Annotated in this window: 94 protein-coding genes and 3 tRNA genes (2 of these 97 cut by a window edge); 70 read left to right on the top strand and 27 right to left on the bottom strand. The window is 41.6% G+C overall.

Translation table 11 applies throughout. The features are described from left to right. From QYZ87_07590 to nadA, 5 genes are all read left to right on the top strand, one after another. On the top strand, positions 1–491 hold the 3' portion of the coding sequence (locus tag QYZ87_07590) for a carbon-nitrogen hydrolase (GenBank protein ID MDN4754389.1). Its footprint begins 385 nt before the window's first position; only the last 491 of its 876 coding nucleotides appear in the window; its start codon lies off the left edge, out of view; its stop codon occupies positions 489–491. A 4-nt stretch (positions 492–495) separates the two neighbouring features. Further along, positions 496–2,502, top strand: coding sequence for an alpha amylase C-terminal domain-containing protein (locus tag QYZ87_07585; protein MDN4754388.1), 2,007 nt, complete (start codon positions 496–498; stop codon positions 2,500–2,502). 3 nt (positions 2,503–2,505) lie between these two features. Beyond that, positions 2,506–3,501, top strand: coding sequence for a class I mannose-6-phosphate isomerase (locus tag QYZ87_07580; protein MDN4754387.1), 996 nt, complete (start codon positions 2,506–2,508; stop codon positions 3,499–3,501). Then, positions 3,485–4,696: an SAM-dependent methyltransferase gene (locus tag QYZ87_07575; protein ID MDN4754386.1), complete on the top strand. Its 1,212-nt coding sequence runs from the start codon at positions 3,485–3,487 to the stop codon at positions 4,694–4,696. Before QYZ87_07580 ends, QYZ87_07575 begins: the two co-directional genes overlap by 17 nt. A gap of 106 nt (positions 4,697–4,802) precedes the next feature. Beyond that, complete coding sequence (gene nadA, locus QYZ87_07570; protein ID MDN4754385.1) at positions 4,803–5,717, top strand: quinolinate synthase NadA; 915 nt, start codon at positions 4,803–4,805, stop codon at positions 5,715–5,717. 185 nt (positions 5,718–5,902) lie between these two features. On the opposite strand, the gene rpsU is transcribed toward nadA, so the two are convergent. The 3 genes from rpsU to QYZ87_07555 form a co-directional block, all read right to left on the bottom strand. Further along, positions 5,903–6,094: a 30S ribosomal protein S21 gene (gene rpsU / locus QYZ87_07565; protein MDN4754384.1), complete on the bottom strand. Its 192-nt coding sequence runs from the start codon at positions 6,092–6,094 to the stop codon at positions 5,903–5,905. A 211-nt stretch (positions 6,095–6,305) separates the two neighbouring features. Then, the gene (locus QYZ87_07560; GenBank protein ID MDN4754383.1) at positions 6,306–7,163 is read right to left on the bottom strand and encodes an MBL fold metallo-hydrolase; all 858 of its coding nucleotides are present in this window, start codon (positions 7,161–7,163) and stop codon (positions 6,306–6,308) included. A 7-nt stretch (positions 7,164–7,170) separates the two neighbouring features. Further along, positions 7,171–8,238, bottom strand: coding sequence for a type I asparaginase (locus tag QYZ87_07555; GenBank protein ID MDN4754382.1), 1,068 nt, complete (start codon positions 8,236–8,238; stop codon positions 7,171–7,173). A 719-nt stretch (positions 8,239–8,957) separates the two neighbouring features. Here QYZ87_07555 and QYZ87_07550 point away from each other — a divergent pair. From QYZ87_07550 to QYZ87_07515, 8 genes are all read left to right on the top strand, one after another. After that, complete coding sequence (locus tag QYZ87_07550) at positions 8,958–9,860, top strand: DUF1731 domain-containing protein (protein ID MDN4754381.1); 903 nt, start codon at positions 8,958–8,960, stop codon at positions 9,858–9,860. Further along, positions 9,850–10,578, top strand: a complete 729-nt coding sequence (locus QYZ87_07545) for an SAM-dependent methyltransferase (GenBank protein MDN4754380.1) — start codon at positions 9,850–9,852, stop codon at positions 10,576–10,578. The genes QYZ87_07550 and QYZ87_07545 overlap by 11 nt, the downstream gene beginning before the upstream one ends. A 28-nt stretch (positions 10,579–10,606) precedes the next feature. Then, on the top strand, positions 10,607–11,221 hold the full coding sequence (locus tag QYZ87_07540; protein MDN4754379.1) for an L-threonylcarbamoyladenylate synthase: 615 nt from the start codon (positions 10,607–10,609) through the stop codon (positions 11,219–11,221). Between the two features lie 325 nt (positions 11,222–11,546). Then, entirely contained in the window at positions 11,547–12,479 is a 933-nt protein-coding gene (locus QYZ87_07535) for a TIGR01212 family radical SAM protein (protein MDN4754378.1), read from the top strand. Between the two features lie 15 nt (positions 12,480–12,494). Further along, positions 12,495–13,034 (top strand): GNAT family N-acetyltransferase, encoded by a 540-nt coding sequence (locus QYZ87_07530; protein ID MDN4754377.1) that lies wholly within the window; start codon positions 12,495–12,497, stop codon positions 13,032–13,034. Positions 13,035–13,089: 55 nt separating this feature from the next. Then, positions 13,090–14,208 (top strand): 4-phosphoerythronate dehydrogenase, encoded by a 1,119-nt coding sequence (locus QYZ87_07525; GenBank protein ID MDN4754376.1) that lies wholly within the window; start codon positions 13,090–13,092, stop codon positions 14,206–14,208. Further along, positions 14,205–15,461: a glycosyltransferase gene (locus QYZ87_07520; GenBank protein MDN4754375.1), complete on the top strand. Its 1,257-nt coding sequence runs from the start codon at positions 14,205–14,207 to the stop codon at positions 15,459–15,461. The genes QYZ87_07525 and QYZ87_07520 overlap by 4 nt, the downstream gene beginning before the upstream one ends. Before the next feature lie 138 nt (positions 15,462–15,599). Then, a complete protein-coding gene (locus tag QYZ87_07515; GenBank protein ID MDN4754374.1) occupies positions 15,600–16,655 on the top strand; it encodes an N-acetylmuramoyl-L-alanine amidase in 1,056 nt (351 codons plus the stop codon). Between the two features lie 185 nt (positions 16,656–16,840). On the opposite strand, the gene QYZ87_07510 is transcribed toward QYZ87_07515, so the two are convergent. Together QYZ87_07510 and QYZ87_07505 are read right to left on the bottom strand one after the other, a co-directional pair. Further along, positions 16,841–18,502, bottom strand: coding sequence for an IS1182 family transposase (locus QYZ87_07510; protein MDN4754373.1), 1,662 nt, complete (start codon positions 18,500–18,502; stop codon positions 16,841–16,843). 137 nt (positions 18,503–18,639) lie between these two features. Beyond that, positions 18,640–18,710 (bottom strand) — tRNA-Cys (locus QYZ87_07505). Between the two features lie 488 nt (positions 18,711–19,198). Between QYZ87_07505 and QYZ87_07500 the strand changes: the two genes are divergently transcribed. The 9 genes from QYZ87_07500 (at position 19,199) to QYZ87_07460 (ending at position 28,177) form a co-directional block, all read left to right on the top strand. Next, the gene (locus QYZ87_07500; GenBank protein MDN4754372.1) at positions 19,199–19,447 is read left to right on the top strand and encodes a hypothetical protein; all 249 of its coding nucleotides are present in this window, start codon (positions 19,199–19,201) and stop codon (positions 19,445–19,447) included. Positions 19,448–19,486: 39 nt separating this feature from the next. Then, a complete protein-coding gene (locus tag QYZ87_07495; GenBank protein MDN4754371.1) occupies positions 19,487–21,136 on the top strand; it encodes a diphosphate--fructose-6-phosphate 1-phosphotransferase in 1,650 nt (549 codons plus the stop codon). A gap of 152 nt (positions 21,137–21,288) precedes the next feature. Beyond that, positions 21,289–22,422, top strand: a complete 1,134-nt coding sequence (gene dnaN / locus QYZ87_07490) for a DNA polymerase III subunit beta (protein ID MDN4754370.1) — start codon at positions 21,289–21,291, stop codon at positions 22,420–22,422. A gap of 25 nt (positions 22,423–22,447) precedes the next feature. Next, positions 22,448–23,218 carry a 3'-5' exonuclease gene (locus tag QYZ87_07485; protein ID MDN4754369.1) on the top strand — a complete coding sequence of 257 codons (771 nt, stop codon included), beginning with the start codon at positions 22,448–22,450 and terminating at the stop codon, positions 23,216–23,218. 21 nt (positions 23,219–23,239) lie between these two features. Beyond that, a complete protein-coding gene (gene coaBC / locus QYZ87_07480) occupies positions 23,240–24,463 on the top strand; it encodes a bifunctional phosphopantothenoylcysteine decarboxylase/phosphopantothenate--cysteine ligase CoaBC (protein ID MDN4754368.1) in 1,224 nt (407 codons plus the stop codon). After that, positions 24,460–25,344, top strand: a complete 885-nt coding sequence (locus QYZ87_07475; GenBank protein MDN4754367.1) for a DUF4835 family protein — start codon at positions 24,460–24,462, stop codon at positions 25,342–25,344. The genes coaBC and QYZ87_07475 overlap by 4 nt, the downstream gene beginning before the upstream one ends. Beyond that, positions 25,341–27,023 (top strand): DNA repair protein RecN, encoded by a 1,683-nt coding sequence (gene recN, locus QYZ87_07470; protein ID MDN4754366.1) that lies wholly within the window; start codon positions 25,341–25,343, stop codon positions 27,021–27,023. Before QYZ87_07475 ends, recN begins: the two co-directional genes overlap by 4 nt. Further along, positions 27,023–27,763, top strand: coding sequence for a 23S rRNA (guanosine(2251)-2'-O)-methyltransferase RlmB (rlmB, locus tag QYZ87_07465; protein ID MDN4754365.1), 741 nt, complete (start codon positions 27,023–27,025; stop codon positions 27,761–27,763). Before recN ends, rlmB begins: the two co-directional genes overlap by 1 nt. A 36-nt stretch (positions 27,764–27,799) precedes the next feature. Beyond that, positions 27,800–28,177: a RidA family protein gene (locus tag QYZ87_07460; GenBank protein ID MDN4754364.1), complete on the top strand. Its 378-nt coding sequence runs from the start codon at positions 27,800–27,802 to the stop codon at positions 28,175–28,177. A 76-nt stretch (positions 28,178–28,253) separates the two neighbouring features. Here QYZ87_07460 and glgP read toward each other — a convergent pair whose 3' ends face one another. Next, on the bottom strand, positions 28,254–30,824 hold the full coding sequence (glgP, locus tag QYZ87_07455) for an alpha-glucan family phosphorylase (GenBank protein ID MDN4754363.1): 2,571 nt from the start codon (positions 30,822–30,824) through the stop codon (positions 28,254–28,256). Positions 30,825–31,057: 233 nt separating this feature from the next. On the opposite strand from glgP, the gene sbcD reads away from it, so the two are divergent. The 11 genes from sbcD to QYZ87_07400 all read left to right on the top strand — a co-directional run bounded on the left by sbcD (position 31,058) and on the right by QYZ87_07400 (position 46,225). Continuing rightward, positions 31,058–32,287, top strand: coding sequence for an exonuclease subunit SbcD (sbcD, locus tag QYZ87_07450; GenBank protein ID MDN4754362.1), 1,230 nt, complete (start codon positions 31,058–31,060; stop codon positions 32,285–32,287). A 2-nt stretch (positions 32,288–32,289) separates the two neighbouring features. Continuing rightward, positions 32,290–35,655 (top strand): AAA family ATPase, encoded by a 3,366-nt coding sequence (locus tag QYZ87_07445; protein ID MDN4754361.1) that lies wholly within the window; start codon positions 32,290–32,292, stop codon positions 35,653–35,655. 693 nt (positions 35,656–36,348) lie between these two features. Then, the gene (locus tag QYZ87_07440; protein ID MDN4754360.1) at positions 36,349–37,668 is read left to right on the top strand and encodes a hypothetical protein; all 1,320 of its coding nucleotides are present in this window, start codon (positions 36,349–36,351) and stop codon (positions 37,666–37,668) included. Positions 37,669–37,787: 119 nt separating this feature from the next. After that, the gene (locus QYZ87_07435) at positions 37,788–39,137 is read left to right on the top strand and encodes a tetratricopeptide repeat protein (protein MDN4754359.1); all 1,350 of its coding nucleotides are present in this window, start codon (positions 37,788–37,790) and stop codon (positions 39,135–39,137) included. 29 nt (positions 39,138–39,166) lie between these two features. Next, a complete protein-coding gene (locus QYZ87_07430) occupies positions 39,167–39,979 on the top strand; it encodes a hypothetical protein (protein ID MDN4754358.1) in 813 nt (270 codons plus the stop codon). 5 nt (positions 39,980–39,984) lie between these two features. After that, on the top strand, positions 39,985–40,539 hold the full coding sequence (locus QYZ87_07425) for a hypothetical protein (protein ID MDN4754357.1): 555 nt from the start codon (positions 39,985–39,987) through the stop codon (positions 40,537–40,539). Between the two features lie 126 nt (positions 40,540–40,665). Then, on the top strand, positions 40,666–41,919 hold the full coding sequence (locus tag QYZ87_07420) for a hemolysin family protein (protein MDN4754356.1): 1,254 nt from the start codon (positions 40,666–40,668) through the stop codon (positions 41,917–41,919). A gap of 38 nt (positions 41,920–41,957) precedes the next feature. After that, positions 41,958–43,715, top strand: a complete 1,758-nt coding sequence (gene aspS, locus QYZ87_07415) for an aspartate--tRNA ligase (GenBank protein ID MDN4754355.1) — start codon at positions 41,958–41,960, stop codon at positions 43,713–43,715. A gap of 7 nt (positions 43,716–43,722) precedes the next feature. Then, the gene (locus QYZ87_07410) at positions 43,723–44,457 is read left to right on the top strand and encodes a copper homeostasis protein CutC (protein ID MDN4754354.1); all 735 of its coding nucleotides are present in this window, start codon (positions 43,723–43,725) and stop codon (positions 44,455–44,457) included. Next, positions 44,454–45,170, top strand: a complete 717-nt coding sequence (locus QYZ87_07405) for a 2-phosphosulfolactate phosphatase (protein ID MDN4754353.1) — start codon at positions 44,454–44,456, stop codon at positions 45,168–45,170. The genes QYZ87_07410 and QYZ87_07405 overlap by 4 nt, the downstream gene beginning before the upstream one ends. A gap of 14 nt (positions 45,171–45,184) precedes the next feature. After that, on the top strand, positions 45,185–46,225 hold the full coding sequence (locus QYZ87_07400; protein ID MDN4754352.1) for a glucosaminidase domain-containing protein: 1,041 nt from the start codon (positions 45,185–45,187) through the stop codon (positions 46,223–46,225). 51 nt (positions 46,226–46,276) lie between these two features. Here QYZ87_07400 and QYZ87_07395 read toward each other — a convergent pair whose 3' ends face one another. The 4 genes from QYZ87_07395 to QYZ87_07380 form a co-directional block, all read right to left on the bottom strand. Continuing rightward, positions 46,277–47,530 (bottom strand): retropepsin-like aspartic protease, encoded by a 1,254-nt coding sequence (locus QYZ87_07395; protein ID MDN4754351.1) that lies wholly within the window; start codon positions 47,528–47,530, stop codon positions 46,277–46,279. A 524-nt stretch (positions 47,531–48,054) separates the two neighbouring features. Then, positions 48,055–48,861, bottom strand: a complete 807-nt coding sequence (locus QYZ87_07390; protein ID MDN4754350.1) for a 3'-5' exonuclease — start codon at positions 48,859–48,861, stop codon at positions 48,055–48,057. An 86-nt stretch (positions 48,862–48,947) separates the two neighbouring features. Then, positions 48,948–50,432, bottom strand: coding sequence for a proline--tRNA ligase (proS, locus tag QYZ87_07385; GenBank protein MDN4754349.1), 1,485 nt, complete (start codon positions 50,430–50,432; stop codon positions 48,948–48,950). Between the two features lie 63 nt (positions 50,433–50,495). Beyond that, positions 50,496–53,003, bottom strand: coding sequence for a prolyl oligopeptidase family serine peptidase (locus QYZ87_07380; protein MDN4754348.1), 2,508 nt, complete (start codon positions 53,001–53,003; stop codon positions 50,496–50,498). A gap of 572 nt (positions 53,004–53,575) precedes the next feature. Between QYZ87_07380 and QYZ87_07375 the strand changes: the two genes are divergently transcribed. Next, entirely contained in the window at positions 53,576–54,160 is a 585-nt protein-coding gene (locus QYZ87_07375; protein MDN4754347.1) for a hypothetical protein, read from the top strand. A gap of 220 nt (positions 54,161–54,380) precedes the next feature. Here the strand turns inward: QYZ87_07375 and QYZ87_07370 are convergent. Then, positions 54,381–54,453, bottom strand: a tRNA-Gly gene (locus QYZ87_07370). Between the two features lie 182 nt (positions 54,454–54,635). On the opposite strand from QYZ87_07370, the gene QYZ87_07365 reads away from it, so the two are divergent. From QYZ87_07365 to QYZ87_07310, 12 genes are all read left to right on the top strand, one after another. Next, positions 54,636–54,708, top strand: a tRNA-Gly gene (locus tag QYZ87_07365). Positions 54,709–54,835: 127 nt separating this feature from the next. Continuing rightward, the gene (locus QYZ87_07360; GenBank protein ID MDN4754346.1) at positions 54,836–57,580 is read left to right on the top strand and encodes a DNA gyrase/topoisomerase IV subunit A; all 2,745 of its coding nucleotides are present in this window, start codon (positions 54,836–54,838) and stop codon (positions 57,578–57,580) included. Continuing rightward, positions 57,558–58,481, top strand: a complete 924-nt coding sequence (locus QYZ87_07355) for a hypothetical protein (GenBank protein MDN4754345.1) — start codon at positions 57,558–57,560, stop codon at positions 58,479–58,481. The genes QYZ87_07360 and QYZ87_07355 overlap by 23 nt, the downstream gene beginning before the upstream one ends. Positions 58,482–58,487: 6 nt before the next feature. Then, positions 58,488–59,522, top strand: a complete 1,035-nt coding sequence (locus QYZ87_07350) for a S41 family peptidase (protein ID MDN4754344.1) — start codon at positions 58,488–58,490, stop codon at positions 59,520–59,522. A gap of 39 nt (positions 59,523–59,561) precedes the next feature. Continuing rightward, positions 59,562–59,888: an iron-sulfur cluster assembly protein gene (locus tag QYZ87_07345; protein ID MDN4754343.1), complete on the top strand. Its 327-nt coding sequence runs from the start codon at positions 59,562–59,564 to the stop codon at positions 59,886–59,888. A 6-nt stretch (positions 59,889–59,894) separates the two neighbouring features. Next, a complete protein-coding gene (locus tag QYZ87_07340) occupies positions 59,895–60,668 on the top strand; it encodes a UDP-2,3-diacylglucosamine diphosphatase (protein MDN4754342.1) in 774 nt (257 codons plus the stop codon). 323 nt (positions 60,669–60,991) lie between these two features. After that, positions 60,992–62,281, top strand: coding sequence for an adenylosuccinate synthase (locus QYZ87_07335; GenBank protein MDN4754341.1), 1,290 nt, complete (start codon positions 60,992–60,994; stop codon positions 62,279–62,281). Between the two features lie 23 nt (positions 62,282–62,304). Then, positions 62,305–62,982: a zinc metallopeptidase gene (locus QYZ87_07330; GenBank protein MDN4754340.1), complete on the top strand. Its 678-nt coding sequence runs from the start codon at positions 62,305–62,307 to the stop codon at positions 62,980–62,982. A 169-nt stretch (positions 62,983–63,151) separates the two neighbouring features. Beyond that, positions 63,152–63,847 (top strand): energy transducer TonB, encoded by a 696-nt coding sequence (locus QYZ87_07325; GenBank protein MDN4754339.1) that lies wholly within the window; start codon positions 63,152–63,154, stop codon positions 63,845–63,847. A gap of 411 nt (positions 63,848–64,258) precedes the next feature. After that, positions 64,259–65,485 (top strand): S-adenosylmethionine:tRNA ribosyltransferase-isomerase, encoded by a 1,227-nt coding sequence (locus QYZ87_07320; GenBank protein MDN4754338.1) that lies wholly within the window; start codon positions 64,259–64,261, stop codon positions 65,483–65,485. Between the two features lie 5 nt (positions 65,486–65,490). Beyond that, positions 65,491–67,176, top strand: a complete 1,686-nt coding sequence (locus tag QYZ87_07315; GenBank protein MDN4754337.1) for an MATE family efflux transporter — start codon at positions 65,491–65,493, stop codon at positions 67,174–67,176. 253 nt (positions 67,177–67,429) lie between these two features. Continuing rightward, positions 67,430–69,091, top strand: a complete 1,662-nt coding sequence (locus QYZ87_07310; GenBank protein ID MDN4754336.1) for an IS1182 family transposase — start codon at positions 67,430–67,432, stop codon at positions 69,089–69,091. 331 nt (positions 69,092–69,422) lie between these two features. On the opposite strand, the gene QYZ87_07305 is transcribed toward QYZ87_07310, so the two are convergent. Beyond that, positions 69,423–69,662: a hypothetical protein gene (locus QYZ87_07305; protein MDN4754335.1), complete on the bottom strand. Its 240-nt coding sequence runs from the start codon at positions 69,660–69,662 to the stop codon at positions 69,423–69,425. A 646-nt stretch (positions 69,663–70,308) separates the two neighbouring features. Between QYZ87_07305 and QYZ87_07300 the strand changes: the two genes are divergently transcribed. After that, complete coding sequence (locus tag QYZ87_07300; protein MDN4754334.1) at positions 70,309–71,952, top strand: leucine-rich repeat domain-containing protein; 1,644 nt, start codon at positions 70,309–70,311, stop codon at positions 71,950–71,952. 56 nt (positions 71,953–72,008) lie between these two features. Here QYZ87_07300 and QYZ87_07295 read toward each other — a convergent pair whose 3' ends face one another. Beyond that, positions 72,009–72,689, bottom strand: a complete 681-nt coding sequence (locus tag QYZ87_07295) for a hypothetical protein (GenBank protein MDN4754333.1) — start codon at positions 72,687–72,689, stop codon at positions 72,009–72,011. A 285-nt stretch (positions 72,690–72,974) separates the two neighbouring features. On the opposite strand from QYZ87_07295, the gene QYZ87_07290 reads away from it, so the two are divergent. From QYZ87_07290 to QYZ87_07250, 9 genes are all read left to right on the top strand, one after another. Beyond that, positions 72,975–73,853, top strand: a complete 879-nt coding sequence (locus QYZ87_07290; GenBank protein ID MDN4754332.1) for a Fic family protein — start codon at positions 72,975–72,977, stop codon at positions 73,851–73,853. A 132-nt stretch (positions 73,854–73,985) separates the two neighbouring features. Continuing rightward, positions 73,986–75,008, top strand: a complete 1,023-nt coding sequence (locus QYZ87_07285) for a virulence RhuM family protein (GenBank protein ID MDN4754331.1) — start codon at positions 73,986–73,988, stop codon at positions 75,006–75,008. Further along, positions 75,001–75,246 (top strand): death-on-curing protein, encoded by a 246-nt coding sequence (locus QYZ87_07280; protein ID MDN4754330.1) that lies wholly within the window; start codon positions 75,001–75,003, stop codon positions 75,244–75,246. The genes QYZ87_07285 and QYZ87_07280 overlap by 8 nt, the downstream gene beginning before the upstream one ends. A 139-nt stretch (positions 75,247–75,385) precedes the next feature. Further along, a complete protein-coding gene (locus tag QYZ87_07275; protein ID MDN4754329.1) occupies positions 75,386–75,604 on the top strand; it encodes a helix-turn-helix transcriptional regulator in 219 nt (72 codons plus the stop codon). Between the two features lie 22 nt (positions 75,605–75,626). Then, on the top strand, positions 75,627–78,626 hold the full coding sequence (locus tag QYZ87_07270) for a type I restriction endonuclease subunit R (GenBank protein MDN4754328.1): 3,000 nt from the start codon (positions 75,627–75,629) through the stop codon (positions 78,624–78,626). Positions 78,627–78,637: 11 nt separating this feature from the next. Next, positions 78,638–79,750 carry an AAA family ATPase gene (locus tag QYZ87_07265; protein MDN4754327.1) on the top strand — a complete coding sequence of 371 codons (1,113 nt, stop codon included), beginning with the start codon at positions 78,638–78,640 and terminating at the stop codon, positions 79,748–79,750. A gap of 13 nt (positions 79,751–79,763) precedes the next feature. Beyond that, complete coding sequence (locus QYZ87_07260) at positions 79,764–81,383, top strand: type I restriction-modification system subunit M (protein MDN4754326.1); 1,620 nt, start codon at positions 79,764–79,766, stop codon at positions 81,381–81,383. A 6-nt stretch (positions 81,384–81,389) separates the two neighbouring features. Next, the gene (locus QYZ87_07255; GenBank protein ID MDN4754325.1) at positions 81,390–82,538 is read left to right on the top strand and encodes a restriction endonuclease subunit S; all 1,149 of its coding nucleotides are present in this window, start codon (positions 81,390–81,392) and stop codon (positions 82,536–82,538) included. Between the two features lie 19 nt (positions 82,539–82,557). Further along, positions 82,558–82,995: a DUF6078 family protein gene (locus QYZ87_07250; GenBank protein MDN4754324.1), complete on the top strand. Its 438-nt coding sequence runs from the start codon at positions 82,558–82,560 to the stop codon at positions 82,993–82,995. 197 nt (positions 82,996–83,192) lie between these two features. Here QYZ87_07250 and QYZ87_07245 read toward each other — a convergent pair whose 3' ends face one another. After that, a complete protein-coding gene (locus QYZ87_07245; GenBank protein MDN4754323.1) occupies positions 83,193–84,386 on the bottom strand; it encodes a restriction endonuclease subunit S in 1,194 nt (397 codons plus the stop codon). Positions 84,387–84,473: 87 nt separating this feature from the next. Here QYZ87_07245 and QYZ87_07240 point away from each other — a divergent pair, with 87 nt between their 5' ends. Next, on the top strand, positions 84,474–85,400 hold the full coding sequence (locus QYZ87_07240) for a tyrosine-type recombinase/integrase (protein ID MDN4754322.1): 927 nt from the start codon (positions 84,474–84,476) through the stop codon (positions 85,398–85,400). A gap of 73 nt (positions 85,401–85,473) precedes the next feature. On the opposite strand, the gene QYZ87_07235 is transcribed toward QYZ87_07240, so the two are convergent. From QYZ87_07235 to QYZ87_07205, 7 genes are all read right to left on the bottom strand, one after another. Next, the gene (locus QYZ87_07235; GenBank protein ID MDN4754321.1) at positions 85,474–86,163 is read right to left on the bottom strand and encodes a hypothetical protein; all 690 of its coding nucleotides are present in this window, start codon (positions 86,161–86,163) and stop codon (positions 85,474–85,476) included. Continuing rightward, positions 86,160–87,056: a relaxase/mobilization nuclease domain-containing protein gene (locus QYZ87_07230; GenBank protein ID MDN4754320.1), complete on the bottom strand. Its 897-nt coding sequence runs from the start codon at positions 87,054–87,056 to the stop codon at positions 86,160–86,162. The genes QYZ87_07235 and QYZ87_07230 overlap by 4 nt, the downstream gene beginning before the upstream one ends. Next, positions 87,053–87,397, bottom strand: coding sequence for a plasmid mobilization relaxosome protein MobC (gene mobC, locus QYZ87_07225; protein ID MDN4754319.1), 345 nt, complete (start codon positions 87,395–87,397; stop codon positions 87,053–87,055). The genes QYZ87_07230 and mobC overlap by 4 nt, the downstream gene beginning before the upstream one ends. Before the next feature lie 211 nt (positions 87,398–87,608). Then, positions 87,609–88,658, bottom strand: coding sequence for a DUF6371 domain-containing protein (locus QYZ87_07220; GenBank protein ID MDN4754318.1), 1,050 nt, complete (start codon positions 88,656–88,658; stop codon positions 87,609–87,611). A gap of 81 nt (positions 88,659–88,739) precedes the next feature. Further along, positions 88,740–90,116, bottom strand: a complete 1,377-nt coding sequence (locus tag QYZ87_07215) for a DUF3987 domain-containing protein (protein ID MDN4754317.1) — start codon at positions 90,114–90,116, stop codon at positions 88,740–88,742. Between the two features lie 9 nt (positions 90,117–90,125). Then, positions 90,126–90,485 carry a helix-turn-helix domain-containing protein gene (locus tag QYZ87_07210; protein MDN4754316.1) on the bottom strand — a complete coding sequence of 120 codons (360 nt, stop codon included), beginning with the start codon at positions 90,483–90,485 and terminating at the stop codon, positions 90,126–90,128. A gap of 100 nt (positions 90,486–90,585) precedes the next feature. Next, positions 90,586–91,332, bottom strand: coding sequence for a mobilization protein (locus QYZ87_07205; GenBank protein MDN4754315.1), 747 nt, complete (start codon positions 91,330–91,332; stop codon positions 90,586–90,588). 308 nt (positions 91,333–91,640) lie between these two features. On the opposite strand from QYZ87_07205, the gene QYZ87_07200 reads away from it, so the two are divergent. From QYZ87_07200 to QYZ87_07185, 4 genes are all read left to right on the top strand, one after another. Beyond that, a complete protein-coding gene (locus QYZ87_07200; protein MDN4754314.1) occupies positions 91,641–92,912 on the top strand; it encodes a DUF4143 domain-containing protein in 1,272 nt (423 codons plus the stop codon). Positions 92,913–93,010: 98 nt separating this feature from the next. Beyond that, a complete protein-coding gene (locus QYZ87_07195) occupies positions 93,011–93,331 on the top strand; it encodes a helix-turn-helix transcriptional regulator (GenBank protein ID MDN4754313.1) in 321 nt (106 codons plus the stop codon). Positions 93,332–93,333: 2 nt separating this feature from the next. Beyond that, positions 93,334–94,593 (top strand): type II toxin-antitoxin system HipA family toxin, encoded by a 1,260-nt coding sequence (locus QYZ87_07190; protein MDN4754312.1) that lies wholly within the window; start codon positions 93,334–93,336, stop codon positions 94,591–94,593. 85 nt (positions 94,594–94,678) lie between these two features. Next, a complete protein-coding gene (locus QYZ87_07185; GenBank protein MDN4754311.1) occupies positions 94,679–97,708 on the top strand; it encodes a DUF4236 domain-containing protein in 3,030 nt (1,009 codons plus the stop codon). A 194-nt stretch (positions 97,709–97,902) separates the two neighbouring features. Here QYZ87_07185 and QYZ87_07180 read toward each other — a convergent pair whose 3' ends face one another. The 6 genes from QYZ87_07180 to QYZ87_07155 all read right to left on the bottom strand — a co-directional run bounded on the left by QYZ87_07180 (position 97,903) and on the right by QYZ87_07155 (position 105,139). After that, positions 97,903–99,009 carry a site-specific integrase gene (locus tag QYZ87_07180; protein MDN4754310.1) on the bottom strand — a complete coding sequence of 369 codons (1,107 nt, stop codon included), beginning with the start codon at positions 99,007–99,009 and terminating at the stop codon, positions 97,903–97,905. Positions 99,010–99,096: 87 nt separating this feature from the next. After that, positions 99,097–100,011, bottom strand: a complete 915-nt coding sequence (locus tag QYZ87_07175) for a helix-turn-helix domain-containing protein (GenBank protein MDN4754309.1) — start codon at positions 100,009–100,011, stop codon at positions 99,097–99,099. Between the two features lie 236 nt (positions 100,012–100,247). Further along, positions 100,248–101,648, bottom strand: coding sequence for a tRNA uridine-5-carboxymethylaminomethyl(34) synthesis GTPase MnmE (gene mnmE / locus QYZ87_07170; GenBank protein MDN4754308.1), 1,401 nt, complete (start codon positions 101,646–101,648; stop codon positions 100,248–100,250). 137 nt (positions 101,649–101,785) lie between these two features. Continuing rightward, positions 101,786–102,049, bottom strand: a complete 264-nt coding sequence (locus QYZ87_07165) for a type B 50S ribosomal protein L31 (GenBank protein ID MDN4754307.1) — start codon at positions 102,047–102,049, stop codon at positions 101,786–101,788. A 126-nt stretch (positions 102,050–102,175) separates the two neighbouring features. Continuing rightward, positions 102,176–103,387 carry a phosphoglycerate kinase gene (locus QYZ87_07160; protein ID MDN4754306.1) on the bottom strand — a complete coding sequence of 404 codons (1,212 nt, stop codon included), beginning with the start codon at positions 103,385–103,387 and terminating at the stop codon, positions 102,176–102,178. A gap of 75 nt (positions 103,388–103,462) precedes the next feature. Then, entirely contained in the window at positions 103,463–105,139 is a 1,677-nt protein-coding gene (locus tag QYZ87_07155) for a putative transporter (protein ID MDN4754305.1), read from the bottom strand. 383 nt (positions 105,140–105,522) lie between these two features. Between QYZ87_07155 and ppk1 the strand changes: the two genes are divergently transcribed. The 9 genes from ppk1 to QYZ87_07110 form a co-directional block, all read left to right on the top strand. Next, positions 105,523–107,775 carry a polyphosphate kinase 1 gene (ppk1, locus tag QYZ87_07150; GenBank protein ID MDN4754304.1) on the top strand — a complete coding sequence of 751 codons (2,253 nt, stop codon included), beginning with the start codon at positions 105,523–105,525 and terminating at the stop codon, positions 107,773–107,775. Positions 107,776–107,827: 52 nt separating this feature from the next. Continuing rightward, complete coding sequence (locus tag QYZ87_07145; protein ID MDN4754303.1) at positions 107,828–108,448, top strand: riboflavin synthase; 621 nt, start codon at positions 107,828–107,830, stop codon at positions 108,446–108,448. Next, positions 108,445–109,020 carry a nitroreductase family protein gene (locus QYZ87_07140; protein MDN4754302.1) on the top strand — a complete coding sequence of 192 codons (576 nt, stop codon included), beginning with the start codon at positions 108,445–108,447 and terminating at the stop codon, positions 109,018–109,020. Before QYZ87_07145 ends, QYZ87_07140 begins: the two co-directional genes overlap by 4 nt. An 18-nt stretch (positions 109,021–109,038) precedes the next feature. Beyond that, positions 109,039–110,403, top strand: a complete 1,365-nt coding sequence (hisS, locus tag QYZ87_07135) for a histidine--tRNA ligase (protein ID MDN4754301.1) — start codon at positions 109,039–109,041, stop codon at positions 110,401–110,403. A gap of 19 nt (positions 110,404–110,422) precedes the next feature. Next, positions 110,423–111,181 (top strand): thioesterase, encoded by a 759-nt coding sequence (locus QYZ87_07130; protein MDN4754300.1) that lies wholly within the window; start codon positions 110,423–110,425, stop codon positions 111,179–111,181. A gap of 17 nt (positions 111,182–111,198) precedes the next feature. Next, entirely contained in the window at positions 111,199–111,456 is a 258-nt protein-coding gene (locus QYZ87_07125) for a hypothetical protein (GenBank protein ID MDN4754299.1), read from the top strand. Beyond that, entirely contained in the window at positions 111,449–111,895 is a 447-nt protein-coding gene (locus tag QYZ87_07120) for a nucleoside deaminase (GenBank protein ID MDN4754298.1), read from the top strand. Before QYZ87_07125 ends, QYZ87_07120 begins: the two co-directional genes overlap by 8 nt. 208 nt (positions 111,896–112,103) lie before the next feature. Further along, complete coding sequence (gene coaA, locus QYZ87_07115; protein MDN4754297.1) at positions 112,104–113,069, top strand: type I pantothenate kinase; 966 nt, start codon at positions 112,104–112,106, stop codon at positions 113,067–113,069. Positions 113,070–113,381: 312 nt separating this feature from the next. Continuing rightward, positions 113,382–115,343, top strand: the 5' portion of a protein-coding gene (locus tag QYZ87_07110) for an adenosylcobalamin-dependent ribonucleoside-diphosphate reductase (protein MDN4754296.1). Its footprint extends 588 nt past the window's final position; the window shows 1,962 of its 2,550 coding nt (coding positions 1–1,962); its start codon is at positions 113,382–113,384; its stop codon lies beyond the right edge, outside the window.

Raw genomic sequence — 115,343 nt, 5'->3', positions numbered from 1 at the left:
CACCAGGCGACTTGGGTTTCCATCCCATTGATACTTCTCTTGGTCGTTTGGGAGTGCTGGTATGTTGGGACCAATGGTATCCTGAAGCCGCAAGGCTGATGGCCTTGGCTGGAGCAGATATATTGATTTATCCCACAGCTATTGGCTACGAGTCCAGTGATGAGGAAGATGAACAAAGACGCCAGAGGGAGGCGTGGACTACTATCCAACGAGGACATGCTGTAGCAAATGGGTTACCAGTAGTTTCAGTGAATAGGGTAGGTTACGAACCAGACCCTTCAGGTATGACGAAGGGTATCACCTTTTGGGGACAGAGCTTTATCGCAGGACCACAGGGAGAGATTATAGAAATGCTCCCTACTGACGAAGAAGCGATAAGAGTCGTGGATGTTGACCTTAAGCGTAGCGAGAGGGTACGAAGATGGTGGCCATTCCTTCGTGATCGTAGGATTGACGCCTATGATGAAATAACAAAACGATTTAGAGACTAGAAGGATGCTTGAATTAATTAAGAATGACTCTTTTTTAGAACCCTATGAGGGTGTTATGGAGGAGCGAAAGCAAAAGGTCCTTCGGAAGGAGGCAGAGCTGTTAAAAGGTGGGGCTAGTGACTTAAGTGGCTTTGCGACAGGTTACCTATATTTCGGCTTACATCAGACAGATAAGGGTTGGATTATAAGGGAATGGGCACCAAACGCTCAGGCTATTTATCTACTCTGTGACTCGAGCCATTGGCAGAAAGAGGAGGCGTCCTCCTTCTCAATGATAGGCCATGGGGTATGGGAGCTGGAATTATCGGATGACCTTTTACATCATGGAGATCACTATAAATTACTGATCACCTGGGATGGAGGTGAGGGCGAGCGATTGCCTGCATGGACCAGATATGTGGTACAAGACCCTGAAACGTACATTTTTACAGCACAGGTATGGGCACCTGAGACTCCATACACCTTCCAATCACCACGTGCTGTGCTGAATGATGAGCCTCTTCTAATCTACGAAAGTCATATCGGCATGGCTACTGAGGACGAGCGTGTTGGCACGTATCGTGAGTTTCAGGAGAATATTTTGCCCAAAGTGGTTGAAAAAGGGTACAATGCCATACAATTAATGGCTGTGATGGAACACCCTTATTATGGATCATTCGGCTATCAAGTCTCTAATTTCTTCGCTCCATCTAGCCGCTTTGGCACGCCTGACGAGCTGAAGGAGCTGATAGACACAGCTCATAGCTTGGGGCTTATCGTTATTATGGACTTGGTGCATTCGCATGCGGTCAAGAACGAGGTAGAGGGACTTGCTAAATACGATGGGACCTATAGTCAATTCTTTCATGATGGAGAGCGACTCTTTCATCCTCAGTGGAATTCGATGTGCTTTGATTATGGCAAGAATGAGGTCCTGCATTTCTTATTATCCAATTGTAAATACTGGATAGAGGAGTATCAGTTTGATGGTTTTCGCTTCGATGGTGTTACTTCCATGCTCTACCTGGATCATGGATTGGGTAAGGCATTTACTAGCTATGATGATTATTACAATGGGGGGCAAGATGATGACGCCATTGTATATCTAACACTAGCGAACAAACTAGTACACGAGGTTTATCCACACGCTATCACGATAGCAGAGGAAGTGAGTGGTATGCCTGGGCTAGCTTTACCAATAGAGGGAGGTGGCTATGGCTTTGATTATCGATTGGCCATGAATATTCCAGACTTTTGGATAAAGCTCATTAAGGAGTACGAGGATGAAGAATGGAAGCCAGGTGAGATCTGGTGGCAATGTACCAATAGACGCCATAATGAGAAGAGCATCAGTTACGCCGAGAGTCATGATCAAGCTCTGGTGGGGGATAAAACTATTATTTTCCGTCTGATCGATCAGGAGATGTACTGGCACATGGATCGTGCCGATAAAAGTCTGGTCGTGGCAAGAGGGATTGCACTTCACAAGATGATTAGACTCGTAACCCTAACGACCATGAATGGTGGGTATCTCAATTTTATGGGCAATGAGTTTGGTCATCCTGAATGGATAGACTTCCCACGGGAGGGTAATGACTGGAGCTATAAGTATGCTAGACGACAATGGAGCCTTGAGGATAATGGATTCTTGAAATATGGGGAACTAGGAGACTTTGACAGGGCTATAATGGAATTTGTCAGAAGTATAGATCATTTCCACGAGTTACCAATGGCTCAGTTATGGGAGAAGTCGGACGATCAGATCTTAGCCTATAGCCGTGGGGATTATCTCTTTGTTTATAATTTCCACCCCTCTAAGTCTTTTGTTGATTATCAGATACTAGCTCCAATAGGTAAGTATCGCATGGTGCTCTCTTCTGATGAAGCACGCTTTGGTGGACAGGAGCTTGTAGATAGGGCTATAGATCACCTTACGATGTATGACAGAGAATATGAGATCTATGGTCATGAATGGCTAAGTTTATATATCCCAGCCCGTACCGCGATGATTTTTCAAAAAGTAAAGGAGTAAAGTATGAATAGTTTACCTGAGTTATACCCTCTTAGATTTCATGCCGCTTTCGAGCGAAAGATATGGGGCGGCAATCGAATATTTAAGTATAAGGAACTTCCCTCTCCATACCCAGATATTGGTGAAACGATGGAGATCTCTCCTCTTCCGGGCTATGAGTCCACGGTATCAACTGGAGAACTAGCAGGAATGAAGCTTACAGAAGTTGTGGCTGCTTATGGTAAAAAATTATTGGGTACGCATGTGTTAGAGAATTACGGGGGCGAATTTCCTCTATTGGTGAAATTGATAGATGCACACGAAACACTAAGCGTCCAAGTACATCCTTCAGATGACCACGCAGAGAAGCACCACAAGAAGGGGAAATGTGAGTCGTGGTACATACTGGGCAATACCGAAGATGCTAAGATATATGCAGGATGGGCTGAAGCCATAGACCCTGACGAATTGCCCGAACGATGTAAGGATGATCGTATTATGAACTGTCTAAAGGCCTACAGTCCTAAGGAAGGGGATCTCTTTTACCTCCCAGCGGGAACGATTCATACCATCGGTGCGGGATGCTTATTGATGGAGATACAGCAGGCGTCTGATCTGACTTATCGTATATATGACTTTAATAGAAAAGGTAGTGATGGAAAATGTCGTGACCTGCATCTACAGGAAGCGATAGAGGTCTTGAATTACTCGACAGAGGATATCCCATACGTACCCTCTGATCGTGAAGTGAAGGAGCAGAGAAAGACTCTATTAGAGACCCCGTACTTCAATATTGGAGTACTCTCTTTTTCATCACAATATTTATACGAGTTGGAGGAGAGAGACTCCTTCACTATTCTTTTTGTTGACCAAGGAGAGGTCATGATGGAGTATCCACATGGTGTAGAGCAACTACGAAAAGGGGACTTTCTTTTGATACCAGCGTCTCTGAAGACTTGTAATTTGATGCCTATCTCAGAGTCGGTTAAGTTAGTAGACTGCTATGTCCCAGGATGCTAATCAATATCTTCTAAGCAAAGAACTGCTCAGGTTCGTCTATGATCATCGAGAGGATGATGTGCGACAATTGGCTTTTCACAAGGATAAATACCCTGAGATTAATCTTTCAATAGCATTGGATGCCATACAGGCACGGCAAAAATTAAAGAAGAAATTTCCTGACTGGGCCGAGCAACCAGATTTTTTCGTCCCTCACAGCGTCATGGTGGAGCAGGCTTCTAGTCTCGAGACCGCTAGGTATAAGGAGCGGTTCATACAGGATAAGTCATGGGTGGTCTTAGACTTGAGTGGCGGTTTGGGTGGCGATAGCTATGCTCTTTCGGAGAAAGCTGGCACCGTTCATTATATGGATATATCGGAGGAGCGTACAGCAATTGCTGAGCACAACTTCAAAGTACTCGGAAGAGATAATGTCATCTGTCACTCAGGGGCTGCAGAGCATGAGGGTCTCAATCTTGCGGAATCTATCCAACCGGATCTCATATTTATGGATCCAGACAGACGCCCAGAGCACAAGGGAAGGGTCTTTTTATTAGAGGATGCACTGCCTGACATCACAGAGTTGTTGCCCCGCTTGATGACGTCGGTTCCAAAGGCAGAGCTGCTAGTCAAGCTCTCACCTGTCATTGACTTAGACTACCTAAAGGAGCGATTACCCATTAGGTTTGATATCCATATGTTAGGCGTACGACGAGAGGCCAAGGAGCTGATCCTACATATTCACCCCGGTGCTAGTTATGAACAGTATGCGGTAGAGATGTTAGGAAATCACACTATGATTCTTCACGGTACTAAGCTGAGGAATGAAATTGCCATCCAGAGTGAGATCGGGCAGTATATGTACGACCTGTATCCCACTATTGCTAAGATAGGACTTGAGCATTTCTATCCCAATCTAACGCTTTGGAAACCAGATAGACACACACATCTGTTCTTTAGTGAGAGTTTGATAAGGGACTTCCCTGGTAGGACTTTCAAAGTACTTGAGCATAATATGGGGGACAGACGTTGGCTGAAACAGGTGTGCAAAGAACCCCTACACCTCGTCGCTAAAAACATACCTGTACAGACTGATCGGCTACGACAACAATTTAAAATTCGTGAGGGAGGCAATAAGTTTTTATTCGCTTTTGGTAACGTAGATAAAAAAACGCAGTATGTCCTCGCTGAAATAGTGACTGAGGATATAGAATAAAGATATTGTATAGTAACGACCTTCATAAAAAATGAGTATCTTGCGTGACGAAAAAGGGAGGTGATACATTAGCATATATTGGTTAATCTTTGTGTGAATAATAAGAATGGGAAATATTATTGATGAGATAAATAGACTGAAGAAGGAGAAAAATGCGGTTGTCCTAGTTCATTACTATCAAAAACCTGAAGTACAGCAGATAGCCGACTATCTAGGAGACTCACTCGGACTCTCACAGCAAGCAGCTCAGACTGATGCCGATATAATTCTCTTCTGTGGCGTGCATTTTATGGCCGAGACCGCTTCAATCATCTCACCAAATAAGAAGGTACTAATACCCGTAGAAAATGCGGGGTGTACATTAGCTGAGAGTGTGACAGCGGCGGGGATTAGGACTTGGAAAAAGAAACACCCCGATGGATTAGTTGTCAGTTATGTAAACACTACTGCTGAAGTGAAAGCAGAGACCGATTACTGCGTGACATCAGCTAACGCACTAGAGATCGTCAAACGTTTACCTCAGGGACATCCAATCCTATTTGGCCCAGACCGTCATCTAGGAGGGTATATTCAGAAAGTAACCGGCCGAGAGATGGATATATGGCAGGGGGCTTGCTATGTTCACGAAAAAATTACGGCAGATCTCGTTCGTTCATTCCTTGATAAATACTCTGATGCAGATCTGCTGATCCATCCAGAATCCGAGGCATGCCTTCACGATGATATCCTAAATCACCCTCGTGTTCAAGTTGGCTCCACCGCATTCATCATGAAAGCACCACAAAGGAGTGATAAGAAGCAATTCATTATCGCTACAGAGCTAGATACATTGACCGAACTAAAGAAGAACTACCCTGATAAAGAGTTTATCCCCATACTACCAGAACAAACATGTGAGTATATGAAGTTAATATCTCTAGAGGACGTAAGAGATGCTCTGCTTTACGAAAGGTATGAGGTGAAAGTGCCTACTGAGATAAGAGACAGAGCCATTATAAGCATCCAGAGAATGATGGAGTAATAAGCTTATCGGTAGTTACATCATAACAAAAAGAGCTATTGTCCGCAGACAATAGCTCTTTTGTTATATTAAAAACAACACCTCCTAGGTGAAAAATGATTTATTATTAATGACTTAGGATCACTCATCATCCAAATGAGTGAGTAGCATACGAGGGCAATAATCGTCTAAGAAAGAAGATTTGATTAATCTTCCATCTGACGAAGTTGCTGTACGTAGCGAGCTTTTTCCATCTTGCGACGCTTAACAGCAGAAGGCTTGATATAATTACGACGAGTACGTAGCTGACGCATAGTACCTGTACGATCAAACTTTCTTTTGAATCTCTTAAGCGCTCTTTCAATGTTTTCGCCTTGTTTAACTTCTACAATAATCATAAATTCTCAGTTGTGTTGTACTAATTATCTATATAAAAAATATCCTTATTCGCGATCCCTTAATGCAAGGATCATCGAATTAGGACTGCAAAGTTAATCATAAAATCCGAATTATCAAAGCATTGGCATTCATATTTATAGCTTTAAGTGTACTTGCTAAATCCTGCCTCCTGTGGATGGGTGTATATGGGAAAGAGGGGGTTAGTTGGATTTACCTCAGGGTAAATTCTTCTGGTTCTTGACGATTTAGCACATGGAGGCGTATATCTGTATCGCAATTAACGCCACATGACTGTAGTGCATCTCTCATCGTGGATAGAGCAAGCTCTGGCTTGTTATTTTCCATACTAATATGGCATAAGGCTAGGAAACGCAAGTCCTTATGGTAATGAGCGGCTATAGTCTCGGCAGCGATGCGATTACTCAGGTGTCCTAACCCGCTGCATATCCTCTGTTTGAGGTGGTGTGGATAAGGGCCAACCTTTAACATCTCATCATCATAGTTGCTTTCAAAGATTAGATAGTTGGCTTTAGAGATGGCCTCAATAATATCAGGGGTAATATGGCCTATGTCCGTACTCAATACGAAGTGTCCATGAGGGGTCTCAATCGAGTACCCTACATTATGAGTAGCATCGTGGGGGACTTCAAAGCTAGTGACAGCGAGGTCTCCGATTGTGACTTCGCAACCTACTTCCATGATCCTAAGATAGGCACTTAGGTCTGGAGAACTATATCTATGGTATAAGAGTGAGCGTGCAACAGCGTGTGATGTATAGATGGGTACTCCCAGCTTATAGGCTAGACGTATAGCTCCTCTCGTATGATCGGCATGATCATGAGTGATAAAAATAGCACGGATCTTTTTAGTGTCAATAGACATTTCTCGAAAATGCCTGAGCACACGCCGGATACCAATACCAGCATCCAATATTATGCTATCCTCTCTCGTTGAAAGGATGTAACTATTGCCACTACTGCCACTGCCTAGGCTGATAAACTTCAGCACGTTGTCAGTAGAAACTTGATTAAATAAAGGGCCTATTCCGTTATTGTTTGATAAATCCACTCTTATACTACAGGGAAAGCTCTCCTCTTAAGCTTGTTGCCATGCCCCTCTTGACTTCCTCAACACTCTGGCAGTTGCCCAATAGGAACATTAGCTTAACAATGGTCGCTTCTGTGGTCATATCATACCCACTAACAACCCCTGCTTTGAGTAAACTTTGTCCCGTCTCATAACGGTTCATTTGTACTTTCCCCTTCAGGCATTGTGTGACATTTACAATCACAATCCCGCGATCAATGGCTTCCTTGATGACATCCAAGAAAGCTCTGCTAGATGGAGCATTGCCACTTCCATAAGTTTCAAGAACCACCCCCTTTAGTTTAGGACTCTCAAAAATAGTCCTAAGTCCCGATTCCGAGATCCCAGGGAATAATCTCACGACTAATACGCTTGGATCAAGTTTCGTGTGTACTTTGAATGGTGTTCCTTTTGGTAATCGTGGTAGCATCAGCTGCTCATCATATTCGATCTCGATCCCAACAGAAGCTAGCTTAGGATAATTAGGGCTCTCAAAAGCTAAGAAATGATCTGCCGAGGTCTTAGAGCTTCGATTACCTCTGAGTAATTGATTGTTAAAGAACACGCAAACCTCTTGCACGCATGGGTCACCATGCTCATTTTGAGAGGCTGCAATTTCTAAGGAAGATAATAGGTTCTCACGTCCATCAGTACGTATTCGTCCAACTGGCAATTGTGAACCGGTTAGGAGCACAGGCTTTCTAAGGCCCTCAAGCATAAAACTCAGGGCACTCGCAGTGTAAGCCATGGTATCAGTTCCATGCAGAATCACAAATCCATCATACTTGTGATATTCATTTTCGATAACCTCGGCTATCTTAACCCAAAACTCAGGTCCTACATCACTTGAATCGCATGGAGGTATCTGTGTATTTATACTGATATCAAAGCTAAGTTGCTTAATCTCTGGTACTTGCTGCTCTATATAGGCAAAGTCAAAGGCTTCGAGTCCCCTAGTTGTGGGATTCTCAATCATTCCTATGGTTCCACCTGTATATATAAGCAGCACATGAGGGCTCTTATTCATAATAGTTTTGCCGCCTAGGTGTGTGGTCATATTATGCTGGTTAAGCATTTTTTACTTACGACAAAGATAGCGAAACACTTTCATACATTCAATACTTTCAGATATTCTTTTCCCTTTGCTCATAAGTCATTGTCAGGATATTAGACCTGTTATTTTATTTTTCGTCACTGCTTATGTTTATTAATTGTATTTTGCTTCTAATGAGCTGAAAATACAATCACTTGGTAAATTTGCACATTTTTTGGATGTTTCACGTCTAGTAGTAAATTTGATTTATATGGCCATGAAAAACATCTGTCAATTTGATACCAGCTTTGTTTAAACAATTCTTTAGATAAGGTGTCGAGTGCCATAATAAACTGATGGATAGAAGCATATGGAATATGTCAAAATGTAATCAAAAGAGCCAGTTTTACTCGGTAGAAGTCGATGAAAATCTAGTTATATGAAGGAGGAATGTTTCCTATAGGAAAAATATCTTTTTTATATGAGAAGGCAATCTCGTTCCTATAGGATAATTTTCAGCCTCCTTCTGAGCCAACTTTCAGAGGATGCAGTTTTATTTCGTTTCTGAATAGTATATCCTACAATGACAGCCAATTTCTTTGATGGTGGTCCGATATGAGAGAGGTGGTCACACGAAAATGAACACAAAGATTATTTTGTGGAAATATACTAAAACGTTTTATCGCCAAGAGGAAAATTGTTATCTTTATCAAAACGAAACAAAGAGCGGAGAAAAGAAGATCATGGAAAGAATATTAATGACTGGAGCTGGCGAATTACTCGCTGAGCATTTTATAGCGCTGTACTCGGAGCGATATGATATTAGACTCCTAACAAATAATCCCGTTGCTGGGAATGAATATTATTGGGATCCGATGGCTGATGAACTGGACCCAGAGGCCCTGGATGGAGTGGATCATATTTTACACCTTGCAGGATCATCACTAATGCCAATTAGTCGGGACGTAAGAGAGCGAGACGTGTTGCAGACTTATAGGGTGAGCTCTGTGGCATTGATAGGACGTATGCTGATGGCTCGGAGACAGAAGGTCAAGAGTATCATTACGGCCTCTTCGTACCTTTACTATGGGTCCGAATATTCTCCATATATCTTTACGGAACACAGTAAGGCTGGTCGTGACTTCTATGCTCGTATGGATCAGGCAGCTGAGGAGGAATCTTATATCCTAGAGGTCGAGCAATTGGCTGAGCGTTCAGCTTATCCACGCTTTGGTAATATTTTCTGCCATTATGGTGGTATCCTTCCTCATATAGCGATGGGTAGTCAGTATGGCTTAGCTATTTCTCATGGTTTGGGCAGACAGATCATCCCATGGGTTCATATTAATGATGCCTGTCATACTTTGGCTTACATTATTGAGCATCCAGAAATGACTGGACCGTATAACTGTGTAGCTCCAGAGTGGATAACCTATAGGGAAATCTCAGAAAACTGTGCTAAGCTCAGGAGTAATAGGATATTCCCTATTCATTTGCCGACCAGAATCTTACGTTTTAAGTACGGTCAGTATGCAGATCTATTCTTAAGGAGTAGGCGAATGTCTATGAATAGGCTTTTGAATAGTGGCTTTGACTTCGAGTACCCTGATTTTATTTCAGCAGCATTGAATATCTATGACCTCTAAGAAGAAAAGTGGTAGGCTGTGGCTCATTCCGATCACTATCGGGAGTACCGATCCAGGGGCCTATCAGCCAAGTAACAATCTTAAGCAGCTGGAGGTGATAAAGCATTTTGTCGTGGAGAATGCGAGGACGGCGCGGCAGTATATCAAGAGTGTGCTCCCCAAGGCTGATATTTCACAGTTGGAGATTATTGAGATTGATAAGCATGACGGCTATCGGTACCCTCGGGAGGAGGTGATGGCAATCTTAGAAAGAGGTGAGGATGTCGGACTGATGAGTGAGGCTGGCTGTCCTGCTGTCGCTGATCCAGGTCACTTGGTGGTGAGGGATTGTCATAGAGCTGGTATTCAAGTGGTACCTCTAGTGGGTCCATCATCTATACTACTGTCCTTGATGGCTTCTGGCTTCAATGGACAGAGCTTTGCGTTCCATGGCTATTTGCCTTTTGACAAACAGGAACGACGCAAAAAACTTCAGGAGCTACAGCGAAGAGCAGAGCAGGGTGAGACCCAAATCTTCATTGAGGCTCCATACCGCAACGATAAGTTAATTCGTGAACTGGCGAATTCTTTGCCAAAATCGATTGAGCTGTGTGTGGCTATTGACCTCACGACTCCCAGTGAGGAGATTCATCGGCACCCACTTTCGGAATGGGTAGCTATCTTGGATAAGGGGAAGAGCTGGCATAAGAGGCCTGCTATTTTCCTTATTGGTATTTAATAAATCAAGGTGATAGGAGAATACAATTATGATGCTAAAAATATATCCTGATAGTCGGATCCCAGAGACAGTACTGAAGCCTTTGGCTCATGCTCTGGATTCTGGAGAGGTAATCATTATACCTACAGATACTAGGTACAGTATCTGCTGTGATGCCATGAATGGAAATAGTGTGGAGCGATTGGCGGAACTGAAAGGTGTGGATGCAAAGAAGAGTCGATTTTCAATCCTCTGTGCTACAATCTCTCAAGTCAGCAAGTATGCTAAGTTGTCAGATGAAGCCTTCAAGCTGATAAAGGATAATACGCCAGGCCCCTTTACTTTTGTCTTACCGACGAGCAGTACGTTGCCTAGTATATATAAAGGTCGTAAGGAGGTCGGTGTCCGTATCCCAGATCATAGACTGGTAGAGGAGCTAGTTAATTACTATGGACGGCCCTTGACTGGCTTTTCTCTTCCACTTATGCCTGGCAAAGATGAGGCTTATCTGTATCATCCCGAACTGATCCAGGAGGCGTGGCACCATCATGTCAATTATATAGTGGATGGTGGTCTGGGGGAATTAGGTGGTAGTGCTATCATAGATTGTACTAAAGCATCCTTCGAAGTACTCAGAGAGGGGCCAGAGGCTATCCAGTGGTGATTATTCTATGGACATTATATGGCTCTCCTAAAATGCGTGATGGAGAGCAAAAAAATGGCTAAATGCTATCTCTAGTTGGAGATTAGACAACTTTAAATATACTTAACATTATAGCTAAATCTTTGAAATTCAGCAATATAGATGTTTCTCTGTGAAGACTTAATAAAATTATTGAGTAATTCATTTGGTTTAATACCAAAAACGTCTTATATTTGCACTGTGTTTTTCATAGTATTAGATTTTAGGTTAATATTAAGATTGAAGGTTGTCGTGAGACAACCTTTTTCTTTTTGTTGTAGGTAACAAATTATACCGTGAAATTAATATGAGCGAGAAACCATATCTAGACTTTACCAAATATCTTCAGTTGCGATTTCCGAGCATGAAGGTTCAGAAGATTTCTGTTAATGCCGGCTTCACTTGTCCTAATCGTGATGGAAGCAAAGGACGGGGTGGTTGCACTTACTGTAATAATAGCTCTTTTAGCCCCGAGTACACACAGACAATCAAGAGTGTAACCGTGCAGCTGAATGAGGGGATTAAGTTCTTTTCCTACAAATATCCAGAGATGAAATATCTGGCTTATTTTCAGTCTTACACGAATACGTATGATGATATAGAGCGGTTAAAAGCATTGTACGAAGAGGCTTTATCCGTGCCAGGTGTCGTTGGGTTAATTGTGGGGACAAGGCCAGACTGCGTTACGCCCGAACTGTTGGAGTACTTTAAGGAGTTAAGTCGAAAGACATTTGTATATCTTGAATACGGTGTTGAAAGTACTAGTGAGGAGACGCTCAAAGCTATAAATCGAGGTCATACCTTTGAGGAGAGTGCCGCTATGATATGCCAGACTGCAGCTGCTGGGTTGCCTGTGGGAGCACATCTAATTATAGGATTGCCGAATGAAGATCGAGAGGATTATAGGGCTCATATACAGCGACTCTCTGAGTTGCCTCTAACATCGCTCAAACTTCATCAGCTACAGATCCTTAAGGGGACAGTGATGGGTAGGGATTATCTCAAGGATCCTACGCAGTTTAACCTGCTTACCGCGGATGAATATATCGATATCCTATGCGATTTATTGGCTATTTGTCGGCCCACTCTATATATAGATAGATTTGTTTCGCAGGCACCTAGTGAGCTCCTAATCGCTCCTAGATGGGATATCAAAAACTACATCTTCACACACAGGGTAGAAAAACGAATGAGAGAGTTGAACCTTATCCAAGGATGCAAGTATAAAGTGGAGGGTTGAAATATTTTGATGACAATGGATATTAGTTTTGAAAGAATAGTCAATGAATTATCTCCATATTTTAGAGATTTCGAAAGCAGATACCTCAATGACTTTCCCGAAGTGGAGCGGAGAGAGGTCGAAGACCTTATCAGGCTGCTAAATGCTGAGGAGAGCCCGATCACACTCGAGGCTATTCTCTGTAAAGACGACTTCGTGGGCTTTATTAGTTACTGGCATTTGCCACAGTTTATTTATCTAGAACACTTTGCGATAGATCCTAATAAACGTTCGAATGGTATTGGCCGACAGGTAATAGGTCAGATCCAAAAGAGATTCTCAGATGCTCGTTTTGTACTTGAGGCAGAGCCACCTACGGATCACATTACGACTAGACGAATAAAGTTTTACGAAAGACTCGGCTTTACACTAAGTGACATTCCATACATTCAGCCCTCTTATAGGGCAGATGGCGAATCTATTCCCTTAAGAATAATGACCTTGAGATTTAGTCAACCTATCGACGAGGGGGAGCTAGATGACCTAAGACGATATGTTTACGATATTAAGCTATGATTTTTTTTCATTACTTTTGAGGTAAGGGATCATACAAGGACTTAATTGGTTACAAATGAGAAATATAAAAATTATAGCAGAAGCGTCAATCCCTTATCTTAAGGGTGTTATTGAGGGACTTGGTGAGGTCGTATATCTCCCCTCAGAAGACATTACGTCTGAACGTGTTGAGAGTGCCGATTGGCTCATTGTACGAAGTATTACAAAGTGTGATCGAGCACTCCTGAGGGGCTCGCAGGTCCAATTAATTACTACGGCCACAATAGGCTTTGATCACATTGATGCCGAATATTGTGAAGAGGAGGGGATCGAGTGGCGAAATGCTCCTGGATGCAACGCAGAGGCTGTGGGGCAATACTTCGGTGCGTCAATGGCTTTGTTGTATAAGGAAACGGGGTTTGAACCGAAAGGAAAAACCCTTGGGATTATTGGTGTAGGGCATGTAGGATCAGTGGTTGAGCGTTATGCCAAGGCCTTAGGTATGAATGTCCTACGAAATGACCCTCCCCGTGCTAGGAAAGAGGGAGAAGACGGCTTTGTCTCTCTGCAGAAGATTGCAGATGAGGCGGATATCATTACGCTGCATGTCCCATTGACCCACGAAGGAGTGGACTCAACTTATCATCTTTGCGACAAGGCCTTCATCTCAGGTCTAAAAAAGCGACCCATTCTTATCAACGCTTGCCGGGGTGGTGTCACTGATACCGAGGCTCTATTGTGGGGGCTTGAAGAGGGAAAAGTCGATAAGATAATTATTGATTGTTGGGAGCATGAGCCCAATATTTCTTCCGATTTTTTGGCGAAAGCATGGCTGGGAACACCTCATATTGCGGGTTTCTCAGCACAGGGTAAGGCGAATGGAGCTCGGGTCTGTGTGGAGAATGGAATTAAATTTTTCGGACTTAGAAGTAAGGCTTATGAGGCGATGTATCCGCCTAAGTTAGCAGATCCTTTATTGTCCTTAAGTCATAGTGAACATCCACTTTTTGATGCTATAGGTCAGACGCTAGACCTAAGAGCGGTGGATAATCTATTGAGGGCAAATAAACAAAACTTTGAGGCTCAGAGGCGTTCATATCATTACCCATACGAGCCAAATGCTTACGAGGTAAGCCGTGAAGAGATGGGGCTCTATTCTAATAGTGCTGCTTTGATCGGTTTTAAGTTGAGATGAAGGTCCTGCTGCTGAATACGTATCCTCAAGGAGGTGGAGCAGCCATTGCCGCAGGTAGAATGTTGCAGGGGCTAATAGATGCGGGTGTTGATGCTCGTATGTTAGTTGCGGCTACGATCACCGATGCTCGTCCCGAGCTAATGAGTGTACATGGAGTTCATCAGAGTATGGCTTTTCTAGGGGAGCGTATTCAGGTGTTCTTTGCTAATGGGTTTGATAGAGATCATTTATTCAAATTCAGTTCTGCCAATTATGGCGTTGATATCTCGCATCACCCATGGGTGGAGTGGGCAGATATTATTCATATACACTGGGTCCAGCAAGGATTTCTCTCACTTAAAGGTCTGGAGAGGGTATTTGCACTGCCAAGCAAACGTATCTTTTGGTCTCTTCATGATCTATGGCCAATTACGGGTGGATGCCATATCCCTTTTGTACTTAAGGATGGTCAGACACAGTTTTGCTACCGATTTCGTAATGGGTGCAAGCGTTGTCCCATTCTTAACTCTAATCGTGATAATGATTTAGCAAGTCATGTGTATGCGGCTAAGCAGTCTTGGCCGTACGAAAAGATACAATTTCTGGGCGTTAGTAGAGCTGTAACTAGGGAGCTGAAAACCTATCTAGAGAGATTCCCTAGGGCTTTGCCACCTCACACCATTAGCAATATAATCGACTCTAATCGCTTTTATGTGGAGCCTAGGCATCATGGTACGGGTAAGTTGAAGTTGCTCTTTGTGGCTGCGAGGGCAGATGAGAGTGTTAAGGGCTTAGATCTCTTGATAGAGGTGCTTCAGAAGGCTACTGCTATCTCTAGCGACTTTAGAAACAGAGCCGAATTGTATATCATTGGTTCCTTGAAAAAAAGTGTAGATGAGATACCAATTACGGTGGTTTGTCAAGAAGAAGTAGGGGAGGATGAGCTACGAGCAGAGTATAACTCAGCTGATGTCACACTATCTACGTCTAGGTACGAAACATTTGGTCAAACACTCTTAGAATCCATCGCCTGTGGAACGCCCGCAATGGCATTTGATGTAGGTGGTACAAGCGATATCATTCAGCATCAAAAGAATGGATTACTAATCAACCCCTATGATACAGATTCTTATGCTGAGCAATTGCTCAAGCTATGCCAAGACGCTGGTCGAATGGATTGCACCCGTATTACGACTTCAATAGAGCACTTTACGGCTCCTAAGGTTATTCATAGGTTGCTCCATCTTTATGACACTTCGTTGATAAAATGTTGAGAATAATGGTTGGGATTCTTTTTACTTTACTCAAAAATAGTTATTTTCGCACGTAGTATACACTTTAATAGCGATAACCTTATGAATTTTCATATAAGTACAAGACAAATATTTTTATTCCTTGCTTTAATGGTCTTTATGACATTTACCAACACGACGGATGCTAGAGATACTAAAGGTCGATTTGTAGTGATAATTGATGCTGGACACGGAGGTAAAGACACAGGAGCTATTGGTAAGAGGTCTAAGGAAAAAGATATAGTCCTATCGGTAGCCTTGAAGGTGGGTGAAAAGATCAAATCTCAAAACCCCAATATCACTATTTACTACACTAGAGATAGGGATGAATTTATCGGCTTAAGAGAGAGAGCTAGTTTTGCTAATAGGAAGAAGGCGGATTTATTCGTATCGATACATGCTAATGCCAATAGAAGTCGCTCTCCTAGAGGATCAGAAACGTACGTTCTCGGACTTCATAGGACTAAAGATAACCTAGAGGTGGCGATGAAAGAAAACTCGGCGATCTTATATGAGGATGACTATTCCGTTAAGTATGCTGACTTTGATCCTCAGTCTGATGAGTCTTATATCATGTTCCAGTTTATACAGAATAAACACTTGGATGCTAGTATAGAGCTAGCAGACTTGGTTCAGAAAGGCTTAGTTAATTGCGGATTACAGAATAGAGGTGTGAAGCAAGCTGGCTTCCTTGTGCTTCGTGAAGTTGCTATGCCTAGCATCTTAGTAGAGCTAGGATTTATCTCAAATTATGACGACGAGAGCTTTATGCTATCATCAAATGGCCAAAACCTTTTATCCAGCCAGATAGCTAATTCCGTGATTAGGTATGAGAGAGCCTTGACTCTGAAGAGTGGAAAGGGAAGCACCTCAAGCGTGAAAGAGGAGAAGAAGGTCGCTAAGGTTAATAATGATTATAGCAACGCTGACGGGACTTATTATAGGATACAAGTCATGGCAGATAAGAGTGAAGTGTCCCTTAATAGTCGAAAATTTCGTCGATACAAAGAACACATTACGTACTATATGGAGAATGGCTATTATAAGTACACTATTTATAACACAACCGATCTGAACGAAGCAAGACGATATCAGAAAGAGCTTAGAAAACACTTTAAAGATTGTTTCATTGTCGGCTTTAATTCTGCAGGGGATAAGGTGGGGAGCTATTACTAAAAATATAATAGAGACAACCCTGTGGGTCTGTAGAGTGTCACTATGAGGCTCATCAATAAACATCCTCGATTATTTGCATCCCAACATATAAGTGATATCTAGTATCACAATCGTATTGAAAAAAAGCAGAGGGTGTGTCAAAACCTAGTTTTGATGCATCCTCAATTTTTTTGATAGGGTGTGTCCTAAGCAGCTACGAGATGTTTTAGAATTTGGTTTTCCTCTAAAAGTAGGTTGTTAGTGACTAAAAATGGATGATTTGGGCAAGAATGAGGTGTATTATCCATGTTTTTTGGGTTTTTCGCCATCATAGAGCATAGTTTCTTGACATTGAATGCTATGGCAAAGAAGGCAAAGTCCATAGTGACCTTGTCTTGACCGAAGTGTCGAAAGCGTTTGTAGCTCATATTGTATTTCATTTGACCGAATACTGATTCTGGCTCTACACATCGTCGTCCTCGATGTCTTAGTCCTTCTTCGGAGGTAAGGAGTTGGTTTGCTTTCTTTTTGTACTCATTGAGTCTGTGATTGACCTCTATGATTCGATTGCCTTTTGCCTTAAAACATAGTCCTCTGAGTGGACATCCTTTGCACCTCGCAGCCTTATATCTCGCACTCTCAGTAGTGTATCCGCTTGCTGTCTTGCCTCTCTTTGTCCCGATACGCCTCATCCTTTGTCCCATCGGGCAGACATAGTAATCTCCTTCTTTGCTGTAGTATAGCGATGAGGGCTGAAATGGGTCGGGCTTATAGCGAGGACGATGCTCAATATGGAAGCGATTGTATTTGACAAAGGGTGTTGTACCAGACTCTTCCATAAAACGATAGTTCTCTTCCGAGCCATAGCCAGAGTCGGCTACAACAGTAGAGGGCAAATCACCATAACGGTCTTGGTGGAATTGAAGAAAAGGGATAAATGTGAGGGTGTCAGTAGGATTGTAGAAGAGTCCAAAGTTGGTAATAAATTGCTGATTCGTAGCTATTTGTAAATTGTAACCTGGCTTGGTTTGACCATTTCTCATGGCATCCTCCTTCATACGCATAAAGGTGGCAGAGGGGTCGGTCTTGGAGTAGGAGTTGCGATCCTCGAGTTTTTCCAGCTTCTCGTCATACTCCATAAGTTTAGCCTTATGCTCTTCTAGTTGCTTGATCTGCTTCTTCCTCTCTCTTATTTTCTTTTTCTCCTCCTTGTTGACTGGTTCCGGGGTTCTCTCTAGTTCTGCTTTGAAGGTGGTCACCAGCTCTGAAAGTTGTTCCGCTGTAATCTCTACTTCTTCGCTACCCTCGCTATTCTCTTGAGCAATACAATCATCGATTTGAGAGAGCAATGCCTTTAGCTTTTCCTGAAGTTTGGCTCGATTTCGTTCCACGCTCTTCCGCCACACAAAGGTGTATTTATTGGCTTTGGATTCTATCTTAGTGCCATCGATATACTCCACATCAAGACTGATAAAACCTCTCTCTGCAAGTAACAATACCATCTGTGAGAAGACCTTATTGATCTCTCCTTTTACACGATTACGAAACCTATTGATGGTGATAAAATCTGGTTTTTCATACCCTGCAAGCCAGATGAAGTGGACATCTCTTTTGAGGGCTTGCTCAATCTTCCTGCACGAGTAGATGTTATTCATGTAGGCGTAGATAATCACCTTGAGCATCATCTTGGGGTGGTAGGGGTGGCGACCTATCTTACTGTACAAGCCCTTAATATTCTCAATCTCAATAGCATCGATAATGGCATTGACCACTCTCACTGGATCATTAGCACAAATATCCTCGTCAAGCCTTTGAGGAAAAAGCATTGACCTATTGTGTATGTATGGACGAAATTGTATCTTTGTCATAGTTAATTTATTGATATACATAAAGATACAAAATCTTTATGATATAGAAAAGCCCCAGCTTGTGAAAGTTGGGGCTTTTGTCGCAAAATAATAGGGTGCGTCAAAAAAATTAGTTTTGACACACCCTCTTTCTTGTGAGGTTCCTGGCGGATTCGAACCGCCGTAAACGGATTTGCAGTCCGGTGCCTAACCACTCGGCTAAGGAACCATTATTGCCCTTAAAGCTTTGCAAAGATACATAAAAGTAACTATTTGTCCAAATATAGTGGGCGGAAATTAATGGAACAAGCATTTGAGAAATATAGAAATCATTCTTATTGATATTCAGGAGATATAAAATCCTTCTTATTGGAGTCAAGTATTAAGAGATAAATAGTTCTTATAAAAGCTGATGTTGAGGTGGCTTCTTTTCCTTTGCTTTAAGAGCCATCGCAATATCATTCTTCTGATCGGAGCTGCAGTTCAAGTTGTTGAGGCTTCAGTTACTAAACCAATGCCAAGGAGCGATTAGTCTTTCCGAGGATGGTTTCATTTCTGTCACGATTGAATATAGGATATCCAAAAGGTGTAGCTTTTTAGGTATATTTGCGTATATAGCGGGCAGTATGATTCTTCGAGTATAAATATAGAAATAAAGCGTGTATTCATTTGCCCATGAATAGATAATAGTTGAATTATAAGAGAGGTTAAGATAGTATGGCATTAAATCAAAGTTTTTTTAGTCGCGCGAAAAAAGTATTTATCGTGCTAATGATCATAGGCGTCATCGCCAGTTTGCTTTCATTTTTCCTCCTTCCAGATAATTATGCTAAGCTCTTTGGTGTCGGTATTCTGGTGCTAACTGCTAATGTTGGCTTGATGTATCTTTTTGTAAGAATAAATGACAATAGACGTCCTAGATACCGAGATAAAAAAGAGGATAAGAGATTTGACTTTAGGAAATAATAACATTGATGTTTCACAGAATAAATTGACTTTAGAAAGATGAGAAAGATTAGTCCCTTACAGGTTGCTCGTGCCAAATATGAGCCTAAGGTACCTTATGCCCTTCGAGGTAATGTTAGTGTCGTGGAGGGTGAAGTCACCGTATCGGTTGATGATCAAAAAGAGATTCAGGATCTTTTCCCAAATACGTATGGATTACCTGTCATTCGTTTTGCTGAAAGCCCTAATAAGTCTGTATCAGAGCCAATGAATGTAGGTGTGATTCTATCCGGAGGACAAGCACCTGGTGGGCATAATGTCATTGCAGGTATCTTTGATGGTATTAAAGCGATTCATCCAGAGAGCCGTCTTTATGGATTCCTTATGGGGCCTGCAGGTCTGATTGATCATAAGTATATTGAATTAACTGGTGATATCATTGATGAATATCGAAACACTGGGGGATTTGATATTATTGGATCAGGAAGAACTAAGTTGGAGAAGGAAGAACAGTTCGATAAGGGATTGGCTATCTTGCGAGAGTTGAGCATTAGAGCTCTAGTTATCATCGGTGGCGATGACTCAAATACCAATGCTTGTGTTTTGGCAGAGTATTATAAGTCTATCGATGCAGGCGTTCAAGTAATAGGCTGCCCAAAGACAATTGATGGAGACCTTAAGAATGAGCAGATAGAGACCTCTTTTGGTTTTGATACCGCTACTAAGGTCTATTCCGAACTGATCGGTAACATACAAAGAGACTGTAACTCGGCTCGAAAATATTGGCACTTCATAAAACTGATGGGGCGTTCTGCCTCTCATATCGCCCTTGAGTGTGCTCTCCAGACTCAGCCTAATATCTGTCTTATTTCTGAGGAGGTACAAGAGAAGCAACAAAGCTTAGATGACATTGTTACATATATTGCGGAGATTGTTGCTAAGCGAGCAGCGAAGGGTTGTAATTTTGGTACTGTACTTGTACCAGAAGGGCTAATAGAGTTCATTCCTGCTATGAATGCTTTGATTTCTGAGTTGAATGACCTCTTGGCAAAAGAGGGAGATCGTTTTACTCAATTATCTAAGGATGAGCAGAGATCATTTATAATCCGCATGCTCTCTGGGGATAATAGTAAGGTGTATGCTTCTCTTCCTGAAGATGTAGCAAGACAGCTGACCCTCGATAGAGACCCTCATGGCAACGTGCAAGTTTCATTGATAGAGACTGAGAAATTACTAGCTGAGATGGTGGGAAGTAAGCTAAAAGAGTGGAAGGCTGAGGGTAAGTATGATGGTAAGTTCTCTACACAGCGACACTTCTTTGGCTACGAAGGTAGGTGTGCAGCTCCATCTAATTATGATGCCGATTACTGCTACAGTATCGGCTACACAGCGGCAGAACTGATTGCTAGTGGAAAAACAGGCTATATGAGTTCCGTCCGTAATACGTCTAGACCTGCTGCGGAGTGGATCGCTGGAGGTATTCCTATTACGATGATGATGAATATGGAACGTCGTCATGGAGAGATGAAGCCAGTGATTCGTAAGGCGTTGGTTGAACTAGATGGTGCACCGTTCCAAATGTTTGCAAAGCATCGCGATGACTGGGCTATAGAGACACGATATGTGTACCCTGGTCCTATTCAATATTTTGGACCAAGTGAGGTCTGTGATCAGCCCACAATAACCCTGACATTAGAGCAGGAAAAATAGTATAAACCACATACCTATACAGGGCGAGAAAGAGGGTGATGAACCCTCTTTTTCGTAAGGTGGTATATCTGTACAATAATTGGTACTTTTACAGATAGATTATGTGTATAAGGAATAGAAATTAATGACAATATATAGATTAAATAAGACCTATGAAGTTTTCGGTATTAAGTGATTATCTTAAGGATCACCTCGATGTGGTTAACCGCGTGATATCCAATAAGAGTCAGCTCTCCATTATGGAGTATGTCCTTTTTGAAATAGAGGGTAATAAAGTGAAGTTGACAGCCACTGATGGGGAGACCCGGATGCTGACTTCTATGGAGTTGGAAAGTAAGGATGGGGATGACATCTCTTTTTGCGTTCGTGCAAAGCAGTTGCTTGACCCATTGAAAGAGATTCCTAACTTAGTGATGTCTTTTGAGATAGATATGGAGAAGCTTATCCTTGAGGCTAATTATGGAATGGGAAGCTTCTCTTTTCCTCTTCTTCAGGGTAGTGAATTTCCAAATAGTGAAGCTTTGACATCCGAATCTGTGAAGATTGAAATGCCTGTCTCCACGTTTGCGGAGGGATTGGAAAGTACTATCTATGCGGCGAGTGTAGAGGAGATACGTCCAGTGATGACGGGAGTGCATTTGGATATTCGTCCAGAGCATCTTTCTTTCGTTGCTACGAATGGCTTCTTATTGGCACTCTATCGTCATTCGGCTCTTGATCTTGGTGTCACAGAGCGAACACAGGTAACGATCCAACGCAAGCCAGCGGATTTGCTGCGTTCACTTTTTGCTAGAGCTAATGAAGATGAGATGTTGACTGTCGAGATTTTCCATAACTATGCCGTCTTTAGAAGTCCATCTATGGAGTTGCAATGTAGGTTGTTAGAGGGAAAATATCCTAATTATGAGACCGTCATTCCAACCGATAATGATAAGGTGATGGAGGCTGATCGTCTGCAGTTGCTATCTGCTACTACTCGTGTTAAGGTTTTTGCTGATAAGGGAATGCAACTAGTGAGTTTTGACTACAGTCCACAGCAATTGACGCTCAAAGCTAGTGACTCCGACTTCAGTACGAGTGCTGAGGAGTCTGTGCCAGTTTCTTTCTCTGCAGAGTCTGCACGCTTTTCATTCCGTGCAGATCACGTTATCCAGATATTGCGTGCATTGCCGACCCAGAATATCTCGATGAAAATAGGAGATAGTGCTAGGGCTGCATTGCTTTCACCAATTGGCGGTGAGGTCGGTGTGGAGATAACCGTAGCGATGATGCCTTTAATGTTTTAGTAAAATATCTAACTGACAATTTTTAATGATGCTTCAATTAGAGCGACCAATAGTTTTTTTTGATTTAGAGACTACTGGTCTAGATATATCAAACGATCGAATCGTGGAAATCTCTTTACTAAAGGTTTTTCCTGATAATAGTGAGGAGATGTTACACACATTAATTAATCCTGAAATGCCGATACCAGCAAGCTCTACAGAGGTGCATAAAATCAGCAATGAGATGGTGGCAGATAAGCCTACCTTTAGAGATATGGCTAAGCGTATTGCTGCCTTTATTGAGAATTGTGACTTGGGTGGCTATAATTGTATTCGTTTTGATATACCTTTGCTAGCGGAGGAGTTTCATCGTGTTGAGGTACCGATTGATCTTAAAGCTAGTCGGAAAGTGATCGATGCACAGGTTATTTTTCACAAGAAAGAAGCGAGGACGTTATCCGCAGCTTATAAATTCTATTGTGGTAAGGATTTAGAGGGTGCTCATGCCGCAGATGTAGATACTAGAGCTACTTATGAGGTGTTACTGGGTCAGTTAGAGATGTATGATGACTTGCCTAAGGATGTTGAGGCATTGGGAGCATTTACACGAATGAATGATAATGTGGACTTCGCTGGTCGTATGATTTATGATAAGGATGGTGAAGTGCGTTTTAATTTCGGAAAGTATAAGGGTCAGTTAGTAAAGGATGTATTACGCAATAACCAAGGTTATTATGAGTGGATGATGCAAAGCAACTTCCCTCATGATACTAAGTTAGAGCTGACGCGAATTAAGATTAGTGTCGAATCAAATTAATCATAGAGTAGGGACCAAGTTATGAAGAATCTTGAGGGTAAAAATATAGTGGTTGGTGTTACGGGTAGTATTGCGGCATATAAGAGTGCCCAGTTAGTACGGTTGTTCGTGAAGGCTGGGGCAAATGTCCAGGTCGTCATGACCCCAGCAGCCACAGAGTTTATAACACCCCTGACCCTCTCAACCTTGTCAGGAAAGCCTGTTCTTTGGAAGTTTTTTGAGGAACGTACAGGTTCGTGGAATAGTCATGTAGATCTAGGAGTCTGGGCGGACGCGTTTGTTATAGCACCTGCGACTGCTGCTACTCTAGGGAAGATGACTCATGGTATTGCTGATAATTTATTAGTGACCACATATCTATCCTGTCGTGCTCAAGTGTTCATCGCACCAGCAATGGATCTAGACATGTTTGCTCACCCATCCACGACCCTTTCTATTCAGCAGTTGGCTGAATGGGGTGCTATAGTTGTGGAGCCTAGCGTTGGAGAGCTTGCAAGCCATCTAATCGGTAAGGGCCGTATGGCTGAGCCAGAGGAGATCTTCGAAGCCGTCGCTGATTATCTGCAACCAGAGTATCAACAGACCCTGCAAGGGGTAGAGTTTATGATTACCTCAGGTCCTACGTACGAAAAGATTGATCCTGTCCGATTCATTGGTAACTACTCTACTGGTAAGATGGGCTTAGCTTTGGCTGAGGTAGCTGCCGAACGAGGTGCTTCTGTTCATTTCATCTCTGGTCCTGTGGACCACCTCCCTAAGGGCAAAAATATCAAGATTGTTAAGGTGGAAAGTGCTGATGAGATGCTTCAGGAGTGCAATAAGATAGAAGGAGCCTACGAGGTGGCTATCTTCTGTGCCGCTGTGGCTGACTATAGAGTAGCTACACGTTCGGAGCATAAGATCAAAAGAGAGGAGCAGGGAGCTATGTCATTAGATCTGATTCCCAACCCAGATATTGCCGCTACATTAGGTGAAGAAAAACGAGATGAGCAGATCCATGTAGGCTTTGCCTTGGAGACTAACTTGACAAGAGTCGGAGTTTTGGATAAGATGGATCGCAAGAATTTTGATTTTATCATTGCCAATTCTCTACAGGATGATGGTGCTGGATTTGGTGGCGAGACTAATAAGGTGACGATTTTTGATCGATTGGGTAAGGAGGAAACGTCCTTGCCTTTGATGAGTAAAAGAGAAGTTGCTGAGAAGATTATAGATAGGATAGAAGATTTACTGGAGGGAAGATGAAAAAGGGCTGTTTGCTATTGGTCCTGATTGCTTTGGTCTCAATTCATGGGAAAGCTCAATCTATATTCGAGCCAGAGGTGGTCATTAATACTTCTGGCGTAGGTGATGGAGCGACTCGTGACCTTGCGGAGCTTGAGACACAGTTAGAAGAACTTTTAGTTAATTACTCTCCAGAGATTTATCTCACTGAGGTTCCTAAGAATCCTATTCGTCTTTTTGTACTATTGAATGTCAACTCCGGCGATGGTGTGGAGTTTATCGCCGATATGGAGATGGTGATGTACCGTCCTATATTTGGAGAAGAGCGAGAGTCTATAGTCTTCATAACAAGTCAGAGAGAGCTGAGATTTCGTTTCCAAAAAGAGTTCAATCGGGGAGGATTAGGGAGGTCATTACCAGAAGACCCCTTACAAGCGAGGATTTATTATTATGCGACATTAGGTCTGCTGTACTATTATGATAGTTTCTCTATATATGGAGGCACCCCATTTCTAGATTATTTAGAAAAAGAACAGGGCCATTTTGAGCAGGTCATGTCCAATTCATATCAGTCGCTAAGTCAGACGAACACCCGTGATGATAGATACCTCTCAGAATTAAAAAGTGAATGGGGTGAGAAATTTAGAGAATTGTGGTACATCTATCACAGGACGGGATTGGATGCAGAAGATGATTCCAAATACGGACAATCTTTGTATTCTGTTTTAATGGGACTTAAGGCTCTTCGCGAAGCAAATAGATCGCTGAGTTTCTTTCAGTTTTTCTCTGATACCAAGCAAGGAGAGATACGTCATTATTTTTTGGAAAGCAAAGCCACGACACACGATGATGCAAAGAGGCTTGTTGATGAACTTTACCCAAACCTATTAAGTAGATTATGATCAAAAGATTATATATCAAGAATTTTATACTCATAAAGGAAATCTCTCTTGATTTACTAGATGGCTTCAGTGCCATAACAGGCGAGACAGGTGCTGGTAAATCCATCTTAGTCGGTGCTATTGGCTTAATATTAGGCAGTAGGGCTGATAGCAAGAGTGTCCGAGAGGGAGCAACAAAGGCGATTATAGAGGCTGAGTTTTTGACGGATGGAATAGAAGGACTTAAGGAGCTGTTTGAGAGTGAGGCTCTAGATTACGATAGTACTTGTATCTTACGTCGAGAGGTTTTGAGTAGCGGTAAGAGTCGTGCCTTTGTGAATGATACTCCAGTTACACTCTCTACTCTTAGAGCGATTGGGGAGCGACTGGTAGATATTCATTCGCAGCATCATAACATGCTAATTGGCGAAGAGGTGTATCAAATGGGTGTGTTGGATACACTGGCAAATAATGCGAATCTACTGCACAGGTATTCTGCTGCTTATGAAGAATATTGTGCTGCACTAAGACAGCTAAAGAGTGAAACCAAAAGGTTAGAGGAACAGAAGAAGGAGGAAGATTATCTTACTTTTCAATATAAACAGTTGGATGACGCACACCTCAAGTCGGGTGAATGGACTCAGCTCGAGGAGCGACAAGCGATGGCTACTCATGGACAAGAGATCAATGAAGCTTTGAGGTTTTTAGCATCATTTGACAGTGCTGCTACTGAAGAGCAGCCGTCTGTTAGTGAACAGATCAGCAGTGCTGTGAAGATGTTAGATCGTGTTTCTGAGCACTATTCTCAGGCAGCTGAATTACATGAGCGGTTGTCTAGCCTCAGCGTAGAGCTCTCAGATATCATCAGAGAAGCAGACTCCCTACTAGATGGAGTGGATGTTGATCCGCAGGAGCTTGAGCAACTAGAGGCAAGATTAGACCTCCTACAAGGTTTGCTCTTTAAGCACAACCTCACAGAGTTTGATGAGTTGATAGCCCTTCGTGAGAGATATGCAGCACAACTAGCTGAGATAAGTGATTCTGATTACCACCTTAATGAATTGGAAAAAGAGGTCAACGAGAGGAAGCAGGAAGCCTTAAGCTTAGCTAAGTCTCTCAGTGAGTCTCGTGAGAAAGCAGCCGAAGATATGTTGCCCATCCTACATGAGTTAATGAAGGAGCTCGGCATAGCGGGTGCTACATTTAAGGTTGAGCGAACCGACTTGCCTCAATTAGATGAGTTTGGTATCGATCGAATACAATTTTTATTTGCTACCAATAAGCAGACCACTCTACAGCCTATCAAAGAGATTGCATCAGGTGGCGAGATATCTCGTTTTATGTTAGCCCTTAAGAGCATTATAGCAGCTCATAGAGTGCTCCCAACAGTTATATTTGATGAGATAGACACAGGTGTCAGCGGTGAAGTGGCTGAGAAGTTAGGACGAGTCATGAAGCGATTGAGCCGTCATATCCAAGTCCTCTCTATAACGCATTTGCCACAGATAGCAGCTCTAGCTGATCATCAATTGGTGGTGGCAAAAGTAGAGGAGACAGACGGTTACGTCACAGGTATTAAGGAAGTTAGAGGAGAAGAGAGAGTAAAAGAATTAGCCTCTATGCTAAGCGGTGCAGAGCTTACTGATGCAGCGATGGCTAATGCTAAAGAGTTACTGACAAAGAATAATAAAGTAAAATGATAAGAAACGATGAAATGATCTTCGGTATTCATGCTGTGCGAGAAGCCCTCCAAGCAGGCGAAGATATTGACCATATATATGTGAAGCGAGAGACGAATAGTGCTCTGATGTCAGAGTTGTTAGAGGCCTTAGGAGAGCAACGTGTCCCCATTCGTAAAGTCCCTATGGAGAAGTTGAATAGACTCACAAGAAAGAACCATCAGGGGATTGTTGCGATCAAAGCAGCGACTACCTACTATAGGTTAGAGCAAGTCATTCCAGCTCTTTATGACGCAGGCAGAGAGCCTTTTATTGTTGTGCTTGACGGTATAACAGATGTCCGAAACTTCGGAGCTATCGCTCGTACATGTGAATGTGCAGGGGTCGATGCGATAGTTATCTTTGAGCAGAATTCCGTTTCTGTTACCTCTGATGCAGTCAAAACCTCGGCGGGAGCTCTCTCTCGGATTGCTGTTTGTCGTGAGCGTTCGGTAGATAAAGCCCTAGATTACCTCAAGCAAAGTGGCGTTCAATTGGTTGGTGCTACAGAGAAAGCCTCTGATCTAATGTACGACAATAAGCTCAGAGCTCCTATTGCTTTGGTTATGGGTGCAGAGGATAGTGGACTTTCGGAGTATGCCTTAAGGCAATGCGACCATCTGGTGAGGATCCCCTTGTATGGTGATATTGGCTCCCTGAACGTGTCTGTCGCCTCTGGTATTTTGCTCTATGAAATAATCAGACAAAAAAGAAATAATTAATATCCTATTTAATAATCTTTTAAAAAACAATTTATTATGAAAGAAGTTATCAATACACCTAAAGGACCAGCTGCAGTAGGTCCATATTCACAAGCTGTCTGTGCTAATGGTTTTTGCTATGTGTCTGGTCAGTTAGGCCTAGATCCAGCGACTGGCGACTTTGCGTCAAAAGACGTTGTCGGTCAGGCAGAGCAGATGATGCAGAACGTTATCAATATTTTAGCTGCTAAGAACATAACCTTAGAAAATGTAGTAAAGACTACTGTTTTCTTGACAGATATCAATGATTTTGCTGCGGTGAATGAAGTTTACGCAAAGCACTTCAACGCACCATATCCAGCACGCAGTGCATTCCAGATCTGTGCTCTTCCTAAGGGCGGTTTGGTAGAGATGGAAGTTATTGCAGCGATGTAATCAGTGACTTTCTCAATAAAAGTAGAGCGGACACACCAAATGGTATGTCCGCTCTACTTTTATATAAGATTCTGGCTTAGAAAAGAGGAAGCCAATGGGTGTAAGAGAAGTCCATTGGGTGAGGAAGAAGTGGGTGAGTAGGTGCGATACGTATCGCTACCTTGTGGTCCCCAGGGTTGTCCACAATGATATCCATCAGATAGGTCCTACGGCTTCCTTCTTGCTCAATCAATTTGAAAGGATAGTTAAAGGCGTGTACCTTTTCTCCTGTCTTAGGATCCTCTTCGGTAACTACCAGTTCTATTTTCAGTTCTGTTTCCAATCCATTCATCTCCAAAGTGAGTTTTGTCTGGAATGTTTCGCCGACCTCGAAGGCTCTATTCTGTACAGATTGGTTACTCTTCAATTCAATCGTTTCGAGCTTATCCCAATTCATGGCGACATGATTTTTCCATGCAACAATCTCATCAACGGCCTTATAGTTATCCGCACTTAATTGTTTGCTCCTCTTTGCCAAAGGATTATAGAAGCGAGCAATGTAATCGTCTATCATTCTTCTCATCGTGAAGCGTGGGAAGATTTCAGCCATTGACTTCTTAATCATCTTAACCCAGCCAGTCGAGTACTCGTGACCATCATGGCGATCAAAGAATAATGGGATTAACTCATCCTCAAGGATATTGTAGATGGTTACCGCATCTAGTTCATCTTGTAGGCTTTGGTCTTGGTAGGTACGCTTATCCGTAATGGCCCATCCGCCACCTTCCACATATCCTTCATACCACCAGCCATCTAAGACTGACAAGTTGAGAGCTCCATTCATCACCGCTTTCATGCCCGATGTTCCAGAAGCTTCCAATGGGCGTGTAGGCGTATTAAGCCATACGTCCACTCCCGCGATGAGACGTTGAGCGACACGGATGTCATAATTTTCTAGGAAAAGAATCTTCCCTCTAAATTCTGGTCTCTTAGAGATTTCATGGATATGCTTGATTAGCCCTTGACCGCCCCCATCTGCAGGGTGTGCTTTTCCTGTGAAGAAAAACTGTACTGGGTACTTAGGGTTATTCACTATTTTATTCAGTCTCTCTAGATCAGTAAAGAGTAGGTGAGCCCTCTTGTAAGTTGCAAACCGACGTCCGAAGCCAATGATCAAGGCATTAGGGTTCAGGGCCTCCAATGTCTCAATGATAGATGAAGGGTCACTACCTTCCTTACTTAGGCTTATTTTATACCGTTTGCGAAGATATCGTAGCATACGCTCTTTCATCTCCTTACGCATGTTCCATATCTCTTGGTCAGGTACATTCATCAGCTTCTGCATCACATCAGTATTTGCCTGATCTCTCATGAAATCATCAGAGACATACTTTTTCATGAAGGGCACCCACTTGTGTGCCATCCATGTAGGCATGTGTACCCCATTAGTTACGTACCCCACGTGTAGTTCGTCAGGAAAGTAACCTTTCCATACAGGAGCGAACATCTTTTGAGATACCTTGCCATGTAGGAAGCTAACACCATTAGCTTCTTGACAAGTATTCAGAGCCAATACACTCATAGAGAACTTTTCATGACTACCTGGGTTCTCTCGCCCTAAGTCTATTAGTTCTTGGAATGAAATCCCCAGTTTGGCAGCATAGTGACTCATGTATTTACTAAATAGCCCCTCCTCAAAGTAATCATGACCAGCGGGTACAGGAGTATGTACAGTATATAGAGCTGAGGCTCTAACTATCTCAATGGCGTGATCAAAGTCCATGCCCTCTGCTACTAACTGAGCGATTCGCTCCACATTAATAAGAGCAGCGTGTCCTTCATTGCAATGATAGATATCCTTCTTGATTCCAAGCTTTTTGAGCAGGAGGATACCTCCGATCCCAAGCATGTACTCCTGTTTCATACGGTTTTCCCAATCACCACCATATAATTGATGAGTGATGAATCGATCCCAATCGCTATTGAGCGAAAGGTCCGTGTCCATAAGATAGAGTGGCACACGTCCAACATTTATCTTCCAAATATAACTATAGACGATATGATCTCTAAATGGAACCTCCAGTATCATAGGGCTACCATCTTCATTGAATAGCTGCTCCCCAGGTATATTATTGAAGTTTTGGGGTTCATATTTAGCTACCTGTTGCCCATCAGGTGTGATACTTTGTTCAAAGTACCCTTCTCTGTATAAGAAACCAACACCTACCATATCCACGCGAGAGTCACTCGCCTCTTTCAGATAATCACCGGCCAATACGCCTAAGCCACCAGAGTATATCTTAAGGACGTTCGTCAGCCCATACTCCATGCTAAAGTAAGCAACACTAGGGGCATCAGTACGAGCAGGTTCATTCATGTAGTGACTGAATTTTTCGTATATGGTATCCAGATCATTAAGAAAATCCTCATCAGCTTGTAGCTCCTCCTGCCTTTTCTTTGTTAGTTTGGCCAGTAACATTACAGGATTTCCCTTGGATAATTCCCAAGTGTCAGGGTCAATCTTTTCAAAAAGGCTCCTAGCCTCGTAGTTCCCAACCCACCATAGGTTGTTGGCAAGTTCTTCTAGCTTAGATAACCTCTCTGGCAACTTCGAAAAAGTGTATATATTATGCCACGTGGGTTCATTTGTTTTCTTACTTTTAATCATCTTTCTTTTATAGTTTTTTGAAAATACATTTCAGTCTTTCGTCTAAAAACACAACTGTAAACTTACCAATTATATACGACAAAAGTACTTTTTGTATTATGAAGATTATGCTATTTTTAGCATACTATGCTACTGCGTAGCTACTTATTTATTCTTACCTACTATTGCTGAGGTTAAGTATTAATAGTAAATTGCGAGTTAGTATAAAAAAGAACATCTCGATATAATACCACATGAAAATTATTCATACCGCAGACTGGCATATCGGTGGTGAACTGTATGGTCACGACCGTACAGCAGATCATATCTCTTTCTTTGAGCAACTTGCCAGCCTCCTCTCTTCTGAGCAACCTGATGCGTTGGTAGTGAGTGGAGACATCTACGACCGAGTGCTACCAACTCATGCTGCACAGAAGCTTTATATTGATACGATTCTGATGCTTCATAGTGCGAGTCCTAGCACAGAGATCGTCATTATTTCAGGAAATCATGATAGTGCTTCTCGCCTAGAGTTGACACGACCCTTGTGGTCCCACTTTAATGTCCATGTCATAGGATTTATAGAGCGAGATGGCGAAGAGGTGAATCGTGAAAAGCATTTCATTACGATACCTAATAAAGGACATATTATAGCCCTCCCCTTTGTTTATCCACATGCTTACCCCCCTACGGAGGACAAAACAGATGATCGTCAGAGGGCTTATGTGACCTCTCTCTTAGACATCGTTAAGGAACGGAATAGTGATGGATTGCCTATTGTGCTCATGGCTCATACCGCTGTGGCAGGAAGTGATTTTATGGGACATAAGGAGCATGATATCTCTTTGGATGATGAGCAACGTAGTATTGTCGGAAATATTGAGGTCGTCACCTTTGAGGAGTTTGGTACAGGCTATGATTATCTAGCCCTGGGGCATATCCATAGACCACAGGAGATTAGAGGAAGTGGCGGCCGTGCTTATTATTCAGGCTCCCCATTTGCGATAGGTTTTGATGAAATCTTTCCACACTCTGTCAATCTTGTGGACGTTCAGCATGATCAGGAACCACTTGTGAAACGAATCCCTATTCATCCAGCACGTCGGTTGGTTACGCTACCGGATCATCCAGCATCTCTTGATGAAGTTATCCAAGCGATTGATAGTGAATTAGATCCTGATGAAGAAGTTTTTGTCCGTATTAATCTGGGAGTCGAAGGTATGGTTCCGGTAGGTGCTGAGGCTAGGATTATGGAGGCCTTGAAGTCTAGACCTCATGCTATTTTTTGTACTATAAAGTATACAAATACTATGGAAGCGGTTGATAATCAACGAGATCAGATAGAGATGTATGAGAGTGTGAGAGATAACGACCCTATAGAGATAGCCCTCGCCTATATGTCTGGAAAAGTAAATGAGGAGATGAAGGAGGAGTATAAAAGTATGATTGAGAGCCTGTGGCAAGAGATCATTAGAGCAGAGTAGTTATGAGGTATATCAGATTAAAGATTAAGAATCTTCTTACTATTGAGTCCGCAGAGATAGACTTTGAGCATGGTGTATTGGCTGGAGAGCCCCTTTTTCTGATTACAGGAGAAACGGGTTCGGGTAAGTCCACCATTTTGGATGCCATTACACTCTCTCTTTATGGTCAAGCACCTAGAATGACTCGCATCACCTCATCAGAGAAATATAGCTCTGAGGTGGATGATGAAGTAAATGTCAATGATGTCCGTCAGCTTATGAGGCGTCATACGGGAGAGGCCGAGACCGTCCTTTATTTTGAAGGAAACGATGGCAAGCCGTATGCCGCTTCGTGGAGTGTCAGACGTGCGAGGAAGAGGGTCGATGGAAATCTTCAAAGTGCTGTAAATACTATTACTGATTTACAGAGTGGGAGGGTCATTGAGAAGAAAAAAGAATTTGAAGAGGCCATTCAGGAGGTGATAGGGCTGACTTACACGCAATTTTGTCGCACTTCTCTCCTTGCACAGGGTGAGTTTACCAGATTCTTAATCAGTAAACCTGATGAAAAGGCTGAAATCTTGGAAAAGTTGACTGGGACCGAGATTTATTCTCAGATCGGGATCCGAATCTTTGAAGAGAAACGGGATATGCAAAATAAGTATGATCGCAAAAAGGATGAACTAGCAGGAATCACACTACTCACTGAAGAAGAGATTGATCAGATCACTGAGCAGCAGACGGAAATAGCCCAAAATATAAACCTCCAAAAAAGTGAACTGCAGAGGGTGCAGAAAGCTAAAAAATTGCTAGAGGACATCACCGCCGCTTCCAAACGTATTGGGGAGATTTCTTCTCAGGTCAAGGAACTAGAAAATCTGATGGCGGAGGTTGATTATAAAGAAAATCAGAAGCTTATTTATGACTTTAAGCAAAGTCATGAGGCTAGAAGTGCTTACATGCAGCTCAATAAGAGTCGTAGAGAGCTTACACGCTTGGAAAACAAGGAGACGGACTTCTGTAGAAATTATGCGTCTGCACTAGGGCAAAAAGCGACTGGACTAAACCTCTTGAAGACTTTGAAGGAGCGAGAGGAGAGCTTAAAGGCTCAAGAGAAAGAGCTGACTCCATTCTCTCAGATGTTTGAGGAGAAGTCATTGGTGCTAAAGAATCTAGAGACTTTGGCGAACATGCGTAAGGATTATCAGCAGCATCTGGATAGAGAGAAAGCTTTACAAAATGAGCAGAAAAAGTTGCAAGAGCTAGAGAAGTCGCTATTGGTAGAAAAGGAAGATGATAAAGCGACTCTAAAATCTATACAGAAAGAGATAGAACACCGTCAGAAGGAGATTAAGGACATGGATCAGACGTCCTTGATTACTCGGATCAATGTGATCGCTACTGCAATATCCAACATCGGAGCACTCTCAAAAATTTATAATTCCAGATCTCAGTCTGAGAGCGAGCTAGAGAAGGCTAAGAGCCAACTTTCCGATAACGAACAGCAGTTGACTAAGCATAAATCGGATTTCGTAGAGGTGGAGCAAGAAGAGAAACGTACACATAGTGCCTACGAAACCGCTCGATGGATGAGTCATGAAGTTGTGAAGAATATTCGTGCCTCGCTTCAAGAGGGCGATACCTGCCCCGTTTGTGGACAGAGTATTGAGTCGCACATACTTGAGCAATCAATGGACACCCCACTTCAAACGCTTAAGGATGCTTGGGATAAGGCACTTAGTAATAAAGAGAGACTAATGCACTCTATCACGCAATATGAGAGTAATATAAAATATCTCGGAAAGACAATCTCTGAGCTAAGAGAGAAAATTCAGCAGCTCAAGCAGGAACAAGAGGAAATCTTATCGACATCATTTACGGAGCCTTGGCCTGAGGATACGGAGCAGCTCTCACAATGGAAAAGACAGTTGTCTGAGGAGCGAGAGGGACTGACCAAGCAGCAGGAGGTCATTACACGACTTCAAAAAGAGCTCGAAGAGTGGCAGACTAAGGAAAGCCAACAAAATAAAAGGATTACAGAGCTTACCGATCGTGCACATCAATGTGAGATGAAGAGCCAGTCCAATACGGAACAGATGAAGATGGTGGCGGAGCAGCTGGAGAAGGACTCTTTGGGGATAAAGGACAGTACCGATGTTCTTACCCTGATGATCCCTTATGATGATGTCGCTCAAAAGTTGGATGAGGACCCCAATATCCTTTCTCAAAGGATCACTAAGGATGCTAAAAGATACAAGGAAGTAACCGATCAGCTACAAATGATCTCACAGCAGATGATAAAGATGGATGAGGCTTTGGCAGAGATAGGAGAAATTCAGAAAGCTATCATTCATCTCTATGAAAAGTGGGAGGCTGTAAAGGCGATCGATACTCCATACCGCGAGGATACAGTGAAGGTATGGCAAACTCTCTCAACTGATATTACGATGTGGCATAGGGATGTAGAGAAGGAGCGTGAGCAGCTGCACAATTTAGAGAAGGAGCTAACGGAAGCGCTTACTGAGACTCCAGATCTCGACATCGACCGCATTGTCGTTCTGTCTGGTTATCATTCTGAGGATGTTAAGGCTATCGAAAAAGAGCAGTCTGAGGTTCAGAGCCGTAAAACAAGCTTGGAAGGACAGCTTAGTGAGGCTACCTTGACAAGACAATCGTTAGAGTCCGAAAGAGAGGAAATGAAGGTCTCAGCTACGATAGATGAAATGGCAGAATCCATTGATTCCTTAGACGCAAGGATACAGACGTTGATTGGGCGTCAGACGGAGCTTAGTTATAAGCTTAAGGAAGATGAGAAACATAGAGCTGATAGGCATATTCAGATGGAGGAGCTGCGAGCTCTAGAAGTAGAGTTGGAGAAGTGGACTAATCTTTCTGAACTCTTTGGGGACTCAACAGGCAAAAAGTTTAGAAGCATCGCACAGAGTTATATCCTAGCACACATCTTACGCCTAGCTAATGACGATCTTCAGCGTTTTTCTGATCGATATGTACTGACCTGCTCTCCCGGCTCTCTTGCTATTTTAGTGACCGATGCCGAACGGGGATTCACGCCTCAGTCTATTAATGTACTCTCAGGTGGTGAAGGTTTCATGGTCTCGCTAGCCCTCTCACTGGCTCTCTCACGTATGGGAGCTGGCAAACAAAACTTTGACATGCTTTTTATAGACGAAGGTTTTGGAACCCTAGATGCAGAGTGCCTCAGTATGGTCATGAACACGCTCGAAACACTCTCCTCAGGCCGACGTGTGGGTATTATTAGTCACGTCCCGGAACTAAAAGAGCGGATCCCGACTCAGATACAGTTAAAGCGAATAGATATGACGCGAAGCACCGTCAAAGTCACTAGAGTAGAAAATAGTAGAGGTTAGACGTCTAAAAGAGATTGCTAATGAAGTAAATGAACGAATAAAAAGGCGACAATCTCTCTAGTCAAGAGGTATCACCTTGGAGACATCTTACTAGGATGTAAGCTATTTACAACAAACCTATTATGTAGGAATGATGAGCTCCCGAAAGGCTTTGATACAGAGTGATAAATATTGATTAGGAGGCCGTTGTTAAGATGGTTTTACCTGACAAATAATAGCTGGTATGATTTTAGTTATATGAAAGAAAAACTTATCCTATAGGAAACATATTTTTTTCCTATGAGAAGGAGATTCGTTTCCTATAGGATGATTTTTATGCCCCTTTCAAGAGATACGCTGTAGGAGTGAGCCACTCAAGTTATCAGCTGTTTCTGGCTGATATAATGATTAAAGCATGATACATTAACGCGTGCTGACGTAAGGTGTTGAGGATAGCTCATAATTACACCCGTCGTGCATGGAGAGGCTAATGAGTGCCGTGTAGTGGTAATATTCTTTAATTCGAGCTAATAGATATTAAGTTTTATGACGATCTTTCCTAAAGAGGTCTTACTTTTAGTAGTATTTATGGCTGGTTTTATCGATATATAGCTGGTAGTTAGAAGTTTAACCTAGTTTCTAATCTTTAGGGTGCGGGTATATGCGTTTTTTCCCTTATATTTGTCAATGATTTTGCCATTTCGCAAAAAAAATATGATGCAATACGATAGAATAAAAAGATCTCTGATTATAGTTAGCCTCATCATAGGCGTCTATAGTATGTTGAATGTTAATGGGGTAAAAGCCCAGGATATACAGTCAACACCGCTTTCACGCTTTGGGTATGGAACTATGCAAAATAGTGCCCCTGTATCATGGCGTGGAATGGGGGGCGTTGGAGTTGGTATGAATGATAAGAGGGTTATAAACTTTCTTAATCCAGCTGGATATGGTGCTACTGATTCACTTTCTTTTTTGATTGATGTCGGTGCTTCTGTAAATATGGGGCACTATAGGGATGGCGTCAATAAAAAAACAACCTTCTTAGGGGGCGTCGATTATATAGCGGTACAGATGCCACTGTATAAAAATCGCTTGGCTCTAAGTGCAGGCTTGGTTCCGATGTCCAATGTTGGGTATGGATTGACCACAGAGGTGGACCTTGAAGGCGAGGATGGCTTTAGCAAATTCCAACAACGATATACTGGTAAGGGGTCGCTTCAGTCTGTGTATCTAGGTCTAGGTGGTCGTCTTTGGGATAATCTATATCTAGGTGTGAATGGACGCTATATGTTTGGTTCGGTTACTAATATCGTACACCTTATACCAAATACGAACTCTTTGGCACAGACTTACACTGAGAATTCACTGAGATTAAGAGATTGGTCTTTTGATTTGGGTGCTCAGTATAAATTTAAGATGAAGAATAAACGTCAGGATGAGGTCATCATCGGTCTGACATATACGCCGAAGTTGCCTATTAAGCCAGAACTTTTTTACTTTGAAAATCGTAATTTTGGCTCTCAGAATAAACCAGAGATTACTGATAAAAATATAACCGCAGATGCTTCTCTGCCACACAAGATTGCTGCTGGTCTTTCATGGAATATACCTAATAAGATGACATTGGCACTTGACTATGGGGTTGAGCTATGGAGCGGAGTGGATAATATCTTCGTTAATGACGGAGTGAAAATGCTGGATCGCCATCATGCTGCTTTGGGGATGGAGTTATTACCTGACTTGTATTCACGAAAATATTATGAAAAGATGAGCTATCGCTTTGGGATAAATTATAGCTCATCATATTTAGATCGCCCCGTAGTGGGAGGACTACATACTGTCGGTGCTTCTATAGGAATTGGAATGCCTGTCAATATGGTTGTTAGTGATCGGTTGTCAATGATTAACTTGACCCTAGAGTATAATAAGGATATATCCCCATTGAGCAAGAACTTTTCTCAAGACGTATTGAAGCTATCTCTTGGTATTAGCTTTAATGAGACATGGTTTAGAAAGTTGAAAATTTATTAATGGACTAAACGATTGCGATATTTGTTTATCCAATATACAGATAACCCAAGAAAGACGTGAGTATGTCTTAATGAGTTGGAACGAAAAATTTTAATATTAAATTAAAGAAAGAATATATCATGAAAAAAGGATTAATGCTACTTATGAGCTTTCTATTTGCCTTGACTGCTATGGCACAGACAGATGCAGATAACTCAGGTGCAAATATAGATTGCGCTAAGAACGTGTCGTACTTCACAGTACACGCTAAGTCGAAGAACTATCTAGATGCTTATAACTTCTGGAAAAAAGTGTATGACGCTTGCCCTCAAGAGTCAAAGAACATATATATATATGGTCCGGAGATCCTTAGATGGAAGATAGAGCAGGCTAAGACTCAGGAAGAGAAGATGGCTTTCTTGGACGAGCTTTTAGGTGTGTATGATAATCGCATCAAATATTTTGGTGATGACAAAAAGATCAGTAAGGACTATATCCTCGGAAGTAAAGTTCAGGATTATATGACTTACATGGGAAATGATACTGACTTCAATAAAATCTATGGCTGGTTGGAACCTGTCGTGAGTGAAATGAAGGAGAATACTGACCCATTTACTCTATCTCAGTTCGTGTATGCGTCTATGGCACGTATGTACAAGAATCAGGATTATAAGAGCCAGTATGTCGATGACCATCTAATGGTGGATAAGTACTTCGATATTCAGATCAGTAAGGCTAATGAAGCAGGTGATGCTAAGAAAGCTAAGACTATTGAACAGTATAAGAACGATGCTCAGACATTCTTTGCAAGTAGTGGTGCTGCAAGCTGTGAAATGATGGATAAGATTTATGGTCCTCAGCTTGATGGTAAGAAAAGTGATAAGGAATTTTTGGCGGGCGTGATCAAGGTCCTTCGTTCTGTAGGATGTACTGAAAGTGATGTGTACTTCACAGCCTCTGAGTATATGTATCAATTGGAGCCATCAGCTGGTGCTGCTCGTGGTATTGCTCTAAAGGCGTATAAAGATAAAAATTACGATCGTGCGATTAAATATTTCGAAGAAGCTATCTCTATGAGTGATGACTCAAGTGATATCGGGGAGTCATACTTTATGATGGCTGTGATTAACTATGAGCGAAATAGCTACTCTTCAGCACGTAACTTTGCTAATAAGGCAATGCAAGAGAAGAGTGGATTTGGAGCTCCTATGATCCTGATCGCTAAAATGTATGCAGATACTGCTAGAAGCATCTTCCCTGATGACCCTGTAAAGCAGAGAGTGGTTTACTGCCTAGTAGTGGACAAGCTAGAGCGTGCTAGAGCTATCGACCCAAGTGTCTCTGATGAGGCTTCAAGAAGTATTGCTAAGTTCCGTAGTCACTTCCCACGTAAGGAGGATGTCTTTATGCACCCAGATATTCAAGAGGGTGAGTCATTCTATATCGGAGGATGGATCGGGGAGAGTACTACTGTACGTACTATTAAATAAGAACTTGATCCGCTCAGTATATAAGATTTATGAGCGACATTTGTAAGAACTTTTTAGAACATAAAAGTTACGTAAAGGTGCTAGCACGCCCCAAGTCATTGGGGTGTGCTGTCATCTTTTTGTATATTATATGGTCGTTCATGGCTTGTAATCATCGGAAGGGGGATGTGCTAACTAGTGATATTGACTCACTTGAATACACCTCTCTCACTACTGGAGTAGAGACGCTCATCTCCGATAGCGGGATTACTAAGTATAAGTTGAATGCCGCTAAGTGGTATGTCTTTGATAAGCCCGAAGACAAATGGTATTTTCCTGAAGGACTATATGTTGAGCAGTTCGATACTCTCTTTAACATTCAAGCTTCTATAAAAGCTGATACCGCATATTATTATAGAGAGAGACAGTTATGGGAGCTAAAGGGCAATGTGGAGGTCTTGAATCGTGAGGGACAGCGTTTCTTTGGTCATTCACTTTTTTGGGATGAAAGTCTTCAGGAAGTTTATTCGCATGAGTATATCATGATAGAGCGTTCTTCAGGACAATTGATAGAGAGCGACTTTGGCTTCAAGAGTAATCAAAGCATGACGCGATATGAGTTGTACTCCTCTCATGGGCATTTTGATGTCGAAGATCAGCCTATGGTGGTAAATGATAGTACTGCGATGGCCAATGATAGTACGTCAGTGAAGCCCACTTCTGCGAATAGTGCAGATAACCTCGATTCAGTCTCTTCAAATAGTGATGATGAATCAAGGTTGAATAGTCCAACGAAGAAGGTTATCCGAAAAGTAGAAAGGAAAAAATATTTAGCTCCCGATTCGTTAATAAAGAAAAAGTAATGATTATGAAAACTCTATCTGAAATAGAAAAAAAGCTAGAGACCATTAAGAGAGTCTCAAATGTGTTTTTTACACTGAGTACCGTAGCTCTCCTATGTTATATCGTGCTTACGGTGATGACCTTTGGTGCTGATGTAGATGCGGCGATGATGTCGTCTAGACTTAATTTTATCCGAATAGCCTTTTTGCTCTTAGTGGTGATTTATATAATCATTGATTCGAGATATAAATTTTATTTGCGTAAGTCCACTCAGGCTGTTGTTCGTCAGGAGCAGGATTTGTCTTACCTAAAAGTACTCATAGACAGTTATAGTAGGAAGGTGAAGTGGAGCAAAAGGATCCAAATGGTTTGTTGGGTTATTATTATACTCTTTATTATATCTATATTCTATACGTCTGTATTGGAATTAGTGGATTCAGAAATGAAGACTGCAACCCTTTCTATGAGTATGACCTCGATTTCTATGTATGTGGTTATTTTGTGTAGTTCCTCTATATGGATCCACAGTCATTTGAAAGATAAGTTGAGAGCATTAGAAGACAAATATCATGGAAGATGATAGTATAAATATACAGAGTTGCGATTCAGCGTTGGGGCTAACCGCCATAAATATGATAGGAAAAGTAGATAATCTCTACCCAAAACAAGCAATGGCGTCAAGCCAAACTTATTTCAGAGTATAACCATGTTATATCTTGCCATCATACTGTGTGTCCTTTTCTCAGCTTTCTTTAGTATGAGCGAGATTAGCTTTGTTTCAGCCGATAGGTTGCAAGTAGAGCTGGATAAAAGTCAAGGAAGCACGGTCTCTAAGATCCAAGCTTATTTTTATAAGCGTATGGGTAAGTTTATTACTACGATTTTAATAGGGAATAATATTATAAACGTAGTGTATGGTCTCTGTTTCGCGATGGTACTAGAGGCCCCTCTATCCAAAGTTATTCCAAATGACTTTTTGGTCATGTTGATACAAACGATGATCTCTACGGCAATCGTTATCGTCTTTGGAGAGTATTTACCGAAGTCTATCGGTCAGCTTAAGCCAAATACTACGTTGAAGGTACTTTCTTTCCCTCTGATGATTATATATATACTACTTCTTCCCGTTACTATTCTAGTCTCCGCTCTGAGTAGTTTATCCTTTAAGATTTTGGGAGTCAAGAATGAGGAAGATACAGTACAGCCACTAAGTAAGGTGGACTTGGATTATTACATTGAGACCAATGTTACCCAGGAGGAAAAGGCATCCGAAGCTAAGATATTACAGAATGCAATAGAGTTCTCAGAAGTAAAGGTAAGGGATTGTTATATCCCACGTAATGAGATTAGGGCGGTGGATTCCGCTACTCCATTGGATGAGCTGATAGCCCTCTTTGATAAAACTGGCTACTCCAAGATCCTAGTATATAATGAAGATATAGATGATATTATTGGGTATATTCACGGTATCGAGATGTACAAGGTTGAGAGTGAAGGATCGTTGTGGCAGAATCATATTCATCCCACACTCTATGTGCCTGAGTCCTTAGGTGCTGATAGGATTATGAAGAAACTACTCAATGAGAAGATGAGCATCGCAGTCGTCGTGGATGAGCTTGGAGGGACGGCAGGCATCATTACTCTTGAAGATATTGTAGAGGAAATCTTTGGAGATATAGAGGATGAGCACGATACCAATAGGGTGGTGATGCGTCAAGTAGGGGAGCGTGAGTACATTATCTCTGGTCGTGCAGAGCTGGATACTCTGAATGAAAAGTTTGATCTGGACTTACCTGAAGATGAGGATTTCAAGACGATTGCAGGATTCATTCTCTACCATTATCAAGGTATTCCTGATCGAGGTGAGGAATTTTCCATTGCACCAGATTTTCAATTCAAGGTGATGAGGGCAACAGAGAATAAGATAACACTAGTGAAACTTAAAAAGATGGAGTCGTAAAACTAATAAGGCTTCGAAAAATATAGATAGAAGAAACTATGTACAGAACAACTACTTGTGGTGAATTAAGACTACAAAATGTGGGTGAGGAGATAACGCTTGCAGGATGGGTACAGCGTAATCGTAAATTAGGGGGAATGATTTTTATTGATTTACGAGATAGATATGGTGTAACCCAGTTAGTCTTTAGCGACGAAAAGAATGCTGAGCTTACTGAGCAAGCAGCACATATAGGAAGGGAGTTCGTACTTCAAGTAAAAGGGGTGGTCGCAGAGCGTAGCTCTAAGAACGACCACCTAGATACTGGCGAAGTAGAACTTATAGTCAGTGAGATGAAGGTCCTTAATAAGTCCGAGACACCACCATTCACGATTGAGGATGAAAGTGATGGCGGTGATGAACTGAGGATGAAGTACCGTTACTTAGACCTCCGTCGCTCTGTGGTTCGTCGTAATCTAGAGCTTCGCCATCGTATGGGGATTGAGATACGTAATTACCTAAGTCAGCTCAATTTCCTTGAAGTCGAGACTCCTGTACTCATTAAGTCCACACCTGAGGGGGCTAGAGACTTTGTGGTTCCCTCTCGTATGAATGAGGGAGAGTTCTATGCTCTTCCACAGTCACCACAAACCTTCAAGCAATTGCTTATGGTTGCAGGCTTTGACCGTTATTTCCAGATCGTAAAGTGCTTCCGTGACGAAGACCTTCGTGCTGACAGACAGCCAGAGTTTACACAAATAGACTGTGAGATGTCATTTGTAGAGCAGAAAGATATTTTAGAAACATTCGAAGGGCTCAGTAAGCATCTATTTAAGACTGTTCTGGATATTGATCAAAAGGATCCCTATCCACATATCTCATGGCACGATGCGATGAAGTATTATGGTTCGGACAAGCCTGACACCCGTTTTGATATGCGATTTGTTGAGCTCATGGATGTTCTGCAAGGACATGGATTTAAAGTCTTTGATGAAGCTGCATACGTTGGGGGTATTTGCGTGAAAGGTGCTGCGGTCTATACCCGTAAGCAGTTGGATCAGCTGACTGACTATGTCAAGCGTCCACAAGTAGGAGCGAAAGGGATGGTCTATGCCCGAGTACAAGAGGATGGTGATGTCAAAAGTAGTGTGGATAAGTTCTATACTCAAGAGGTGTTACAAGAACTTGCTAAGGAGATGAAAGCTGAAGCAGGCGACCTCATCCTTATATTAAGTGGAGATGATGTGATGAAGACCAGAAAGCAACTCGGCGAGTTACGATTAGAAGTTGCACGGAGACAAGGACTAATGAAAGAGGGAGAATACTCCTGCCTGTGGGTCGTTGATTTCCCTCTCCTTGAGTGGGATGATGAGTCTCAAAGATATTTTGCAATGCACCATCCATTCACGTCTCCAAAGCCTGAAGATATTCCACTACTAGATACCGATCCAGGTAAAGTACGTGCTAATGCTTATGATATGGTTATCAATGGCGTAGAAGTAGGTGGCGGATCTATTCGTATTCATGATAGTGGTCTGCAAGCCAAGATGTTTGAAGTCCTTGGTTTTACTGCTGAAAAAGCCAAAGAGCAATTTGGATTCTTAATGAACGCCTTTAAGTTTGGTGCCCCTCCACACGGTGGTATAGCGTATGGCTTTGATCGTTGGGTATCGTTATTTGCAGGGCTTAATAGCATCCGTGACACCATTGCCTTCCCTAAGAATAACTCTGGAAGAGATGTGATGATTGATGCTCCATCTATTATTGATGATGAGCAGCTTGATGAACTACATTTGGCTGTAACCCTAAAGAAATAATCGGAGTATGGTACTCTTGGAAGTCTGTGCTAATTCTATTGCTTCATGTATCGCTGCCGAAGAGGGAGGTGCAGGACGGATTGAGCTCTGTGCTGCCCTTGGAGAAGGCGGTATAACCCCATCACCCGGGATGGTGAAGGGGGCGTTAGAGTCGGTTGATATTCCAGTGTTTCCCATTATTCGTCCAAGAGGAGGAGATTTCCTTTATAGCGATTTAGAGGTAGAGCAGATGCTAGCCGACATCCGCTATCTTAGAGATTTAGGAGTGCATGGATTTGTTGTGGGGGCATTATCAGCCGATGGACAGCTGAATAAAGAGATTTGTAGAGCATTGATCGAAGCTGCAGATGGACTTCCTGTAACGTTACATAGAGCATTTGATATGAGCCTAGACCTATCGTCCACCCTAGAGGTAGCGATAGATCTAGGCTTTTCTCGTATCCTGACCTCAGGTGGTAAGCAGACCGCTGAGGAAGGTATTCCTATAATTCGTAGCTTGGTTCATCAAGCTAATGCTCGGATTGAAGTGATGGCTGGCTCAGGAGTGTGTGTTGAGAATGCTCAGAAGATAGCTAACGAAACTGGAGTTCGTGAGCTTCACGGCTCCTTTCAGAGCATGATCCCTAGCCATATGGCGTATCACAATACTAATATCTCTATGGGTGGGAGTGATCTGGCTGATGAGTACCAATATCCGATGACAGATGTCGAAAAGGTTAGAGCAGTAATAAGACAGTTATGAAATTACCCATTGATATAATTCCCTCTCCAGAGCTTATAGGACAGTACCCTCAGAAAAACTCCGTGGCGGTCGTTATTGATGTCCTCAGAGCATCATCCACGATCATTACAGCATTGCAGAATGGTGCTAAGGCTATTTACCCACTCGAGACAGTTGAAGAGGCAGAGAGCTTTGCTAAAAAGGGGAGTACAGTAGGAGCTGAGCGAAATGTAGTGCGATGCCCTTTTGCAAAGTTTGGAAATGACCCATTTGAATACACACCAGAAACCACAGAAGGGGAGACTATTTACTTCACCACCACGAATGGAACGCGTACGATAAAGTCCTGTATCGAAGCAGGGCACCAGGTGGTGATAGGCTCTTTTATTAATCTAAGTGCCGTCGCAAACTATTGTAGAGATAAGAATGTCCTTGCGGTGTGTGCAGGATGGAAAGGCAAGCCCGCTAAGGAAGATACTCTCTTTGCAGCCGCTCTGTTAGATGCGTTAAGCGAAACACACACGCCTGTTACTGATGTTTCAGAGATGTTTGTGGAGCTATGGCGTATGCACAAAGGACAGTTGATGAATTATACTAAGGAGAGTAACCATTATCCCAGAATGGTTGCGGCTGGGAAGGATAATTCCTACGAATACTGTATGACTCTTGATTTGTCCCAAACTTTACCCATTGCGACAGTTCAAAAGGATGGGATGATTTGCATAACTACTTAAGGTAACATATTGATATGAAGCAGCTTTATTATTCTCTAATATTTATTTTTACGCTCCTCATCATGACGGGATGTGGGGGTAGCCGTAGAAGTGCTAAGAGCTATAACCCCTCATCTGCAGAAGGTGTGCATATTACAGCATACGGACCAAATGCCGCCTATAATAGATATATAGAGATGTATGCTGCTACTGCTTTGCGAAATCAGAGACAATATGGTATTCCCGCTAGTATCACTCTAGCACAGGGGTTATTAGAGAGTGGAGCCGGTGGGAGTACTCTCGCTTCACAGCATAATAACCACTTCGGTATCAAGTGTCATAGCTCCTGGAGAGGTGGGCGAGCCTATCATACCGATGACCGTCCGAATGAGTGCTTCAGATCATATGGAGATCCTGCAGATTCGTATGAGGATCATGCAAACTTCCTCCAGCAAACTCGGTACAAGAGGCTTTTTCTCCTTAATCCAACTGACTACAAAGGCTGGGCAAAAGGTCTTCAAAAAGCAGGATATGCTACTGATAGAGGATATGCCAATAAGTTGATTAAGATCATAGAGGATTATCAATTATACCTTATTGATAATGGAAACGTAGGCCGTAACTACGTGTACAATAGACCGTCTCAGCCTAAGAGAGAAGTGAAGAAGGAAGCTCCTATAGCCAAGCATGCACCGACGACACCTCCGACATTCCAGCCTTCGCCGACGACAGAGAAGGAACGTGAGATATACATTAGTTATGGATTGCTCTACGTCCTTGCTGACGAGGGGGATACCATGAGTGATATAGCTCAGGATGTGGATATATCAGAGCGTAAGCTAACCCGATATAACGAGCTACCTGAGGGCTATCCACTTGAGAAGGGAGATGTTGTGTACCTTCAGAAGAAGCTAAATAGAGCCACTCCTCCGTATTACGAACACGTGGTTACGGTAGGGGAGTCTATTCATGACATCGCTCAGCGATATGGAGTGCAACTGAAGGTTATCTATAAGCTGAATCAACTCCCTGGTGATTATATCCCACAGGAAGGTGATGTCCTTCGTTTGAGATAACATCTTCCCACCTTAATACTATTGAGAATAGGTCGGGCCGACTTCTCATCGTTAGTCAGCTATTCCTTCCTTGCTGAGGTATCGAATATATCCAGCTTGGTAGTCTATTTCGATGGCTCCCTCTCTGAAGATATCGGTCCCCATTCTCCCATCAAGTTTCACAAAACCACTAATATCAGATTCTTCAGTAGCAATTATTTTATCGAAGTAGAATTGATGCTGTCCTAGGCTTAATGTGAAGTTCTTTACCCTCTTGGAACTTGTTCGCTTGGTTGAATTGACCCCGAAGCTAATCTTGTTTCCATTCTTAGAGTATTTCAAATTCCCTTTGTCTAATGCCTTTTGGAATAGCTCTGTCTGCTTCGCTCCAGTATCTAAGTGCAGGTAATATTTAATACCTTGTTCATCTCTTACCGTCACAAATGGCGATGTGATGGCGTGCAGATTAGGTTCGTTCACTCTTGTCCGATTGGGTTTAGACAGACGAATATACTTTTCACCCCAATTAATCACCACATTTAGCTGTTGAAGGATATCCCAACCAATAATACCATCCATCTTACCAATTGAGATGCCGAAAAAGTCTAGGGATAGATTTTTCACTATAAAGATAGGCTGGTGGCTTATGGAGAGGTCTCCAAGTATTATTTGCTCTGCAATCCCAGCACTTGCTTCAGAGCTTGATTTGTTAGCATCAATCATTGGAATTGATTGCTCTAGCTGATGAATATTGCATTCATTAGCAGTCTCTTCAGAGATGGTTGTGGACGAACAGCCTGTATCTACGATAAATCTCAAGCTCTTACCATTCAGAACGACCTCGATGATAGGTGTACCTCCGTAGTTGAATGAAAGGATTGGTAGTGTTACGTTATCTGCACCCCATGAAAAATGAGGCTCAGGATTAGTTCCTAAGATTCCAGATAGTGAGTACAGATCATTTCCTATTTCTTTCGCTAACGCGTGACACTCCTTATGCATCCCATGATAAAAGTAGTAGGGAAGCATGAGGGATTCCAGGTAACTGTGCTCCTCGCTTTCTGTTTTCTTAAATATGCTTCTAGCCTTATCAACATCTCCCTCGAATAGAGTTTCAAAAGCATCAATGACCTCTACATCTGCGATATTATCAGTCATCTTTCGTGCAACGGTAAAGTCTGCATCGTTAACTGCTTTTCCCCAAGACGCATAAGAGATGTGGTGATCCTGCTTTTCATGTATAGCACGACGTATGCTCACGGTTGGTGAGGAACAAGCTGAGCAGACTAATATTATGATTATCGTAAGTCGGAGGATATTCTTCATTTCTTTATACACTATTAAGTAAGGCGACTATCTTTATCTCAAAGTTAATCATAATAGAGAATCTTCGAAATAAAAATGTAAGTCTTTTTAGATCAATCGCTTCAAAAACGATTACTAATAGAGTGGATTTATTTATAACCCGCTGTCCTATAGAGAGAAATAAAGAGGATGAAGACCGTAGCTAAAGCCACTTGAGGTAGTGCCAATAGGCAGGGGGTTTTTAGTTATATGAAAGAGATCTTCTTCTCATAGGAAAAATAATTCTTTTATATGAGAACGGATTCTTTTCCTCATGATAAGAAAATAGTCCACTTTTAGAGGTGTCTTCTTCTGAAAAATCCATTCATTTTATTACCTATATTCAAGTTGATACGACGAGCAAAATAAGCTCACTAAATAGATTAGTGTAAATGGTTGATGATATGCCCAGAGTAGCTTCTAAAGGCTATCTTTTAGGTCTAAGTTTCGTTAGTCATATTGATTGGAGTGAGAGTGATTATTTCTGCACGCAGCTAAATGGTCATTCATTGTTTGAGGTGATCCGAAGCCGAGAGTGGATAATTAGCGGCTAGCAACTGAGGATATAGTGCGAGTAGCTTGATGAGACATGCCCGAGTTAGGCAGGCATTACGAAAGGATATGATGTGTGATTGTCGTAGATGGATGGCTGACGAGGGGTAAAAAGAAGATGTGAGGTTAATAAGGGATGGGTATTGATTATCACGTGACTTATCTGCTGTTAGGTAGGTCATTGTACAGAGTGCCGTGTGATTAAGCAATTCTGATTCAAGAGACGGTAAGAGATCTCGGAAGGCTGCGTGTAAGATGCTCAAGTCAAACTTTGCATTGTGAAAGACCCAAATGGGAACCTCACTAACATCCTTCCAAAACGCCTGTAGCACCACCTTCTCCTCTTCTCCTGTGGTCATAAGTGTTGCTTCACTGATATGATGTACTCGCTTTGCGTCCTCTGAACCGGTTGTTTTTTGCAAGACCCTCCTGACACCACGACGGATTTCGTTGTACTCACTATCAAGAATTAGCCATGTGAGTTCTACTATTCTATCCTCTTTGTCCTCAATGGTACATAATCCTGTCGTTTGAATGTCTATTATAGCGTATTTAGGAGTGGCATCCTCTTTTGCTCGAGGAATGGAGAAGAGGTTTTCCCAATCCCGATTCTTCTGCTCTACTTCCCTAACTACATACCCTTTGGTCGAATTAATCCTTTGGAGCGGAGCCATCCTCTTTCGCTCTGCGATATAGCTCCAAAGGGCTATGGCTATTAATGCTATAGCTATCAAGGTTATAGAGCCTGTTATCAGTGTCATTAAGATTAATAAAAACCTCCCCCAATGTGTACATTTTACTACGTGACACAGAGGGGGAGGTGGTGTATTGAACTATTGAAAATTCATTAATAAGCTCTTGCAAAAAGGACCCTTTGCTTGGAAGGCTTACCACTATAGATACAAGTACCTGGAGTGGTATCTCCCTCAAGTGGAATACAGCGGATGGTTGCTTTTGTCTCCTCTTTTATGGCCTCTTCTGTCTCAGGAGTTCCGTCCCAGTGAGCTAGGATGAAGCCTCCCTTAGTATCAAGTACCTCCTTAAATTCTTCGTAAGAATTAACGATGGTGGTATTCTCTTCTCGGAACTTGAGTGCTTTCTGGAATATGTTATCCTGAATCTCGTCCAGCAATGACTCAATATATTCGGCAATGCCCTCAATTGGCTTAGTTTCTTTGCTCAAGGTGTCCCTACGCATTACTTCTATGGTGCCATTTTCGAGATCACGTCCACCAATTGCTAGGCGTACGGGAACCCCTTTAAGCTCATATTCAGCAAACTTCCAGCCTGGCTTCTTATTATCAGAGTCGTCAAACTTAACCGAAACACCATGCTTTCGCAATTGGTCTATGATTGGTTGTAGCTTATTTGATATATCCTCAAGCTGGTCGGCCGACTTGTAGATAGGAACAATCACTACCTGGATAGGAGCTAGTGCAGGAGGTAGTACTAATCCATTATCATCAGAGTGTGACATGATTAACGCTCCCATGAGTCGTGTACTAACGCCCCAGGATGTTGCCCATACTAGCTCTTGCTCACCTTCTTTATTGGCAAAAGTGACGTCAAATGCCTTTGCAAAGTTCTGTCCTAGGAAGTGACTCGTTCCGCTTTGTAAGGCTTTCCCGTCTTGCATCAATGCTTCAATGGTGTAGGTATCAAGGGCTCCGGCAAAACGTTCAGTCTCGCTCTTATGCCCGATGATCACCGGCATAGCCATGTACTTTTGAGCAAACTCGGAGTATATATTAATCATTTTAATGGTTTCCTCAAGAGCCTCCTCCTTAGTCGCATGAGCTGTATGCCCTTCCTGCCATAGAAATTCAGCGGTTCTTAAAAATAACCTTGTTCGCATTTCCCATCTAACTACGTTAGCCCACTGATTACATAGGATTGGTAGGTCTCTCCAAGACTGTATCCACCCCTTGTATGTATTCCATATAATGGTTTCAGAAGTAGGGCGTACGATAAGCTCTTCCTCTAGTTTAGCTTCAGGGTCTACTACCACTCCTGATCCGTCAGGGTTGTTCTTAAGGCGATAGTGGGTTACGACGGCACACTCTTTAGCAAAACCCTCAACGTGGTCAGCCTCTTTACTTAGAAATGACTTAGGGATGAAGAGTGGAAAATAGGCGTTATAGTGTCCTGTCTCTTTGAACATCCGATCGAGGATGCTTTGCATCTTCTCCCAGATAGCATAGCCGTATGGCTTGATTACCATGCAGCCACGCACATCAGAATTCTCAGCTAGGTCTGCCTTAATGACGAGGTCATTGTACCACTGGGAATAATTTTCACTCCGAGAAGTGAGTTCTTTTATCTGCTTTGCCATTTTTTTGGATTATTATTAGTCTGTAATTATCAATGCACAAAGATACATATTTTCTTACCTACTTTATAGATTAACCTCTGGGTTACGGTCATTCCACCAAGTCGGGTCATCTTTGAGCCACTTTTGGAACCAAGCAAAGATCGAGCGACTCCATTCAATCTTTTTGATAGGATCTGTGATGATATGATCTTCGCCATGCACCTTGATAAATTCAACCTCCTTGCCTAGAATTTTCAGAGCATTGTACATCTGGATACTTTCGCCTATAGGCACATTAGTATCAGCAGTACCATGGAGGAGTAGGATAGGCGTATTTATCTTATCTGCATTGAAGAGCGGGCTCTGCTTCACAAAGAGCTCAGCATTATTCCACGGATAGCTTTCATTATTGGCAACTGTACAATAGCCGATGCCCCATGTGCCTTCACCCCAATATGATGAGATAGCACTGATACCTGCGTGGCTGACCGCTGCTGCAAAGATGTCTGTAACGGTCTGAAGGTATTGGGTCATAAAGCCCCCGTAGCTGGCACCAAGGCATCCGATTTTATCAGCATTTACAAAGGCATGCTCAGCACAGAACCCCTTTGTAGCCGCGATGATTTCGTCAGCTGTTACTTTACCCCAGGCGTTGACATGTCTAGATGAATACTCCTGTCCAAAGCCAGTGGTTCCACTTGGGTTAACAGTTAATACAATATATCCCTGACCCGCAAACATTGGCAAGGAGTATGACCCCTCGAAGAATCGTGAAGTTGGTGAGGTTCCGCCATAGTAATAGACAAGCATAGGGTATTTCTTGCTCGCATCGAAGTTTGGTGGTAAGTAGTATCGACCTTGTACGTTATCGCCATTTGGCATGGTATAGTTCCAGTCGTGCATCTCACCAAGGACTATGTTTTGGATCTTTTCTTTGGATAAGTCTAAAATCAGATGCTCCCTATTATTCTTAATAGAATAAAAGCGATCGCTATTCAAAGCACTCTGTCCAGTGTATGAAAGTACTTTCCCAGTATTGTTTACATCGAATGAGCGAACAAGATCCTCAGTTGTTGCGACTTGAGTGATCTTTCGACTCTTGAGGTCTAGGCGATAAAGAGATTTTCTATCCTTATTCTCAGCGGTGAAGTATGCGACGAATGCGTCAGGAAGTACCTTTACCGAACCCACACTTGGATCAAACTCTTTGGTTAGGGGGAATGCTTTTTTCTCCTTCAGGTCATAGAGAAATAGCTGTCCATCGTATGTGTTTACGACCATCCCTTCTGGGAGATTTATACCGATGCCCTCGAAAGCGTTTGCATCGCCTGAGATCAAAAGGTATCTAGGATCAGAAGTGTAGTTGATCCTACTAATGGATGACGAATTTTCAAAAAGTGTAGTTACTTCAAGGGTCTCTAAGTTCATGGTATAGTAGGTCCCCTCTGAGAATGGGCTTTTGGTCGTATCTATGGAGTTGCTGAATATGATCTCCTTACCATCATTGCTGATACTGTGTAGGGCAGTAGAGCGATAGCCGTATGTTAGAGGGCGATAGACCCCTGTTTTTAAATCATAGTAAGCCAAGAAGGTACGATCTCTGTAACCATCCATACGGTCGTATCTGCCCATTACTCTTTCAATAATCTCGCCCTTCTTAGGACCTTCTTGTTCGACCATAAAGATAAGAGCGTCTTCAGATGGGGATATGCTGAAACCACCCTTAGGGAGGTCCTTAGCTAAGACTTCGGTTTGGAATGTGCTAGGATCAAAAGTGACGAGGTGTCTCCCATTATCGTCTTTTCTAGTCGTATAGAGGCGGTCTGAAGAGGGCATCCAGGATGCGAATTGAAACTCTTCTGGGAGTTGAGCTTTAGGCTGACCTTCTTCGTACAACGTAGTGCTATAATGCGACTTGTTATTAATGCTTTCACGTGAAATTAACAGCATGTATTTTCCTGATGGGGAGACAGATGTGGAGTATAAGCTCTTACCTGTCATCATATATTCAAGACTCAGGTACTCTTTATTGTCCAAGCGGACCTGTAGATTGCTATTATCGCTCTCTGGAGCCAATCGAAGGCGGAACGATGAGTCCTTCTCGTCACTTGAGATAATTTGGAAAACGAGCAGATGGGATCGGCTAGGTGTCAATTGTAATGTATGTGTGGATGGTGTACTGAGCTGATCCTTGAATTGAGTGCTCTTTGCCACCTTGCTGCCATCTAGACTAGCGAAGTATGGGACATTACTTTCGATCAATAGAGATACCTTTTCATACTTATCGGATAATAGACTAACCGCATAAGTCCTTAATAATTGTCCTTTTGTCGAAATCGTATAAATGCCCTCGCCATTGCTCTCTACGATTCTTGTTTTAGGGTTAGAAAAGTCAAAGTTAGCTATTGGCTTTAGTAGGGATGTAGGGTCATATTTCTCCCCTGTGATATTGATGCTGTCAGCCATAAATGGAAGTTGGCTGACACTCACAGGGTGCATTGAACCCAGTTTACTGATAGATATAGTATCATTCTGTGCTAGTAGCACAAGAGGTGTCAGCAAAAGACAAAGTAAAAATGAAATTTTCTTCATAATAATATAGTGGATATACGATTAAGTTATTTATGCTTGCCGTTAACGTTCGACTCCCCAAAAAATCGAGTGTAATTTACCACTTTACTAGCAATCTGGGTAACTTAAAGGGGTTATAGTTGTTGGATTGCAGAGAAAAGACGTGCTTCTATTGATTTTTCTGTTAGTCCTGTATTAGGATGGTGCTTTGTCAGGTTTATTCGACCTCATATGTGTGTTACTTCTCTAACGGAGAAAGCTTTAATATAAGTAAGTATAAATGATTTAATGAGTCAACTCTGGTTTTTGTACTCAAATACAGAAGGCGATCTAAATGTTCTTTTTTCTCTTTTCACGTATTATATAATGTCCTAAAGCATACCTAAAAGTAGGGGTTTTTAACGTTATTCTATGGAATTTTTTATTTCTTTGGGAATAAAGCTTATATTTGCCCAACAAGGATATTTTCCCATATGTGTAATACTCAATGTAACGTTGAAGAGTATGCTAAAGCTGTAGCGGTGATAGGTGCTGTATGGCGAAAGGAATCCTTGTTACTGTAATCCCATAAAGTAAACATAAATATTGAAGAGATGAAGGAGACAATTAGTAGAGTTGTTATTATCTTAATCATTTTGAGTGTATCTCCGATAATTTTGAATGCGGAGGATGATAAAACGAACATACACGATCATCATGCAGAGTGGTTCATAGGAGGAGTAGCCAGTATATGGCACGATAATAAGGAGGAGAGTACTTCGCTGCATTTACACCCTGAACTGGGGTATTTTATAAGTGATGATTGGGCTGTAGGTGTATTATTAGGCTATGGACTTCATAAGGAGTCAGAGGGTCGTAAAGTTCAGGAAATGAGAGTGGCACCATTTGTTCGATACTATTATCTGCATCGAGAGCCATTTAATTTATATTTAGATGGAAATGTCGGTTTTAATACTCAGCGTGTTGGTAGCGAACCGTGGCAGAACGGTTTTGAGGTAGGGATTCGCCCAGGGGCGTGCCTTGATCTAACAGAGGGGCTATGTCTATGCTTGCGTATGGGATTTTTAGGTTATAGAGACAATTTCTTCTCAGGTGAAGAGCCAGGTATCTCAGCTAATGGATTTGGTATTCACTTTACGCCTGAGGAGTTAATGATAGGTTTAGAGTTAGAATTTTAAAACAAGCGTGTATTTATTGTTGAACTGATTTGAAAGTTCATTTTTCATTTTTTTTTGAGAAGGGGAGTGCTCGTAGTTTAGAGTGCTCCCTTTTTAAGGGATGCGTACCAGTTAACTATACGTATAGTATGATTAGAGAATTACGATAGTGGAGTAATAAAAAAACGTTTGAGATATGATGGTCTCAAACGTTTTTACAACATGATATTTATTGATTTAGAGCGGAAAACGAGACTCGAACTCGCGACCCCAACCTTGGCAAGGTTGTGCTCTACCAACTGAGCTATTTCCGCATGTGCTGATCTGTTGTTCAGATTGCTCTGCAAAGTTAGAAAATCTTTCCGAAATAACCAAATCGTCGCGACTTTTTAGTGGGTTTATAACTCCTCTGTTAAATCTTGATGCGAATGTGTGTAATGTATTTGTAGGATTTGTCTAAAATACGTAACTTTGCGGACACATTAGGGAAGTATTTGCGGTAGTAGCTCAGTTGGTAGAGCGTCGGCTTCCCAAGCCGAAGGTCACGAGTTCGAACCTCGCCTACCGCTCACATTAAATTTGATGATTATTATAATGATGCCGTTCTAGTCTCTCCCATACTAGAGCGGCACTTTTATTTCTGACCTAAATTGCTTAATTTTGTGTGGCTTAAGGGCTTTAATATGTTAGTGATAGATGAAAAAAGACGAAGAAAAAGAAAATAAGAGAAGTAGTTCAGATCTAGAGAATAATCAATCAAGTGAGCAGATATTGTCTGATGGCTTAGCGACTGACCCTGACTCTGATGGAGAGCTGTATGATGGTTCGAGGGATAACTCGGGCTATGTGCTTAGTGGGATGTATAAAAATTGGTTTCTCAGCTATGCTTCATACGTCATTCTAGAGCGTGCTGTTCCTCACATTGAGGATGGGCTTAAGCCGGTCCAACGACGAATATTATACACAATGTCGCAGCAGGATGATCGTCTTGTCAAGGTCGCTAATATCGTAGGCCAGACCATGGCATTACACCCTCATGGTGATGCTAGTATAGGCGATGCGTTGGTGCAGTTAGGTCAGAAACACTTGCTTATTGATTGTCAAGGAAACTGGGGGAATGTCCTAACAGGTGATGGGGCTGCTGCTCCACGTTACATTGAGGCCCGACTGACCCCTTTTGCTCGGGAAGTCCTATTTAGCCCTAAGATAACTCGATATAAACCCTCCTATGATTCAGCGACGGTTGAGCCGGTAGCATTACCTGTGAAATTTCCACTCTTGCTTACTCAAGGAGCTGAGGGGATCGCGGTGGGGCTATCGTCTAAGATATTACCACATAATATAACGGAGCTATTGGAAGCATGTATTCTGTATCTCAAAGGTAAGCCATTCCAGTTGTACCCAGATTTTAATACAGGTGGTTTGATGGACGTCAGTCGCTACAATGATGGAGAGCGAGGCGGTCAGATTAAAGTCCGTGCTCTTATCGAGAAGCGTGACGCACGTACGCTGGCAATTACTGAGATCCCTTTCTCACGCACCACAAGTACCATTATCGACAGTATCATGCGTGCTAATGATAAGGGGAGTATTAAGATCAAAAAGATTGATGATAAAACGGCGGCGACAGCTAATATAGAGATACAGCTAGCACCTGGAACTTCGTCTGATAAGACCATAGATGCCCTTTATGCCTTTACTGAGTGCGAGGTAAGCCTATCGCCTAATTGCTGTGTGATTAGGGATGATAAGCCAGAATTCCTTACCGTCAGTGATGTTCTTAAGGATGGGTGTGAACGCACCATGGTCTATTTGAGGGAAGAGCTCAAGATTGAGTTGAGTGAGTTTCAGGAACAGCATCTTAAGGCCTCTCTGGAGGAACTCTTCATTACTAGGCGTATATACAAGGATAAGGAGTTTGAGGAAGCAAAAGACCTAAAGGTGGCTTTAGCTCATATCAGAGCGAGATTGAGTGATGTCTTGGACGACTTGATTCGACCCGTTACGGATGAGGATTTGAAGATGTTATTGGAGATAAGGATGGCTCGCATCCTGAGATTCAATGAGGAGAAGAGTAAGCAGTTTATCCTCAATCTAGAGAAAGAGATGGCCCGTGTGGAGAAGTTGCTGACCGATGTCCGTGGCTACACTATTAAATGGTATGAGAAGCTACTTAAAGAGTGTGGTGACCGTTTCCCTAGGCAGACTAAGATTCAGAGCTTTGAGGAAATTCAAGCTGCTAAGGTAGTTCTAAAGAATGAGAAGCTATATGTGGACCGAGAGGGGGGCTTTATTGGTACTTCGCTTAAGAAAGATGAATTTGTGTGTGATATCTCTGATATAGATGATGTCATCGTCTTCCTTCGTAATGGTAAGTATCTCATTACTAAGGTCGCAGAAAAGGCATTTGTAGGCAAAGATATCATACATGTGGCTCGTTGGATTCGTGGGGATAAGCGAACTATTTATAACGTTGTGTACCGAGATGGTAAGAAAGGCACTTCCTTCATCAAGCGCTTTAATGTGAGTAGCATTGTTCGAGATCGTGAATATGATGTTACGAATGGTAAGGATGGATCAAAGATTCTCTATTTCTCTGCCAATCCTAATGGGGAAGCCGAGGTCGTCAAGGTAGTCCTTAGACCACAACCAAATGCGAGGAAAAAGAAACTAGTTTTCGAAAAAGACTTTGCAGAAATACTCATCAAAGGTCGTACTGCGAAGGGGAATATCCTTACTCGAGGAAATGTCTTTAAGATTACTCTTAAGGAGCAGGGAGTAAGTACGCTTGGTGGACGTAAGGTATGGTTTGACTGGGATATTTTCCGTCTAAACTATGACGATAGAGGAGAGTATCTAGGTGAGTTTAAGGCTGAGGATAAGGTCCTTGTAATCAGGTCAAATGGAGAAAGTTATATTACTGATTTTTCCGAGGCATTGCACTTCGAGAGGGATATTGATACCATTGAGAAGTATGACCAGCACAAAGTTTGGACCCTGGTGTATTTTGACAAAGAGGCTGACTTCACATACATTAAACGCTTTTCTATTGAGCCTGATACCAAACGCGAAAATATAGCAATTGAGCCTACTAACTCAATATTACTATTGACGGACGAGGACTATCCACGAATCAAAGTGGTCTTCGGAGGCGAAGATGAACATCGACTTCCGATAGAGATAGATGCAGAAGAGTTTATAGCAGAAAAGAGTATCAGAGCCAAAGGTAAGAGGATTAGTAATTACCGTGTGGCTGAGGTTGAGGAGCTAGAGCCTACACGTTTTGCGGAGGTTAGAGAAAGTACGACAGAGGCTTCGGATGAGGAGGATGTCCAGGAGCCAACGAATTCGAAGGATGACGAAAAAGAATCTTTTCGTCTGATTGAGGAAGCTTCTGGTCAGAAGATGTTACATTTCGATGATGAAGATGAGGACGAATAACTTGATACTGCTTTTATTGCCTCTCTGTATTCCATTCACCCTAAAGGCACAGGATAATGGAGAAAAGAAGCAATGGTATGATAGGCTGGGTGAATGGGTCTCAGCCACACCATGGGAGTATGAGGAACCATTGCCTGTTACTCATACGAAGGTCCTTCTACAGTTTGGTGACCAGGGTATTGTAGATGAGTATCTAAGCCCTATCAGCCATAATGGATGGCAGATGACGACTACTGCCATCACAGACTATGCCTTGCGTGCGGGACGTCATTGGCATCTTTATCAGGAGGTAATGCTCACGATGGGTATTAATAAGAATGGTGCTAACGGAACAAAAATGGAGGTCATTCGGGGTGAATATTCTTTAGGCCCAAGTTGGCGAGTTCTCAGAAAGGGTGATTTTACTCTGGACCTTGCACCATTATTTAATCTCCAATTACAAGGAAATAGGAAGTCCTCTAATTTTAATAACTATGGTAATGGTAAAGGTAGTTTTGGCCTTGATGGGTGGGCGAGGTTACGCTATCGTATTCCATGGAAAGTTTCTAAGATAGCCCTTAGTTATAGCATGCAGATGTCTTTCCTTCACGGTACGTTTCATCCAGATTATGGTCAGAGTTACTATGAATATGTATCTGGAGAGAATCGATCTCCTTTTCAGTTCCATGTGACCTCGTTGCACAATGATGTTACATTCCGTCAGAGGTTACTTGTGGATATACCTATTCATCACCTTACTCTGACGATGGGGGCTGAGCATTTTTATCAGAAACAGAGACTGAGTCAAACTCGATTCATACAAGGATATTGGGGGATAGTCTTCGGGATCTCTTTTGATTCATTTTATATCTCAGGCGGAAGATCAGCATCTTCTAGCTCCATATCAAGTTCCTTATACTAAACAGTTATGAAAAGATTATTGATCGGAGTAGCCTTTATACTCATCCTGCTTAACCTTACATCATGTATTCCTCATGAGCCAATTAATAGGGATCAGAGGACGAACTTCGAAGCGTTGTGGAAGATTATAGATGAGCGTTACTGTTTTCATGACTTCAAAGAGGTAGATTGGGATGAGGTACATGAGAAGTACTCAGCTCTGCTGGATAAGAAAGATTATACTTATATCGAATTTTTCCGACTGATGAGTGATATGTTGGATGAGTTAAAGGATGGGCATGTCAATCTTTACTCTGAATTCGATGTGAGCGTAACGGAGATCAATCCAGATGTGACTAAGGGGCTGAACATCTATGCTCGTAGTAAAATGTTGGGAAGTAACCTAATGCGGAGCGGAGGAATGCGGTATGGTCTCTTCCAGATTAAGGATTCTGAGGTAACCTTTGGATACATTTCCTATGGGAGCTTTAGCTCATCTCTTGGGAATATGCCTATTATTCTGAATATTATGGACAAAGCAGATGCCATGATTATTGATGTGCGCGGGAATGGCGGAGGTTCTGTGGATAATAGTGACAGACTGGTCTCTTACTTTCTTAAAGAAAAAACTCTAGTTGGATATTCCTCTCATAAAACTGGGCCAGGAAGGTATGACTTTTCTAAGCCCAAAGCACTGTATATCTCTCCTAATTCAGAAGTGACCTATACCGAAAAGCCCGTGATCATTCTTCAAGATCGTAGCAGCTTCAGTGCGACTAATGAATTTCTTTATAAAGTAGCACTCGCTGATAATATTTTTCGGATTGGGCAAAAGAGTGGGGGCGGTAGCGGAATGCCTTCGTCATCAGAGTTGCCTAATGGGTGGAGAGTTAGATATTCAGCGGTGAAAAACTATGATTTTGAGATGAAACAGATGGAATCAGGTGTTGAGCCAAATCTTTTTGTGGAGAATGATAGTTATTATAATGACCCCGCAGCAGAAGATCGGATATTTGCTACGGCTATAAAGTATCTTAAAGATACAATTCACAAGGAGAAGTAGTCCGATGAGTAAGTTTTTAATAAAAGAAAAGTAATAGTCATGAGTGATACAAACCAATTTTTACAGATCGAAGAGGAGATTGTCAAGATGCTCCGAACCGTATATGATCCTGAAATCCCAGTTAACATCTATGATCTAGGCATGATATATGAGATAGATGTTGATCACGATACCAAGCATGTAACCATCTTAATGACGTTTACCTCTCCAAACTGCCCAATGGCAGATTTTATTCTAGAGGATGCGAAGATGAAAGTGGAGAGTGTTAAAGGTGTTTCGGGAGCTACTATCAATATCACATTTGACCCTGAATGGTCCAAAGATATGATGAGCGAAGAGGCACTGCTGGAGCTTGGATTCCTATAAAACTTAATGAGGGATAAAGTTTATTTTGCGAGTGATATGCATTTTGGTGCATATTTTCACGCTGATTCAATGGCCGTCGAACGGATGTTTGTTCGATGGCTAGAGTCGATACGCCATGATGCCAAAGCTATTATCTTGGTGGGTGATATATTTGACTACTGGTTTGAGTACAAACATGTGGTGCCAAGAGGATACACGCGAGTCATCGGGAAGTTAGGAGAGCTGTCAGACGAAGGGGTCGAGATACACCTATTTACAGGGAATCACGATATATGGATCTTTGACTATTTGCCGAAAGAGATAGGGTGTACGGTGCATCGAGAACCTACTACACTTGAGTTTTACGGTAAGAAGTTCTTTATCGCTCATGGCGATGAATATGTAGAGGGTAATATCGGCTTTAGATTCATTAGGGCCATCTTTCATAATCGCCTTTGTCAAAAGCTATATGCCTCACTTCATCCATGGTGGACAGTGGGCTTTGCCCATCGCTGGGCACTTCATAGTCGAAAGAAGGGATTGAAGAAGGCATACGAGCACAGCTATAAAGGTGAGGAAAATGAGTACTTAGTGCGTTTTGCCAAGCGACATATAGAGGAGCACGGTTCATCGGCCCCAGACTATTATGTCTTTGGACACCGACACATTATGCTAGATCTTATGCTTGTCCGTAACCGTCGTGTCGTTATACTTGGCGATTGGATTACCCATTTCAGTTATGCTTCTTGGGATGGAGACCAATTCTTTCTTGATACATTTGAAGAGGATCCCACTAACTAAATAGCTTTTCCAAAATATGGACGCCCTTTATTCAATACCAAGATTGGTCAGATAAAGATATTTGCCATGTAAGAAATAAAGAATAGTCGTATCCTTGTCCAATATTTATGACTTGGGTGTATAGCGTGGGTTTTGCTAAGTGATCAGACCGATCGCCAATTATTTAGGCTGATTATTTTTGTAGATAAAATATTGCCCATAAGTATTTGTGCGATATTCTTCGACTTAAATATAAGCTACCCTTATGGAAAAATCGTATATTTGTCAAAGGAGAATTGGAGGGAACTTTAGAATTCAATAGTTGTACTTTTTAAAAAATAGAAATGGAAAAGGTAGATGTGTTGCTTGGCCTCCAGTGGGGAGATGAGGGTAAAGGCAAGGTCGTTGATGTTTTAACCCCTAGATATGATATCATAGGACGCTTTCAAGGTGGTCCTAATGCTGGTCACACTCTAATATTTGATGGTCAGAAGTATGTACTAAGATCTATCCCTTCTGGAGTTTTTCAAGGAGGTAAGACCAATATTATAGGTAATGGGGTAGTGATAGACCCTTTGCTTTTCAAGGGAGAAGCTGAAGATCTAGCTAAAAGTGGTATTGATCTAAAGGAACGGTTATTGCTAGCTAAGAAAGCTCATCTTATTCTACCTACTCACCGTCTCTTGGATGCAGCTAACGAAGCTGCTAAGGGGGATAAGAAAGTGGGAACTACTGGTAAAGGTATCGGGCCTACATACACCGATAAAGTGAGTCGGAACGGATTGCGGATTGGAGACCTTCTATCTCCTAACTTTATGGAGAAGTACGAGCAAGCAAAGGCAAGACACATGAATATGTTGGCGATGCTCAATGCCTGCGATATGGCTTTTTCAGAAGACTTTACAAAGCTGGAAGCTGATTGGCTTGAAGCTACAAAATACCTATTGGAATTCAATATTGTAGATGGTGAATTTATCATCAATGAATCACTACAAGAAGGTAAAACCATGTTGGCTGAAGGTGCTCAAGGCTCTCTTCTTGATATCGATTACGGTTCATACCCATTTGTGACATCATCTAATACTGTATCAGCAGGAGCTTGTACAGGTCTAGGTGTAGCCCCAAGTCGAATTGGTAGAGTATTTGGGATCTTCAAAGCATATTGCACACGAGTTGGTGCTGGTCCATTCCCTACCGAACTTTTTGACGAGATTGGTGATTTGATGGGCGAGAGAGGATGTGAGTTCGGAGCTGTTACAGGACGTAAACGTCGCTGTGGCTGGTTGGACCTTGTCGCCCTAAAGTATACCACGATGCTAAATGGGACCACTGACCTCATTATGATGAAGAGCGATGTCCTAGATACCTTTGAAGAGATCAAAATATGTACAGCTTACAAGGTGGACGGTAAGGAGACCAAAAACTTCCCCTTTGACATTAAAGAAAAAGTTGAACCCATCTACCACAGTTGTAAAGGTTGGATGAGCGACTTGAAAAATATAACACGCGAAGAGGATTTTCCAAGTGAATTTAATGACTTTATCAAGTTTATTGAGGAATACTTGGGCATCCCTATAACTATAGTTTCTGTCGGTCCAGATCGTCAGCAAACTATTATTAGAAACGGTTTTTAATACGAGAAAAATAAAATTTAATTATGTACGGAGCATACATACTGATGTTTGCCATCATGATCGTAGGCATGTTGGTTCAATGGAATCTTAAGAGTAAATTTAACAAATACTCCAAGGTCATGCTTACAAGTGGTCTAACTGGTAAGGAAATATCTGAAAAGATGCTCTACGAATCGGGTATTTTTGACGTGCAAGTCATTTCCACTCGTGGACAATTAACAGACCACTATAACCCTGTAAATAAAACTATTAACCTTAGTGAAGGTGTATATGCGTCCAATAGTGTCATGGCTGCAGCAGTGGCAGCTCATGAGACTGGGCATGCTATCCAACACGCCAAAGGCTACGCACCCCTTAAGTTTCGTTCGGCAATGGTGCCTGCTGTCAGCGTGGCTTCAAGATTAGTTAATTGGGTTTTACTAGCTGGTATCCTTCTAATTCAGGTTTTCCCAAAACTATTATTAGCTGGGATTATATTATTTGCCATCACTACCTTATTCAGTATTATCACTCTGCCTGTAGAGGTAGATGCCTCTCGAAGAGCTTTGGCTTGGCTCAAAACCTCTGGAGTAACATCATCTCAGCAGCAGCCAATGGCATCTAGTGCCCTCCGTAGTGCAGCTTATACATACTTTGCTGCAGCTATTGGATCTATCGCTACATTACTATATTATATCACGATATACTCAAACAGAGGATAATATATGGTGAAGGCTTAAAATGTCACTATATAATGCAGGAGATATAAAAAAAAAGTGTACATTTGTAGAGTAGCTTAGATATAAAGGAGGTTAATAAGAGCTATATAGTGGCCTAAATGGCGATAGTTTGATTAGAAATAAATAAAATAGACAAAGACTAGAACTTATTATGGAACAAAAGAAAACGAAGAGAGCAAACCTTGAATCAAGCAAGGCTACGTTCTTCATGATGGGGCTTGTTGTTGCTCTTTCAGTAGTTTTCGTTGCTTTTGAGTGGGGTAAGTCTGATATCACGATTCAAGACATCGAACAAGATGTTGTTCTCGAAGATATTGAAGACATCGAGATCACTCCACCTGAAGAAAACGAACCACTACCTGAACCAGAGCCTGATACCCCTGTAAACGTAGAGGTACTTCAGATTGTTGAAGACGATGTAGAGGTAGCAGACGTACAGATCGCATCTGTGGATGATGCTGCAGACAAGGTTCAGCAAGTATTCACTCCACCAGCACCATCTCAAAGAGGTCGTGAGGAAATCCCAGAGGATCACGTCTTTGAGTACCTAGAAGAGATGCCAGAATTCCCAGGAGGTATGACTGCTCTCATGAAGTGGCTTAATAAAAACATGAAATACCCAGCTATCGCACAGGAGAACAACATCCAAGGACGTGTAATGGTGTCATTTATCGTCGAGAAAGACGGTTCTGTAACTGACGTCAAAGTAGCACGTGGTGTTGATCCAAACTTGGACAAGGCAGCGGTAGAGGTAGTAAAGAAACTGCCAAAATGGAAGCCTGGTATGCAGACTGGTAAGCCAGTACGTTGTCGTTACGCTTTACCTGTGACTTTCAAACTTCAGTAATAACCCAAAAACTTGCTTCAGTGAATTTATCACTGTGAGCACCAAACCAAATACAACTACTAAGGAACTGTAGTATCCAGCTGGATACTACAGTTTTTTTATATCAAAAATCCTAGTGCATACTTAATAACACATAAAAGGGTATTGTAGGTAATATCCCCAAAAAATTCTTGTCATTTTTTCAGACTCGACTAGATAACTGTTCATTACCATTGCAGTCGTAGAGATATGGGATGCTGAGGAAGTGCCGGGAAGTCGTTGTTCCCTTACAAAGAGGTGAATCGTAGCCATATAGGGTGCTTATTAGTTATTTATAGGGAAATAATCAATCATCTCGTAACCGTCATCTATGGAGTTCCTCTATGTGCCTAAAGTGGTGAATAATAACGATGAATATGGTATCTTTGCTGCATGAAAGCGTATAACCCAAAAGAAATAAGGATAGAAGATTATTCATACGATTTACCTGATGAGCGAATAGCTAAAAAGCCAACTGCAGAACGGGTGAATGCAAAGCTTCTATCGTATAGCGATGGCTCTATCAATACCCATCGCTTTAGTGAATTGCCAGGATTACTCCCAGATATGCCTTTGATGGTTATGAACGACACAAAGGTCATTCAGGCGAGGATGGAGTTTTTTCGAGCGACAGGTGCTAGGATAGAGATCTTCTGCTTGGAGCCTCATCTTCCCCAACTCTATGAAGAATCTCTTGCTAGTAGAGACTCTGTTGTGTGGCATTGCCTCGTGGGACAGTCCAGAAAGTGGAAAGAGCCGACTCTATCAAGAACCCTTAAGAATGGAGAGACTCTAGAGGTGACTCGAGTAAAGGATGTAGAGGTAGATACTGGAGAACTCATTAGATTTGAGTGGACTGGAGACCAGTCATTTGCAGAGATACTTGATGAAATAGGCGAGTTGCCTATTCCTCCTTATCTAAATAGAGAGACGGAAGAAAGTGATCTTGAGGATTATCAGACGGTTTACGCTCAATACGAAGGGTCAGTAGCTGCTCCTACCGCTGGACTTCATTTTGATGAACCATTGCTCAATCAATTAAAAGAGAGAAACGTCTCTTTTGCTCCAGTGACACTACACGTGGGTGCGGGTACATTTTTACCTGTCAAGAGCAAAACGATGGCGGACCACCCCATGCACTCCGAGGTCATATCTATACCTCTTCCCCAGCTTGAAAAGATTCGAATGGCTATAGCCAATCACCAAAAAGTTATAGCCGTAGGTACTACTAGCACACGTACACTAGAGAGTCTATTCTACATGGGAGTTAATGTCTTAGAAAAGGCTGAAAAGCCCTACCAGGTAGAGCAATGGGCACCCTATGATAGGACTTACAATTATGAGACAGTTGAAGCATTAGATGCTATCATTAATGATCTGAAGAGCAAAGGACTACAAAACCTTATTGGACAGACACGGATTATTATCATGCCTTCATTCAAGTGGAGAATAGTTGATTATCTCATCACTAATTTCCATCAACCACATAGCACTTTACTGTTGCTAGTAGCAGCATTTATAGGTGAAGAGTGGAGAAAAGTATATGATTATGCCTTAGATAATGATTATCGCTTCCTTAGTTATGGTGATGGCTCAATCTTAAAGAGGAAAGAGGGATAAAGAAGATGGAGACCGTTGTTACCTCTAGGGGATTAAATAGGAAGATACTAAATCTAGCCCTCCCAAATATTCTAAGTAATCTCACGATCCCTTTACTTGGGATGGTCGATTTAGCTCTTGCTGGGCATCTGCAAGATGCTTATGCTATAGGAGGTATAACAATTGCAACCACCATATTCAACCTTATTTATTGGAATTTCTCATTCTTACGAATGGGGACAACTGGACTTACTGCTCAAGCACATGGGGAAGGGAATAGACGAGCGATGGGTCGGAATCTTTTGCAATCGCTCTTTATAGGCTTTGTAGCTGGGATCTTAATAATCCTAATGCAGGTGCCTCTTAGGGACTTGACGTTGGCTTTAATGAATCCAGATCCACTCCTCTCCAAGTATGTCACAATCTATTACAATATTGTTATTTGGGGAGCTCCAGCCTCTCTTTGTAGTTATGCACTGAACGGATGGCTCCTAGGCATGCAGAATACATGGTGGCCAATGATCGTAAGTATTGCCACTAACATCATCAATATCATTATCAGTGCTTCTTTAGTCATCGGGTACAATAGCGGTATCGATGGTATCGCGACTGGGACATTGTGTGCTCAGTATATGGGAGCAATATTATTAGGATTAGGTGCGTTCTTCCTCTTTATTAAGACTAAGAAGGTAGAGTTGCCCACTTCGTTAACTCATCTCAAGAGAGGGTTAAAGCGGTATTTTGGCACGAACATCAATATCTTACTACGCACCATGCTACTAGCCCTGGTTTCTGTGTTTTTCACCTATGCCGGAACACAGCAGGGGGCTCTCATTCTAGCCGCTAATGCTCTTCTCTATCAGTTCTTCACGCTCTTTAGTTACTTTATAGATGGATTCGCCTTTGCAGCAGAAGCAGTAGTGGGGCATTTCTTTGGGATGAAAGATCGCAAGCATCTCAATCTAGCCATACGCAAGCTGATTACATGGGGATTTTTCTTAGCACTCGCCACCTCCCTGATCTATTTTATTGGCTCAGATTTACTGCTTAATATTCTAACCGATAAAGCAGAGGTTATTGCTAAAGCCAAGGAGTACATCTTCTGGGTCTTTATTCTCCCATTTACAGGATATATAGCCTTCTTATATGATGGTATCTTCATTGGGGTTACGGCTACCAGATCCATGCTCTTAAGTATGTTCTGTGCGGTCGTTGTATTCTTTATGCTATACTTTTTCCTTCCTATTGCAAATAAAAATCATGCACTTTGGGCAGCCTTTGTTACCTACCTGGCGATTCGAGGTGTGATGCAGATCCTTATTTCGAAGCGTTTAGAAGGAATCGGAAGACCATTCTTATCAGACTATTTTATCTCTGTTGGGAGCACTAATTTATCGAATGAAAAGGAGATTAGAGCTATCATATCCAAAGAGTGGAAGAAAGCGGAGTTCTCAGATTTTTACCAAACAGAGGATATCAATGGTTCCGGAAAGATGTACCTCAATAGTGTTATTCGCATTAGGGATAAACGTCCACTTGAAGAATTAATTGTCGTATGTAAGAAGATCGAAAAAGAGGCGGGTAGAAGGATCAATACTTCAGAGGTGGCACTAGACCTAGATATCGTAATGGAAGACAAAACAATTTTAAGGGAAAAGGATTATAATCGCTCATACTTCCAGAGTGGTTACCAACAACTCACAACCCATTAACTTTCTTGTAAATCCCTCCGCATTGTAGACCATGAAAAGAGTGGAAGTACACGTGCTGGCTACATGATCAGGAATAAAAAAGCTATGTAAATGGAGGGGGACTTTTCAGTCAAAAGACACTCTATGAGGGTGTGTCAAAACTAATTTTTTTGACGCACCCTCTTATTTTGCGACAAAAGCCCCAACTTTCACAAGCTGGGGCTTTTCTATATCATAAAGATTTTGTATCTTTATGTATATCAATAAATTAACTATGACAAAGATACAATTTCGTCCATACATACACAATAGGTCAATGCTTTTTCCTCAAAGGCTTGACGAGGATATTTGTGCTAATGATCCAGTGAGAGTGGTCAATGCCATTATCGATGCTATTGAGATTGAGAATATTAAGGGCTTGTACAGTAAGATAGGTCGCCACCCCTACCACCCCAAGATGATGCTCAAGGTGATTATCTACGCCTACATGAATAACATCTACTCGTGCAGGAAGATTGAGCAAGCCCTCAAAAGAGATGTCCACTTCATCTGGCTTGCAGGGTATGAAAAACCAGATTTTATCACCATCAATAGGTTTCGTAATCGTGTAAAAGGAGAGATCAATAAGGTCTTCTCACAGATGGTATTGTTACTTGCAGAGAGAGGTTTTATCAGTCTTGATGTGGAGTATATCGATGGCACTAAGATAGAATCCAAAGCCAATAAATACACCTTTGTGTGGCGGAAGAGCGTGGAACGAAATCGAGCCAAACTTCAGGAAAAGCTAAAGGCATTGCTCTCTCAAATCGATGATTGTATTGCTCAAGAGAATAGCGAGGGTAGCGAAGAAGTAGAGATTACAGCGGAACAACTTTCAGAGCTGGTGACCACCTTCAAAGCAGAACTAGAGAGAACCCCGGAACCAGTCAACAAGGAGGAGAAAAAGAAAATAAGAGAGAGGAAGAAGCAGATCAAGCAACTAGAAGAGCATAAGGCTAAACTTATGGAGTATGACGAGAAGCTGGAAAAACTCGAGGATCGCAACTCCTACTCCAAGACCGACCCCTCTGCCACCTTTATGCGTATGAAGGAGGATGCCATGAGAAATGGTCAAACCAAGCCAGGTTACAATTTACAAATAGCTACGAATCAGCAATTTATTACCAACTTTGGACTCTTCTACAATCCTACTGACACCCTCACATTTATCCCTTTTCTTCAATTCCACCAAGACCGTTATGGTGATTTGCCCTCTACTGTTGTAGCCGACTCTGGCTATGGCTCGGAAGAGAACTATCGTTTTATGGAAGAGTCTGGTACAACACCCTTTGTCAAATACAATCGCTTCCATATTGAGCATCGTCCTCGCTATAAGCCCGACCCATTTCAGCCCTCATCGCTATACTACAGCAAAGAAGGAGATTACTATGTCTGCCCGATGGGACAAAGGATGAGGCGTATCGGGACAAAGAGAGGCAAGACAGCAAGCGGATACACTACTGAGAGTGCGAGATATAAGGCTGCGAGGTGCAAAGGATGTCCACTCAGAGGACTATGTTTTAAGGCAAAAGGCAATCGAATCATAGAGGTCAATCACAGACTCAATGAGTACAAAAAGAAAGCAAACCAACTCCTTACCTCCGAAGAAGGACTAAGACATCGAGGACGACGATGTGTAGAGCCAGAATCAGTATTCGGTCAAATGAAATACAATATGAGCTACAAACGCTTTCGACACTTCGGTCAAGACAAGGTCACTATGGACTTTGCCTTCTTTGCCATAGCATTCAATGTCAAGAAACTATGCTCTATGATGGCGAAAAACCCAAAAAACATGGATAATACACCTCATTCTTGCCCAAATCATCCATTTTTAGTCACTAACAACCTACTTTTAGAGGAAAACCAAATTCTAAAACATCTCGTAGCTGCTTAGGACACACCCTATCAAAAAAATTGAGGATGCATCAAAACTAGGTTTTGACACACCCTCATGTGAAAAATTATTTGTTCATATGAGAAGCATTTCATCCCGCAAAAGGTGTGTCCTCTAGTACGCAATATTGTGTGCGACTTGATTCTAAAATATTCCTTAACCCTGAAATTTATTGATAATGAGGCTTTTGATACAGTTGCTTAAATTGAACTCGCGTATTATGTCTTAATTGATTTAGACTTATTGCGGACATTGGCTTGCAAAGCAGCTAAAATTTTTTCTGATAAAATTGACTATTAAACTCCTTTTAGTCCTCTCTCAACCCACTGAATTAGTTTCTCCCACTATAGAAGTAGAGCTTCTTTCCTCGCTTGTAGGCAGGGATAGTAAGGGCATAAATGGGAGGTTTGGCTTTGTGAAGGATTTCGCACGCTTCATCTATACCTATAAGAGTCTTTTCACTCGGATTAGATGATTGTAGGGCGGATACCACCTCTGTAAGAGTTGAGATTTGATAGGTCAGTTCGCTTACCGCTTTCGGTAGCTCATCAAATGAAATCTGCTTTTCCATATGCTACTAATAATTAGTCTGAGTTGCCCCGTATTGTTGATTATTTGCAAGCAAGGAAATGGGTATTCTATAGATGACCAAGCCCACCACTAAGTAACTTATGGATAACTTTCAGATTGGCTTAACTGTTTTCATTGGTGATTATTATTAGCGAACCCCAAGAAGAAATATTTTTGTACATCTGTTAGGTATGTTTTACGATGCACTCTATTCACCTATCAGACACTCAGCTTTTTAGCGTTTTAATCGGTACACGGAGACTTTTCACCAACGCCCCACAAATGCTTGTTTTATGTTACTCAGCCAAATAGCATTTGTACCGCTTCCTTTTTTGTATCCGAAATGTACCCCTGATTCTACTTTTGTACTTTGCCGAGAAATAGTGCCACTATTGAAAATCAATATATTACACTTTATCTATACGAAAGTACCGCACGCCTGCTCACATGCAAATATACTACTTTCCCGTCATTTCCCTTCTTTTGTATCTACTTCATTCTCAGCTCGCAACCGATTTGTCGGTACACCTCTAAAATAAAAGGTTAGCTTCCATGCTTGAGTACACAATTTAGACTAAGATTTTAGCATAAAGTGCTAATATTCACGCTATGTTTGGTATCTTTACGGAGAGCAAAATATTTTGAATATGGGAGCAAAGAAAACCATCTATATTGAGGAAGCAGGTACTCTAAGCACGTTGATCACTGAGGAAGAAAAGATGACTTTGACTCATCTTAAGATAGTTGGAGAGATAAACAATCGTGATGTCTTTGATGTGCTAGATGATATGTGCACTACTTCTGGAGAGTTTGACCTTGAAGATAATCGTATTACATACTATGATGAACCACCATTCCTGAAGATACTTGATTTGGGAGAGTGTGTTTTAGTAGATGATTCTTTTTTTGGTGGTTTTGCATACTACTCAAAGCTCGAGGAACTGATTTTCCCGAAGAATATCATAGAAACTAATGAATTTGATGCCTTTTCAAATTCCGAAAAGCTCAAAAGAGTTGTTCTGCCTGATACATTAGAAAAATTATCTGATAGTTCATTTTCTAATAATGAGAAATTAGAAGAGATAAATCTGCCTGCAGGATTAAAAGAAATTGGAAGCTTCGCATTTAGTGATTGTATAAGCCTTAGAGAAATATGTATTCCTAAGAATGTGTCTCATATTGGGAATGGAGCATTTCTTGGTTGTAATGGAATAGAACGATTCACTGTAGATCCAGGCAATCCTTATTTTATAACCATTGATGGCGTCATCTACAGTCGTGATAAGAAGAGAGTCGTAGCTTTTCCTAGTGGGTATAAGAATAGTCATTATGAAGTAATAGGAGGAACAGAGTGTATAGGAGAAGGATCTTTTTCGGGCTCTAATATCTCATCAATATCTTTCCCACCATCCTTAAAGGTTATTGAAGGATGGTCCTTCCAGTTTTGTGAGAACCTCCTTGAAGTGAAAATTCCTGATTCGGTCACCGAAATAGGGAAGCTTGCCTTCAGATACTGTTCAAGTTTAACTCGGGTAAAGCTATCAAATAGTATTAAGGTTTTAAGCGAGCAGATTTTTGCAGGAACGCTTAACCTAAAAAGAATCACTCTCCCCGAATCAGTAAGAGTGATCGAATCGGTTGCATTGAGTTGGTCTCATGGTCTTGAAGAAATTATTCTCAATGATGGTCTTGAGGTTATTAATGATGATTTATGTAATTGCAATCATCTCAAGTATCTATATATCCCCAAAACAGTACGAGAAGTCAATCCAGAGAAATGTGAAGCAGTAAGAGTAGCTAACTCCTCTTTTGAACTGGAAGTGGACATAGACAATCCATACTTAATAGCCTATAATGGAGTGCTTTATACCAAAGATAAGTATAAAGCGATATGTGTGTATGGTCGGAGCGAAGAAACTCTGAATATAGATAAGGATACCAAAATTATAGGTCCATTATTCTGCTGGGGATTATCGAAGCTTCAATCTATCACTCTACCAGATGGACTTCTTGAAATTGGTTATAGAGCCTTTGATAGCTGCACAAGACTTAGGGAGTTTGATATTCCTAAGAGTTTCAACAAAATTGACTTTAGAGCTTTTGATGATTGTGAAAGCTTAGAGAGTATGATTGTACATGCACTGACCCCACCAGAGATAATAGATGCAGGTCAGAATAAGCAAAGGATATTTTCTGGAGATATCAAAAATTGTGTCTTATATGTACCTTCTGAAAGCATAGAAGCCTATAAAGCATCTTGGTGGGGCTTCAAAAACATTTGTCCCTTATGACCAATAAATCAAGGATAGCCCTTTGCTCTCTAAAACATAGTCTGACTTCATTATTTCTATAGTTTAAGGGTTGGAAACCTCATTCGGAGGTAGCTTTCAATAGATGTGCGTCTTATATACTGGAGCATTTCTTCTGGACAGTCAATTGACTTGAAGGAGAGCTCCCAGTCATGCCAATCTTCGCTATGCCCTCTTGGAAATTTCTCAGATAAGTCCATCCAATGTTTAATCATTGGGGTATATATCGCATTTATGATATCTAGCTTTGTACAGAAAACAGAAAAGCAGCTCTCCTCATAGTCCTCTGTCCAAGAGCCATAAATGAAAAGTATTCCATATTCTACATTACGTGCGTTTAGAGGCTCATAGTGAAGTACAAAATGTAGCCCAAGGTCACAATCAATGTGAAGGGTTTTGTCATTTAAGTCTTCGTGCTCCTCTATTAACTCTTCTAACCAGTCAACTATTGAAACAAGAGGATCATTCCAATCATTTAATGGAACATCAAGTAGTTTCTCTCCATTTTTATAGAACACTGTCCTAAGCCACCCATTTTCAGGGTGATGATATTCTACTTCAAGTTTATCAAAATCTTCTGGAAATCCATTCGTAAAGTAGGAATAGGCTTTTGCTTTCTCTGAAATCCAGTGCCTTGGATTAATCCCATGTGCTATAGCAAGAGGATTTTCGTAGGAGTCTTGTGGTAATCTTTTTTGAAGGCTTAAGTCTTGTTGCATAATCAATCATTTTTAGAATACTATATGTCAAAGATAACGAATAAATGTAGCTTTGGTTCATATCAGAAGAAATAAAATTCATTCTTTGAATAATCTGGATGTTATGCTTGATGGTAAATTGGCACTGTGAAGAAGTTTGTTTTAGAAATGAAAATTTGCATAGTCTTGACCATATTGATGATTAATGCGAGGTTATAGAGTTGGTCAAGATTTACGTGTTTTTCTTGCCGATAACGGCAAGAATGGAGTATATTTGCATTGGAATAGTATTAAGTGATGGCGGATATGGAATTTATCTCTGTGAAGGAATATTCTGCAGCTCATGGTTTAGCAGAAAGGACAGTCAGAAACTATTGTGTTCAAGGAAAGATTTCTGGGGCTCAATTGATCGGCAAGACATGGAGTATCCCTGCGGATGCTCCCTTGCCACAAAGGAAGAAGTCTAAGGCTTCGCCCCTTTTGGATGCTTTACGTGAACAGATGGAAAGCAGACTCAAAGGAGGCATATACCACCGCACACAAATTGACTTGACCTACAACTCCAATCATATAGAGGGGAGCCGTCTTACCAAAGAGCAAACACGCTATATTTTTGAGACCAACACGATAGGTGTTTCTGTCGAGGCCATTAAGGTCGATGATATAATTGAGACCACCAACCATTTCCGCTGTATTGACTTCATAATTGAGCATGCTGATGAGCCATTGACTGAAAGCATGATAAAGAAATTACACTCGCTTCTTAAGGCTGGTACTACAGATGCAAGTCGGTCGTGGTTCGCTGTCGGTGATTATAAACGTTTGCCGAATGAAGTGGGAGGGAAAGAGACTGTAGCCCCTGAAGAGGTGGCATCTGCTATTCAAGCACTACTCAATGAATATAAGAGCAAAGAAATAGCGTTTGAAGATATTCTTGACTTCCACTATCAGTTTGAAGCTATCCACCCTTTTCAAGATGGTAATGGTAGAGTAGGGCGCTTGATAATGTTCAAAGAGTGCTTAGCACATGGCATAGTCCCATTTATCATCACAGACGAACTCAAGATGTTTTACTACCGTGGCTTGGATCTATGGGAACAGACACAGGGCTACCTCATCGATACCTGCCTTACTGCCCAAGACCAATACAAAGCCCTCCTCGACTACTTCCGTATCAAGTATTAACCTGCCTTGACTTCGATTAAGTTTCTACCATAATCAACTGTCAAGTGGTGTGAAATGGGTATATTTGTGAAGGGTGAGGGGTGCAGATAAGTTTATAGCACAATGCTATTATGGAGGGAAGGAGTTAATGTCATGATGCAGGCGGAAGAGAATCAGATTATCATATACAATACTGATGATGGCAAAGCAAGAGTAACTCTCTATGCTAGGGATGGTAACATCTGGATGAACCAAAACCAGATGGCAGAACTTTTTGCCACCTCTGTTCCCAATATCAGTATGCATATATCTAATGTGCTGAAAGAAGGAGAGTTAGCAGAAGATTCAGTTGTTAAGGATTACTTAACAACTGCCTCAGACGGGAAGAATTATCAGGTAACTTTCTATGCTCTTGATATGGTATTAGCCATAGGATTCCGAGTGCGGAGCAAGAGGGGCACGCAATTTAGGAGATGGGCGAATCACAACCTTAAGGAGTATATGATAAAGGGGTTTGTCATGGATGACGACCGCCTAAAGAATCCTGACGGAAGACCAGACTATTTTGATGAACTTCTTGAGCGGATACGTGATATTCGTGCTAGTGAAAAGCGTTTCTATCAAAAGGTTAGAGACTTGCTCGCATTGAGTAGCGACTACGATAAGAGTGACAAGTCAACTCAGATGTTCTTTGCAGAAACTCAGAATAAACTCCTTTATGCAGTTACTCAGCAAACGGCTGCTGAAATAGTTGTGAGTCGTGCGGATGCCAACGCACCCAATATGGCTCTAACTTCTTGGAAAGGCTCTGTGGTCAGAAAGCAAGATATATACACCGCTAAGAATTACCTAAAGCAGGAGGAGATCGAGACCCTTAATCAGCTCACGGTGCTCTTCTTGGATTCTGCAGAATTAAGGGTCAAAGAGCGAAAAGACCTGACTTTAGACTATTGGCGGAATAATGTTGATGCCCTATTGAGTTTCCAAAATAAAGACCTTCTCAAAGGTAGTGGTGCCGTTTCCAATGCCCAGATGAAAGCCAAAGTAGATCAAGAGTACGAAGCATTTAATCTCCGCCGTAAAGAACTGGCTCTAATGGAAGAAGAACAAAGAGAGCTGACGGAACTTCGGCAAATAGAGCAAAGTATCGCAAAAAGACCCCAATCAGATGAATAAAGGCGAAGTAATCATATATAGAAGTGCTGATGGACTTGCGGAGCTATCGGTTCAGCTTGAAGACGATACTGTTTGGCTGTCCCTCAATCAGATGGCAGAGCTATTTGACCGAGATAAGTCAACAATTTCAAGGCATATAAAAAACATCTTTTCAGAGGGAGAGCTTGACCCAAATTCAGTTGTTGCAAAATATGCAACAACTGCCAAATTCATAAGTACCTATTTGGTGCATTTCTAATAGTATAACACTAGAAAAGTATTAATATACTCCCTATTGGGTATAATTCAATCTTTCTTTTGCGTTTTATCCCCGAAAGGGGGTATGATTGAGTATTTCTTATTATATTTGCTATTGATAAGGTATAAAATAACTCAGTATGGAAGCAAGGACAATCATAGCACAGTACGTGAAAGAGATGCGTAAGAAATATAGATTGACACAGGTGGACCTCTCCGAAAAAGCAGGAGTTGGGCTACGCTTTGTGCGTGAACTGGAGCAGGGTAAAACTACGCTTCGCCTTGATAAGGTCAATAAAGTATTCGAACTCTTCGGTTCGGAGTGTGGTCCTGTACCAATGGAACGAGATGAGAAATAGTAATCGTCAACAATAGACTCAGATGCAGATGTATACGGTAGCCGAACAGCAAATAGAGGAAAGATTAATTAAGCGCCTCGTAAGCCTTAAATATATTCATCGGTCAGATATCAAAGATAGGGCAACGTTGGAAGCCAATTTTCGTACGAAGTTTGAACAACTCAATGGCGTCATACTGACAGATCGGGAGTTTGATCGCCTTCTTTCTGAGATTATTCCTGCCACGCCGGATGTGTATGAGTCTTCTCGATTACTGCGCGAACGCAATCTTTTCTTGAGAGAGGATGGCACTCCTTTGTACTACACTCTTGTTAACATCAAAGATTGGTGCAGGAATGACTATGAAGTAATCAATCAGTTACGCATCAATACACATAGCAGTCATCATCGCTATGATGTTATAATCCTTATCAATGGGCTTCCTCTTGTACAAATAGAATTGAAGGCTCATAAAGTATCACCTCGAACGGCGATACAGCAGATTGTCAATTATAAAAATGATGTGGGAAATGGCTATGCCAATACCCTGCTTGCATTCATGCAGTTATTTATCGTGAGTAATGAGGCAGAAACGAGTTACTTCGCCAATAATAATGCTAAGGAATTCCGATTTGATGCTAAAGAACAATATTTGCCGATATACCATTTAGCAGATGAGAATAATCACAAAATAATGCACCTGCACAGTTTTGCGACAAGAATGCTTGCGAAATGTACTTTGGGAGAACTCATCAGTCGATACATGGTATTAGTCGCAAGCGAACGTAAGCTTCTAATCATGCGTCCTTACCAAATTTATGCAGTCCAAGCCATTGTTAAGTGTATTGAAGAAAATCGTGGTAACGGTTATATCTGGCATACTACAGGATCAGGTAAGACGCTTACCTCATTCAAGGCATCTACTATTCTTAAAGACAATCCTAATATAGAGAAATGTATTTTTGTCGTGGATAGAAAGGATTTAGATCGTCAAACGCGAGATGAATTCAATAAGTTTCAGCAGGGGTGTGTTGAGGAGAATACGAATACAGAGACACTTGTAAAAAGGCTGGAATCTTCGGACTATGCGGATAAGGTTATAGTAACAACCATACAGAAGTTAGGCATAGCCCTTGACCCTAAAAATAAGAGGAACTATCAAGAGCGTCTTAAGTCTCTTGCAGATAAGCGTATGGTTTTCATCTTTGACGAATGCCATAGATCTCAGTTTGGAGAGAATCATAAAGCGATCAAAGCCTTTTTCCCAAAAGCACAACTCTTTGGTTTTACGGGAACACCGATATTTGAAGCGAATGCAGTGCAAGTCAAGATTGATGGGCAAGAGGCTTCTAAGCTAACAACAGAAGATGTCTTTCAGAAGCTTCTACACTCCTATACGATCACGAATGCCATTGAGGATAAGAATGTTTTGCGATTTAACGTAGACTACTATCGACCCAATGATCAGTCGAATGGTACTTATGGACAAGTGACCAAGAAGGCAGTTATCGAAGAAATTCTTGCCAAGCACGATGCCATATCTTTTTCTAGACGCTTCAACGCCATTTTTGCAACGAGTAGTATCAATGATGCTATTGAGTACTATCAGTTATTTAAGGAGGTACAAGATGAACATTGGGCAAAGAATCCTGACTTTGTGCCTCTGAACATCGCTTGCGTGTTCTCTCCGCCCGCTGAGGGGAATAAAGATGTGGAGCAATTGCAAGAGGACTTAGAGCAAGAAAAAGCAGATAATTTGGTCGATCCAAATAGTAAAAAAGCAGCCTTAGAGGGGATTATTTCGGACTATAATGAGCGTTATGGCGTTGCACACAGTATTTCTGAATTTGATGCTTATTACCAAGATGTACAGAAGCGTATCAAAGATCAGAAATGGAGTGAATATCCCCGTGACCAGAAGATAGATGTAACTATCGTCGTGGATATGCTCCTAACGGGCTTCGACTCCAAATACCTGGGCATCCTCTATGTGGATAAAGAACTCAAATATCATGGCCTTATTCAAGCCTTCTCTCGCACCAATCGCATACTAAATGAGACCAAAAACTTTGGGAAGATACTGGATTTTCGCTCTCAGATGTCGTCTGTAGACGATGCTGTTCGTCTATTTTCTGGTCTTAAAGAGGAGATGCCGGATCCTACTATATGGCTTGTCGAACCAGCTCACGAGGTCGTTGTAAAGTACGAACAAGCGATTGATAAGCTCACTCAGTTTATGGAATCCAAGGGATTAGACCCGAAACCGGAAGAGGTGGCTAATTTATTAGGAGATACCGCTAAGGCTGAGTTTGTAGACTACTTTAAGGAGGTTCAAAGACTGAGCAATCAACTTGGGCAATACATCTACATAGACCCCGAGGATCAAGAGAAGATAGAGAGTTTGTTGCCTAAGGAGGATTTGAATGCTTTTAGGACAGCTTACCTTGAGACTGCTCGTACCCTTCGTGAAAATCAGAAAGATCCGTCATCCGATTATGCACCCAATACCGGTGATGGGGTTAATCCGGAGGATATAGACTTTGAGTTTGTCCTCTTCTCCTCTGCTATGATCGACTATGATTATATCATGGGGCTGATTTCTCGCTTTACTAATCAAACTCCAAGCCAGCAAGAACTCACAAAAGAAGAGCTGGTTCGTTTGGTGGCTTCGCACAGTAATCTGATGGAAGAACAGGAGGATATTCTCGACTATATAAATCAGTTAGAGGTTGTTGATGGACTCACTGTGAATGAGGTTAGCGAAAGCTATCAGCAGTTCAAAAATCGGAAGATGAGACGACGCATCGAAGAGATTGCCCTGCGGTATGGAATTATTCCGGAAACCCTTAATTCATTCATCCAATCAGTTTTAGACCGAATGATTTTTGACGCCGAACAGCTTTCAGAACTATTTAGAGAACAGGATTTAGGCTGGAAGCAACGCGTACAGCAAGAAAAAGCATTGGTCTCTGATCTACTTCCTCTATTCTCCTTATTGGCAAAAGGGCAAAATATATCAGGGCTCTCTGCTTATAAATCCTAAGAAAGTAATGCATGGATCATTTTAGTGACTTAAGGCAACTAGCTCGAGATATTCGGGACAAACTAGAGGAAAAGAAAATCATTCTCTTATATGCTTATAATGGAGTGGGAAAGACTCGTTTGTCTATGGAGTTCAAGGATCTTGGGAAGATAGGAGGAGAAAGAGATACACTCTATTTCAATGCTTTTACAGAAGATTTGTTTTCGTGGGATAATGATCTTGACGAAGATGCGACTCGAGTACTCAAAATGAATCTAAAGTCTTCATTTTTTAGTGGAGCTAAAGAATATGCTCTTGAAGATAAGATTAGAGTGTTTTGGGGGCGCTTCTCGGATATTGTTTTTCAAATAGACTATGAAGACGGAAGTATTTCTTTCTCAAGAGTTTTCAACCTGAGGGAAGGAGAGGATCCAAACCAAGAAACTGTTATAGATAACATCAAAATATCAAGAGGAGAGGAAACTATCTTTGTATGGTGTTTTTTCTTAGCCATCGTACAATTGGTATTGGATGGAGATGAGGGTTACTCTTGGGTAAAGTATATCTACATTGATGATCCCATCTCTTCTTTGGATGATAACAATGCTATTGCAGTCGCGGTTTTATTAGCTGAGACATTAAAAGAGGGCTCAAAAAAGGTAGTTATTTCAACACACCATGCTCTCTTCTATAATGCTCTTTGGAATGTTTTCAAAGATAGCGTAGGAAAGCGAAAATGGCTTGGAAGTTTACACTTCAAGAAAAATGGGGAAGAAGGCTATAGTGTTAGCTATACAAATGACACCCCTCGGTTTCTTCACGTTGCAATGTTGGAAGAATTGTGGCATAGGGCTGAATCAGGAGATCTATATACCTATCACTTTGCAATGCTTCGAAATGTGCTTGAGAGAGCAGCTTCATTTCATGGATATGAAAAATTTGATGAATGCTTCAAAAACAAAGATATTCAAGAAGAGTCTCCTCTGTATAGCCGTATAATAAACATCTTCTCTCACGGAAAATATTCTCTTTATGAGCCGACTGAGATGATGGAGGATAACAAAGAGCTGTTCAAACAGATATTGAGCGCATTTATAACAAACTACAAGTTTAATCCTGACCTCTTTCTTCCAAGAGAGGCTTAATAGATAGAAGAATATGACAGCAAGAGACCAACAGGCTTTAGGTAAAACACTATGGGCTATAGCAGATGAGTTGCGTTCCAAGATGAATGCTGATGACTTTCGCGACTATATGCTTTCATTCCTTTTCCTTCGCTACTTGTCTGGCAATTATGAGCAAGCAGCAAAGAGAGAGCTGGGCAAAGACTATCCCAATGAAGAAGCGCTCTCGATAGGAGAGACTGCTCTACAAAGATGGTATGCAGAAAACAGCGAAGACATCGGAGAGTTTGAAGCTCAGATGCGTCGAAAGATTCACTACGTCATTAAGCCGGAATACTTATGGAGCCATATAGTAGAATTGGCTCGTACACAAAGCTCGGATCTGCTTGACACATTAGAGGAGGGGTTCAGACATATCGAAACGGAATCTTTCGATAGTACATTTAGGGGCTTGTTCTCTGAGGTAAACCTCTCTTCTGAGAAACTGGGAAAGACTTACCAACAGAAGAATGATACGCTCTGTGTGATCATTCTCAAGATCGCAGAGGGTATAGGAGCTTTCTCTTCGGATATAGATGCACTCGGCGATGCGTACGAATATCTAATCGCCCAATTTGCCGCAGGCTCAGGAAAGAAGGCAGGCGAGTTCTACACCCCTCAAGCCATATCCACTATTCTGTCTCGTATTGTCGCTTTGGATGCACAAAATCCTGACCGTGGCGTTAAAGAGGGGATCAAAAAGGTATTGGACTTCGCCTGTGGTTCCGGATCATTGTTGCTCAATGTTCGCAAACAGATGGGCGACCGAATAGGACGTATTTACGGGCAAGAACTGAATGTCACCACGTACAACCTCGCTCGTATGAATATGCTCTTGCATGGAGTAAAGGATACGGAGTTTGAGATATTTCACGGAGACTCTTTGGCAAATGAATGGGCGTTCCTCAATAATGATAATCCCAGTGAAAAAGTAGAGTTCGATGCCATCGTAGCCAATCCCCCCTTTAGCCTCAAATGGAACCCCAAGGAAGAGACTGCTCAGGACTTCCGTTTCCAAAATTACGGAGTGGCACCCAAGTCTGCCGCCGATTTCGCATTCCTCCTGCACGGCTTTCACTATCTGAGCCAAGACGGTACTATGGCGATTATACTGCCACATGGGGTACTCTTTCGTGGGGGTGCAGAGCGTGCCATTAGGCAGAAATTACTTGAAGATGGAAGCATAGATGCCATTATCGGCTTGCCGCCCAAGCTCTTTTATTCTACGGGTATTCCGGTATGTATCATTGTCCTCAAGAAGTGCCAGACCAATGACGATGTGCTTTTTATCGATGCGAGCCGAGAGTTTGCCAAGGATAAAAAGCAAAACCGTTTGCGCACAGGGGAGAACGGTGAGCCAAACGACATCGATAAGATTATAGATACCTACCGATACCGCAAGGAGATAGACAAATACTCTCGATGCGTTCCGCTCTCCGAGATTAAGGAAAACGATTACAACCTCAATATCCCTCGCTATGTAGATACGTTTGAAGAGGAAGAGGAGATAGATATTCAGGCAGTGATGAGCGAAATCGAATCACTCGAAGCACGTCGCACAGCCCTTGACCAACAAATAGATGTTTACCTCCGAGAGCTCGGACTGATAAAGTAATGAACTATGGCAACGAATAATAATCCCCTCCTCAATTGTCCCCCTTTGAGATTCCCCGAATTCTCCGACCCGTGGCAACAAACCACCCTCGGCGAGGTCGCTGAAATAAACCCTTCCACAAAGGGTGTGTTACCTCATAAGTTCATATACATTGACTTGGAAGCTGTCGAAAAAGGCGTTCTTTTGAAGCATAATATCATCACTAAGGATAATGCACCAAGTCGGGCTCAGCGACTTCTAAAGGATCATGATGTGCTATTCCAAATGGTTAGACCTTATCAGCAAAACAACTTATACTTTAGGTCTGTCGAGAAAATCCCCTCCGTAGCCTCTACAGGCTATGCACAACTTAGAAGTGTTCAGTCAGGAAGGTTTCTTTATTATGCTATACATTCTGCTACTTTCTTGGGCGAAGTTTTGAATCGGTGTACTGGGACGAACTATCCAGCTATCAATGCTACTGATTTATCAAGTCTCCCTCTTTCTCTTCCATCCCTTGCTGAGCAGAGGAAGATAGCGGAGTTTTTGTCGTTGATTGACGAGCGGATAGAGACCCAAAGGCAAACAATTGAGGAGCGAAAGAAACAAAAGAAAGCCCTTCTGCACCAAATTTTCTCTCAATCCCTCCGCTTCCCCAACTTCTCCGCCCCGTGGCAACAAACCACCCTCGGTGAAGTATGTAAGGTATCCACAGGAGAGATGAATACACAGGACAAAGTTGAGGATGGAAAATATCCTTTTTATGTTCGTTCTTCAAAGGTTGAACGCTCCAATCGTTATACCTACGATGGAGTTGCAATATTAACTCCAGGAGACGGAGCAATAGGGCAGATATTTCATTATTCAGAAGGGAAGATAGCGGTGCATCAACGGGTTTATATGCTCACAGAAATTCAATGTATTCCGAAATACCTCTTTCAGTACTTTTCTGCCAATTTCTTTGAAAGAGCCAGCAGGATGAGTGCCAAGAATACGGTAGACTCTGTACGTATGAATATGATAACAGATATGCCCATCTCTTTGCCGTCATTGGAGGAGCAGAGGAAGATAGCGGAACTATTGGCTATCTTTGACGAAAGAATTGAGGCGGAAGAAGCGTTGCTTAAGTGTTACGAGGCACAGAAACGCTACTTATTGCGTCAGATGTTTGTCTAAGTAAATCATTGTACTGATTATGAGTTCCGATTTTCGTCCCGACTTGATGACCAAGAATATAGTTTATTGTTTGCTTGAGCAATGCCCCCAAGCCAATAGTTGCCTGCGCCATCTCGCCTACCGACACTCCTCTCCGTTCTCGATACACTCATTTGTAGATCCTCGCAGAGAGGTAAGCGAAACTTGCCCTCACTACTTGAGCAATCGGGTACAGCGTCAAGCCAGAGGTTTCAAGCGGGCTATTGGGCTTCTTCCTTATCGTAGCGTCGCTGCGTTTCGCGGGCGAATATCCTATGAGTTAAACTGTGGTCGGAGCCATTTCTACCGATATGCATCGGGAGAATATCCTCTTACCGAAGCTCAACAAACTACTGTCCGTACTGTATTTCAAGAATTTGGCGTCGAACAAGAGGAACTCTTTGATGCTTACGAAGAAGCCTACGAACTTCTCTACTAAGACTTTTCCCTCTTTCCCTATACTTTCAGCCTTCTCTTCCCCTTTCTCTCGCTATTCCCATCATTATGGGACTACCTTCCCATAGCTGTGAGACTGTAGTCCCATAGGCGTGAAACTATAGTCCCATTGCTGTGGGACTATAGAATGCTTTATATGAAATGTTCAAATGCTCAGAGCAAACCTCTGCCATTCCTCTACTAAACGAACATTTTTCGCAAAAGATACTTCTTCTGCTCTTCGTACTTCCCAAGCAACTTCTCCTCCACCTCTATCCGCTCGTCTATCAACGAAAGAAACTCCGCAATCTTCCTCTGCTCCGCAAGGGATGGAAGAGAAACACTCTCTTTCCCGAGAGCTGTTTGATTAATGCTTGCTTGAGAAACAGCCTTATTTGCAATTGACCTAAATCTATTCCTAACCACATCTCTCTGAAAATGGGAATAAAGAATGTATGGTTCGGCATTTATAACCTTCAGTCGCAGTAGATTCATTCCATGGTATAAGTCCATTGGCTTACTTACTATCGCACTTTTTCCGATGTGTTCTATGCTATTGATATTGCTAAAGAGAATATCACCTAAAGACAATTTATACCCTTCTAACCTCGTATCATAAGGCACAAAGCCAACACGGTTGATATCTATTGCTCCAGAACTGATAGTCTCTATTCGACTAACTCGGTAAGGGGTTTCTATCTGCTCTTGTTCTCCAGAATATCCACTTGTAATCTCTGCGACTTCTCCGAGGGTGGTTTGTTGCCACGGGTCGGAGAAGTCGGGGAAGCGGAGGGATTGAGAGAAGATTTGGTGCAGAAGGGCTTTCTTTTGTTTCTTTCGCTCCTCAATTGTTTGCCTTTGGGTCTCTATCCGCTCGTCAATCAACGACAAAAACTCCGCTATCTTCCTCTGCTCAGCAAGGGATGGAAGAGCATATACTTGCTCTAAGACAACTGTCGGCTTAAGATTCGCAATAGATCCATTTCCACCTTGTATTGCCGTTTGAATATATTTACGGTACAGATACGTCTGAAAGATCCAGCGAGATAAGATGCACTCGCTCCGATATATTCCACAGAATGCACCAACCGTAATCGGTTCTTTGCTACTGCCATCGTAGTATGAGTTCTTGCCAACAAGGTCTGAACTCCCGTTTGCAGCACAAATTACAATATCCCCCTTTTGAAGTATCTGGTTCTTTGCTATTCGAGCATTTGCCCGTATTACATCAGAAGTATAATTCAAGGTGGTTCCCGAATTTATATTGGTGGCTCTCATAATCGGGATACCATACTGGGAAATATCCGATGAAGAGTACGTAACACCTCTCAAGTACGCTCCTATTTCCCCGAGGGTGGTTTGTTGCCACGGGTCGGAGAATTCGGGGAATCTCAAAGGGGGACAATTGAGGAGGGGAGTGTTCTCCCAAGTATGGTGTATCTTGTCGGGACATCAAAAACCAATCCTAAATAGAGAAACATTATGAGTAAAAATTCTTTTGAAAAAGTAGTTCGTGCTTGGCTGAAGGACAAAGTTCAGTATGTTAAGCAAGGGACTTATTCTGTCTATGCTTTACAGGTAGACAATCATCTATTGCCTTACTTCTCGAATGTAAATGACATAACAGAAGAGGTATGCCAAGCCTTTATCTTACAGAAAATAGGACAAGGGCTTAGCTTGAAGACCATCAAGGATCTAATCATCACCCTCAAGATGATACAGCGATTTGGAGTCAAGCATTTTGGCTGGCAGTACGTGGAGCTGGATCTCAAATATCCGACCCAATGTAAGTCGCCTGCGATTGAAGTGCTTCCTCGGGAATGTCAGAGCAAGATTATGAAGTATGTGCGTGAGCATTTTACTTTTCGTAATCTGGGCATTCTCATTTGTCTGAGTACAGGGATGCGTATCGGTGAACTCTGTGCACTCAAGTGGAAAGATGTAGATTGGGTAGAGGGGGTTATTCGTGTCAGTCGTTCGCTTCAGCGTATTTATATCATCGAGGCTGATGGAAGCCGAACGACTAAGGTCGTAGAGAGTACGCCCAAAACCAGTAATTCTCTGAGGGAAATACCTTTGAGTCGAGAGCTGAAAAGAATGCTCAAACCTTTTTGCAAGGTCGTCAATCCTGAATACTATGTCTTGACCAACGAACCTAAAGCTACCGAACCCCGCACTTATCGCGAGTATTATCACGCATTGATGGAGAAATTGGGGATGCCTCGGATAAAGTTTCACGGACTAAGGCACAGCTTTGCCACACGCTGTATCGAGAGCGGATGCGATTACAAAACAGTGAGCGTTCTTTTGGGACACGCAAATATCAGTACCACGCTGGATTTATACGTTCACCCGAATCTCGACCAGAAGCGCCGTTGCATAGAACAAATGAGCAAAAGCCTGACTTAGAGAATGAGGCAAGCACGAAAGAGTTTACTCTATTGTGCTTGCCTTGTCTATTCTTATGTTAAAATCTTCGTTTCTATCGTTTATTTTTCCTACTTAATTCTTCCTGTTCTTTCATAAGTTGCTCTTGCTGGCGGTGGAGAAGTTCAGCCTGACGGCGAACTGCTGCTTCGTAGTTAGTGACACGTTCTCTGAGTTGCTCAATGGTATTTTCTGAGCGATGTGTTTCAAAGATGCTGTCCAACTGGGCAAAGGAGTCGTTACTCTCGGAGTGTTGCATCCTGAGTATGCGGTATCGAAGGGCGTAGTCATTGAGACTTTGGTTGGTCTTATGCAAGTGGATATTCCAACCGAAAAAGCCAGCAACTATAAGGACAAGTATTCCCCAGATAGCCCACTGAATCCACCGCTTAGCATCAAGTAAGAAGTACTTCTTGGTAATTGACGGAGTTTGAGTGCTTTGCTTTTCCTCTAACTTAGCAACCACTTCGTTGCATGCCTTGGTACTATCCGTAAGCCCATTTTTGATTTCTGCGATGCGTTTTCCCAATACAATTGCAACCTCCGTAAGCTCCTTTTTCCACTTGATGTGGTCGTCTAAGACCAGTTGTAAGGTTTTGGTCAAGGCTTGAAGTTCCTGTTCAAATACTTCTGTAGATGTTCCATTGGGTCTGCCCTCAAGACTTACGATGGAAGTCTTGATTTCCTTGTTCTGTTGCTTGACCTCCTCGAGTAGGTCAAGTAATGTTCTAAATTCATCATTCATAACTTTCTTCCTTTTTTCTTTTTGTTAGCTTGATATCTTAGTTTTCGTTGCCAAATGGCTTCTGCTATTTCATCTGAAGTAGCGTAGGTGGTTGGAAATAAATCCACTGTTGCTGTTTCCGAAAAGTTTTCCGTTTCCTTCGGTTGCTCTGCTTGCTGTGCTACTATCTGTTTGAAGTGCTGATTGAGCTTTGAGTAGCTGTATGAGCGGTCGATCTTCGAGCCACTAAAGGTGACACCGTCCTTCTCAAAGAGCACTCCCTCTATCAGATCGGTCTTCCCCTTGTGCTTGAAGTGGGTTGTAACTCCATGTTTACTGAGGGCGGCTGTAAAACTCTTCCAATCTTTGGATCCACGGAGTGCGTGCTGTATGACATCAAAAATCTCATATCTGATTTTGTCATTACCCTTGAGTTGCTGTCGCTTAACCAGCTCTTTCCCCTTGCCAAAGGTCAGCCCAAACTCCTCCGTCAGTTCCTTGCAAATGCGTGTGGAGCGGTATTTCTCATTGCGGTCACTAATGGTTTTGCCGTAGTTGTCAATACGATTGAAGCAGATGTGTAGATGTGGATGCTCACGATCGTAATGGCGAACCATCAGGTACTGCGTGTCTCGCACGTCCATTCGCTTAAGATACTCTTCGGCTATCTGTGTCATCAGGGCATCGTTAAGTTTATCCGCATCCTCTGGAGAAAAGCTGAGTATGGTGTGGCATACCCGCTTCCTCACTCGGCAGTTCATTGAGGCTTGCAGGTCAAAGTCTTGGGTAATTTCGGATACAATGCTTTCTCTTACCCCTTCACCTTTCAGAATCACTGCTTCACCCTCAGGTTTACTGAGGACATAACGAACAACTCCAGAAAAGGAAGTCCCCTTAATTATCTTCGCAATCATGGCTTTAACTCCTTAAGGTGTTGCGTAATTAGTTCTCTTAGCCTTTCCAGTTCTTCAGGAATAACCCTTATCCCATAAGTATTCAGATTACGAGCTATCTGATTGATATTATTTACCATCCCTGTCAGTTGGCGAATCTCGTGCATCTGTTCGGGCGTGATGCGTGCCTGAATCTTAGCATCGGCAATCAGCATGCGTAGGAACTCATTCCGATTCACCCCTGCTTCGGCTGCTCTCCGCTTCAAGGTGTAGTGCTCAATTGTATTCAGCTTCAGCTGAACTGGATATCTCCTTTTCTCCGAGGGTTGTTTTGTTGGTCGACCTCCTCTATTTTTAGTCATATTCTTTACAATTGTCATTGTGTTAAAATTTTGGTTCGAACAGAAATTTCTCCGAGTTCGAACTCAAACATCTTTTAGTTCGAACGTGAATTTCTCCGATAGACAAGTCTTTTTTTCTGCTTATCTAAATGGAGACCATCGGGATTAAATTGGCTCCGCCTTGGGGGTGGCAAGTGAGGTTTTGGGTATGCCAAAACACAAACTTGCTACCCTACAATTTGAAGCCCCTCTTACGATGGGTAGGCATTGCCTCATGAGATTCTTTTCTGCCCTTTTGATAGAGATTTTCAACCTCCTTAGTGAGTGTAAGTTTGTTCAGAGGCTCTATTTTGGGTTCGATTTGGAGTAGATAATCTGCGATGTCATACCCCGCTTTGAGGTCTTTTGCGGATGCGGTTTTCTCCAAATAATCAAAGAGACGAACCTCAAAACCAATCTTTCTCATCATGGTCATTTTCTCATGCCAATAGTCAGTTGCACCGAGATCGGGGAAAAGAACTATCTGTCTTTTCATCAGCGGAGTAAGTGTCTCAGCCCTAAAACATCCATTCTTGCCTCCCGTAGCAATCCAGAGATATTGAGGTAGGTAAAAAGAAGCAATCAGAGCAGTCTTCTCACTTTCCACTATTGCGATGGGCTTCTGCTTTTCTTTAGAGAGAAGATGCTCCCCAAAGAAACATTGTCTCAGATTGAAGTGGGTGATGCGTAGCACACTGTGTACCCAAGTGACATGATTGAATGGGGTCTTTACCCGCTTGCCAGTTTTTGAATTGTAGAGCATGACTTTACCTGTTCGGATTTGATTATGCGTATCAATCTGCCAAAAGATGGTCGCCCCATCCCAGTGCTTTGAAGTCCCAATGTGATAGAGTCGCATTAGGTTCATTGCCCTTTCGGTTCCCAATTGATGAGCCAAGAAGATGTAAAGATTGTTTTGCTCATAACTCTGTAGGCTCTGCTCCATCAGGTCTCGGTCGATATAGGAGGGAGGTGTTATTGCTTTGGTGCTTTTAATCAAGCGGTAGGCGTCAGAGTTGAAAAGCCCTTTCTTCTCTTCAGGATTGTCTGCGAAGTATTCCTTAGGTGTGTAGTGGTAGCTGCAACTATGTTCGTGGTCGCATCGCCCCACATGGTTAGGAAATTGAATCTTGCTCTCTGTGTCAATATATCGAGCAAAGCACCTTGGGCGTTCGCAAGCAGGGCAAGTATGTCTTGTGTTGCTCCCTTTGTAGGGTTCAAGCATAAATCTAAAGTCGCTCATTTTATTCTGAATTATCTCGCACTATCTACACTTTGCACACTTTCAACTCCCGAAATGCGGATAATGTGGAAAGTGCGTGGGTTATACATTTATTTTCTTGTACTGTCCGTGTCTCTCTTTGGTGAAAAGGGTGCCGATATTTCGGCTGAGAAAGTCCTTTATGGCTCTTTCCTTAAAGCCTAGACGATCACCAATCTGTAAGGCTTCGGCTGTTTGAAATCTTGATGGTAGTTCAATCAGTAGTTGTCGCTGTTGCTGATTAAGCTGATTGCACTCCATGACCACCTGCACTTGCTGAGCCATTGAACGAAAGTATTCTGTGAGTGCAATAGCTTTTTCTACAGAAGTTGCATCTATGCTTTGTTTGTCCGCCTCCTGACAGCTCCATCTGGCAAGCTGAATGATGAGACAAAAGCGGATGATGTAGATTTCAAGCTTACAATAGATTCCCACAAGTGTTTCATTCGCTTCAGTATCGCATATTCGGGCGTGCTCTTCTTGCCATGCATAGAGCCTGCTCTTTGCTTCGAAGGAGAATGGGACAATATGTGGAGTAACTTCCCCTTCACTATCTAATGGACAATCAATCTCAACAAGGGTGCGGATAATGTCCGACCACTCTTGTTCCGTATTCTCAGGCAGTTCGTTTCTACTCCATCGTGCTTTCAACTGTATGTTGGGCATGACAAAAAGGATGCGATCTATGAACCCATTATTGGAGCGTTCACCTTTGGCTAATTCCCCCAGAATATTCTTCTGAATTGTACCAACAACGGAGATATAAGGTCTCTTGATAAAGATTGAATTGCGGCTGCCTTTGCGGTCATTAATGGTCGCTTTAGCACTGAATACAGAGAGCCAGAACTGCTCTTCAGAACCACTATTATAGCGATTGAAGTTCTTGAACCAAGTGGATAACTCATCTACCCACAGGCAAAGTCCTCTCTTATTTTGTGCATGTATCAGACTTAGTCCTTCGGGAGTGATGTCTGAGACCAGAAATCTCTTGCGAATGGGCTCTTCGGGTTGTTCTGTGATACCACTATCAGTCCTTTCCTTACGAGACATCTGCATCACCTTTTCATACTCTGCGTAAGCAAGGTCATAGGCTTTGTTTGCCTTGTAGTCAAGCTCTAAAAATGGCTGCATCGCAAAACTGAGTGGATGGCTCTTATTCGTTCCAGGTCTTCCGACTAAAGCCATATAGAGTATGGGACTCTCTTGCCAGCCCCTTTTGAGCTGGGCAAGATGAGTATTTCCAATGCCAACGGCTATTGCTACCAGCATAGCAGAAGCGATGTAGTCAATTGGGAAGCCTTGACACTTGTGTACTTCGGCAATGATTTTCTCAATTTTTGCAGGGAAAATCTCTACGGGAAAAGAGGAGTCAGAGAATGATAGCCCTAACTCTTTAGCCTTGTCAAGGAGGAACTCTGGTATGATGGTCTGTTCTTCCATGTCCCATCATTACTTGATTGATTTAGGCTTATTACGGACATTAGCCCGCATCATTGCTAACATTTCGTCTGATGAAATGGGCTGTGAAACAGCTTTTCGTCCGCTCTCAATCCACTGAATCAGCTCCTCTCTGTAGAAATAGAGCTTCTTTCCTCTTTTGTAGGAAGGGATAGCCCCTTTACGTACAAGGGCATAAATGGTAGGCTTTGCTTTTTGAAGGATTTCGCACGCCTCATCCATACCGATAAGTGTCTTTTCACTTGGCTTAGATGATTGTAGTGCGGAGACCATCTCCGTAAGAGTTGAGACCTGCTCGGTCAGTTCGCTTACCGCTTTCGGTAGCTCGTCAAATGAAATCTTCTTTTCCATATACTTACTAATAATTTGTGCGAGTTACCCCGCGTTGTTAATTATTTGCAAGCAAAGGAAATGGGTGTTCTAATGGTGACCAAGCCCACCACCAAGTAACTTATGGATAACTTTCAGAAGGGCTGAAGTGCTTTTCATTGATGATGTTTTCTTGAAGTGGAATCAGGCTTTTGCTCTCAGAATTGGTTAGTTTGCGTTGTATGGTGCTGATTTCAACATCATATAACGCTTTTGGGAATGTCTTTTTGAGAAAAAGGGCAATCTCCTTTCGTGGTATTTTGAATGGTTGGGCGATATTCCACCCGAAGTGCATTAGGTCGATTGTCTTTAGCTCAGAGGAGATAGTGAGGGATTGTGCTTCATCTTGATTCCATCGTGAAGTGAGAAATAGCCGTAGCTCCTCACATAGCGTTTTGAGCTCTGCTTCTGAAATATAGGGTGTTAATGTCTTCTGAGAGTAGGTGATAATAGCATTAACTCTCTCTTGCTCTTCCTGGAGACGAAGTTCAAGTGTATTCTTTTTGTACTCAGAATAGTTAAAGGAGGACTCGGAAGAAGGCTTGACTGGCTCCGTGTCTTCCGACACTACTTCTGCGACAAGAGAAGGTGCTTGGGGCACGGTCTCTTTTCGTGGCTTTAGAAATAGTTGTATGACCTCATAGAGCAAGCTACGAATCAATAAAAAGCCAGCATACAGTATCAGTAGGCTAAAGATAAAGGTAATTATCGAGGTAAAACGATCAGCACCACATATTAGCACTTGATGCCTTGCATAGGCACTGAGTAATAGGCTGACCCCCATAATGGTCAAAAATAGGATATGATGTTCTTGTTTGTAATTATTCATGCTTGTTCTTGTCTTTTTTCGCAAACATAAATAACTATTGATGACCAACCATTAGATGAGGAAGTAGGGGGAACTATCGGGAAATTCAGGGAACTTTCTTTATCCTTGACACAATTTCTGCCATTTTCCGGAATGAAAATGCGTCATTTGCCGGAATGAAAACCTGCCATTTGCCGGAATGAAAACCTGCCATTTGCCGGAATGAAAATCTGTCATTTGCCGGAATAAGTATCGTAACTGTTTGTTAATCAGCAAATGTCTGTGTATATTTGCGAAGGCGATTATCTGGTTTTTCATTCGTGAATAATATGTATAGAAATAGGATAGCAGATCAACTTCTAAGTGACCAATTAGAAGCGGCAGGAGTGGTACTAATACAAGGTCCCAAGTGGTGTGGTAAGACCACAACGGCTAAGCAACAAGCCAAGAGCGTCCTTTATATGGACGACCCACGGACTCGGGAGGCTAATATTATTCTCTCAGAGTCGGAGCCATTGATGTTATTTAAAGGAGAGACGCCGAGATTGATTGATGAGTGGCAATTAGCCCCAAAGCTATGGGATGCAGCTCGCTTTGAAGTAAGCCAGAGAGGATTGCCTGGTCAGCTTATCTTTACTGGGTCTGCAGTGCCACCAAACACTTCGGAAATAACCCACTCAGGAACAGGGCGGTTTGCTTGGCTGACCATGCGACCGATGAGCCTTTGGGAGTCTGAGGATTCCACTGGGGCAGTGAGCTTGGGTGAACTATTCAAAGGAAAAGAGGTGAAAGCAGCAGTAGCCAAAGACCATTCATTGGCACAATTGGCTTACTTACTCTGTAGGGGAGGGTGGCCAGGCTCGCTGAACTTATCAGAAAAGGCCGCACTACTTCAGGCTAATAACTATGTAGATGCCGTAGTCAATAGTGATATCTCAAGAGTCGATGGGGTCAATCGTGATGCGGTTTTTGCCCAAAGGTTACTTCGTTCGTATGCAAGGCATCAAGGCACCCAAGCCCCAATATCTACTATCTACCAAGATTTGTCAAGCAATCACTTGGTGACCATGACAGAAGAGACCATTTCCTCGTATCTACTTGCATTGAAGCAAATTTTTGTGATTGAAGATATGCCTGCATGGAGTCCAAACTTGAGGTCCAAAACGACTATTCGCACCTCAGATACCAGATATTTTGTTGATCCATCTATTGCGACATCAGCATTAGGGGTAGGACCGAATGACTTGATTAAGGATCTCAATACATTTGGGTTGCTCTTCGAAACGATGGCAGTAAGAGACCTGAGAGTCTATGCTGATGCACTTGATGGTCAGGTGTACCACTATCGAGATAGAAATGGTCTTGAGTGCGATGCGGTACTGCATCTTAGAAATGGTCACTATGGACTTATAGAGATAAAACTTGGCGGAGATACTCTAATAGAAAAAGGGGCGGAGACCCTAAAGAAACTTGCAAGCAAGATAGACACAGATAAGATGCCCGCCCCTTCATTTTTGATGGTTTTAACTGGAACTGGCACCTATAGCTATCAGAGAAATGATGGAGTTTTTGTCGTCCCTCTAAGTGCCCTAAAAAACTAACACAATCTCGAGTATTGTTCTGGTTGTGAATAATGTGTAACCTATCATTAAATATAGATATTGTGTATATTTGCGTATTATATGATAGGTTGAATTATATGTCTAAGAATACAATGGGGACGAGGTTGCCCCGAAAGTTAGAGCAGAAGATTCAGATTGTAGGCGAACAGATTAAGCTGGCTCGTCTGAGACGCAATCTGACGATTGTACAGGTGGCAGAACGGGCTACTTGTTCAACCCTTACAGTCTCACGGATAGAGAAGGGCTCGCCCACTGTGGCCATCGGAATCTATCTCAGAGTACTCTATGCCCTACAGCTGGATGACGATATCCTTTGGCTAGCCAAGGAGGACGAACTAGGCCGTCGCCTCCAAGATTTGAGTATGGTAGATAGGAAGCGTGCTTCGAAGAAGGAGTAGTCATGAAGAAGTTACTTGTATATGCCGATTTTGATTGGCTTGAAGAGGTTAGACTAGTCGGGGAGTTGTCCTATGAGTCCATTCGTGGGGCTGACAGCTATGGTTTTTCTTTTGATAAAGAGTGGCTTCGAGATTATGGGAGTCTCTTTTTGAGTGCAGACCTCAATCCATATATTGGGACACAATATACAGAGGAAGGAAAAGATATTTTTGGTTGCTTTTCAGACGCATTGCCAGATCGCTGGGGTAGAATGCTATTCATGCGTAAGGAGCAAATTATAGCCAAGGAAGAACAACGATCAATCCATCGTATTTCATCATTCGATTATCTCCTTGGTATTGACGACTTTTCCCGAATGGGAGGTTTTAGATTTAAAGAGTCTCCAGAAGGTGATTTCATTAATAGTAGTCCAGTATTGAGGATGCCTCCTTTGACAGATATAAGGACTTTGGAGGCTGCTAGCTGGGAGATAGAGCAAAGCGAAGATGCTAATGAGTTACCTAATAAGAAATGGCTGTCTCAACTTTTGCAACCAGGTTCTTCGCTTGGGGGAGCCAGACCAAAGGCAAATGTGGTAGATACAGACAGATCTTTATATGTCGCTAAATTTCCATCCAGAAAGGATGACTATGATGCTGGGTTGTGGGAGCACTTCTGCCATCTGTTGGCAAAAAAAGCTGGTGTAAATGCAGCTAATACCAAAGTGATTTCTACAGGAACTAAGTATCACACTTTATTATCTCGTCGATTTGATAGGAAAGAGGGCGGAATTCGGATTTATTTTGCTTCAGCAATGACCATGCTAGGGTTGAATGATGGAGACAATGCCTCCCATGGTTATGGCTACCTCGATATCGTCGATTTTATCATCCAGCATTGTACGGATGTTCAAGCTAACCTGCAAGAACTTTACAGAAGGGTAGCCTTTAATATTTGTATTGGCAATAGTGATGACCACTTTCGCAATCATGGTTTTCTGCTGACGGCAAAAGGGTGGACTTTATCGCCTGCTTATGATATGAATCCTACACTCAGTCAGCATCAGAGTCTTCTCATTAATTCCAATACAAGCGAAGCCAATTTAGAATACTTGGCAGAGGCTTCTGACGAGTATATGCTTGAGAAGGAAGTCGCTCAACGCATTATTGATGAGGTTACTGAAGCAATGAGGGGGTGGCGTACGTTAGCCACAAAGCTAAATATCACAACCCGTGAGATACTTAGCTTTGAGAGTCGCTTTAATCTTACTATAGAGTGCTAAGGTGTCGTACTATAAAGCTCATAACATTTTCTATTGATAAATATTAACGAGTATTGCAAGAAATTAGGCGTATAGCTCAGAAATTATGGGATGGAATTATAGAAGAAGAATTAAAGTTGCCCCTGGCGTTAGACTAAACATTAGTAAGAGTGGCATTAGCTCTACGGTAGGCGTAAGGGGAGCTAGTATTACTCATGGAAGGAAGGGTACTTACATCAATACTGGTGTACCTGGAACAGGTTTTTATAGGCGTGAAAAAATATCAAATGACCGTGAACGGACTGAAAATACCCCAATAAGTATAGATAATAGTAAGTCAAAAACACATGTAGATGGATCAGGATTTCTGCTGTTCTTGTTATTTGGCTTGCCACTAATAATTATGCCAATACTTTACTTTTTGAATCATAGAAGTACTGTGTTTTGGTTTTTAACTATATTATATTCTATTGTTTATATTGGGATTGTTGTTTTGTGGATTAGAAAACAATTTATGCCTAAGTTTGATGAGGTATTAGAAGAGGCTGAAAAATCTTTACAGAACTATAATGGTACGGAAAAGAAGATACTTCAGAACTTTATTAATTGTTATAAACTATCTGATAAAATAGATACTCTAGAGAAAATTGTTGAAGAGCTTAAGTGCAAAACAGAGAAGAATAATTCAAAGAAACTAAAAAGAATAACCCACGAAAAGGAGTTAGAACTTGAAAAGTTAGTAGATGAACTAAAGCAAGTTCAATATGATGTTGATGCTGGGCTAACCATAGAAGAAAAAAGAGCATATGGGGCTTTATGTTCTTCTTTTGAAAAACTTATGTGTTCAGATAAAATATGGAAAATAACAAGTGTTGTGGAGACTAACCAGGTAAAATCTTGGGCAGTTAACTCAGTTGCACGAAAGAATGCGTCATTGTATCTCGGTGTATTTAACTTTCTTAGGTCTGAGTTTGATATACCCGTATTTGATCTAGGAGACATCAAATATTATCTTTATCCGGAGTTTGTAATTAGGGTAAATACGGTATTTGACTTTGAGGTTTATCCGCATAGAATAGCTATTATTGAGGCTAAATCAGTAGCTTTTTCAGAAGAAAGCGATATACCCCAAGATAGTAGAGTATTATATCATACTTGGCAATATGTTAATAAAGATGGAGGTCCAGATAAGCGCTTTTCAAATAATACCCAACTACCTGTGTGTAAATACTCTATGGTAAGCATTAGTGTAGCAGGTAATGTAGAAAAGATAATGTTTAGCAACTACGAATTAGCAGAAGACTTTGCTACTCAGTATAATGCGTATATTAAGAATCAGGTTTTAGATAATTATAGTAATTTTGATGAGGAGATATCTTCTTTTATCTCCCCCAGTTTTCAACGACCACTAAGTGATAGTTGGGGTATGATTGAGGATGAAACAAATGTGCCCAATGTAGCAACTTTCAGCATTTCTGTTGATTTATTTAATCATCTGAAAATGTTGAACAATCTAGAGTCGGTTAATAGTATTCTTCATTTTTATGAGAGTAAATTATCTGTAGCTGATTCCTTTACTTTTACTATTCAAAATCAATTAGCTTTTTTAGCACTACATGACTTAAGTAATTGCTGTAAAAAGATAGAGTATGATATAGAGAAGGATATAAAAACGGGAGGGGTATTCACGACATTTATAATGTTATTAACTAATAGGGATTTTAATAATGACTTAGATCTTTTAAACAAAGTTGATTTGGAGCTGATTGATTCAGCTTTACAGTTTTGGATGAGTTATAATAATTCTTTTGCGATTAACTACTCTTCAAAAAAGCTGTTGTTAGTAGAAATTTTGAGGCAAGGGTGCATAGAAGAATCTTTGATTGATCGTTATGTTGTGCTGTTCTATCGGTTAATGTCTTATTTAATTAAGATTGATGGTACAGTCACTCTTGAGGAAAGTACTCTACTAAGTAGTATCATGGATTCTTTGACTGAAAATAAGAATGATTTTACAATGTATTACCCTGACAATAGTGACCCCTTATTATATAAAGCAGCTAAAATTATAATTGATAATAAGAGAGCTGCAACAAGTTTATTGCAACAGCATCTAGGGATAGGCTACAATAGAGCAACTAACTTAATGAATGAGTTGGAGCTAAAAGGTGTTGTTGGTAGAGCAACAGGGCAATTTTCTCAACGCACAGTTCTCGTAGATGATATTTCCCAAATATCATTTCTAGAACACTCGGTAGGTGTGTTTGAGGTTGTTGAAAAGGAGGATGAAAAGTTACCTAACTCTACAGTGACAGCTCAATTATCAAATAAGGGAATGGCTCTTGAAAGGCTTAATGAGCTGATTGGATTAGAGGAGGTAAAAGAAGAGGTTGTGAGCCTCACAAATTATGTGAAGATTCAGCAATTGCGGAAAAAGAAGGGATTAGGTGTTAAGCCTCTTTCACTACATTGTGTGTTTACAGGGAATCCAGGAACGGGTAAGACTATAGTTGCTAGAATACTAGCTGAAGTATACAGAGATTTAGGTGTACTCCCCAAAGGACATCTTGTAGAAACTGATAGATCAGGCTTAGTTGCAGAGTATGTGGGACAGACCGCAGTTAAGACCAATAAAATAATTGACTCCGCACTGGATGGAGTGCTATTTATTGATGAAGCCTATTCATTAGTACAAGGTGGAAATAAAGATTATGGCAATGAAGCTGTCTCAACACTACTTAAGAGGATGGAGGATGATAGAGACCGACTTGTTGTTATTTTAGCTGGCTATGAAGAGGAAATGAAAATCTTCTTGGAGTCAAATCCTGGTTTATACTCTAGATTCAATAAGTACTTGAATTTCCCTGACTATACTGCACATGAATTAATAAGGATGTTTAAGTATTATGTGACTAAGTATGATTATGTATTAAATGAAAGTGCGGAAGAGTGTTTACTAGATTTATTTAATACATCTGTTGGAAATAAGGATAAGAGGTTTGGGAATGCTCGTTACGTTAGAAATGTATTTGAGAAAACATTGCAACTTCAAGCTACTCGTTTAGCCTCCATACCTAAAATTACTAAAGAGGTTTTGAAGATAATTACTGCAGAAGATATCCCTACTGAAAAATAGGATTTTAGTGGGGCTTAACTCCATTCTAACTAAAGCAGACTATCTCATCTGTGAAGTACAACCACTACCAAAGAGTATAAGCTCTATGGTAGTGGTTTTTATGTATATAAAGTAGTAGAAAGTACAAACAAGAACGAAGATTTTCCTCAATTCTGAGTTCTGTTATCACTAAATACTGTTAGTACCTCTACTTTTTATTTCAGGGAGATTTTGTGGGTGGTTTCTCGTTTCTTGGCGTTGATGAGGTCGGCATAGATTTGGGTGGTGGAGACATTTTTGTGGGTCAGCATTTTGGAGACGGTGTAGATGTCTGTTCCCATGGAGAGCTGGAGTACAGCGTAGGTGTGACGGAAGCAGTGAAAGGTAATATGTTTGGCGATACCAGCTGCCTCAATCCACCTCTTTAGAGGGTAATTGGTCATGCTTCGCTCTAACCCCTTAAAGACCTTTCCTGTGCTTGGTTCTCCGCAAAGTTCGTATGCTTCATAGCTGATAGGGAGGGTTGCTTCCGTCTCAGTCTTTTGGGTCTTGATGCGGATGCAATAGCCATCATCTGGAGCCAGCTCTATGTGGTGCCATTTTAAGTTCAGTATATCACTGATGCGTAAACCTGTGAGGCAAGCAAAAAGTGAAGCTCGCTTAAGTACTTCGTAGTCACACGGAGTCTGAGCCAGACGCTTCAGTTCGTCAAGAGTGAGGTACTCTTTCTTGACCTCTTGGGGCTCAATCTTATCCAAAAAGTCATTGACATTTTCCTTGATGAGCTTGTCTCTGTAGGCAATCTTCAGCAACCCTCTAAAGGTCGAATAATACCCCGAAGCAGAGTTTACTGATATTTTGCCCTTGCGTTGCAGTTTATTGGCATTGAGCAGATACTCTCTAAAGTCTTGGCAGAGCTCCACAGTGATGTCGCCAAAAGTGCAGTGTCCCTGCACGAAGTTGTAGAAGTGCTTATAGACGATGTCCCACTTCTCATCTTTTTTCTTGCACATCTCTTTGAAGTAGGCGAGGAAGTCCTTCTTCATCTTGTGGTGGTCGAGGAAGTCAAACTGCTCATTGATGAGCGACTGCATGCGAATACCACGGATGGCTTCTGCTTTGTAGAGCATGTCTCGGTTGAACTGTCGCTCCAGTTCGTTCTTTGGCTTCTCAAAGATATAGATACCAAGATACTCTCTTCGCATCATCTTCATTGTTTCGGGATTTCGGACTCCTGGATAGTAGTCCAAATAGAGTGAAATCTTACCATTCGGGTAAACTCTCTGTCTCAATGTCACTTTAACACATGTATGGTTGTTCATTCGTTCTAATATTTAATGGGTTATACATATCATTTGCAAGCAAAGTAAATCAGTTATCTATCGGTGACTACGATAACCGAGAAGTAACTATTGGATAATCATAGGTGGTTCGAATATTTGATCAAACTCTTTCTGAGGAACAAGAACAATCCGTCCTTTCTTAACCCTTGACACCTTATATTGCTTCAGGTAGTGATAGACTTGGTCGCGAGTGAAGTTGTACTTCTCCATAATTTCAGGGACTGTGTAGTACTTGACTTCCTCCTTCTCAATCACCCCTTTGGCTTCTTGTACATGCCTTTTGGAGTAAAAGGTCTTATTGCCTTCCTTCTTCTTAGGGATGTTGTGGTCGTAAACAAGATTGTAAACAGCCGAAAGGGTCATCCCAAATCTCTCTGTGATCTCATCTGCCGTACACCATTCAGTAATATCTGGGTCAGCAGCATACTGAGCAAAGTAGGCGTCGATGTGTTTTTTGCTCCAATAGGTTCGCCCTCTATTGTAGGTCTTAGGGATATTCTCCCGCTTCCCGATGGCAAAGAGAGAGGAGCGTGAAATCTTGAAAAGCTCACAGACCTCTTCCGAACTATAAAGCTCCGTGATATTCGTTCTCTCAGTTGGAAGTCGTTTGACATAAGGTCGTTCAGCCAACATCCAATCGATGTCCTCTCGCCTAATTAAAGTTAAGCGACTGGATAGCTTTGAAGCTCGTAAGCGCCCAGAGTAAATCTGTTTGTAAACTCCTTGGACTGTTAGTCCCAAAAGAGCTGCTGTCTCGGCAACCGAAAGGTAGGGACGGTCTTTTAGATGAGCTACTGGTTGTTCTTGGATTACTCTCTGTGTCTCCACTTCGGTCTTTTTTACTCGTTCTACTCTTTTTCTTGCCTTGTATGCTCTACTCGCACAAGTGTGAGAACAGAATCTCGTGGAGACTTTCTGTGCTGTGAACTCTGCTCCGCAGTGCTCACAGATTTTCTTGATAGGTATCTTACTTCCTGCCATAATTAATCGTTATTTCGCCTTTTTTGTTATCTCATCATACTCCATATTCAACCATATTCAACTTTGTCTAGCACCTCGGGAGGACAAAAGTGGGTGGGTAGCTGTGCGGTACAATAGCGGTACAAAAATGGGCGCAAAAACGACTAAAATCGATGACGAACGAGTGTTTTTGATAAAACAAAAGGCACTCAAATAGAGTGCCTTAGTGATGTTTTGTGATGGTTAGTAATCGGGGATTACTTGCCGATGCAGAAGTTGGCGAAGATGTTGCCGAGGAGGTCGTCTGTGGTGACTTCGCCGATGACTTCGCCGAGGGCTGAGGTGGCTGCCCGGAGGTCCTGAGCAAGTAGATCGCCAGAAAGGCCTAATGAGATACCCTCTGATACATTTTGTAGTGCTTCGCTTGCTTTGTAAAGGGCTTCTGCTTGGCGAATGTTGGTGACCATTACCTGATCGTTCGCTACTGTGATATGCTTGAATTGGTTGTGTAGCAGTTCTCGCACTTGTGCGATGCCATCTGTAGATTTAGCTGATATCCTGAGTTCCTTATTCGCTAGTCTCTCAGTTAACCACGCTGAGATATTCTCGATTTGGTCACTTGAGGAGATATCAGTTTTATTGATTATAGGCGTTATTTTCTCTTGGTAATTGGCTAAGGATTGGAGTAATATGTCTAACTCGCTGAGCTGTTCACTCGGGTCTATCATCCATAGGATATGCTCGGCATTCCCTGCACGTTCAAGTGCCCGTTTTATACCAATGCTCTCAATCTTATCCTCTGTTTGACGGATCCCAGCGGTATCAATAATTCGGAACTGCTGTCCATCAATGAAGAGGGTGTCTTCGATGATGTCGCGTGTGGTTCCATGGATATCTGAGACGATTGCCTTGTCTTCTTGGAGCAGTCCATTTAGTAGAGTGGACTTACCAGCGTTAGTACTGCCTACAATAGCTATGGGGATACCATTCTTGATTACTTGGCTGGTCTCATAGCTTTTCGCCAATTCCAATATCTCCTTTGTGATGTTTGAACATCTGCTTTTTAGTTCTTCTCTTGAGACAAATTCAATGTCTTCCTCGCTGAAATCTAATTCCAATTCGATCAATGAGGCGAAGTTAATGAGTTGCTCTCTAAGGTCTTCTATTTTGTGACGAAAAATACCTTTCATTTGAGTTATAGATAAGCGAAGAGCAGCCTTATTCGTGCTTGCTATAAGATCTGCTACACTTTCAGCTTGGCTTAGGTCCATCTTACCATTAGCAAAGGCTCTGCGAGTAAACTCTCCAGGCTCTGCCAATCTAGCACCATGTCTTAGTAAAAGTTTTATGACCAATGAGAGTACAAAAGGTGACCCATGGCAAGTGATTTCTACTTGATCTTCCCCTGTATATGAGTGAGGAGCTCGCATCACTAATACCATAGCGTCATCAATAGATTCTCCTGTCTTGGGCTCTTTAATCCAGCCGTAAGCAGATGAGTATGGAGGAATTTCGTTGATGAAAACTCCTTTCCTAGCTGGAAAGAAAATTTGTGAAACGATGCTTAGGGATTCACTACCAGATATCTTAATGGTCCCTTGTGCACCTAGCCCGTTAGGTGTAGCTATGGCACAGATTGTATCTTGGATGGAGCTCATAGGTTCTTGAGTATAAGATAAGAGAACTCACCCCAAGCATACCGCTTGGATCGGGCGGTGTGCTTAGGATGATATTCCTACTTTATTGTTATTATCCCCGAAAGGGGGAAGCCATCGGTGGCGATGCTGAAGAAATTTTATTTCTTATCAGCGTGCTTACGATTACCGTAACGGCTCATGAACTTATCTACACGACCAGCAGTATCTACTAGCTTAGCCTTACCTGTATAGAAAGGGTGAGAGCTACTAGAAATTTCCACCTTGATTAGTGGATAAGTAAAGCCATCAATCTCAATCTCTTCTTTTGCTGTAGCAGTTGAACGAGTGATAAAGACCTCGTCGTTTGACATGTCCTTGAATACCACCTCACGGTATCCTTCTGGATGAATATCCTTCTTCATTTTGGTTGTATTATTTAACTAGTACATTTTTCGTAATTGACTGCAAAGGTACCCAAAACAATTTATATCTCCAAGGTTTATTTATTTGGAAATCAAAAATATGAGTTATTACTATTGTAGTCGTCTTTATTCTTTTATCGCAGCAATGCCTGGCAGGGTTTTCCCTTCTATAGCTTCGAGCAAAGCTCCACCGCCAGTAGAAACGTAGCTCATCTCGTCTGCCAGCCCGAATTTATTGACACAAGCAACAGAGTCACCACCACCTACTAGTGAGTATGCCCCATTTTTAGTGGTTTCTGCTATTACCTTAGCCATTTCGTGAGATCCCTTGGCAAATTTATCAAATTCAAAAACCCCAAAAGGTCCATTCCACAGGATAGTCTTTGACTCTTTAACTATCTGTGAGAAAATCTCTATTGATTTAGGGCCTATGTCTAAGCCTAGCCATCCTTCAGGGATTGACATAGTAGAACAGATCTGAGTATTAGCATTGTTGGAAAATTCATCTGCGGCAACACAGTCTTCACCTAATACTAGATTGACGCCTTTGGCTTTAGCCTTAGCTTGAATTTCGAGTGCGGTATCCAATTTATCCATTTCACAGATTGAATTTCCGATTTCACCGCCATTTGCTTTCATGAAAGTGTAGATCATTCCTCCAGTTAGGATTAAGTTGTCCACTTTATTTAGGAGATTCTCTATGATCTCAATCTTAGTTGAAACTTTAGAACCTCCCATGATCGCTGTAAATGGACGTTCTATATCCTCCATGACTTTAGCTACAGCATCGACTTCTTTCCCCATTAGGTAGCCAAACATTTTATGGTCAGCATCAAAATATTTAGCCATCAAAGCTGTAGATGCGTGTGCTCGGTGTGCTGTTCCAAAAGCATCATTGACGTACACATCAGCTAGGGCTGCTAGTTGTTTGGTGAACTCAGGTTGCCCCTCTTTGCCATCACCCTTTCCCTCTTCTTCTGCGTGGAAGCGTAGGTTCTCAAGGAGTAGGACTTCTCCGTCCTGAAGCTTATTCGTGAGTTCAAGGGTCTCGTCCCCAATGGCATTAGGAGCAAACATGACATTTGTGCCCAGTAGCTCTTCTAGTCTTGGTAGGATGGAGCGTAGTGAGAGTTTGGGGTTCGCTTCCCCCTTAGGACGCCCTAAGTGTGACCCTATAATGAGTCTGCCACCATCTTTGATTATCTTTTGCAAGGTGGGTAGAGCTGCACGCATACGATTATCATCTGTAATCCGTTGGCTTTCATCCATAGGTACGTTAAAGTCAACTCTTACAAATACTCTTTTCCCCTTAAAGTTATAACTATCAATATTCGCCATAATATAATCAGTATCTTCTTTGTGATTAATTTTCAGAACAAATCTAACTAAAATTTAATTAGTCTTCGACTGTTCTTATAATAAAAATATTACTAATAACTGAGCTGCTAGAACTCTCATAAACATTGTTAGTGGATATACTGTAGCATAACTTACTGCAGGGTTGTCAGTCGCCGATAACGATGTGGCATAGGCTAGTGCTGGTGGGTCTGTTGTGGCACCTGCTATCAAGCCACAGAGGTTGAGGTAATTGATTTTCATCACAAATAAGCCTATGATTCCTGTTATGATGATCGGTACTATCGTGATGATAAGTCCATATCCAACCCATACGAAGCCTCCATTATTCACTAGAGTGTCTACAAATCCATTTCCGGCACCTAGTCCTACGCAAGCTAGGAACACGCTGATGCCTATTTCGCGTAGCATTAGATTAGCACTAGTGGTTGTGTAAGATACCAGCCCTATATGATGACCAAATCTGGCAATTAGAATAGCAACGATGAGAGGTCCGCCAGCGAGCCCAAGTTTGACAGGCTGTGGAATTCCAGGGAATATAAATGGGATGGATCCTAGCAGTATACCTAGGGCTATCCCTAAAAAGATTGTTACAAGGTTGGGCTCATTAAGATGTCTTACAGAGTTTCCTAAAATAGGAGTGATAGAGTCTATAGCAGCTTCACTTCCAACGACATTTAATCTGTCACCATACTGTAGTATGAAGTCTGGAGATGCTACTATCTGCACTCCTGAGCGGTATATGCGTGTTACGTTTACTCCGTAAAGGGCCCTTAGGTTGAGTTGCTTGAGACTTTTGCCATTGATATTTTTCTTAGTGACGACGATCTTCTTAGCATTGTACTTAGATTCATTCGGCGTCCATTGAGATCTTTCCATTTTTAAGGCTTTGCCAATGGTCGCGGTAATGGCTTTGGTATCTCTTTTTTCAGTAATGACAAATATTTTATCACCCTCCTCGATAATTGTCCCGGAGTTCGCTATACTAATATTTCCTGTTGACTTTTTTAAGATTCTAGATACTACGAAGCTGCTATTAGGAAGTAGCCTTGAAAGTTCCTGTACTGTAATTCCAAATAATGAGGGGTTCAGAACTTCAAGAGAAAGAGGAATAGTACTGATTTCTTTGTCGTTGGATGCGGCTATAAGTTTTTGCTCCTCTTTCTCGAGGCTTATTTTTCCAATTCTTTTTAATAGCACTAAGGATAGTATTATTCCGATGACACCAAGGGGGTATGCGACAGCATAGCCTAGAGCTATGGAGGGGTCCTCCACTCCTACTATATCAGAATATGCTTGTTGTGCCGCTCCTAGACCGGGAGTGTTGGTGATAGCTCCACTCATTATACCAACCATGGTCTGCAGGGGAACATCTGACACTAGATAAATAACAATGGTCGTTATGACACCAAGAAGCACTAATATCAGGGCTAGTAGATTCATTTTACTACCGCCTTTTTTGAAATTATTGAAAAACCCTGGTCCTACTTGAAGTCCAATAGAGAATACAAATAGGATCAGCCCAAACTCTTTAAAAAAGTGTAGTATGTTTTGATCAATAGACATACCTAGCTCGCCAAAAAAAATACCTACAAATAGTATGAGGGTCGCTCCAAGCGATATGCCAGCAATTTTTATGCGACCCAAAATAATTCCTAGCATAATGGTAATAGCTAGTATAAAAAGAGAGTGTGCTACTCCTGACCCAAATAAGAGTTCGTTAAGCCAATTCATAAATAAAAGATTTTTATAGATAAATCAATTCTATACAAACTTACCTAAATAAATTGATGATTTAATATGTGTAAAAACTTGGTTTACAAGGCTAAAATATCTAAAAGTAAGTAAATAGGTCATTATTCAAAATGTTTTATAGTAGGATTAATGTTTGGCTTTGTATTTTAGTTTTTATAGCAGCTTTATATCATTTTTTTATCGTTGTGATAATAATAAGAGTTAGGAGACAAAAGTGTTACTTAATTTGTCTTTAAAATACATAGTGTTTCTTTTCTGTTAAGAAAATCCTTGATGCTCATGTCTTTGAGTTCTCTTTATGTATTATTTTGTAGTTTTGTGAGAGATAGATTAAGTGATATTACTGTCCTTTTTATACTTCCATGGTTACTACAGACGAATACAAATACTTTGATAGGGATATCAGTTGGTTGGCTTTTAATAAACGGGTATTATTGGAAGCTCATGATAAGAGTGTCCCTATATATGAGCGAATAAATTTTTTGTCGATCTTTTCCTCTAACCTTGAGGAGTTTTATCAAGTGCGTGTCGCTGGTGCTCGACAGGCAATAATGAGAAATCAGGGTGATAACTCACTCAGACAATTGTCCCGGATCCAAACATTTGAAAAGCTGACTGCTGAAGTTCAAGAGCAAGAGACCTTATTTCGTGAGGCTTGGGAAGATGTGATGGTGCCAGATCTCAAAGAGATTGGTATGGATGTCTATACTGATTATAAGAAGTTCTCAGGGAGGGTCCTTGCACATGTGGATGCATATTTTCGAGAAGAGGTATTCCCTTTCCTACAGCCTGTGCTGATTAGTCCTAATCTTGTCAAAGTATTCATTAGGGATAAGCGGATATATCTTTGTGTACATCTAAGGCGAAAAGAAGATCATGCCGAGCGGTACTATATGATTAAGTTACCATTTACTAAAGTACCAAGATTTCTGTCATTGCCGAGTGAAGAAGGCCGTTATGCATATACTTTTTTGGACGAAGTGGTTCGGTATGGATTACCACTTTTATTTCCTGGGTATGATGTCGTGAGCTCATATAGTTTTAAAACTTCTCGTGATGCAGATATCTTAATTGATGAGGATGAGGGGGGAGTAGAGCTAGCGGAGTCTATAGAGTCTCTTATCAGAAAGCGTAAGATTGGTAGTGTGACTCGCTTTCAATATGATGAAGATATGCCTCGGGAGATGTTATCGGTTATCATGGACGCATTTGGTATCAAGGATGATGATTTGCTAAAAGGACGGCGTCATTTACAATTGCGTGATTTGAAAAATTTACCGAACCCATTTGGTAAAAAATATGAGCAATGGTATCACGATGCTATCCCTCATGCGAGATGGGAAATGTCGAGGTCTAAGATTGATCATCTATTGGCTCAAGACGAAGCACTCTTTGTTCCATATACATCGTTTCAATATCTCATTGATACATTAGATGAGGCATGTAATGATCCTCGGGTTCGTAGCATAAAACTGACACAGTATAGGGTTGCAGATGATAGTGAAGTCATAGATGTACTAATCAAGGCTGCCAATAGTGGTAAAAATGTAACTGTTTTTGTAGAGCTTAAGGCTCGATTTGATGAGGAGAATAACCTCCAGACAGCAGCGAGAATGAAGCGTCATGGCGTTAAGATTATTTATTCTCTTCCTGGACTTAAGGTTCATGCTAAGACCTGTTTTATAGAATTTCATCCATGGGCAATGCCTGAGAAAAAGGGAATTGCATGTTTTAGTACTGGTAACTTTAATGAGAGCACGGCAAAGATTTACTCAGATATCTCAATGTTTACTTCTCGTCCAGAGTTGGCTAATGAGTTAGCGGCTCTATTTGAGCATCTGGAGAATCCAAAAGAGAAAATACACTTTGAGAATTTATTAGTCGCCAGTCATGGTATGGTGGAGGGGATTCATCGTTTGATTGATTACGAGATCAATGAAGCAAAGGCTGGAAGAGAGGCACGAATCATTCTTAAGATGAATTCATTAGAGGAGCAATTGGTTATTGATAAACTCTATCAGGCTTCTGAGGCTGGAGTTAAAATAGATCTTCTGATAAGAGGAATTTGTAGAGTAATTCCAAATCAATCTTACAGTAAGAATATCACGATAATACGGTTGGTGGATATTTATCTAGAACATGCTAGGATATGGTTCTTTCATCACGGCGGAGAAATGCTATACTATATTTCCTCTGCCGATTGGATGGGGCGTAATCTATACCGACGGATTGAGTGTGCAACACCTGTAGTTGAACCAATGATAAAAAACTTTTTGCAGGACATACTTGATACTTGTCTGGCTGATAATGTTAAAGCTGTTTATGTTGATGAGCACTTGAACAACGTACCGAAGATAGCTCCAGGTGAGTCACCCATTCGTACTCAAGAGAAATTGTATAATGTGGTGGAGCACTTTAATTCGCTTCCTCCATTTTATGACCACAATTATGCTCGGAAGAAGGATTTTCCTATGAAAGAGTCAGATGATGCTGATGTCTCGGCTGATAGTGTTGCTAGGAATAATGATTCTAGACATGTGGGGGATGTTGATTTCACTCAACATAAGGCTAAGAGATCATGGTTTTATAGGCTATTTCTCAGAAAAAAGAGGTAACTTAGCAGTTCAATAAAGCGCATTTTAATAATAAAATATTAATAGTAGTATAATGTTTTCGGGAATAGTTGAATGTACCGCAACGGTATTAAGGATTGAATATGAGGATAATAGTGACAATGTGCATCTGACTTTATCAGCCCCTTTTGTAGAAGAGTTGAAAATTGATCAGAGTGTTTCACATAATGGTGTTTGTCTCACTGTAGTTGATATTGACCTGCAAGAGAATAGTTATACAGTAACGGCTATAAAAGAGACATTGATCAGATCTAATTTAGGTGATCTAAAGGTTGGGGATCTTGTTAATCTAGAACGTAGCATTCAGGTTAATGGTCGATTAGATGGTCACATTGTTCAGGGGCATGTGGATACAACCGGGACTTGCACAGCCATTACGGACTCCGACGGAAGCTCATATTTTACCATTCAATACGATGTGCCCAAGGAGATGGCACTAAGGGGCTATATGACCGTTGAGAAGGGCTCTGTCTGCGTTAATGGCGTTAGCCTTACCGTAGTGGATTCTACTACAAATAGCTTCAAAGTAGCTATTATACCTTATACTATTGAGCATACTAATTTTAAGACTCTTGAAGTAGGGAAGCGTGTAAACTTGGAATTTGATATTATAGGGAAGTATTTATCCCGTATTATAGAGATTCAGAAACAGTGAACTTTTACGAGCTTATAAATCATCGACAGAGTGATAGGAAGTATGATTCATCTCGTCCTATTCCACGGGATGTTATTGATAGGATCATAAATGCCGCTCGCCTTGCCCCTTCTGCCACGAACTCACAGCCTTGGCATTTCATTGTTGTAGATGAACCCGAGCTAAAAAGCAAGGTCGCTAGTGCCTTGACTTCTACTCTTACGGGTAATATGAATAAATTCGCAACAGAGGCTTCTGCCTTGATTGTTATTCTTGAAGAGCCAGCTAATGCGATGGGAAAGATGGGTAACCTTATTCTTAAAAAGCATTTTCCACATATTGATTTAGGTATTGCTGCATCACATATTGTTTTGGCTGCGGCAGAGGAGGGGATTGGCAGCTGTATTATTGGCTGGGTGAATGAGAAAAAAGTTCGAGAGTTATTGGATATTCCGAATAAGAAAGCAGTCCCGTTAGTGATTTCTTTAGGGTATTCTCTTGAAGAGCCTAAACAGAAGAAAAGAAAAGCTCTTGGGGAGATTAGTTCTTATAACGGTTACCAAAAAAGTAAGCTCCCAAACAGTGATTTGTAATTGAAAGGAAAGATAAAAATGGCAGTACAGAAACCGTCAATACCAAAAGGAACTCGTGACTTTTCGCCTGAGGAGATGGCGAAACGTAATTATATATTTAAAACTATCAGAGGAGTCTTTAGGACCTATGGGTTTAGAGAGATAGAAACTCCTGCAATGGAGAATCTTGGTACTCTTACTGGGAAATATGGAGAAGAGGGGGATAAGCTACTTTTCCGTATCTTAAACAGTGGCGATATGCTAAAGAGCTTCGATAGAGACGAATTAAAGGATATCACCTCTTCTGAATTTGCCTCTAGAGCTTGTGATAGGGGACTTAGGTATGACCTTACTGTCCCTTTTGCTAGATATGTAGTTCAGCATCGTAATGATCTGACATTCCCATTCCGTCGCTTTCAGATACAGCCAGTGTGGCGTGCAGATCGACCTCAAAAAGGACGTTATAGAGAGTTTTTCCAGTGTGATGCGGATGTGATAGGGTCAGACTCATTATTACATGAAGTAGAGTTAACTCGTATCCTGGATAGTGTTTTTCGTCGCTTGGGTGTGAATGTTGACATTCTACTAAATAATAGGAAAATATTAAGTGGCATAGCAGAAGTCTTAGGCGTAGAGAATATTTTGGATCTCACTATTGCTATCGACAAGCTGGATAAGATAGGATGGGATAAGGTGCAAGCGGAGCTCATAAGTAAAGGCATTACTCAAGATGCGTGTGATAAACTTGAACCCATTATCTCTTTAGATGGTACAAATAAGGAGAAGTTAGAGCGTATGCGTCTCCTATTTGCTAATTCTGAAGTGGGGTTAAAGGGCGTAGAAGAGATGGAATATATTCTGGATATACTATCATTAGGGCCAATCAAAAATAAGGTGAAGGTAGATCTGTCTTTGGCTCGTGGTCTAGATTATTACACAGGGACCATCTTCGAAGTGAAGGCACAAGATGTGGAGATGGGTAGTATCTCTGGTGGGGGACGTTATGATAATCTTACTGGCGTTTTTGGATTAGATGGCATGAGTGGGGTAGGCATCTCTTTTGGTGCCGATCGTATCTTTGACGTGTTAAACCAATTAGACCTTTATCCTAAAGGGATTGGTACCGGTTCACAGCTCTTATTTATCAATTTCGGGGATAAATCTATTAGATATATTATCCCTATTCTCCAGGTGATTAGGCGGGCGGGAATTTCTGCAGAGCTTTATCCTGATGAAGCCAAGATGAATAAGCAGATGAAATATGCCAATGCTCTGAATATACCATACGTTGCGTTCGTTGGCGATGATGAAATCGATAGCAGAACCATCTCCCTAAAGAATATGGAGACAGGTGAACAAAAAACATACACTTTAGAGACGCTGATAGAGCTATTAAAGTCCTAAATTAAAGAGCATTTAGGTAATGCATACGAATCGCAATAATGAGCTGGAGCTACAGCTGGATATAATGCCCTTTTATTTGGATTTTGAGAAGCAATACCCTTTGAGCCAAATAGTTAGTTGTATGATTCATGCTTCTGGAGAACATGCTAATTATTATGGGTTTGGTATTGAGTCTCTGATGAAGCGGGGTATCTCTTGGGTCCTAAGTCGAATGACTATAGACTTTGTAAAGCCAGTTATTGTATCTCGACCGCTATCTATAATTACAGGAGTTTCATCTTGGTCTGGCTTAGGAACTAATCGTGTCATTCGTCTTGCTCAGGATGGTATGCCTGTGGCGGATGCAAATTCCAAGTGGGTAGCTATTGATATGAAGAAGAGGATGCCAGTTAATATAGAGTCTATACTAACAGATCCAGCAATAAGGTCTGATTACACTGGAGTGACTGTTCCAGAAATGCCCAAAAGGTTGTGGAATATAGAGGTTCAAGAGCGACTCGAACCGATTTACAAACATGTGGTGAGGTATTCCGATCTTGATCTTAATTGTCACGTTAATACAGCTGTCTGGATTTCACTTGCGATGGATGCTATTCCTATTGAAAAAATTCGTCATAATAGAGTCAAGCGAGCTCACTTGCGTTTTATTAAGGAAGGACGAGCAGGAGATGAATTAGTTATTCATACATTTCAGACTGCTGATGCGGTGTGTGTGCAGATTAATTGTGATGAAGCTAGTTACTTCCAGCTTCTTGTTGAGTGGAATAGGGAATGTTGAATATTTAGTCTAGCTCAATGGCAAATCTTAAGAAGAAGAAAGAGATTCGGCAGGAACCTAAGACACAATGTGTAAGCATCTACTTTTCGGGAGAGGAACTGAAGATGCTTGATTATTACATTCAGAAGTTCAAGCATAAGAATAGGTCTTCATATATTCGTAAATTGGTAATGACCGATGTCCTTTCACAGTTATTTGAATCTTATCCTACTCTTTTTGAACAGGATATCACGCCGAAGATGATTGATGAAAAAACTTCAATGCACAATGAATAGCGAGATATATACGGATCAATTTTTTATGCAACAAGCTCTGCTTGAGGCTAAGGAAGCCTACGATGTTGGAGAAGTCCCGATAGGAGCAGTCGTAGTCGTAAATGATATGATCATCGGTCGAGGTCATAATCTTACGGAGTCATTGCAGGATGTTACAGCACATGCAGAGATGCTGGCTATTACCGCTGCACAAAATTATCTTGGCTCAAAGGTACTCCCTGATGCTACTCTATATGTAACCATCGAACCCTGTGTTATGTGTGCAGGGGCTTTGAGATGGTCCCGAATAGGAAGGGTGGTATGGGGTGCCTCAGAACCCAAGGTCGGTTTTACACAGTTTAGCTCTAAGATTCTACACAAGAAGACAATTGTAACCTCAGGGGTGATGGAAGAGGACGCCGTAGAGTTGATGCAGCGATTCTTTCAATACAGGCGTTAGTATTATTTCAAAGTTTATTGGACCTTCTTCTACGGAAAAAACTTCACCGAAAGTTGGTCCTTTGTCTAAAAGTGGTGTTTGAAAGGTCCATAATATGAAGTGCGGGGCTCTTTTTCTTTTATTTTGAATTATTTGTAGATGGTTAGTTCTTTTTGGCTATCTTTGTTTCGATTTTATTAAGTTGTATTGCAAATCCAAATTTCACTCAATGTCTGTCCCAGAACACAGTCAATATAAATCGGATTATTCTCCATATTACTCATTTAGTAGGATGGAGTGGAGTAGGTTGGATAGTCATCCAGACTTTCCATTCGATGAGATTGATTTGAGTAAGTTGCAAGCTCTTAATGAGCCATTAACCGAAGAGGAGGTCAGTGATATATACTTACCTCTCTGTCGTTTATTGCAGATTCATATTACCCATTACCAACGGCTTCATCGCGAGTATGATCAGTTCTTTCATAGAGAGAGTAGGCATGTACCTTATGTGATAGGTATTGCAGGTAGTGTTGCCGTAGGTAAGAGCACGACCGCTAGGGTCTTGCAGAAATTACTATCTATGGGTGAGAATATGCATAAAGTAGACCTTCTTACTACCGATGGTTTTTTATTGCCTAATATGGTATTGGAGGAGCGTGGTATCCTTAATCGTAAAGGTTTTCCTGAGAGCTATGATGTACGGCGTTTACTTAACTTTCTTGCTGGTATAAAGAGTGGAAGAGGGCATTTAGAAGTGCCTAAATACTCCCATCTATATTATGATATTATCCCTAATGAGGTTCAGATCATTGATCACCCTGACGTCTTGATTGTTGAGGGTATTAATGTTCTTCAGGTTTCTGATGTCATGGGGTATAGGCGTAGGAGCATTTCTGTGTCTGATTTTTTTGACTTCTCAATCTATGTGGATGCTAATGAATCGAGTATTCGCCGCTGGTATTTAGATCGTTTTATTAGATTGCAAGAAACCGCTTTTACAAACCCTAAGTCGTTTTTCTATCGTTATGCAGACTTGCCTCGTGAGGAGGCTATTCAGATAGCAGACCAAATATGGGAAAGTATAAACTTAAGAAATCTAACTGAAAATATTCTCCCGACACGTCTTAGATCACAATTGATTTTAGAGAAAAGTGATGACCATAAGGTGCGTGGAGTTCGTCTTCGTAAGGTTTAATTGCTTCTGTTTGTGATCTCCTCTTTGTTTTGAAGTGGGAGGCCTTCTTTTTTTTGTTTTTGAATACTTGGCATTTATAGAGTTGTCCATTTTGTGTGACTAATATATTTCATTGATGTTAAATCTTCAGCTTCTGAAAGATTTTCTATATTTGTTAAGTAATTGTTTCCCAGGAGTGTAATGTTTATGATCTGGAGAGTTTGTAGATTTTTCATTTTGATTTGTTTCTAATCATGGACAACTCTCAATAATTAAATATATATTTGTGTTATGAAACTGTAGAAAATATCACAATTTATATTTTTAACAAAAATGGAAAACTATAGCTTTGAAGAAGTGTATAAAGCTACACTAGATTACTTCAAGGGAGATGAGCTTGCCGCTAAGGTTTGGAGCTCAAAGTATGCACTCAAAGACAATAAAGGCAACATCCTTGAGCGTACTCCTGAGGATATGCACCATAGGATAGCAAAAGAAATTGCTAGGATCGAAGAGAAATATCCTAACCCCATGAGCGAAAAAGAAATCTATGATTTGATGGATCATTTTCGCTATATCGTACCACAGGGAAGTCCAATGACAGGAATAGGAAATGAGTACCAAGTGGCCTCGTTGTCTAATTGTTTTGTTATAGGAATGGATGGACCTAGTGATAGCTATGGTGGTATCTTTAAAGTTGACGAGGAGCAAGTGCAATTGATGAAGCGTAGAGGTGGTGTAGGTCACGACCTTTCACATATACGCCCTGCTGGATCTCCAGTCAAAAACTCCGCATTAACTTCTACAGGTCTTGCTTCATTCATGAGTAGATATTCTAATTCAACTCGTGAAGTAGCTCAGGATGGACGTCGTGGAGCATTGATGCTTTCTGTTTCTATTCAGCACCCCGATAGTGAGTCTTTCATCGATGCTAAGCTCGAGGAAGGAAAGGTCACAGGAGCTAATATCTCTGTGCGTATCACAGATGAGTTTATGAACGCTGTTGTAGAAGACAAGGATTATACCCTGCAATATCCAGTAGAGGTTGATAATCCGAAGGTAAAAAAGACTATTAAGGCTAGAAGACTATGGGAGAAAATTATTCATAATGCATGGAAAAGTGCAGAGCCTGGTGTTTTATTCTGGGATACGATTACGAAGGAGTCTATTCCAGATTGTTATGCAGATTTGGGCTTCCGTACTGTATCCACTAATCCATGTGGCGAGATTCCCTTATGTCCTTATGACAGTTGTAGATTATTAGCCATTAACTTATATGGCTATGTTGAAAAGCCTTTTACTAAGGATGCGAGATTTAATTTTGATCTTTTCCGTAAGCACGTTGGGTATGCCCAGAGGATAATGGATGATATCATTGATCTTGAGAAAGAAAAAATTGATGGTATTATAGCTAAGATCGAAAAAGATCCTGAGAGTGATGATATTAAGCGAACAGAGTTAGAACTGTGGAAGAAAATCCGTTCTAAGACTCTTCAAGGACGACGTACAGGAGTTGGGATTACTGCTGAAGGTGATATGTTGGCGGCATTAGGTTATCGATATGGTACCGAAGAAGCAACAGCACATGCTGTAGAAGTGCAGAAGACCCTTGCCCTATCTGCATATCGTAGTTCAGTCCAAATGGCTAAGGAACGTGGTGCTTTTGAGCTATATGACTCAAAGCGTGAGGAGAAGAATCCATTTATTTTACGAATTAAGGAAGCTGACCCTGAACTATATAAGAATATGCAAGCATACGGCCGACGAAATATAGCATGTCTTACCATTGCACCTACTGGCTCTACAAGTATCATGACTCAGACGACATCGGGTATAGAACCAGTGTTTATGCCAGTCTATAAGCGTCGTCGTAAAATTAATAGTAATGAAGCACAAAATTCAAAGGCGACATTCTTTGATGAGATGGGTGATGCATGGGAGGAGTTTATCGTATACCACCACCATTTTAAGACTTGGATGACTGTGGAGGGTTATGATATAGATGCTAATTATAGCTCTGAAGAACTGGACGAGCTTGTGGCTAAGTCTCCATATTATAAGGCAACCTCTAATGATGTAGATTGGGTTGCAAAGGTAAAGATGCAGGGCGAAATGCAGAAGTGGGTAGATCACTCGATAAGTGTGACGATTAATCTTCCTAATGATGTAGATGAGGCTTTGGTAAATGAACTATATGTTACAGCATGGCGTGCTGGCTGTAAGGGGTGTACCGTTTATCGTGATGGGTCACGTACTGGAGTCCTCGTCTCTGCGAATGATAAGAAGAAGGAGGAT

Source organism: Porphyromonadaceae bacterium W3.11 (assembly GCA_030434245.1).
GTDB lineage: Bacteria > Bacteroidota > Bacteroidia > Bacteroidales > Porphyromonadaceae > Porphyromonas_A.
The sequence above is the reverse complement of the archived record's forward strand: the minus strand, read 5'-3'. Positions and strand labels throughout refer to the sequence as shown.

Excerpts from the sequence above, each read along its gene's own strand:
- QYZ87_07585 (MDN4754388.1), top strand. The coding sequence starts at position 496 with ATGCTTGAATTAATTAAGAATGACTCTTTTTTAGAACCCTATGAGGGT.
- QYZ87_07580 (MDN4754387.1), top strand. The coding sequence starts at position 2,506 with ATGAATAGTTTACCTGAGTTATACCCTCTTAGATTTCATGCCGCTTTC.
- QYZ87_07575 (MDN4754386.1), top strand. The coding sequence starts at position 3,485 with ATGTCCCAGGATGCTAATCAATATCTTCTAAGCAAAGAACTGCTCAGG.
- nadA (MDN4754385.1), top strand. The coding sequence starts at position 4,803 with ATGGGAAATATTATTGATGAGATAAATAGACTGAAGAAGGAGAAAAAT.
- rpsU (MDN4754384.1), bottom strand. The coding sequence starts at position 6,094 with ATGATTATTGTAGAAGTTAAACAAGGCGAAAACATTGAAAGAGCGCTT.
- QYZ87_07555 (MDN4754382.1), bottom strand. The coding sequence starts at position 8,238 with ATGACCACACACCTAGGCGGCAAAACTATTATGAATAAGAGCCCTCAT.
- QYZ87_07550 (MDN4754381.1), top strand. The coding sequence starts at position 8,958 with ATGGAAAGAATATTAATGACTGGAGCTGGCGAATTACTCGCTGAGCAT.
- QYZ87_07545 (MDN4754380.1), top strand. The coding sequence starts at position 9,850 with ATGACCTCTAAGAAGAAAAGTGGTAGGCTGTGGCTCATTCCGATCACT.
- QYZ87_07540 (MDN4754379.1), top strand. The coding sequence starts at position 10,607 with ATGATGCTAAAAATATATCCTGATAGTCGGATCCCAGAGACAGTACTG.
- QYZ87_07535 (MDN4754378.1), top strand. The coding sequence starts at position 11,547 with ATGAGCGAGAAACCATATCTAGACTTTACCAAATATCTTCAGTTGCGA.
- QYZ87_07530 (MDN4754377.1), top strand. The coding sequence starts at position 12,495 with ATGGATATTAGTTTTGAAAGAATAGTCAATGAATTATCTCCATATTTT.
- QYZ87_07525 (MDN4754376.1), top strand. The coding sequence starts at position 13,090 with ATGAGAAATATAAAAATTATAGCAGAAGCGTCAATCCCTTATCTTAAG.
- QYZ87_07520 (MDN4754375.1), top strand. The coding sequence starts at position 14,205 with ATGAAGGTCCTGCTGCTGAATACGTATCCTCAAGGAGGTGGAGCAGCC.
- QYZ87_07515 (MDN4754374.1), top strand. The coding sequence starts at position 15,600 with ATGACATTTACCAACACGACGGATGCTAGAGATACTAAAGGTCGATTT.
- QYZ87_07510 (MDN4754373.1), bottom strand. The coding sequence starts at position 18,502 with ATGACAAAGATACAATTTCGTCCATACATACACAATAGGTCAATGCTT.
- QYZ87_07500 (MDN4754372.1), top strand. The coding sequence starts at position 19,199 with ATGGCATTAAATCAAAGTTTTTTTAGTCGCGCGAAAAAAGTATTTATC.
- QYZ87_07495 (MDN4754371.1), top strand. The coding sequence starts at position 19,487 with ATGAGAAAGATTAGTCCCTTACAGGTTGCTCGTGCCAAATATGAGCCT.
- dnaN (MDN4754370.1), top strand. The coding sequence starts at position 21,289 with ATGAAGTTTTCGGTATTAAGTGATTATCTTAAGGATCACCTCGATGTG.
- QYZ87_07485 (MDN4754369.1), top strand. The coding sequence starts at position 22,448 with ATGATGCTTCAATTAGAGCGACCAATAGTTTTTTTTGATTTAGAGACT.
- coaBC (MDN4754368.1), top strand. The coding sequence starts at position 23,240 with ATGAAGAATCTTGAGGGTAAAAATATAGTGGTTGGTGTTACGGGTAGT.
- QYZ87_07475 (MDN4754367.1), top strand. The coding sequence starts at position 24,460 with ATGAAAAAGGGCTGTTTGCTATTGGTCCTGATTGCTTTGGTCTCAATT.
- recN (MDN4754366.1), top strand. The coding sequence starts at position 25,341 with ATGATCAAAAGATTATATATCAAGAATTTTATACTCATAAAGGAAATC.
- QYZ87_07460 (MDN4754364.1), top strand. The coding sequence starts at position 27,800 with ATGAAAGAAGTTATCAATACACCTAAAGGACCAGCTGCAGTAGGTCCA.
- glgP (MDN4754363.1), bottom strand. The coding sequence starts at position 30,824 with ATGATTAAAAGTAAGAAAACAAATGAACCCACGTGGCATAATATATAC.
- sbcD (MDN4754362.1), top strand. The coding sequence starts at position 31,058 with ATGAAAATTATTCATACCGCAGACTGGCATATCGGTGGTGAACTGTAT.
- QYZ87_07445 (MDN4754361.1), top strand. The coding sequence starts at position 32,290 with ATGAGGTATATCAGATTAAAGATTAAGAATCTTCTTACTATTGAGTCC.
- QYZ87_07440 (MDN4754360.1), top strand. The coding sequence starts at position 36,349 with ATGATGCAATACGATAGAATAAAAAGATCTCTGATTATAGTTAGCCTC.
- QYZ87_07435 (MDN4754359.1), top strand. The coding sequence starts at position 37,788 with ATGAAAAAAGGATTAATGCTACTTATGAGCTTTCTATTTGCCTTGACT.
- QYZ87_07430 (MDN4754358.1), top strand. The coding sequence starts at position 39,167 with ATGAGCGACATTTGTAAGAACTTTTTAGAACATAAAAGTTACGTAAAG.
- QYZ87_07425 (MDN4754357.1), top strand. The coding sequence starts at position 39,985 with ATGAAAACTCTATCTGAAATAGAAAAAAAGCTAGAGACCATTAAGAGA.
- QYZ87_07420 (MDN4754356.1), top strand. The coding sequence starts at position 40,666 with ATGTTATATCTTGCCATCATACTGTGTGTCCTTTTCTCAGCTTTCTTT.
- aspS (MDN4754355.1), top strand. The coding sequence starts at position 41,958 with ATGTACAGAACAACTACTTGTGGTGAATTAAGACTACAAAATGTGGGT.
- QYZ87_07410 (MDN4754354.1), top strand. The coding sequence starts at position 43,723 with ATGGTACTCTTGGAAGTCTGTGCTAATTCTATTGCTTCATGTATCGCT.
- QYZ87_07405 (MDN4754353.1), top strand. The coding sequence starts at position 44,454 with ATGAAATTACCCATTGATATAATTCCCTCTCCAGAGCTTATAGGACAG.
- QYZ87_07400 (MDN4754352.1), top strand. The coding sequence starts at position 45,185 with ATGAAGCAGCTTTATTATTCTCTAATATTTATTTTTACGCTCCTCATC.
- QYZ87_07395 (MDN4754351.1), bottom strand. The coding sequence starts at position 47,530 with ATGAAGAATATCCTCCGACTTACGATAATCATAATATTAGTCTGCTCA.
- QYZ87_07390 (MDN4754350.1), bottom strand. The coding sequence starts at position 48,861 with ATGACACTGATAACAGGCTCTATAACCTTGATAGCTATAGCATTAATA.
- proS (MDN4754349.1), bottom strand. The coding sequence starts at position 50,432 with ATGGCAAAGCAGATAAAAGAACTCACTTCTCGGAGTGAAAATTATTCC.
- QYZ87_07380 (MDN4754348.1), bottom strand. The coding sequence starts at position 53,003 with ATGAAGAAAATTTCATTTTTACTTTGTCTTTTGCTGACACCTCTTGTG.
- QYZ87_07375 (MDN4754347.1), top strand. The coding sequence starts at position 53,576 with ATGAAGGAGACAATTAGTAGAGTTGTTATTATCTTAATCATTTTGAGT.
- QYZ87_07360 (MDN4754346.1), top strand. The coding sequence starts at position 54,836 with ATGAAAAAAGACGAAGAAAAAGAAAATAAGAGAAGTAGTTCAGATCTA.
- QYZ87_07355 (MDN4754345.1), top strand. The coding sequence starts at position 57,558 with ATGATGAAGATGAGGACGAATAACTTGATACTGCTTTTATTGCCTCTC.
- QYZ87_07350 (MDN4754344.1), top strand. The coding sequence starts at position 58,488 with ATGAAAAGATTATTGATCGGAGTAGCCTTTATACTCATCCTGCTTAAC.
- QYZ87_07345 (MDN4754343.1), top strand. The coding sequence starts at position 59,562 with ATGAGTGATACAAACCAATTTTTACAGATCGAAGAGGAGATTGTCAAG.
- QYZ87_07340 (MDN4754342.1), top strand. The coding sequence starts at position 59,895 with ATGAGGGATAAAGTTTATTTTGCGAGTGATATGCATTTTGGTGCATAT.
- QYZ87_07335 (MDN4754341.1), top strand. The coding sequence starts at position 60,992 with ATGGAAAAGGTAGATGTGTTGCTTGGCCTCCAGTGGGGAGATGAGGGT.
- QYZ87_07330 (MDN4754340.1), top strand. The coding sequence starts at position 62,305 with ATGTACGGAGCATACATACTGATGTTTGCCATCATGATCGTAGGCATG.
- QYZ87_07325 (MDN4754339.1), top strand. The coding sequence starts at position 63,152 with ATGGAACAAAAGAAAACGAAGAGAGCAAACCTTGAATCAAGCAAGGCT.
- QYZ87_07320 (MDN4754338.1), top strand. The coding sequence starts at position 64,259 with ATGAAAGCGTATAACCCAAAAGAAATAAGGATAGAAGATTATTCATAC.
- QYZ87_07315 (MDN4754337.1), top strand. The coding sequence starts at position 65,491 with ATGGAGACCGTTGTTACCTCTAGGGGATTAAATAGGAAGATACTAAAT.
- QYZ87_07310 (MDN4754336.1), top strand. The coding sequence starts at position 67,430 with ATGACAAAGATACAATTTCGTCCATACATACACAATAGGTCAATGCTT.
- QYZ87_07305 (MDN4754335.1), bottom strand. The coding sequence starts at position 69,662 with ATGGAAAAGCAGATTTCATTTGATGAGCTACCGAAAGCGGTAAGCGAA.
- QYZ87_07300 (MDN4754334.1), top strand. The coding sequence starts at position 70,309 with ATGGGAGCAAAGAAAACCATCTATATTGAGGAAGCAGGTACTCTAAGC.
- QYZ87_07295 (MDN4754333.1), bottom strand. The coding sequence starts at position 72,689 with ATGCAACAAGACTTAAGCCTTCAAAAAAGATTACCACAAGACTCCTAC.
- QYZ87_07290 (MDN4754332.1), top strand. The coding sequence starts at position 72,975 with ATGGAATTTATCTCTGTGAAGGAATATTCTGCAGCTCATGGTTTAGCA.
- QYZ87_07285 (MDN4754331.1), top strand. The coding sequence starts at position 73,986 with ATGATGCAGGCGGAAGAGAATCAGATTATCATATACAATACTGATGAT.
- QYZ87_07280 (MDN4754330.1), top strand. The coding sequence starts at position 75,001 with ATGAATAAAGGCGAAGTAATCATATATAGAAGTGCTGATGGACTTGCG.
- QYZ87_07275 (MDN4754329.1), top strand. The coding sequence starts at position 75,386 with ATGGAAGCAAGGACAATCATAGCACAGTACGTGAAAGAGATGCGTAAG.
- QYZ87_07270 (MDN4754328.1), top strand. The coding sequence starts at position 75,627 with ATGCAGATGTATACGGTAGCCGAACAGCAAATAGAGGAAAGATTAATT.
- QYZ87_07265 (MDN4754327.1), top strand. The coding sequence starts at position 78,638 with ATGGATCATTTTAGTGACTTAAGGCAACTAGCTCGAGATATTCGGGAC.
- QYZ87_07260 (MDN4754326.1), top strand. The coding sequence starts at position 79,764 with ATGACAGCAAGAGACCAACAGGCTTTAGGTAAAACACTATGGGCTATA.
- QYZ87_07255 (MDN4754325.1), top strand. The coding sequence starts at position 81,390 with ATGGCAACGAATAATAATCCCCTCCTCAATTGTCCCCCTTTGAGATTC.
- QYZ87_07250 (MDN4754324.1), top strand. The coding sequence starts at position 82,558 with ATGAGTTCCGATTTTCGTCCCGACTTGATGACCAAGAATATAGTTTAT.
- QYZ87_07240 (MDN4754322.1), top strand. The coding sequence starts at position 84,474 with ATGAGTAAAAATTCTTTTGAAAAAGTAGTTCGTGCTTGGCTGAAGGAC.
- QYZ87_07235 (MDN4754321.1), bottom strand. The coding sequence starts at position 86,163 with ATGAATGATGAATTTAGAACATTACTTGACCTACTCGAGGAGGTCAAG.
- QYZ87_07230 (MDN4754320.1), bottom strand. The coding sequence starts at position 87,056 with ATGATTGCGAAGATAATTAAGGGGACTTCCTTTTCTGGAGTTGTTCGT.
- mobC (MDN4754319.1), bottom strand. The coding sequence starts at position 87,397 with ATGACTAAAAATAGAGGAGGTCGACCAACAAAACAACCCTCGGAGAAA.
- QYZ87_07220 (MDN4754318.1), bottom strand. The coding sequence starts at position 88,658 with ATGAGCGACTTTAGATTTATGCTTGAACCCTACAAAGGGAGCAACACA.
- QYZ87_07215 (MDN4754317.1), bottom strand. The coding sequence starts at position 90,116 with ATGGAAGAACAGACCATCATACCAGAGTTCCTCCTTGACAAGGCTAAA.
- QYZ87_07210 (MDN4754316.1), bottom strand. The coding sequence starts at position 90,485 with ATGGAAAAGAAGATTTCATTTGACGAGCTACCGAAAGCGGTAAGCGAA.
- QYZ87_07205 (MDN4754315.1), bottom strand. The coding sequence starts at position 91,332 with ATGAATAATTACAAACAAGAACATCATATCCTATTTTTGACCATTATG.
- QYZ87_07200 (MDN4754314.1), top strand. The coding sequence starts at position 91,641 with ATGTATAGAAATAGGATAGCAGATCAACTTCTAAGTGACCAATTAGAA.
- QYZ87_07195 (MDN4754313.1), top strand. The coding sequence starts at position 93,011 with ATGTCTAAGAATACAATGGGGACGAGGTTGCCCCGAAAGTTAGAGCAG.
- QYZ87_07190 (MDN4754312.1), top strand. The coding sequence starts at position 93,334 with ATGAAGAAGTTACTTGTATATGCCGATTTTGATTGGCTTGAAGAGGTT.
- QYZ87_07185 (MDN4754311.1), top strand. The coding sequence starts at position 94,679 with ATGGGATGGAATTATAGAAGAAGAATTAAAGTTGCCCCTGGCGTTAGA.
- QYZ87_07180 (MDN4754310.1), bottom strand. The coding sequence starts at position 99,009 with ATGAACAACCATACATGTGTTAAAGTGACATTGAGACAGAGAGTTTAC.
- QYZ87_07175 (MDN4754309.1), bottom strand. The coding sequence starts at position 100,011 with ATGGCAGGAAGTAAGATACCTATCAAGAAAATCTGTGAGCACTGCGGA.
- mnmE (MDN4754308.1), bottom strand. The coding sequence starts at position 101,648 with ATGAGCTCCATCCAAGATACAATCTGTGCCATAGCTACACCTAACGGG.
- QYZ87_07165 (MDN4754307.1), bottom strand. The coding sequence starts at position 102,049 with ATGAAGAAGGATATTCATCCAGAAGGATACCGTGAGGTGGTATTCAAG.
- QYZ87_07160 (MDN4754306.1), bottom strand. The coding sequence starts at position 103,387 with ATGGCGAATATTGATAGTTATAACTTTAAGGGGAAAAGAGTATTTGTA.
- QYZ87_07155 (MDN4754305.1), bottom strand. The coding sequence starts at position 105,139 with ATGAATTGGCTTAACGAACTCTTATTTGGGTCAGGAGTAGCACACTCT.
- ppk1 (MDN4754304.1), top strand. The coding sequence starts at position 105,523 with ATGGTTACTACAGACGAATACAAATACTTTGATAGGGATATCAGTTGG.
- QYZ87_07145 (MDN4754303.1), top strand. The coding sequence starts at position 107,828 with ATGTTTTCGGGAATAGTTGAATGTACCGCAACGGTATTAAGGATTGAA.
- hisS (MDN4754301.1), top strand. The coding sequence starts at position 109,039 with ATGGCAGTACAGAAACCGTCAATACCAAAAGGAACTCGTGACTTTTCG.
- QYZ87_07130 (MDN4754300.1), top strand. The coding sequence starts at position 110,423 with ATGCATACGAATCGCAATAATGAGCTGGAGCTACAGCTGGATATAATG.
- QYZ87_07125 (MDN4754299.1), top strand. The coding sequence starts at position 111,199 with ATGGCAAATCTTAAGAAGAAGAAAGAGATTCGGCAGGAACCTAAGACA.
- QYZ87_07120 (MDN4754298.1), top strand. The coding sequence starts at position 111,449 with ATGAATAGCGAGATATATACGGATCAATTTTTTATGCAACAAGCTCTG.
- coaA (MDN4754297.1), top strand. The coding sequence starts at position 112,104 with ATGTCTGTCCCAGAACACAGTCAATATAAATCGGATTATTCTCCATAT.